Annotated in this window: 97 protein-coding genes (1 of these 97 running past the window's edge); 21 read left to right on the top strand and 76 right to left on the bottom strand. The window is 51.1% G+C overall.

Going from position 1 to position 115,343, the window contains the following annotated elements:
* Window positions 1-1,189: the 3' portion of an argininosuccinate synthase gene (locus tag ABID13_RS02545; RefSeq protein WP_007860770.1), read on the top strand. The gene continues 44 nt to the left of window position 1, outside the view; the window shows 1,189 of its 1,233 coding nt (coding positions 45-1,233); its start codon lies beyond the left edge, outside the window; it ends in the stop codon at window positions 1,187-1,189.
* A gap of 10 nt (window positions 1,190-1,199) precedes the next feature.
* Here the strand turns inward: ABID13_RS02545 and ABID13_RS02540 are convergent, their stop codons facing one another.
* The 5 genes from ABID13_RS02540 to tkt all read right to left on the bottom strand — a co-directional run bounded on the left by ABID13_RS02540 (window position 1,200) and on the right by tkt (window position 10,903).
* Window positions 1,200-1,691, bottom strand: a complete 492-nt coding sequence (locus tag ABID13_RS02540) for a GNAT family N-acetyltransferase (RefSeq protein ID WP_007860771.1) — start codon at window positions 1,689-1,691, stop codon at window positions 1,200-1,202.
* Between the two features lie 65 nt (window positions 1,692-1,756).
* Window positions 1,757-5,968: a DEAD/DEAH box helicase gene (locus ABID13_RS02535; RefSeq protein WP_048929856.1), complete on the bottom strand. Its 4,212-nt coding sequence runs from the start codon at window positions 5,966-5,968 to the stop codon at window positions 1,757-1,759.
* Window positions 5,959-7,749 carry a vWA domain-containing protein gene (locus ABID13_RS02530; protein ID WP_048929857.1) on the bottom strand — a complete coding sequence of 597 codons (1,791 nt, stop codon included), beginning with the start codon at window positions 7,747-7,749 and terminating at the stop codon, window positions 5,959-5,961. The genes ABID13_RS02535 and ABID13_RS02530 overlap by 10 nt, the downstream gene beginning before the upstream one ends.
* 82 nt (window positions 7,750-7,831) lie before the next feature.
* Window positions 7,832-8,752: an AAA family ATPase gene (locus ABID13_RS02525; RefSeq protein ID WP_045092856.1), complete on the bottom strand. Its 921-nt coding sequence runs from the start codon at window positions 8,750-8,752 to the stop codon at window positions 7,832-7,834.
* 168 nt (window positions 8,753-8,920) lie between these two features.
* On the bottom strand, window positions 8,921-10,903 hold the full coding sequence (tkt, locus tag ABID13_RS02520; RefSeq protein ID WP_045092855.1) for a transketolase: 1,983 nt from the start codon (window positions 10,901-10,903) through the stop codon (window positions 8,921-8,923).
* Between the two features lie 262 nt (window positions 10,904-11,165).
* Here tkt and ABID13_RS02515 point away from each other — a divergent pair, with 262 nt between their 5' ends.
* The 4 genes from ABID13_RS02515 to ABID13_RS02500 are packed head-to-tail and all read left to right on the top strand — an operon-like array spanning window position 11,166 to window position 15,580.
* Entirely contained in the window at window positions 11,166-12,281 is a 1,116-nt protein-coding gene (locus ABID13_RS02515; protein ID WP_045092854.1) for an ABC transporter ATP-binding protein, read from the top strand.
* On the top strand, window positions 12,265-13,131 hold the full coding sequence (locus ABID13_RS02510) for an ABC transporter permease subunit (RefSeq protein ID WP_045092853.1): 867 nt from the start codon (window positions 12,265-12,267) through the stop codon (window positions 13,129-13,131). The genes ABID13_RS02515 and ABID13_RS02510 overlap by 17 nt, the downstream gene beginning before the upstream one ends.
* Before the next feature lie 33 nt (window positions 13,132-13,164).
* The gene (locus ABID13_RS02505; RefSeq protein WP_007860781.1) at window positions 13,165-14,556 is read left to right on the top strand and encodes a GldG family protein; all 1,392 of its coding nucleotides are present in this window, start codon (window positions 13,165-13,167) and stop codon (window positions 14,554-14,556) included.
* 13 nt (window positions 14,557-14,569) lie between these two features.
* Window positions 14,570-15,580, top strand: coding sequence for a DUF4340 domain-containing protein (locus ABID13_RS02500; RefSeq protein WP_007860782.1), 1,011 nt, complete (start codon window positions 14,570-14,572; stop codon window positions 15,578-15,580).
* A 41-nt stretch (window positions 15,581-15,621) separates the two neighbouring features.
* On the opposite strand, the gene ABID13_RS02495 is transcribed toward ABID13_RS02500, so the two are convergent.
* From ABID13_RS02495 to ABID13_RS02465, 7 genes are all read right to left on the bottom strand, one after another.
* A complete protein-coding gene (locus ABID13_RS02495) occupies window positions 15,622-16,314 on the bottom strand; it encodes a Crp/Fnr family transcriptional regulator (RefSeq protein WP_007860784.1) in 693 nt (230 codons plus the stop codon).
* A gap of 195 nt (window positions 16,315-16,509) precedes the next feature.
* The gene (gene argH, locus ABID13_RS02490; RefSeq protein WP_007860785.1) at window positions 16,510-17,889 is read right to left on the bottom strand and encodes an argininosuccinate lyase; all 1,380 of its coding nucleotides are present in this window, start codon (window positions 17,887-17,889) and stop codon (window positions 16,510-16,512) included.
* A 5-nt stretch (window positions 17,890-17,894) separates the two neighbouring features.
* Window positions 17,895-20,840, bottom strand: coding sequence for a YfhO family protein (locus ABID13_RS02485; protein ID WP_048929858.1), 2,946 nt, complete (start codon window positions 20,838-20,840; stop codon window positions 17,895-17,897).
* 25 nt (window positions 20,841-20,865) lie between these two features.
* Window positions 20,866-21,288, bottom strand: coding sequence for a GtrA family protein (locus ABID13_RS02480; RefSeq protein ID WP_007860791.1), 423 nt, complete (start codon window positions 21,286-21,288; stop codon window positions 20,866-20,868).
* Window positions 21,289-21,408: 120 nt separating this feature from the next.
* A complete protein-coding gene (locus ABID13_RS02475; protein ID WP_040415728.1) occupies window positions 21,409-22,374 on the bottom strand; it encodes an FAD:protein FMN transferase in 966 nt (321 codons plus the stop codon).
* A 79-nt stretch (window positions 22,375-22,453) separates the two neighbouring features.
* The gene (locus tag ABID13_RS02470; protein WP_048929859.1) at window positions 22,454-23,305 is read right to left on the bottom strand and encodes an aminotransferase class IV; all 852 of its coding nucleotides are present in this window, start codon (window positions 23,303-23,305) and stop codon (window positions 22,454-22,456) included.
* Between the two features lie 36 nt (window positions 23,306-23,341).
* A complete protein-coding gene (locus tag ABID13_RS02465; RefSeq protein ID WP_007860794.1) occupies window positions 23,342-23,791 on the bottom strand; it encodes an Lrp/AsnC family transcriptional regulator in 450 nt (149 codons plus the stop codon).
* 83 nt (window positions 23,792-23,874) lie between these two features.
* Between ABID13_RS02465 and ABID13_RS02460 the strand changes: the two genes are divergently transcribed.
* Window positions 23,875-24,804 carry a LysR family transcriptional regulator gene (locus tag ABID13_RS02460; protein WP_007860795.1) on the top strand — a complete coding sequence of 310 codons (930 nt, stop codon included), beginning with the start codon at window positions 23,875-23,877 and terminating at the stop codon, window positions 24,802-24,804.
* Between the two features lie 63 nt (window positions 24,805-24,867).
* Here the strand turns inward: ABID13_RS02460 and ABID13_RS02455 are convergent, their stop codons facing one another.
* From ABID13_RS02455 to ABID13_RS02425, 7 genes are read right to left on the bottom strand one after another with little or no spacing between them, the layout of a single operon-like run.
* Entirely contained in the window at window positions 24,868-25,413 is a 546-nt protein-coding gene (locus ABID13_RS02455; protein WP_007860796.1) for a hypothetical protein, read from the bottom strand.
* Between the two features lie 4 nt (window positions 25,414-25,417).
* Complete coding sequence (locus tag ABID13_RS02450; protein WP_048929860.1) at window positions 25,418-27,040, bottom strand: AMP-binding protein; 1,623 nt, start codon at window positions 27,038-27,040, stop codon at window positions 25,418-25,420.
* Between the two features lie 8 nt (window positions 27,041-27,048).
* Complete coding sequence (locus ABID13_RS02445) at window positions 27,049-28,050, bottom strand: electron transfer flavoprotein subunit alpha/FixB family protein (RefSeq protein WP_007860805.1); 1,002 nt, start codon at window positions 28,048-28,050, stop codon at window positions 27,049-27,051.
* A 15-nt stretch (window positions 28,051-28,065) separates the two neighbouring features.
* Window positions 28,066-28,854, bottom strand: coding sequence for an electron transfer flavoprotein subunit beta/FixA family protein (locus tag ABID13_RS02440; protein ID WP_007860807.1), 789 nt, complete (start codon window positions 28,852-28,854; stop codon window positions 28,066-28,068).
* Window positions 28,855-28,868: 14 nt separating this feature from the next.
* Window positions 28,869-30,011, bottom strand: coding sequence for an acyl-CoA dehydrogenase family protein (locus ABID13_RS02435; RefSeq protein ID WP_007860809.1), 1,143 nt, complete (start codon window positions 30,009-30,011; stop codon window positions 28,869-28,871).
* A complete protein-coding gene (locus tag ABID13_RS02430) occupies window positions 29,975-30,154 on the bottom strand; it encodes a hypothetical protein (RefSeq protein WP_040415186.1) in 180 nt (59 codons plus the stop codon). The genes ABID13_RS02435 and ABID13_RS02430 overlap by 37 nt, the downstream gene beginning before the upstream one ends.
* A gap of 15 nt (window positions 30,155-30,169) precedes the next feature.
* Window positions 30,170-31,354, bottom strand: a complete 1,185-nt coding sequence (locus ABID13_RS02425; RefSeq protein WP_007860810.1) for an acyl-CoA dehydrogenase family protein — start codon at window positions 31,352-31,354, stop codon at window positions 30,170-30,172.
* A 260-nt stretch (window positions 31,355-31,614) separates the two neighbouring features.
* On the opposite strand from ABID13_RS02425, the gene ABID13_RS02420 reads away from it, so the two are divergent.
* The gene (locus ABID13_RS02420) at window positions 31,615-32,013 is read left to right on the top strand and encodes a PaaI family thioesterase (RefSeq protein ID WP_007860813.1); all 399 of its coding nucleotides are present in this window, start codon (window positions 31,615-31,617) and stop codon (window positions 32,011-32,013) included.
* 18 nt (window positions 32,014-32,031) lie between these two features.
* Here ABID13_RS02420 and ABID13_RS02415 read toward each other — a convergent pair whose 3' ends face one another.
* The 9 genes from ABID13_RS02415 to hflK form a co-directional block, all read right to left on the bottom strand.
* Window positions 32,032-32,940 carry a LysR family transcriptional regulator gene (locus tag ABID13_RS02415; protein WP_007860814.1) on the bottom strand — a complete coding sequence of 303 codons (909 nt, stop codon included), beginning with the start codon at window positions 32,938-32,940 and terminating at the stop codon, window positions 32,032-32,034.
* Between the two features lie 77 nt (window positions 32,941-33,017).
* Entirely contained in the window at window positions 33,018-34,307 is a 1,290-nt protein-coding gene (locus ABID13_RS02410; RefSeq protein WP_007860816.1) for a CaiB/BaiF CoA transferase family protein, read from the bottom strand.
* Complete coding sequence (locus tag ABID13_RS02405) at window positions 34,304-35,692, bottom strand: hypothetical protein (protein ID WP_007860818.1); 1,389 nt, start codon at window positions 35,690-35,692, stop codon at window positions 34,304-34,306. The genes ABID13_RS02410 and ABID13_RS02405 overlap by 4 nt, the downstream gene beginning before the upstream one ends.
* 110 nt (window positions 35,693-35,802) lie before the next feature.
* On the bottom strand, window positions 35,803-36,855 hold the full coding sequence (locus ABID13_RS02400) for a zinc-dependent alcohol dehydrogenase (protein ID WP_007860819.1): 1,053 nt from the start codon (window positions 36,853-36,855) through the stop codon (window positions 35,803-35,805).
* Between the two features lie 33 nt (window positions 36,856-36,888).
* Window positions 36,889-37,674 carry an SDR family NAD(P)-dependent oxidoreductase gene (locus tag ABID13_RS02395; RefSeq protein WP_007860820.1) on the bottom strand — a complete coding sequence of 262 codons (786 nt, stop codon included), beginning with the start codon at window positions 37,672-37,674 and terminating at the stop codon, window positions 36,889-36,891.
* A gap of 5 nt (window positions 37,675-37,679) precedes the next feature.
* The gene (locus ABID13_RS02390) at window positions 37,680-38,864 is read right to left on the bottom strand and encodes a CaiB/BaiF CoA transferase family protein (protein ID WP_007860821.1); all 1,185 of its coding nucleotides are present in this window, start codon (window positions 38,862-38,864) and stop codon (window positions 37,680-37,682) included.
* 22 nt (window positions 38,865-38,886) lie between these two features.
* Window positions 38,887-40,146, bottom strand: a complete 1,260-nt coding sequence (locus ABID13_RS02385) for an MFS transporter (RefSeq protein WP_048929861.1) — start codon at window positions 40,144-40,146, stop codon at window positions 38,887-38,889.
* A gap of 383 nt (window positions 40,147-40,529) precedes the next feature.
* Window positions 40,530-41,408, bottom strand: coding sequence for a protease modulator HflC (gene hflC / locus ABID13_RS02380; RefSeq protein ID WP_007860823.1), 879 nt, complete (start codon window positions 41,406-41,408; stop codon window positions 40,530-40,532).
* Complete coding sequence (gene hflK, locus ABID13_RS02375; RefSeq protein ID WP_048929862.1) at window positions 41,408-42,478, bottom strand: FtsH protease activity modulator HflK; 1,071 nt, start codon at window positions 42,476-42,478, stop codon at window positions 41,408-41,410. The genes hflC and hflK overlap by 1 nt, the downstream gene beginning before the upstream one ends.
* Before the next feature lie 297 nt (window positions 42,479-42,775).
* On the opposite strand from hflK, the gene ABID13_RS02370 reads away from it, so the two are divergent.
* Window positions 42,776-43,963 carry an iron-containing alcohol dehydrogenase gene (locus tag ABID13_RS02370; RefSeq protein ID WP_007860825.1) on the top strand — a complete coding sequence of 396 codons (1,188 nt, stop codon included), beginning with the start codon at window positions 42,776-42,778 and terminating at the stop codon, window positions 43,961-43,963.
* A gap of 122 nt (window positions 43,964-44,085) precedes the next feature.
* On the opposite strand, the gene ABID13_RS02365 is transcribed toward ABID13_RS02370, so the two are convergent.
* From ABID13_RS02365 to aspS, 6 genes are all read right to left on the bottom strand, one after another.
* Window positions 44,086-44,682, bottom strand: coding sequence for a DUF998 domain-containing protein (locus tag ABID13_RS02365; protein ID WP_007860826.1), 597 nt, complete (start codon window positions 44,680-44,682; stop codon window positions 44,086-44,088).
* A 169-nt stretch (window positions 44,683-44,851) separates the two neighbouring features.
* Window positions 44,852-46,141: an aspartate aminotransferase type Ic gene (locus tag ABID13_RS02360; RefSeq protein ID WP_007860828.1), complete on the bottom strand. Its 1,290-nt coding sequence runs from the start codon at window positions 46,139-46,141 to the stop codon at window positions 44,852-44,854.
* Between the two features lie 233 nt (window positions 46,142-46,374).
* A complete protein-coding gene (gene gatB, locus ABID13_RS02355) occupies window positions 46,375-47,817 on the bottom strand; it encodes an Asp-tRNA(Asn)/Glu-tRNA(Gln) amidotransferase subunit GatB (RefSeq protein ID WP_045092844.1) in 1,443 nt (480 codons plus the stop codon).
* Window positions 47,814-49,301 (bottom strand): Asp-tRNA(Asn)/Glu-tRNA(Gln) amidotransferase subunit GatA, encoded by a 1,488-nt coding sequence (gene gatA / locus ABID13_RS02350; RefSeq protein WP_007860830.1) that lies wholly within the window; start codon window positions 49,299-49,301, stop codon window positions 47,814-47,816. The genes gatB and gatA overlap by 4 nt, the downstream gene beginning before the upstream one ends.
* Before the next feature lie 13 nt (window positions 49,302-49,314).
* Window positions 49,315-49,608 (bottom strand): Asp-tRNA(Asn)/Glu-tRNA(Gln) amidotransferase subunit GatC, encoded by a 294-nt coding sequence (gatC, locus tag ABID13_RS02345; protein WP_048929863.1) that lies wholly within the window; start codon window positions 49,606-49,608, stop codon window positions 49,315-49,317.
* A gap of 58 nt (window positions 49,609-49,666) precedes the next feature.
* Window positions 49,667-50,998, bottom strand: a complete 1,332-nt coding sequence (gene aspS / locus ABID13_RS02340) for an aspartate--tRNA(Asn) ligase (RefSeq protein WP_045092842.1) — start codon at window positions 50,996-50,998, stop codon at window positions 49,667-49,669.
* 560 nt (window positions 50,999-51,558) lie between these two features.
* On the opposite strand from aspS, the gene ABID13_RS02335 reads away from it, so the two are divergent.
* Window positions 51,559-52,083: a ferritin-like domain-containing protein gene (locus ABID13_RS02335; protein ID WP_007860836.1), complete on the top strand. Its 525-nt coding sequence runs from the start codon at window positions 51,559-51,561 to the stop codon at window positions 52,081-52,083.
* Here the strand turns inward: ABID13_RS02335 and ABID13_RS02330 are convergent.
* The gene (locus tag ABID13_RS02330; protein WP_007860838.1) at window positions 52,070-53,542 is read right to left on the bottom strand and encodes a glutamate synthase-related protein; all 1,473 of its coding nucleotides are present in this window, start codon (window positions 53,540-53,542) and stop codon (window positions 52,070-52,072) included. The two genes, ABID13_RS02335 and ABID13_RS02330, sit on opposite strands and share 14 nt — an antisense overlap.
* A gap of 209 nt (window positions 53,543-53,751) precedes the next feature.
* On the opposite strand from ABID13_RS02330, the gene ABID13_RS02325 reads away from it, so the two are divergent.
* On the top strand, window positions 53,752-55,107 hold the full coding sequence (locus ABID13_RS02325) for an MATE family efflux transporter (RefSeq protein WP_117450758.1): 1,356 nt from the start codon (window positions 53,752-53,754) through the stop codon (window positions 55,105-55,107).
* 2 nt (window positions 55,108-55,109) lie between these two features.
* Here the strand turns inward: ABID13_RS02325 and ABID13_RS02320 are convergent, their stop codons facing one another.
* The gene (locus ABID13_RS02320; protein WP_007860840.1) at window positions 55,110-56,030 is read right to left on the bottom strand and encodes a LysR family transcriptional regulator; all 921 of its coding nucleotides are present in this window, start codon (window positions 56,028-56,030) and stop codon (window positions 55,110-55,112) included.
* A gap of 208 nt (window positions 56,031-56,238) precedes the next feature.
* On the opposite strand from ABID13_RS02320, the gene ABID13_RS02315 reads away from it, so the two are divergent.
* The 4 genes from ABID13_RS02315 to ABID13_RS02300 are packed head-to-tail and all read left to right on the top strand — an operon-like array spanning window position 56,239 to window position 60,034.
* Window positions 56,239-57,111, top strand: coding sequence for a carbohydrate ABC transporter permease (locus ABID13_RS02315; RefSeq protein ID WP_048929864.1), 873 nt, complete (start codon window positions 56,239-56,241; stop codon window positions 57,109-57,111).
* Window positions 57,112-57,127: 16 nt separating this feature from the next.
* The gene (locus tag ABID13_RS02310) at window positions 57,128-57,955 is read left to right on the top strand and encodes a carbohydrate ABC transporter permease (protein ID WP_007860842.1); all 828 of its coding nucleotides are present in this window, start codon (window positions 57,128-57,130) and stop codon (window positions 57,953-57,955) included.
* Window positions 57,956-57,971: 16 nt separating this feature from the next.
* On the top strand, window positions 57,972-59,306 hold the full coding sequence (locus ABID13_RS02305; protein ID WP_048929865.1) for an ABC transporter substrate-binding protein: 1,335 nt from the start codon (window positions 57,972-57,974) through the stop codon (window positions 59,304-59,306).
* A 2-nt stretch (window positions 59,307-59,308) separates the two neighbouring features.
* Window positions 59,309-60,034 (top strand): glycerophosphodiester phosphodiesterase, encoded by a 726-nt coding sequence (locus ABID13_RS02300; protein WP_048929866.1) that lies wholly within the window; start codon window positions 59,309-59,311, stop codon window positions 60,032-60,034.
* 127 nt (window positions 60,035-60,161) lie between these two features.
* Here ABID13_RS02300 and ABID13_RS02295 read toward each other — a convergent pair whose 3' ends face one another.
* Window positions 60,162-60,911 (bottom strand): SIMPL domain-containing protein, encoded by a 750-nt coding sequence (locus ABID13_RS02295; protein WP_048929867.1) that lies wholly within the window; start codon window positions 60,909-60,911, stop codon window positions 60,162-60,164.
* A gap of 180 nt (window positions 60,912-61,091) precedes the next feature.
* Between ABID13_RS02295 and ABID13_RS02290 the strand changes: the two genes are divergently transcribed.
* Window positions 61,092-63,947 (top strand): ATP-binding protein, encoded by a 2,856-nt coding sequence (locus tag ABID13_RS02290; RefSeq protein WP_007860848.1) that lies wholly within the window; start codon window positions 61,092-61,094, stop codon window positions 63,945-63,947.
* 6 nt (window positions 63,948-63,953) lie between these two features.
* Here the strand turns inward: ABID13_RS02290 and ABID13_RS02285 are convergent, their stop codons facing one another.
* The 7 genes from ABID13_RS02285 to ABID13_RS02255 all read right to left on the bottom strand — a co-directional run bounded on the left by ABID13_RS02285 (window position 63,954) and on the right by ABID13_RS02255 (window position 70,558).
* Complete coding sequence (locus ABID13_RS02285) at window positions 63,954-65,270, bottom strand: replication-associated recombination protein A (protein ID WP_040415734.1); 1,317 nt, start codon at window positions 65,268-65,270, stop codon at window positions 63,954-63,956.
* Between the two features lie 167 nt (window positions 65,271-65,437).
* Window positions 65,438-66,484, bottom strand: a complete 1,047-nt coding sequence (locus ABID13_RS02280; RefSeq protein WP_048929868.1) for a VanZ family protein — start codon at window positions 66,482-66,484, stop codon at window positions 65,438-65,440.
* A gap of 335 nt (window positions 66,485-66,819) precedes the next feature.
* The gene (locus ABID13_RS02275) at window positions 66,820-67,689 is read right to left on the bottom strand and encodes a patatin-like phospholipase family protein (protein ID WP_048929870.1); all 870 of its coding nucleotides are present in this window, start codon (window positions 67,687-67,689) and stop codon (window positions 66,820-66,822) included.
* 88 nt (window positions 67,690-67,777) lie between these two features.
* The gene (locus ABID13_RS02270) at window positions 67,778-68,080 is read right to left on the bottom strand and encodes a YciI family protein (protein ID WP_045092834.1); all 303 of its coding nucleotides are present in this window, start codon (window positions 68,078-68,080) and stop codon (window positions 67,778-67,780) included.
* Window positions 68,081-68,125: 45 nt separating this feature from the next.
* Window positions 68,126-68,500 (bottom strand): prenylated flavin chaperone LpdD, encoded by a 375-nt coding sequence (gene lpdD, locus ABID13_RS02265; RefSeq protein WP_007860857.1) that lies wholly within the window; start codon window positions 68,498-68,500, stop codon window positions 68,126-68,128.
* Between the two features lie 7 nt (window positions 68,501-68,507).
* Window positions 68,508-69,068: a UbiX family flavin prenyltransferase gene (locus ABID13_RS02260; RefSeq protein WP_007860861.1), complete on the bottom strand. Its 561-nt coding sequence runs from the start codon at window positions 69,066-69,068 to the stop codon at window positions 68,508-68,510.
* Window positions 69,053-70,558 carry a UbiD family decarboxylase gene (locus ABID13_RS02255; protein WP_227161788.1) on the bottom strand — a complete coding sequence of 502 codons (1,506 nt, stop codon included), beginning with the start codon at window positions 70,556-70,558 and terminating at the stop codon, window positions 69,053-69,055. Before ABID13_RS02255 ends, ABID13_RS02260 begins: the two co-directional genes overlap by 16 nt.
* Before the next feature lie 143 nt (window positions 70,559-70,701).
* On the opposite strand from ABID13_RS02255, the gene ABID13_RS02250 reads away from it, so the two are divergent.
* Together ABID13_RS02250 and ABID13_RS02245 are read left to right on the top strand one after the other, a co-directional pair.
* A complete protein-coding gene (locus tag ABID13_RS02250) occupies window positions 70,702-71,583 on the top strand; it encodes a LysR family transcriptional regulator (protein ID WP_045092832.1) in 882 nt (293 codons plus the stop codon).
* A gap of 203 nt (window positions 71,584-71,786) precedes the next feature.
* Window positions 71,787-72,206 carry a hypothetical protein gene (locus tag ABID13_RS02245; protein WP_048929872.1) on the top strand — a complete coding sequence of 140 codons (420 nt, stop codon included), beginning with the start codon at window positions 71,787-71,789 and terminating at the stop codon, window positions 72,204-72,206.
* An 88-nt stretch (window positions 72,207-72,294) separates the two neighbouring features.
* Here the strand turns inward: ABID13_RS02245 and rhaM are convergent, their stop codons facing one another.
* The 8 genes from rhaM to ABID13_RS02205 all read right to left on the bottom strand — a co-directional run bounded on the left by rhaM (window position 72,295) and on the right by ABID13_RS02205 (window position 81,840).
* Window positions 72,295-72,609, bottom strand: a complete 315-nt coding sequence (gene rhaM, locus ABID13_RS02240; RefSeq protein WP_007860886.1) for an L-rhamnose mutarotase — start codon at window positions 72,607-72,609, stop codon at window positions 72,295-72,297.
* A gap of 159 nt (window positions 72,610-72,768) precedes the next feature.
* The gene (locus ABID13_RS02235; RefSeq protein WP_048929873.1) at window positions 72,769-73,884 is read right to left on the bottom strand and encodes an alginate lyase family protein; all 1,116 of its coding nucleotides are present in this window, start codon (window positions 73,882-73,884) and stop codon (window positions 72,769-72,771) included.
* 13 nt (window positions 73,885-73,897) lie between these two features.
* Window positions 73,898-74,878, bottom strand: coding sequence for a mannonate dehydratase (locus ABID13_RS02230; protein WP_007860888.1), 981 nt, complete (start codon window positions 74,876-74,878; stop codon window positions 73,898-73,900).
* A gap of 28 nt (window positions 74,879-74,906) precedes the next feature.
* On the bottom strand, window positions 74,907-76,556 hold the full coding sequence (locus tag ABID13_RS02225; RefSeq protein WP_007860890.1) for an ABC transporter substrate-binding protein: 1,650 nt from the start codon (window positions 76,554-76,556) through the stop codon (window positions 74,907-74,909).
* A 23-nt stretch (window positions 76,557-76,579) separates the two neighbouring features.
* Window positions 76,580-78,619: an ABC transporter ATP-binding protein gene (locus ABID13_RS02220; protein WP_048929874.1), complete on the bottom strand. Its 2,040-nt coding sequence runs from the start codon at window positions 78,617-78,619 to the stop codon at window positions 76,580-76,582.
* Window positions 78,620-78,632: 13 nt separating this feature from the next.
* A complete protein-coding gene (locus tag ABID13_RS02215; protein WP_007860892.1) occupies window positions 78,633-79,487 on the bottom strand; it encodes an ABC transporter permease in 855 nt (284 codons plus the stop codon).
* A gap of 12 nt (window positions 79,488-79,499) precedes the next feature.
* Window positions 79,500-80,444 carry an ABC transporter permease gene (locus tag ABID13_RS02210; protein WP_040415195.1) on the bottom strand — a complete coding sequence of 315 codons (945 nt, stop codon included), beginning with the start codon at window positions 80,442-80,444 and terminating at the stop codon, window positions 79,500-79,502.
* A 67-nt stretch (window positions 80,445-80,511) separates the two neighbouring features.
* On the bottom strand, window positions 80,512-81,840 hold the full coding sequence (locus tag ABID13_RS02205) for a glycoside hydrolase family 28 protein (RefSeq protein WP_007860894.1): 1,329 nt from the start codon (window positions 81,838-81,840) through the stop codon (window positions 80,512-80,514).
* 240 nt (window positions 81,841-82,080) lie between these two features.
* Between ABID13_RS02205 and ABID13_RS02200 the strand changes: the two genes are divergently transcribed.
* On the top strand, window positions 82,081-82,995 hold the full coding sequence (locus ABID13_RS02200; RefSeq protein WP_007860895.1) for a LysR family transcriptional regulator: 915 nt from the start codon (window positions 82,081-82,083) through the stop codon (window positions 82,993-82,995).
* Between the two features lie 76 nt (window positions 82,996-83,071).
* Here the strand turns inward: ABID13_RS02200 and ABID13_RS02195 are convergent, their stop codons facing one another.
* From ABID13_RS02195 to alr, 11 genes are all read right to left on the bottom strand, one after another.
* Window positions 83,072-84,412: an MATE family efflux transporter gene (locus ABID13_RS02195; protein ID WP_007860896.1), complete on the bottom strand. Its 1,341-nt coding sequence runs from the start codon at window positions 84,410-84,412 to the stop codon at window positions 83,072-83,074.
* A gap of 201 nt (window positions 84,413-84,613) precedes the next feature.
* Window positions 84,614-86,977, bottom strand: a complete 2,364-nt coding sequence (gene recQ, locus ABID13_RS02190; RefSeq protein WP_082173871.1) for a DNA helicase RecQ — start codon at window positions 86,975-86,977, stop codon at window positions 84,614-84,616.
* Between the two features lie 152 nt (window positions 86,978-87,129).
* On the bottom strand, window positions 87,130-88,014 hold the full coding sequence (locus ABID13_RS02185; protein ID WP_007860898.1) for a LysR family transcriptional regulator: 885 nt from the start codon (window positions 88,012-88,014) through the stop codon (window positions 87,130-87,132).
* A gap of 122 nt (window positions 88,015-88,136) precedes the next feature.
* The gene (locus tag ABID13_RS02180; RefSeq protein ID WP_007860899.1) at window positions 88,137-88,805 is read right to left on the bottom strand and encodes an RraA family protein; all 669 of its coding nucleotides are present in this window, start codon (window positions 88,803-88,805) and stop codon (window positions 88,137-88,139) included.
* A 15-nt stretch (window positions 88,806-88,820) separates the two neighbouring features.
* Window positions 88,821-89,474, bottom strand: coding sequence for an RraA family protein (locus ABID13_RS02175; RefSeq protein ID WP_007860900.1), 654 nt, complete (start codon window positions 89,472-89,474; stop codon window positions 88,821-88,823).
* Between the two features lie 9 nt (window positions 89,475-89,483).
* Window positions 89,484-90,158 carry a 4-carboxy-4-hydroxy-2-oxoadipate aldolase/oxaloacetate decarboxylase gene (locus ABID13_RS02170; RefSeq protein WP_048929875.1) on the bottom strand — a complete coding sequence of 225 codons (675 nt, stop codon included), beginning with the start codon at window positions 90,156-90,158 and terminating at the stop codon, window positions 89,484-89,486.
* Window positions 90,159-90,223: 65 nt separating this feature from the next.
* The gene (locus ABID13_RS02165) at window positions 90,224-91,450 is read right to left on the bottom strand and encodes a dicarboxylate/amino acid:cation symporter (RefSeq protein WP_048929876.1); all 1,227 of its coding nucleotides are present in this window, start codon (window positions 91,448-91,450) and stop codon (window positions 90,224-90,226) included.
* Between the two features lie 114 nt (window positions 91,451-91,564).
* On the bottom strand, window positions 91,565-92,053 hold the full coding sequence (locus ABID13_RS02160; RefSeq protein ID WP_048929877.1) for a RidA family protein: 489 nt from the start codon (window positions 92,051-92,053) through the stop codon (window positions 91,565-91,567).
* 6 nt (window positions 92,054-92,059) lie between these two features.
* A complete protein-coding gene (locus tag ABID13_RS02155) occupies window positions 92,060-93,226 on the bottom strand; it encodes an aminotransferase class V-fold PLP-dependent enzyme (protein WP_048929878.1) in 1,167 nt (388 codons plus the stop codon).
* Between the two features lie 252 nt (window positions 93,227-93,478).
* Window positions 93,479-94,708, bottom strand: a complete 1,230-nt coding sequence (locus ABID13_RS02150) for a dicarboxylate/amino acid:cation symporter (protein ID WP_007860906.1) — start codon at window positions 94,706-94,708, stop codon at window positions 93,479-93,481.
* A gap of 5 nt (window positions 94,709-94,713) precedes the next feature.
* Window positions 94,714-95,928: an alanine racemase gene (gene alr, locus ABID13_RS02145; RefSeq protein ID WP_007860914.1), complete on the bottom strand. Its 1,215-nt coding sequence runs from the start codon at window positions 95,926-95,928 to the stop codon at window positions 94,714-94,716.
* Window positions 95,929-96,141: 213 nt separating this feature from the next.
* On the opposite strand from alr, the gene ABID13_RS02140 reads away from it, so the two are divergent.
* Complete coding sequence (locus tag ABID13_RS02140) at window positions 96,142-98,079, top strand: sigma 54-interacting transcriptional regulator (protein ID WP_007860916.1); 1,938 nt, start codon at window positions 96,142-96,144, stop codon at window positions 98,077-98,079.
* Between the two features lie 46 nt (window positions 98,080-98,125).
* Here ABID13_RS02140 and ABID13_RS02135 read toward each other — a convergent pair whose 3' ends face one another.
* The 13 genes from ABID13_RS02135 to ABID13_RS02075 all read right to left on the bottom strand — a co-directional run bounded on the left by ABID13_RS02135 (window position 98,126) and on the right by ABID13_RS02075 (window position 113,184).
* Complete coding sequence (locus tag ABID13_RS02135; RefSeq protein WP_007860918.1) at window positions 98,126-99,487, bottom strand: glycoside hydrolase family 32 protein; 1,362 nt, start codon at window positions 99,485-99,487, stop codon at window positions 98,126-98,128.
* A 45-nt stretch (window positions 99,488-99,532) separates the two neighbouring features.
* Window positions 99,533-100,399 (bottom strand): carbohydrate ABC transporter permease, encoded by an 867-nt coding sequence (locus ABID13_RS02130; protein WP_082082605.1) that lies wholly within the window; start codon window positions 100,397-100,399, stop codon window positions 99,533-99,535.
* A 2-nt stretch (window positions 100,400-100,401) separates the two neighbouring features.
* Window positions 100,402-101,280: a carbohydrate ABC transporter permease gene (locus tag ABID13_RS02125; RefSeq protein ID WP_048929879.1), complete on the bottom strand. Its 879-nt coding sequence runs from the start codon at window positions 101,278-101,280 to the stop codon at window positions 100,402-100,404.
* A 78-nt stretch (window positions 101,281-101,358) separates the two neighbouring features.
* Window positions 101,359-102,753, bottom strand: coding sequence for an ABC transporter substrate-binding protein (locus ABID13_RS02120; protein ID WP_048929880.1), 1,395 nt, complete (start codon window positions 102,751-102,753; stop codon window positions 101,359-101,361).
* A 71-nt stretch (window positions 102,754-102,824) separates the two neighbouring features.
* On the bottom strand, window positions 102,825-103,811 hold the full coding sequence (locus ABID13_RS02115) for a LacI family DNA-binding transcriptional regulator (protein WP_007860924.1): 987 nt from the start codon (window positions 103,809-103,811) through the stop codon (window positions 102,825-102,827).
* A 404-nt stretch (window positions 103,812-104,215) separates the two neighbouring features.
* Window positions 104,216-105,715 carry an FGGY-family carbohydrate kinase gene (locus ABID13_RS02110; protein ID WP_007860925.1) on the bottom strand — a complete coding sequence of 500 codons (1,500 nt, stop codon included), beginning with the start codon at window positions 105,713-105,715 and terminating at the stop codon, window positions 104,216-104,218.
* Between the two features lie 4 nt (window positions 105,716-105,719).
* A complete protein-coding gene (locus ABID13_RS02105; protein ID WP_048929881.1) occupies window positions 105,720-106,664 on the bottom strand; it encodes a transketolase family protein in 945 nt (314 codons plus the stop codon).
* Window positions 106,661-107,494 (bottom strand): transketolase, encoded by an 834-nt coding sequence (locus ABID13_RS02100; RefSeq protein WP_045092824.1) that lies wholly within the window; start codon window positions 107,492-107,494, stop codon window positions 106,661-106,663. The genes ABID13_RS02105 and ABID13_RS02100 overlap by 4 nt, the downstream gene beginning before the upstream one ends.
* Before the next feature lie 70 nt (window positions 107,495-107,564).
* Window positions 107,565-108,965: an L-fucose/L-arabinose isomerase family protein gene (locus ABID13_RS02095; RefSeq protein WP_045092823.1), complete on the bottom strand. Its 1,401-nt coding sequence runs from the start codon at window positions 108,963-108,965 to the stop codon at window positions 107,565-107,567.
* 49 nt (window positions 108,966-109,014) lie between these two features.
* Entirely contained in the window at window positions 109,015-109,920 is a 906-nt protein-coding gene (locus ABID13_RS02090) for a nucleoside hydrolase (RefSeq protein WP_048929882.1), read from the bottom strand.
* A gap of 72 nt (window positions 109,921-109,992) precedes the next feature.
* Entirely contained in the window at window positions 109,993-110,820 is an 828-nt protein-coding gene (locus tag ABID13_RS02085; RefSeq protein WP_007860930.1) for a carbohydrate ABC transporter permease, read from the bottom strand.
* Window positions 110,821-110,832: 12 nt separating this feature from the next.
* Entirely contained in the window at window positions 110,833-111,705 is an 873-nt protein-coding gene (locus ABID13_RS02080; RefSeq protein WP_040415200.1) for a carbohydrate ABC transporter permease, read from the bottom strand.
* A 111-nt stretch (window positions 111,706-111,816) separates the two neighbouring features.
* On the bottom strand, window positions 111,817-113,184 hold the full coding sequence (locus tag ABID13_RS02075; RefSeq protein ID WP_045092821.1) for an ABC transporter substrate-binding protein: 1,368 nt from the start codon (window positions 113,182-113,184) through the stop codon (window positions 111,817-111,819).
* A 402-nt stretch (window positions 113,185-113,586) separates the two neighbouring features.
* On the opposite strand from ABID13_RS02075, the gene ABID13_RS02070 reads away from it, so the two are divergent.
* Window positions 113,587-114,612: a LacI family DNA-binding transcriptional regulator gene (locus ABID13_RS02070; RefSeq protein WP_048929883.1), complete on the top strand. Its 1,026-nt coding sequence runs from the start codon at window positions 113,587-113,589 to the stop codon at window positions 114,610-114,612.
* A 225-nt stretch (window positions 114,613-114,837) separates the two neighbouring features.
* A partial coding sequence (locus ABID13_RS02065; protein WP_354020868.1) for a transposase occupies window positions 114,838-115,343 on the top strand: 506 nt, incomplete at its 3' end.

The raw sequence follows: 115,343 nt of genomic DNA, 5'->3' as shown, positions 1-115,343 counted from the left end.
CACCACCATTATTCCGTGGTTAAAGGAAAATTTTGGTTATGAAGTAATCTGCTGCTGCATCGACTGCGGTCAGGGCAATGAATTGGACGGCCTTGAGGAGAGAGCAAAATTATCCGGAGCTTCCAAATTATATATTGAAGATTTAGTAGATGATTTCAGTGAAAACTACATTATGCCCTGTGTTAAGGCAAATGCAGTATATGAGAATAAATACCTTCTGGGCACTTCCATGGCACGTCCTGCCATTGCAAAATGCCTGGTGGAGATCGCCCGCAAGGAAGGCGCCACCGCCATATGCCACGGCGCTACCGGAAAAGGCAATGACCAGATCCGTTTTGAGCTGAGCATCAAGGCTCTAGCTCCTGATCTTAAGATCATTGCTCCATGGCGTATGACCGATGTATGGACCATTCAGTCTCGTGAAGATGAGATCGAGTACTGCAAGCAGCACGGTATTGACCTGCCCTTTTCAGCTGATTCCAGCTACAGCCGTGACCGCAACCTGTGGCACATCAGCCACGAAGGCCTGGAACTGGAGGACCCGTCCCTGGAGCCCAACTTCGACCATCTGCTGGTCTTGAGCGTATCTCCTGAGAAAGCTCCCGACCAGGGCGAATATGTGACCATGACATTTGAAAAAGGCGTTCCCACCAGCGTGAACGGCGAAAAGATGAAAGTGGCCGACATCATCCGTAAATTAAATGAGCTGGGCGGCAAGCACGGCATCGGTATAGTGGATATCGTGGAAAACCGTGTGGTTGGCATGAAGTCCCACGGCGTATATGAAACTCCGGGCGGAACCATTCTGATGGAAGCACATCAGCAGCTGGAAGAACTGGTATTAGACCGCGCCACCATGGATGCCAAGAAAGACATGGGCAATAAGATGGCCCAGATCGTATACGAGGGAAAATGGTTCACGCCGCTGCGTGAAGCAGTCCAGGCATTTGTTGAGTCCACCCAGGAATATGTCACAGGCGAAGTAAAATTCAAGCTGTACAAGGGCAATATCATCAAGGCCGGAACCACATCCCCCTACTCCTTATACAGCGAGTCCCTGGCCTCCTTTACAACAGGCGACCTGTATGACCACCACGATGCCGATGGCTTCATCACGCTGTTCGGCCTGCCTCTTAAGGTCCGCGCCATGAAGATGGCCGAGGTGAAGGCTGAGAATAAGGGGAACTGATCACAGTCTGTTACAGCACAATATAATGGGGAATAATATCCTCATACCTGCCGTCCTTCATCAGGAAACCTCCTGGTATTACGCCCAGCCGCGTAAATCCCAGTTTTTGGTACAGATGAAGGGCGGCTTCATTTGTTTTGACCACGGCGTTAAACTGAAGGATGCCAAAGCCCAGCTCCCTTCCCTTTTCCATGCAGTGGCGCACCAGCTTCTCCCCGATCTGCCGGCCCCTCATATCCCATTTCACAGCATAGCTGGCATTGCAGATGTGGCCGCACCGTCCCACATTGTTGGGGTGCAGGATATACAGGCCCACCATGGCCCCGCTGTGCCTGTCAAATGCAGTTCCCGTAAAAGACTGTTCTGAAAAAAATGCATCCGCGCTTTCTTTGGTCAGGCAGTCCGTTTGGGGAAATGCGATCCCCTCCTCCACAATATGGTTCCAGATCACAGCCGCTTCCTCTGCATCGTCCCTTGTGTATTCTCTTATGATCATATCCATGTAAGATTTTCCTCCCTTGCAGTCTGCCCTGGGGATTTTTAGGACAGACGATTCCTTTTATCTTCTCACCGGTACAGCACATAGTCGTTCATTTCCTTCACAAAACCGGCTCCCCTCAGCACATCCTCAGACTCCTTTGGATATTCCTTAAGGATCAGCCGCTTTAATTCCGGAAACAGGGCCTTTCCCTGGAACTCCTTAATAAATTCCTTCAGTACCTGCTCCAACACCTCTGTCTCAAATACGCGCAGCACCTTGCCCTGGCGTTCCATAACCGCGGCAATGCGTCCTGACCGGAGGCCGGCTGCGGTTCCGGGTACATTTAAAAAATCCCTGCCCTCAGGCTGTACCAGAGCCTTTCCCCATATCTGGGCAGGGTCCCATGCATTCAGCCATACCACCTCGTCCTCCGGCGTCTTCAGCACAGCTGTGATCCCCTCATACTCTTCCTTCCGTATGAACTGGGCCCCTGACATTCCTTCCACAAAGTACCCTCTGCGCACCCTTCCGGTATACTCCCAGATCCTGAGCAGTTCCATGGCCTGCTGGTAACTCCATGAGGGCCCGGCGGAAACGGAACCAGGACCCGCAGGATCGTGACCCGCCAAACCGTAAGGCGAACCGGCGCAGGCCGCAGCAGCCCTTGCAAATGTCTCCCTGCACATGACAGGCTGCTCAAGGAAAAACAGGTCCAGCCACTCCTCCATGGACTTTGCTTTTAATGGGCGCACAATATCCCAGCGCCCTGCTGACAAGGCCATTACCCGGGCATTGACCCGCTGCCTTGCAGTGGCTTTTTTTACCTTTTCCCGGTTCTGCCACTGGCGTACCGGCACGAAGCTGTCCGCGCATACCAGCCCCTTTTCCGCCAGACTCAGCAACACCTCCTGGGCGCTTTTTTCTTTTGGGATGTCTGTGAGAAATCTTAAAAAGCTGGCGCCTCTGCGTTTCAGTTCCCCGTACAAAAGCCTTTCATCCCCCTCCAGCTGTTCCTCTGCATCAGGAAGCGGGGCGTCCCAGTCAATATCCTCATACCGGCAGAAACACAGCGCGCCGTCCTCTCCCATTTTCCAGAAATAATCCCCCTCCGCCAGCAGCTTATCCAGCATCCCCCCGCTGTAATGCCTGACCCTTCGGGGCAGTATCACCGACTCCCAGAGCCTGACAGGGAACATTCTCCCGTAATACAGGTCCAGGGTCTTCTTTAACTGGTCCCCGGGCGTGGTATATGGCTTTGCCCTCCGGGCCAGCAATGCGCCGTAGTGGGCGCCGGGCTGGGTGGATGTCTCCAGACGCATACTGCGAAGTGTGGACTGTCTGGCTCTGTCGTACAGCTTTTTATGGTAGAAAACATGCTCCCACTCCACGATCTCATCCTGCTCCAGAAGACGGGCAAGGATTGCCTCTGTCCTCTCCGGGGTCAGGAAATATCGCTCCCTGATCTGGTCCGCGGTCTGTCCCCCGCGGTAGCGCAGCATTCTGCGCACAATGGAGGCAGCTTCCTCAAGTCCCCCCTCGGACAGGGCTTTTTCATAAAGTTCCTCCTGCTCCGCAGCGATCCAGAGCCCCGGCTCAATGTAAAGCGTCCGCCCCTGCCCTGCCAGAAGTTCCAGCCATTCCACCGGTACCTCAAGTTCTCCTGCAATCAGGTCCCCTTCTATCATCAGCAGGGAATGGAGCTGCTTCTCATCCCCTGGCAGCTTTGTCCGTTCCTGCTGCTTTTCCAGGACATTGGATGCAGGCCTGATCCCCTCCATGTATTTTAATTCGTCATAGACCGCCTGGCGGATCCCGGGTGTGGTGGGGGAATATTCATACATTTCCGCCGACTCCGCCTGCCACTGGAGAGGCAGGGACATGGGGGAAGGCACATCGGTACAGACCTCCCGCACCTTTATGGAGCCGGCGCGGATCCCATGGATGATCTGCATCACTCCATCTATGTCCCAGTGATCCTCCAGACATTCCCGCTTTGTCTCCCGGATCAGGGGATGGTTTTTCTCATGCATCAGGGAATCCAGCATTTCCGTACTTTTCAGCCGCTGCATCCACAAAGGCTGGCGGCCGTTTCGTTTCATGCCCATCATCAGCGCCCTGGCAGCATTATACCGGAATGTCATATTAAACAGAGGGGTGACGGGCAGCAGTGCTTCCAGTATATCCCGTACCCGGTCCGGATCCAGCCGGTATAAAAGCTGTTCCGGGATCGTCTCCTGCCCGTAGGGGTACAGCATAAACCCGTCCTCCTCATCCACACAGCCTGTGTCAAACCCGTATTCGGTCCTTACCATGTGCTGCAGCAGAAGGGATAACGGTCCGTTGACCCTGCGTCCAAAAAGGGCGTGGACCATCACCTGGTGTGAACCTGTGTGGTCGGTAAAATGTTCCGCCACTATGGTCCTGTGGTCAGGAAGCCCTCCCACCGCTTCCATCTGCCGTTTCAGAAAGCTTTCGGCACTGATCACCGATGCCTTGTCCAATCCCAGGCCGGCCAGTTCTTCCCCCAGCCTTCCCTGTTCCCCGGCCTCCCCCAGCCTGCCCAGGATCCTGCCAAACGCCAGACTGGTCTTTAAGGTGCGCCCCCTGGCTTCCCCTTTCCAGAAAGGCAGCCTGGCTCCCTCTGCTGACACCTGGGTGACATAAACCGTATCCTTATCGATCCTTGCGATCTTCCACGCAAAGGAGCCCAGCATGAACTTATCCCCACGCTGGGACTCATAGACAAACTCTTCATCCAGTTCACCTAATTTAACCCCGTCTTCGGTCTTGGCCGTGTACAGTCCTTTATCCGGTATGGTACCTCCGGCTGCCGTTGCAAGCATCCGGCTGTATGCGTCCCCGTCCACCCGCTCATGGATCCTGTCATACAGGACTCTTGGACGGACCGGAACATCCCTTCTGTGTTCATAGTCCCCGGCCAGCATACAAAGCAGGTCCTTCACATCCTCCCTGGTCACATCCTGAAAGGAATAGGCCCTGGCAAGGATCTCCATCACATCCTCCACCGTGTAGCCTTCCCCGTTTGCCATGGAGACCAGATGCTGGGCCAGCACATCCAGGCACAGCCGCGGCGGCTTGGTGTGCTCCACTCCTCCCTGCCTGGCCACCTGGGCCGTCATTCCGCAGTACACACTCTCAGGCGCGGTCCGGGGATACATATACATAACGCTTACCTTCCCCGGATTGTGACCGGCCCGTCCCAAACGCTGCATGGTGCTGGACACGGTGCGCGGGCAGCCGATCTGCAGAACAAGGTCCAGCTCCCCCACATCGATCCCCAGCTCCATGGAGGAGGTTGCGCACAGAAGCCGCAGACTTCCGTCCCTTAAAGCCTGCTCCACCCCGGCCCGAGCCTCCTTGGACAGACTGCCGTGATGCACTCTGGCAAAACCGTCCCCTCCCAAAAGGTTGACATAGTAAGCCAGTTTCTCCGCATACCGGCGGCCCTCGGAAAAGGCAATGACACTCCTGTACTGCAGGCACTGGCGGTAAACTGCCTGTCCCAGTTCTTCCCACACAGGATCCTTCCTCCTGCCCTGGGCCGGCATGGTCCCCAGCACCTGGATCCTCACCTGCTTGTCCATGGCCGGAGCGCAGATCAGAGCCGGCTCCGGGGACAGATATGCCGCGGCCAGGTCAAGGGGTTCAATGGTCGCCGACAGTCCGATGCGCTGGAGCGGCCTTTTGCAGAGCCAGTCCAGCCTTGCAATGGAAAGCATCAGATGGGCGCCCCTTTTTGTATCGATCAGGGCATGAAGCTCATCCACGATCACTGCCTTTGCCGTCCTCAGCACGGTCTGCCCTGTTTTGGAGGTGAGCATCAGATACAGGGATTCCGGCGTGATGATAAGGATATGGGGCGGATGCCTGACCATTCTCTGCCGGTCCTTCTGGGGCGTGTCCCCGGTGCGGATCGCCACCCGGAGACCATCCGGCATCTTCCCCTCTCCCATCAGCTCCGTCTCTTGGCAGATCCCATCCAGGGGGCGGCGCAGGTTTTCCCTGATATCCCCAGCCAGGGATTTTAAGGGAGACACATAGATCAGGTACAGCTCCTCCTTCAGCCTCCCCTCCCGGGCCATGGCATTCAGCCTGTCTATAAATACAAGAAATGCGGACAGTGTCTTTCCTGTTCCCGTAGGCGCACTGACCAGCACGGAGCGGCCGGCGGCAATGGCGGGCCAGGTCTCCTCCTGGACTTTTGTGGGCGCTCCAAATGTCTGTAAAAACCACCGGGCCGTTGGCCGCGAAAATAGCTCTAACGCATCTACTGGCATGATTCCTCCATTCTTCTCACCTCTTCCCGGATCAACCCGCCCACCGTGTCGGCCAGCTGTCCGGCATCCCTGATCCTTACAAAGCTGCTGCCATATATCTTCCTGGCTCCCTCCAGCTCCTGATCCAGGCCATAAAAGACACCTATGACCCGAATCCCTTTTTTCTTCAGCTTCCTCACCTCATCCGCCGCATCCCGGATCCCTGTCTCCGCCTCATATTCCGTCTTTTTGAACCACACTCCCTGTGAGGGGATCTTTTTATCGTCATTGGGGCTGGCATCTGTGAGTATGATAAGAAGCCGGTTGGGGTACTGTGACTGCTCCATAAGATATCCCGCCCCTCTTAAAGCCAGTCCGTCCCGGTTCCATCCGCAGGCGGAATACCTGAACATATCCCGGTTCCCGTCCCTGTCTTTATATTCCCTCAATATATTAAAAACCGTATACCCGCAAAAGCTGCAAAAGGAATACACCTGAACCGGGATGCGGCAAAGGCGCAGGCTTTCGGCTATGATATACCCCTGGGAGGCGATCATCTCCTGCCTGTGGAGCTGGGAGGCGGAACCGTCCAGCATAATATCCACGGAAAAAGGAGCCGTGTCATTGATAATCTCCCTGTCAAACACCCGCATATCCCCCAGGCGCCGCTCCCTCCACACCCTTCTTCCGTTCAGTTTTCCCATTCTTGCAGTCACTGATTCCGGTTCCTGCTCAATAAGAAGGGTATTTGCAATCTGTTCCTTCAGCCTGAGAATACAGTTTTGGTGCACATCCCTGTGAGCCTCATAGTATTCCCGGTTCTTCTTTTCCTGCTCCAGGGCTATGCGCTGCCGGCCCTGGGCTTCTTTTTCCAGCCTGCCCCGGGGACTGCCCGAACCGGCCGTAATCCGTCTCTCCCCTTTGGTAAAGTACAGATGGCAGCCCTCATGGCTGCCGGTGCACAGAAGTGATTCGATCCGCTGCAGTTCACGCACATGGTACACCGGGCTTCCAAAACATGTCTCTATATATTCCCGGCTCCACTCATCCCTGCCGGCTTCCCACAGTTCGCCCAGGAAATTCCCCAGCCGGCCTGTACGGCCTTCCTTTCCCTCACCCTCCTTTTCCCCGGGCTTTTTGCCGTTCTTTCTACCGGGATCTTTGTCCTTTTCTTCCCCGGCCTCCTCCTCATAATCCTCCTCCGGATCATCCAGGCGTGTTATCATAAAACGGACAGCCGGCTTTTTCAAAAACAGCTTTCCCCTCCGGAAATGCCTCCGCCGCCCAGTCCCAATCCCTTCCTCAGGCACATCACACCGAAAGTGAAAATATTCCCTCAGGATCATCCGGATCCGGGCTTCCAGTTCCGCCTCTGTCAGCTTTCCCTTCATATCCATGTCACGGACCAGCCGCTGCTCTTTGGGCAGCAGCACGGTCCTGCCCCCCAGCGCCTTGCCAAAATGGGCATTTCTCAGGGTAACTGCCAGCTCCTGCTCCCCGTCACTCCCAGAGTCCCTCAATATCCGCCGGGCATATTCCCGCCTTAATTCCGGAACCGCAGGACGGTCTTCCCGCTCCTGCTCATAGACGCACGTCTCCATGCAGAGCCAGTACACCGTATCGTACAGATCCTGAAAGGCCGCGCCCTCAAAGGCGCGGGGCAATGCCTCCAGACTTCCGCCCCCGTACCATTTGTGGGTCCATCCGATCACACTGTTGAGATACAAATCCGCCTTTCCCTCCCTGTCAAAGGCCATGAAAACCGGGCGGAAGGAATAATCCTCCGCCGCTGTCCATATCATATTCAGCGCTCTCCGGCGCTGCAATCTGTATTCCTCTTTCCCTTCGATTGAAACTCCCTCCTCTTTAGGTGGATGTTCTTCCTCATATCCGCTCTGAAAACAGTTTTTCCCCGTCCAGCCCCTTTGGTATCCGGCTTCGGATCATATCCCTTATCAGAGTCTGTTCATAGGGATCAAAGGATTTGTTGGTAATCCCCATATCCAGTGCCTGATATGCCCCCACTCCCATTTCCATCAGTTCCAGGGCGCTCAGCAGCCCTCTCAGGTCCAGGGGCTTGGTGGAGATCTCACCGCTCTGGCACTTTATCCTGATTTCCTGGAACAAAAGGGCAAACTGCCTGGCATACTTGTCTCTCAGACGGGGGAACTGGGTTCTCAGCAGGCGTTCCAAGCTGTCCTGGGAGATCACGGGCATGTTTATGACCACAAACCGGGAAGCCAATGCCTCATTCAATTCCCTGGTCCCGGCGTAACCGTAATTCATGGTTGCAATAAACCGGGTCTCCTCCCTCAGCCTGATCCTGTTATAACCAGGCACATCAATGACCCTTCTGAAATCCAATATGCTGTGGAGCACTGCCAGGGCCTCATTCCTGGCCATATTGATCTCATCCAGGATTCCAAAGCCGCCGCTCACCCCGCAGCAGCTCACGGGCCCGGGGCGGAACACCACCCGGTTATCCTCAAAGGTATCTGCTCCGATCAGGGCCGCTCCATCCATATTCACATGAAAAGAAATGTCCCAAAGAGGGCGGCCAAACGCCGCCGCCAGGTTCTCGGCCAGTATGTTCTTTCCCGTTGCCTTTGGCCCTGCCAGCAAAAGATTCTGGCCGCACAACAGGGCCGCTGCAGCCTGTTCCCATATTTCCCGCCCATAGTATTGGCATTTGGGCGCAGGAATCCGTTCCTGATCCCCGGCATCCGCCGGATAGTCAGCCCGAAATCCCTCAATTCCCCTGATAATATCACTGTTTACATGCTCTTCTTTTAAGAAATCGATCATGTGCCTGCCCTCTTTATCCTGTATTGACCAGATTATACCATTGAGAACGAAAATGTTCAACATCCCCCTTCCGGATATGAAAGCCCTATACAAAAGAATCCCTGACCGCCATTCTTTTTCCGGTCAGGGATTCCCTTATGATCAACGCTTTCTTTTTTTGCTATGGGATTACAGGGATTTAACCGCAGCCACCACATTCTCCACTGTAAATCCAAACTTCTTAAACAGCTGCCCTGCAGGAGCGCTGGCGCCAAAGCTCTTCATGGTAACGGTTATTCCGTCCAGGCCCACATATCTGCCCCATCCGAAATCGCCCAGGGCTTCCACTGCTACCCTCTTTCTCACTGCCTTAGGAAGCACTGCCTCTTTGTACTCCTCAGGCTGCTCCTCAAATACATCCATACTCGGCATGCTGACAACGCGCACATCCATACCCTCTTTGGCCAGCTCTGCCTTTGCTCCAACGGCCAGTTCCACCTCTGAACCGGTTGCAATGATGATGGCGTCCGGAACTTCCTTGGCGGAATCCTCCAGAATATACGCGCCCTTTAAGGCTTCCTTGCCGGACCCGGCTAACTGCGGCAGATTCTGCCTTGTAAGCACCAGGGCGGTAGGCGTCTTGGATGAGGAGACAGCGCTGTACCAGGCGGCGGCTGTCTCTGTTGCGTCCGCGGGACGGAACACATGGAAATTGGGCATGGAGCGCAGCATGGCCAGCTGCTCAATGGGCTCATGGGTAGGCCCGTCCTCACCCACGCCAATGCTGTCATGGGTAAATACAAAGGTCAGGGGAACTCCCATCAGCGCGGACAGTCTTGCCATTGGCTTGGTGTAATCACTGAACACAAAGAAGGTGGAGACAAATGCCCGAAGGCCTCCATGAAGCATCAGACCATTACCGATTGCTGCCATTGCCAGTTCCCGGACACCAAAATGCAGGTTGCGTCCGGCGTAATTATCCTTGGAAAAATCTCCCATATCCGCCATATATGTCTTGGTGGAGGGAGCCAGGTCGGCCGCGCCGCCGATCAGGTTGGGCATCAGGTTCTTAAGCTTCTGAAGCTGCTTTCCTGATAAGCTTCTGGTTGCATCCGGCTTCTCGTCATACGCCCAGTACTCCTCGTTGTCATATACCTCGTTACCCAGTTCCGGGTTATAGAACTTGTCCCAAAGTTCCTTCATCTCAGGGTATTTACCACAGTATTCATCAAATAATGCGTTCCACTTTGCCTCTGTCTCAGCGCCCTTTTCACTATGTGCCTTATAATTGGCATATACCTCATCCGGTACATAAAACGGCTCCATGGACGGCCAGTTTAAGTTTTCCTTCATAGCGGCCACGTTGTCCTCACCCAGAGGCTCGCCATGGGCGCTGGCCTTGCCCTGCTTAGCCGGGCAGCCGTAACCGATCTGTGTTTTAACCGTGATAAAGGAAGGACGTGTGGTATCAGCCTTTGCCTCCTGGATAGCCTTTCCAATGGCATCCAGGTCATTGCCGTCCTCAACCATCAGCAGCTGGAAGCCAAATGCCTCCATGCGCTTTTGGACATTCTCGGTAAATGCAATATCCGTGCTTCCCTCAATGGAGATCTGATTGGAATCATAGAACACGATCAGCTTTCCAAGACCCAGGGTCCCTGCCAGTGAAAATGCCTCAGAGGAAATCCCCTCCATCATACACCCGTCTCCGCCCAGGACGTATGTATAGTGGTCTACCACCGGATACCCGTCCTTGTTGAATACGGCCGACAGATGTGCCTCAGCCATGGCCATGCCCACCGCCATGCCCATACCGGCGCCCAGAGGTCCTGTGGTGGCCTCAACACCCACCGTATGGCCATATTCCGGATGTCCCGGGGTCAGGGAATCCATCTGACGGAAGTTCATCATATCTTCCTTTGTAAGGCCATATCCAAAGAGATGGAGCAGTGAGTAAAGAAGAGTGGATCCATGGCCTCCTGAAAGTACAAAACGGTCCCTGTTCTTCCACTGGGGGTTTTTAGGGTTGTGGTTCATATGGTTTGCCCAAAGTTCATAAGCCATTGGCGCTGAACCTAAAGGAAGTCCTGGATGGCCTGACTTTGCCTTCTGCACAGCATCTGCTGCCAGAACGCGGATTGCGTTGACCGACATGGTATCAATCTGATTCATTGTTCCCTCCATTCTGATGCCCGAAGGCATCTCGTACATCTTATATGTTATATTTTTACCAACTGTCCTATATTATACCAACATCAGCTACTTAGGGCAAGAGTTTTCTTGCAATATTTTGTGCGATATTTTGCGTGTTTATGCGATACTTTGCCAAATGAAAACGGAATCTTATTAAAAATATTATAAATTAATCACATTTTCATCACATTTTAATTTTACAACTATGAGATGAATAAAAACATACGGGAGGATTCAATCAGTGATCGAAGTAAAAAATCTTGTAAAGGATTACGGCGGCCGCCTGGCCGTGGACCATCTGAGTTTTACGGTGGAAGACGGTCAGATCTACGGCTTCCTGGGACCAAACGGCGCGGGAAAGTCAACCACCATGAACATCATGACGGGTTATCTGGGCGCCACGGAGGGGGAAGTCCTCATAGACGGCCACAATATACTGGATGAACCGGGGGAAGCAAAAAAACGCATGGGCTACCTTCCTGAAGTACCGCCCCTTTATCTGGATATGACTGTAAGGGAATATTTGGAATTTGCTGCGAAACTAAAAAAAATTCCAAAAGACAAACGGGAAGAGTCCATTCAGGAGGTTATGGAACTGGTAAAGATCACGGACGTACAGGGACGCCTGATCAAGAACCTCTCCAAGGGCTACAGGCAGAGAGTGGGGATGGCCCAGGCCATTCTGGGGAAACCGGATGTGATCATACTGGATGAACCCACCGTGGGACTGGATCCCAAGCAGATCATTGAGATCCGGGATATGATCCGCGACCTGGGGAAAAAGCACACGGTCATCCTCAGCTCCCACATTCTTTCGGAAGTCAGCGCTGTCTGTGACCATATTATGATCATCTCCCGGGGAAAGCTGATCGCCAGCGACACTCCGGAAAATCTGGAGCAACGGCTGGAGGGCTCAGCCGCACTGGAGCTGGATGTAAAGGGTGATGCGGATTCCATCCGCCGTGTTCTTAAGGATATCCCATCCGTATCGATAGGCGCAGTGTCCCAGGAGGAGGGAAACCCTGTCTGCCGCCTGAACCTTCAGATCGGAACCAATGCCGGGAATGCGTCCGCAGATGCGTCCATGGATGCGTCCATGGATGTGCGGGAACAGCTCTTCTATGCCTTTGCCGAAAACCGCATGCCCATCCTGTCCATGAGCGCATCTAAGGCGTCCCTGGAGGAGGTGTTCCTGGAACTGACAGAAGGAACACTGACGGAGAGCCAAGATCCAGGTTACGAAACTAATTATTCAGAAGACGAAACCAATGATCCAGGCACCGGATCCTCCCTTGACCGGGCTATGGATTCCCCAACACAGGAAAAGGAGGACGAAACCCATGAGAGCGATCTATGAACGTGAACTGAAATCCTATTTCTATTCCATGACAGGTTATGTGTTCATTGCGTTCCTGACCATGTTTATGGGCATTTACTTCATGGTATATAACATGATAAACGGATACCCCTACTTTTCATACACACTGAACTCCACCCTGATGATACTCATGATCGCGGTCCCCATCCTCACCATGCGCAGCATGGCCGATGAACGGCGCTCCCGCACTGATCAGATGCTTCTCACATCCCCGGTATCCCTGTGGGGGATCATTATGGGGAAATACCTGTCCATGATCACCATATTCGCGGTTCCTATGGCCATTGCCTGCCTCTGCCCGCTGATCATCAAGGCCAACGGGACCGCCTATCTGGCTGAGGACTACGCCTCTATTCTGGCATTTTTCCTCTTGGGCTGCGTGTACATCGCCATCGGGCTGTTTATCTCCTCCCTTACCGAGAGCCAGCTCATTGCGGCGGCCGGGACCTTTGGCATCCTTCTCCTCCTGATCCTGTGGCCCGGGCTTTTAAGCTTCATGCCCACCACTGCCCTTGGCTCCCTGGCCGGGCTGCTGATCCTCTGGAGCCTGGTCTGCTTTGTCATGTACCGCCTCACAAGCCATGTGCCCCTGGCCCTTGGTCTGGAAGCCCTGGGCGTTATGGGCCTGGCAGGCACTTACCTGGTGAAACAAAGCCTGTTAGAGCATGCCCTCACGGACATCCTGGGAAAGATCGTGCTAACCGATGTATTTAACAATATCGCCGGCACCCATATACTGGATATCGGGGGCCTGGTATACTATGTCAGCGCTGCCGCTATCCTTCTTTTTCTCACGGTCCAGTCCACACAAAAACGCAGATGGAGTTGACATAACAGGATTCACCATATCAAGGAGGAAAACATGACAAGGAAATTAAAAAAGGGCAGCTATATGGCGCTGTTTACCATTGTGGTCATTGCTGCCATTATCATAGCCAACTTAATCATAGGGAAGATCCCGGCCAAATACAGGAAATGGGATTTAAGCACTAACCAGATCCTTACCCTGGGAGACACCACAAAGGATATCCTGTCTAAGCTTGACAAGGATGTTACCATCCACATCATAGCCAGTCCGGACTCGGTGGATGAAAGGATCAGATCCTTTGTCAGCCTGTACGCTGACCAGTCTCCCCGCATCCGTGTGGTGGAGGACGACCCTGTCCTGCACCCGGATGTGCTGACCACCCTGGATGCCCAGCCGGGCCAGGTGCTGGTGGTCTGCGAAGAGACAGGCAAGAAGACAGCTGTCTCATTTAATGATATCATCCAGATCGATCTCATGGCCTACTATCAGTACCAACAGATCAAGGAAACCGCCTTTGACGGAGAAGGACAGATCACAAGCGCTGTAAGCTATGTGACCAACGACAATGAGACTGCGGTGTACACACTCACCGGACACCAGGAATCCGCTCTGTCAGCCACGGTAAAGGATGCCCTGGAAAAGTCCGGCATGATACTGTCGGATCTGAACCTGATGACGGACAGCACGATCCCGCAGGACTGCGGCCTGCTGATCATCAACAATCCCCAGACGGATATAAGCCAGGATGAAACAACCGCCCTCACAGATTATCTGAAAAACGGCGGTCATCTGCTGCTCCTGTCAGGAGTGACCCAGAATCGCCTTGCCAACCTGTCCGGCTTGTGTTCACAGTATGGAATGGATATAAAGAACGGGTTTGTGGCAGACTCGGCCCCCCGGCATTTTTACAACAACAATCCATTCTATGTAATCCCTGAATATGACTTTTCCAGCGGATTGTTAAGCGGGGTGGACTCCAAACAGGCTGCCCTGGCAATTCAGCCCTCAGGCATGACCATTCAGGAAGACCTGAGGGACGGCCTGACCGTAACCCCCTTCCTGACCACTTCGGATTCCGGCATATTGGTTGACCCTGCCACACAGGAAAAGACAGAGGGCACCTACGTCCTGGCCGCAGCCGCTGTGGAAACCGTCAATGAGGAGGAGAATACGGCGTCTGTGTTCACTGTGATCGCAGCGCCTGAACTGATCTCAGACGACATACTTACCAGTTTTCCAAATATTACCAATCTGACCATATTCATGAACGCGGTTTCCTACAAAATGCCGGGAGTGACCACCCTGTCCATTCCAAGCAAGAGTCTGGATATTACCTATAATATGATAACATCGGGCGGGTTATGGAGCGCATTGTTTATCATTGTGATTCCCGTGGTATTCCTGATCACCGGATTTGTGGTCTGGATGAAACGCCGCAAACTGTAAGGAGGATCAGCATATGAAGAAAAAGACAAACGCCCTTGTGCCGGCTGCCGCCATCCTGGTTCTGCTCTGCGCCGCCTATGGCCTGATCACCTGGCAGCAGAAGAAAAGCGGTGAGAGCAGCCAACGCCGGGAGGAGGAACAGATCTATATGACAGACATCGAAGGGATTTCCTCCCTGTCGTGGGAAAAGGACGGGCAGGGTCTGTCCTTTGAAAAGGAGGGCGACACATGGTACTATCAGACAGACAGGGACTGCCCCATCCGCCAGTATACCCTGTCCACACTGGCGGATACCCTGTCTAAGCTCAGGGCCGAACGGCGCCTGGACACTCCGGACAGCCTGGCTTCCTACGGACTTGATACACCGTCTGTCCGGTTTGAGACCCGGTCAAAAGACGGCACTGCCCGGACCATCCTGGTGGGCAGCCAGGTTGCCGGCACCGGGGATACGGCCTCCGGTTACGCAAGCACGGCCGCGGAATACTACGCCTGCGTGGAAGGCAGCGATCAGGTATATACCATTGGGAACTATCTGACAGATACTGCGGGAAAGGGGCTTTACGACTTTGTGGAAACAGAATCCCTCCCCTATGTGACCGGTGCTGATATCAGGGAGATCACGGTGACAAAGGAAGGGAAGACATCACATTTTCTAAAGAAGACCATTGACGGCGAGGATAATATCGCCTGGTACAAAGATTCCGCGGACCGGGAGGAAAACCGCCTGCCTGACAATGCTGCCCTCAATAATCTGGCCCAGGCCATCGGCGGCCTGTCCATCCAGTCGTGTACCACCTACAAGGCCACGGATGAGGAACTGGGCAGCTTCGGCCTGTCCGCCCCGGTCATGACCCTGTCCTGGACCTATGAAAAGGGCGAAGATTCAGGCACCGTCACCCTTGCCATCGGCAGTCCCGATGATGAGGGAACCGGCTATTACACCAGAAAGGATGACTCCAGGGCCATTAACCTGATCTCCAAAGAAGCAGCGGAAAAATGCCTCAATGCGGTTTTTCCGGAATAAACGTCACCCAAGAGGAACAGGGCGCATCAGCAGTCAGCTGCTTATGCGCCCTCTCTGCGCCCGCCGTCATACCTGTCGTGGAGCACAAAATGATTTTTCTGGAAGTCCAGGATTCCCTCGTTCCGCATCTTGCTCAGTTCACTGGACATGGCGCTGCGGTCCACGCAAAGATACTCCGCCAGTTCCTGCCGGTTATGGGGAATGTCAAAATCCCGTCCGCCTCTTGCAACAGCCTGCTCGGACAGGTAGGACAAAAGCTTTTCCCTGGTAGTTTTCCTGCACACATGTTCCAGCTTATTCTCCAGTTTTACATTGTGCTCCGATACCAGGCGGAGCATATTATGGATAAACCTGGTGTGGAACTCACAGGCCAGGGAGCAGAAGGTGATCATCCTCTGATAATTGAGGAACAGCACCTCACAGGCTCCCTCTGTTATCACACTCACCGGAAGCACCGGGGTCCTGGCACAGGAGTAGGACTCGCCGAACAGTTCCCCCTCTTTGATATGGTAGATCAGCTCCTGGCGTCCCCAGAAGTTCTCCTGCATGACCTGGGCCCTGCCCCTTAACAGGATCATCACTTTATTCACAGATTCACCCATTCGGAAAATATATTCGCTGTCCTCATAAGCGATCTGCTCCGCGGCACAGCACTTTAAAAGCGTGTAAAGCTCGTCATCATTAATCCCATAGAATAGCGGAGATTTTTTCACAAGGTGAAGATATTCCTCCATTCCGCCCCCTCTTTCTGTTGTTTTTACAACTAGCATGATGTAAATATTATATAATCCCTCTTAAAAATCGTCAAGAGGTGTTTTTTTCTAGTACTGACAATGGTCCGGCGAATGATAAAAGGACAAAGCAGCCGCCTGTCCTGAGGACAGCGTTTTTGGAAGCTTTGCCCTTTTCTTCTGTCAATTGCCCTGCCGTCAACCGGCCAGCTGTTGTCTGTAGATTTCGATCACCTGCTTCATGGCTTCCTGTCCCGGGGCTCCGATGGTGACGCGTTTTTCTACACAGGTCTTCATGCTGATGGCCTCGTACACGTCCTCCTCAAATACCGGGCTGATCTGCCTGTATTCCTCCAGGGAAAGGTCGTCCAGCGCAATCCCCTTCCCAATACACAACAACACCAGCTGGCCCACGATCCCATGGGCGTCACGGAAGGGAACCCCCTTATTGACCAGGTAGTCGGCCGCATCCGTGGCATTGGTAAAGCCATTCTTGGCACTGGCCTCCATCACATCCTTGCGAAAGGACATGGAGGAGATCATGCCTGTGAACAGCGCCAGGCAGCCCTTGGCCGTGTCAATGGCATCAAAAGTCAGTTCCTTGTCCTCCTGCATGTCCTTGTTGTAGGCAAGGGGGATCCCCTTCATGGTGGTCAGAAGGGATACCAGGGCACCGTAGACGCGGCCGCTCTTGCCGCGGATCAGCTCTGCAATGTCGGGATTCTTTTTCTGGGGCATGATGGAACTGCCCGTGCTGTAGGAGTCATCGATCTCCACAAAACGGTATTCGTTGGTGTTCCATATAATGATCTCCTCGCAGAACCGGCTCAGGTGCATGGCGATGGTGGACAGGGCGCTTAACAGCTCGATCAGATAGTCCCTGTCAGCCACGGAATCCATGGAATTGAGGGTGGGGCCGTCAAAGCCCAAAAGGGCTGCCGTGTATTCCCGGTCCAAAGGATAGGTGGTGCCTGCCAGCGCTCCGGACCCCAGAGGACAGTAGTTCATCCTCTTACGGATGTCCTGCAGCCTTGAGCGGTCTCTGGAAAACATCTCAAAATATGCTCCCATGTGATGGGCCAGGGTGATGGGCTGGGCCTTTTGCAGATGGGTGAAGCCCGGCATAAAGGTATCTGTATTGGCCTCCATGATAACCAGCAGCTCCATTAACAATTCCTTTACCAGTTTTTCTATCTCATCAATCTCATCCCTGGTGTAGAGTTTCATATCCAGGGCTACCTGGTCATTGCGGCTGCGCCCTGTGTGAAGGCGCTTTCCCGCTTCCCCGATACGCTCTGTCAGAGTCCCCTCCACAAAAGAGTGGATATCCTCATATCCGGAATCGGATGATATGGTCAATGCTCCGCTGTCCAGGTCAGACAGAATGCTTTCCAATCCGCGGATAATATCATCTCTGTCCTCTGTTGACAGGATCCCCTGCTTTTCCAGCATTTTCACATGTGCAATGCTTCCCTCTATGTCCTGATGATAAAATTTCTGGTCAAAGGACAGGGATTCGTTGAAATTGTGCACCAGTTGATCTGTTTCCTTGGTAAAACGTCCTCCCCATAATTTCATGGCTTTTATCTCCTCGCTTTGTTGGATTTCTTATCTTTTTGATTCTTTTTAAAACAGCCTGCCAGTACAATACAGCCCAGGATTGCAGCCGATGCCCCTGTTATCCATGCGCCTGTGCGAAGCCCCTCCGGCTCATAGGTCATAGAAATCTCATGGGTGCCCTGGCTTAGGTCCACGGCCAGGAAGGTGTCAAAGAGTTTTCTGGGCGTTACCGGCACACCGTCCACCAGGATACTCCAGCCCTTATCATATGGGACGCTGGTGTACATCACCCCCGGCTGGCTGGCTGTAACAGTGCCTTTAAGCTTTGTATCAGCCCAGCTTGTAAGGGTGATAGGGTTTGCATTCATGATCTCATAAACAGACTTAAGGGCCTGGGTATCAAAACGCCACACCTCTGCCTGAAGGGTGGGATTCCCGTCATCCCTGGATTCCAGGTTTACTTCCTGTCCCTTTGTAACACAGCCCAGTTCCAGGAAATATCCCCGGTCCACATTGTCAAAGCTTTCTGAATGCTCGCCTATTACAACAGAGACTTCCTTCACCTTTTTGTTGGTCACATATACGTAATAATCCCCGGTCTCCTGGGCTGTGAAGGAAAGCTTCTTTCCCTCTGTCACACTCTCATTGGGAACAAGCACGCGGCCGGTACCCAGCACATCGCACAGATCATTCTGCACCAGCGCCGGATTCCCTGAATCAATGATCCAGTTTTCCTCCACATCCTTTGGCAGCATAAAGGCCACAGGAAGGGTATATCTGTTTTTATAAAGCCACACACCGCCCTTTCGCGCTTCCTGGTCCATGGGGCTGGATGCAGGCTGCTGGTCGGGATACAGGCCGTAAAGTACGGAGAACAGGCTGTCCACCAGGGGTGTGCTTCCCGTGATGCTGTAGGCATTGGTAGAACTCTCGCATCCGAGAAGACGGAAAAAGTCTGAAAGGGATGCATTGGCAGTGGAAGAGAACAGGGATACGGAGGGGAAATTCATCCAGGCTCCGTCATTCTTGGTCTTCCTGTCGGATTTCTCCACCCGGTAAAAGGTATCCGGCTTCAGGTTCCACACCAGTTCCTCCACATCCTTATTATCCTTTACATAAGCGGTCCTGCTGGTGGTGGGGACGCTGGTGACCGCCGTATTCACAGCCGCCTCAACGGCAACCACTGCAAGGGCTGTCAGTATGATGGCGTCCAGGCTCCATCTGCCCTTTTTATACTGGTAGATCAGCCCTGCATAGGCTGCAATAAACAAAACCGCCACATAGAACACGGAAAAGTGGAACTGCTCTGAATTGTCCACCAGCTTTTCAGCCAGCAGCACAAATATGACAGCTCCCCAGAAGGCCAGGCATATGTGCTTCCAGGAGGTTTCCTTCAGGTGGATGTACGCCTGATAACACATGAACAGCATCAGGGCAATGTAGATAAAGGACTGCCTGCAGGGAAGGCTGTTGGGATAGTGGAATCCATGCCATATAAAGTTCAGCACATTGGTGGAAAAGCTGGCGTAAAACAGCAGCAAAAGGCTGCAGTACACTGCCTTTTCCCTGAAAGCGACCTTCCTGCTTCCCAGATAGAGGAGGAAGAACATCAGCACGGCCACGCCGCAATATATATTGGGCCAGTGGTCCAGCCCGATCTCCGTCCCCACGTTCCCGATATGGCGGGCAACCATGTCAAAGATGGAGAAGTAGGAGGAAACCGTCTTGGGGAAATCAAAGTCCCCGGAAGCCGTTGCCTGCAGCGCATAGATCTCCGGCAGCAGCACCACTGCGGCCAGCCCTCCTGCCAGCAGGGAATACACCGCAAAGCGCAGGCAGGTCTTCACAAACGCCCACAGTCCCCCCGGCGGGTTGATGATCATCTGGGCAATGACATAGATGACCATAAAAATACATATCATAATAGATATATAGTAATTGGAAAGAATGGAGAGCCCCAGGGTAATGCAGTATAAAAGGCCGCTCTTTCCCTTTACCAGTGCCTCCAGACCCAGAAGGATCAGCGGAAACAGCAGGATGCAGTCCAGCCACATGATATTCCAGCTGTAGGCAGCCATGTAGCCGCTGAGCGCATAAAAGATGCCAAAAAGCCCCACGCCGAAGTCCCTTGTGCCAAAATGCTTTTTCAGATACCATGCAAAACTCAGTCCCGACAGTCCGATCTTAAGCACGATCATCAGTGTCATGAACTCAATAATAAACTGCTTGGGACAGAGGATCAAAAGCCAGTTGACCGGGCTTGCCAGATAATAGGCATAAAGGGCGGAAAAATTCACTCCCATGCCGATATCCCAGCTGTACAGCAGGCTTCCCCCGTGGGTCAGCTTGTACTGAAACTCGGAAAAAAACGGGGCATACTGGTGATACATATCTGTCCTTAAAAAACTTTCCTCCCCAAAGGGGAAGATGCCTCTCTGGGCAAATATGATGATCATTACAATAACCGGCACAAAAAAGGCCGCCACCAGTCCATCGGAAGGTTTCAGCAGCCGCAGTGTCCTCTTAGGCCTGCCGGATTCCGCCCATTCCCGTTTCCGTTCCCATCGCTGGTTCCTCAAGGTTCTTTCTTCCTGTCCATCTCTTTCTTCTGTCTCTTCTCTTTCATCCCCTTCGTCCCCTTCATCCCACCGGGGATCTGTCTCAAAATCCTCCGGCAGGATTTCCTGGGAAGGGGGCTGTTCATCAAAATACATCTCTTCTTCACCGGAAGCTTCTTTGGGCATGATCTGTACTCCAATCTCATCCTCCTCGGAAAAGGCATACTCTTTCCATGCTTCTTCCTGGGGGCTGTTTCTCTTCTGTTCCTTTGCGGAGTCCTCCTCCGCCTGTTTCTTATGTGTCCTATGTTCCGTTTCCGGCACTTTATCCTGCATGGGCGGTTCCGGCTGCACAAGCTTCAGAACTGCATCCAGTTCCTGTTCAACCCGTTCGATTTCTTCACGTTCCATTACAGTCACCTTTCTCTACTCAGGCTTATTCTTTTTTAAATATCCACAGCTTGCTGAACACATAGTTCAGGACCATGTTGATCACAGAAGATGTGAACTTACAGAACAGTTCATATATAAATCCCCTGTCTCCCCCCAGTCTGACCATGACCACCATAAGGACCCATGTGACCACGCCTGAAAAAGCCCGGGCTGCCACAAATGTCCCCACTTCCCTGGCAAGGTAGGAGGGACGCATGTTATAGTTGCGGAATACGATCAGCTTATTCACCACATAGGCAAACAAAACAGCTGCCAGCCAGGACAATGCCTGGGACACCCCCACTCCTACATCCACGTTTCTTAAAACCGTGTATACGGCAAAGTCCACCGCCGTGGTCAATACACCGCAGATCAGGTAGCTCACAGTCTCGTAATTCACGCATTTTTCCCATATTTTACGCAGCATTTCTTACTCCTGGTTCTTTTTCATTCAAGTACGCCTTCTATTATATGGTAGAGGGGTTGAATTGTAAAGGGGAATAGATGTCATAAAACCTGAAGGAAACGGCGCTTTCCCCTGTATCCTCTATTCATTATATAGGAAGTCTTCGGCGCCGTCCGTATAGTGGAGCCCGCCGTCCTGGGTGATGAACACGCCGTAGATTCCTTCCATGGACTCGATCAGTTCCCTGCCCTTTTCCAGTCCCAAAGCAAAACAGGTGGTGCTCAGTCCGTCCCCGTCTATGGACCTGGGTGAAATAATGGAGACCTGGACCAGGCCGTTCTCATAGGGATAGCCGGTCCGCGGATCCAGGATATGGTGGTAGTTGATCCCATCCTGGATAAAGTGGCGCTCATAGACACCGGAGGATACAACAGACATTCCCGTGATCTTCAGGGCAGCCACGGTCTCCGTGTGGGTGGCATAGGGTTTTTGAAGACCGATCTTAAAGGGCCTTCCCCCTGGAAGCCCTCCCACGCACAGGATGTTTCCGCCCAGGTTGATTACAGCGCTTTTTACACCATTTTCTTCCAAATAAGCCTTCATCTCATCTGCAATATAGCCTTTGGCTATGGCTCCCAGGTCTATGGTGGTGTCATCATTTAAAAAGGTGACCTGATCCCCCTCCAAAAGGATATTCTGGTATCCTACCTTGGGAAGGTCCTTTTGGATCTCCTTTGCAGCAGGGACCCGTGGATCTTTTGCGGTAAAATCCCACAGAGAACTTAAGGGTTCAATGGTAATATCAAACGCACCCCCTGAGATACGGCTGTACTCCAGCCCCTTGGCAAGGACCCTGGCCGTCTTTTCCGAAACCGTAAACACCCGGTCCCCGGGCTGCCTGTGGTTCATCCTGTATATCTCGCTTCCCTCCATGGTCTTGCTTAAAAGCTTTTCATAGTCGGAGCAAAGCTGGATGCAGCCGTCCAACAGCTTTTCATCCTGGGTATCATATAAGGTAACGGTTATGAATGTATTTAACAAAAAAGACGACCGACTGACAGGATCTGCGTTCTTTCTGCTGCATCCTGCCAGCCAAGCCGTACCTATTAATATAAGGGAACACACCCATGCAATTGTTTTTAATCCTGTATTTTTCATGTTTTACATTCTATCACTGTGATGTGTATTAGTCAAGATGAGGGTCGGTCTGCTCTATGAACTCGGCCTGGACAGCGTCCTGGATCCTCTTAAGGAGCTCAGGCGCTTTTCCGCCCACCGGCTTTTTGTCCACCTCGCTGGCAGACAAGCAGAACTTGGTGGAGGAGGTGACCAGGACCTCATCGGCGTGCATCAGTTCTTCAAGGGTATAGGGAGTCTCGCTTACAGGAATCCCTAATTTTTTACAGTTATTGATCAGGTGGGCCCTTGCAATGCCGGGAAGGATCAGGTTATCCGCGGGAGCCGTGTACAGGATTCCTTCCTTTAAAATGTGGCAGTTGCTGTGGGCGCATTCCGTCACACGGTCCCCCCTGTGGAAAATAGCTTCCTTACATCCCGCCTCGCTGGCTTTCTGGGCAGCCATGACGCTGGGGATCAGGTTCAGGGTCTTTATATTACAATGGAAGAAACGGGTATCCTCCACGGTGATCAGCTTGATCTTCTCAGTGAGTTCCGGGGAGGGAAGGGGTTTTAACATGACCCAGAGGTTAGCCGGAGCGTCTGCGGGAAATTCATGGGTGCGCACAGCCGTCCCCCTTGTAACCTGATAATATACAAACAGGTCGCCGGTGTCCATCTCCCTAACCAGATCCTTTAACAGTGTTTTCAGTTCTTCCTTGGTGCAGGGCATCTGTATCCGTAAAAGGCCCGCGCTGTTAAAAAAGCGGTCCACATGCTCGTCAAGGGCAAATATGTTGTAATTGCGGCAGGGGCCTGCGTCATACACCCCGTCTCCGAACCAGCATACCCGGTCGTTCATGGGTATGGTCATCTTATGGATCTCATCATATGTTCCATTGTAATACCCCAGTGTCTTCATTGCATTCTGATCTCCTTTTCCTCATATACGCACGCTCTACAGCTCAGGAATAGCTGAGTACACGTTCTTGATCTCCTTTAATACAAAATGGGTCCTGGTGGCCGAGACACCGGGAAGGCTTTTGATGGTCCTGTGTATGCTCTCCAGCTCATCTGATGAGGCACAGGTGATCTTGATCACAAAATCATAATCCCCTGTGAGATAATAGCAGTCCAGGATGTTGGGATGGCCCATGATCACTTCGGTAAAAGAATCGTGAAACCTTGGATGTTCCAGGCTGATCTCCATCAGAGCCGTCACATCATTGCCAAGGGCTTTGGAATCCACCCTCACCGTATATCCCTTGATGATCCCGGCCTCCTCCATCTTCTTAATGCGGTCCAGCACAGCTGACACGGATAAATGAATGGCCTTGCTGATATCCGATGCTGTCTCCCGTCCATTTTCTTTCAGTATATTCAATATTTTGTAGTCGATCTTATCCATGATGACCCCCTGCTGTTTTCCTTTTCAAATTCGTTGTTCTGATATATACTGATATAATAACACAAAAATTCCAGGAGTTGTATATGAATCTTTCTTATTTAAAATATGCTGTTGAAGTGGAAAAAACAGGGTCCATCACAAAGGCGGCCCAAAACTTCTATATGAACCAGCCTCACCTGAGCAAGATCATACGGGAGCTGGAGAGGGATCTGGGCTGTCCCATCTTTGACCGCACCAGCCGCGGGATGGTTCCCACCAAACGGGGGGAAGAGTTTTTGCGCTACGCCAAAGCCATCCTGGTCCAGGAGGAGCAGATCGAATCCCTGTGCGTCAAGAACAGCGAGCGCACCCTGGAGATCAGTCTGAGTGTGCCCAGGGCCACCTATATTTCCTATGCGTTTACAGACTACTTAAAGGACATGCGTTCATTCCCCTCCGTGAGCCTTGGCTACAAAGAGACCAATTCCCGGGATACCATACGCGGCGTGTCCTCCAAAAGCTTTGACCTGGGGATCATACGGTGTCAGGCCCTCTACGAATCCTATTACATGAAAATGCTCCAGGATGAGAACCTGGACTGGAAGGAGCTGTGGGAGTTTTCCTGCAATGTACTCATGTCCGCCGGCCACCCGCTGGCTGACAGGGAACATCTTACCTATCTGGACTTTGCCGACTGCATGGAGGTGGTCCAGGGTGATATACAAAATCCCTCCTTTACCTTTGAAACACAAGATGCCTCTGCCACAGGCGGAAATTCACGTAAAACCATTTCCATCTATGACAGAGGCAGCCAGTTTGAAATATTGCGGCAGATTCCGGGCACTTACATGTGGACCTCCCCTGTTCCCTACAGCTGTCTGGAGGCCACGGGCCTGATCCAAAAGCCCTGCAGCTATCCGGGCAACGTACACAAGGACCTGCTTATTTACAGGAGCGGATACCGTTTTTCCAGGGATGAGAACGAATTTCTTCACTGCCTGGCACGTATGATCAGCCGCCTGTCCGTACAGTAGCCGGTGGTCACGCCGTGACCATGCTCTTGGCCTGCCGGTTTGTGTGCCTGTGCCGTACAGTACTCAGCCTTTTGTTTTTGCCCCTGACTGCCAATAAGGCGAAACCTGGTCCAGAGGCATTTCCACAAGCCCCAGTCCCTTCACGTAGCCGTAGACCACAAAGCCCCGTTTGCACCAGAAGGTGCATTCCAGGCACGGGCTTTCATCACAATAGGAAAATGCATCCTCGTCCGCCAGGGCAAACACGCAGGGCGGACGCTTTCCGGGCATGATGTATTTCATATAACCTCCGGTAAATGTTCTCAGATAGAGCCACTCCAACTCATAGCCCTTTTCCATGTGAAAGAATACCTGGACCGCATTGTCATTATAGCCGCCCACGATCCGGTAGCTCATGGAGCCGGCGCTGCCCAGGTCCCGGCTGGAGACAGGGACCAATACCTCCATCTCCTCACCGCAGCAGCTGATCCCGGACTCTGTTTCCGCCCAGCCCGTGCGCTGGCAGATGCTGCCGCAGACCTCACAGCGGTAGAATATGACCTTGGGGCACTGGACAGAAGGTTTTCTGGCAGCCCTGCTCCTTCTGGGGCCAAACACCTGCTCCTTCACCGTCTCACCCCCTCTGTTTTAAGTCTTCCAGCAGCAGATATTTCTTTACCTTCCCGCTCCCTGTTCTCGGTATTCTGCCGATCAATTCCAAACGTTCCGGCCAAAAACGCTTGGGGACGTGTTTTTCCTTCATATAGGCCAGCATCTGCCCCAGATCCGGCGGCTCCCCCTCCCCGGGCACCACATAGGCGCAGATCCGCTCCCCCAGCCGCTCATCCGGCATTCCGATCACAGCATGGTCCGCCACGCCGGGACATCCCTCTATGGCGTCATTAATATAATTGGAGTTCAGGTTCTCCCCGCCCCTTACGATCATATCCTTTTTTCTTCCCACAATGCGTATGCAGCCGTCATCATCCATGACGCAGAGATCGCCGCTGTAAAACCATCCGTCATCCTTTAAAACCCGGTCCGTTTCCTCCCGGTCCTTCAGATATCCCACAAACACATTGGGACCTCTGGATATCTCCTCGCCAATGGTCCCCGGCTTTACATCCCTTCCCTGCTCATCCACCACCCGCACCTCGATCCCCTTCAGCGGGCGTCCTGCCGTACTTTTTTTAAGGGCGGGCGCCTCCTGGGGCCTGACAAACACATGGGGCACGCTCTCCGTGGATCCGTACACCTCGCACAGACGTATGTCAAAGGCTGCGGCCCTTTTCACCATATTCTCCGGTACGGGCGCGCCGCCGCAAAGGTAAAACTTCAGGGTTTTGACCCTTCCCCCCTGCTGTTCCAGGCAGTTTAGGATATCGTAGATGAATGGAGTGGATCCCATGGAATAGGTACACCCTTCCCGGTTCATAAGCTCTATGGCCTCAGGACATTTAAACTTTTGCTGAAGCACTACCTTTGCCCCCAAAAGCATGGGGGCGATGATGCCGTGGTGAAAACCGGTGGCATGGTTTAGGGGCGCCGGCATGAACATGATATCCGTTTCATCCAGGCCAAGCTCCCTGTTAAACTGTTCCTCACTGAATATAATATTGCTGTGGGTCAGCATCACGCCCTTATTATTACCCGTGGTACCCGAAGTGCCCAGGATCAGGGCCACGTCCAGGCCGTCCATCCGGCCGTACTCCCGGGGCGGAAGGGGCGGGTACGTTTTTAGGATTTCACCGTACGTGGTAAACCCGCCTTTTACCGGTCCCAGAGAATCCAGGAATACCGCATGTTTTAAAGTCCTTATCTCTTCCCTTACGGACTGAAACCTTGCCTCATAATCCTTGCCGCGAAACCAGGCAGTGCCGAAAAAGATCTTTGTATCGGCTTTGTTCATGGCGTGGATCAGGTCCGGTTCCTCATAGCACATGGCAATGGGGTGCATTACGGCGCCGGCCTTCATGCATCCAAAGGCAATGACAATGAACTCGCTCCACACGGGCACCTGGAAGGATACGCAATCCCCGGTCTCCACTCCCATGTCCCTTAAGTAGGCAGCCACTTTGGAGGACAGGATATCCATCTCCCTGTAGGTACAGCGGTTTCCCCTGTCGTCCACCACATATTCCCTGTCCGGGAACCGCTCCGTGATCTGAACAAAGCGGTCCAACAGGGTTTCATGGCTCCAATATCCCTCTTTCAGGTAATGCTCCATCTGCTTTTGGTCTGTCTTCATTCCATCCATCGCGATCCTCAGGCCTGCTTCCTGGCTTTTAACTCCTTGGTCAGGGCAGGGACTATCTCAAACAGATCTCCTACCAGACAGTAATCCGCCACCTCAAATATGGGGGCTGAGGCATCCTTGTTAATGGCCACTATGGTTCCTGACTCGCTCATGCCTGCCACATGCTGCACTGCCCCGGAGATTCCGCAGGCAATGTACAGCTTGGGAGTCACAGTGGAGCCGGTCTGCCCCACCTGCCTGGACTGGGGCATCCACCCCGAATCCACCGCTGCCCTGGAACAGCCCACCGTGCCGCCTAAAAGGTCGGCCAGTTCCTTAAGGATGGCAAAGTTTTCCGAGTTCTTCATTCCGCGGCCGCCGGAAACGATCACATCCGCCTCCCCCACCGGGATGGTGCCGTCCGTACATGCCTGTATGAACTGGATCACCTGTGTGCGGATATGGTCCGCATGGATCTCCTCGCGGATGATCCTGGCCCGGCTCTCAGCCAGGGGAGCCGGTTTTTTAAATGCCCCGGGCCTTACGGTCCCCATCTGCGGGCGTGTCTCGCTGCAGAGGATCTGGGCGTACAGGTTTCCTCCAAAGGCAGGGCGCTCCCACACCACGTTCCCTGTATCTTCCACGCTGAGGGCCGTACAATCCGCAGTCAGCCCGGTGTGCAGGCTCACCGCCAGCTTGGAGCCCAGATCCCTTCCATTGACCGTTGCTCCCACCAGGATGGTGTTGGGATCATACTTTTTGCACAGCTCCAGGAAGGCATACCCGTATCCGTCCGCGGAATAATGGTCATACTCATCCCCCTGCACCACATAGATCTTATCCGCGCCGTAGATCCCCGCTGCCTGGACCGCGTTCTCCACCTCTTTGCCAATGACCACTGCACACAGCTGCTGTCCCAGGCCTTCCGCCAGCTTCCTGCCCTGGCCCAAAAGCTCCAGTCCCACATTCTTGGGGGTTCCCTCAAAACATTCAATGAACACCCATACATCTTTATATTGTTCAAAACCCATGATTCTTCCCCCTTTCTACAATACCTTTGACTCTTCCAGGCAGTCGAGAAGCGATGCCGCCATGCTCTGGGGACCGCCTGCTATATATACCCCGTCAGCCGTGCGCTTGGGGGTAAAGGTTGCCTTAACCTTGGTGGGCGAACCCTTTAATCCTATTTTGGCAGTATCTATAATATCCTTCATATCCTCCAGGGTCAGCTCCGGTATCTCAGCCTTTAGGGATTCCAGCTTTCCTCTGATGGTGGCGTAACGCGGCTTATTCGTTTCCTTGGTGGCGGTGCACAGCACGGGAAGCTTTGCCTCGATCACCTCCACGCCCTCTTCCACCTGGCGTTTTGCGATCACCTTGTCCCCCTGGATCTCCATGGAGACAATATAGGTAAGACGGATCATCCCCAGATGCTCCGCAATGCTGGGAGCTGTCTGGCCCGTATCCCCGTCAATGGCCTGCTTTCCTCCCAGTACCACATCAAAGGGTCCCAGATGCCGGATGGCGCTGGACAATATATAGCTGGTGGCATAGGTATCGGAGCCCCCAAAGGCCCTGTCCGTGATAAGATACGCCCTGTCAGCGCCCATGGAAAGGGCTTCCCTCAGTACGGCTTTGGCCTGAGGCGGCCCCATGGAAAGTACGGTCACTTCTCCGCCGTATGTATCCTTTAGCTGAAGCGCCGTCTCCACCGCATTTCTGTCAAAGGGATTTAAAATGCTGGGAACGCCGGTACGTATCAATGTATTTTTTACCGGATCGATCTTAATCTCTGTTGTATCCGGAACCTGTTTTACACATACAACAATCTTCATCGTGAACCCCCTTCTTATTTGTATTCCTTGTTCAGGACATTTGCTATGGTCATGCGCTGGATCTGGTTGGTTCCCTCGAAAATCTGGAATACCTTTACGTCCCGCATCAGCTTCTCAACCGGATACTCTCTGCTGTAGCCGTATCCTCCAAATACCTGGACCGCATTGGAGGTGACCTCCTGGGCGCAGTCCGTCACAAAGGTCTTGGTGATGGAGCCTTCCTTCTGCACCAGATTTCCCGCATCCATCAGCTTCATGGTATTGTTCACAAGGCATCTGGACGCCTCCACCTTAATGGCCATGTCGGCCAGAAGTGCCTGGACCATCTGGAATTTGATAATGGGAGTGTTAAACTGTTTGCGCTCCTTTGCGTACTTTACGGCTTCATCCAGCGCCCTCTGCATAATGCCCACGGCCAGCGTTGCCACAAAGGCCCGGGAAAGGTTAAGTGCATTTAGGGCCAGCTTAAAGCCTGAGCCCTCCGGCCCCAGCATACGGCTCTTTGGCACTCTCACATTCTCAAAGATCAGATCCGTTGTGTTGGACAGCCTGAGCCCCATCTTGTCTTCATGGGCGCCCACGGAAACTCCCGGCGTATCCCTGTCAATGATAAAGGCGGAAATCCCCTTGTGTCCGGCTTCCGGATCGGTCTTAAAAAAGCCCACGTAAATATCGGACAGGGCTCCGTTGGTTATAAAGGTTTTGGTGGCGTTAAGCACGTACTCGTCACCGTCCGCCACAGCCGTTCCCCTGATGCCCGCAGGATCGGAACCTGCATTGGGTTCGGTCAGGGCAAAGCCCGCAAAGCTCCCCCTGTTTATAATATCCGCAAAGTACTGGGCCTGCTCCGGTGTTCCGGCCAGGATCACGTTGCGCAGGGCCACAAACGTGGTGACAAATGTGATCGCGTAACCGGCATCCACCTTTGCCAGCTCCTCAAAAATCATGGCCGTGGTCTCATAGCTCAGACCCGTTCCGCCGTACTGGGCCGGAATCTCCAGCATGTGGAGGCCCATCTTAAATCCCCAGTCAAACAATTCCCTGGGGCACTCGCCCTTCTCGTCCGCTTCCTGAACAAAAGGCTTGATCTCATGCTCTGCCATATCCCGTACCAGGGCGATCAGTTCTTTTTGTTCCTCGGTATACAGTAATGCCATTTTCTTTCCCCTTCCTTCTCGTTATAATGAGACATCTTCCCTATTCCGTTTCCCACACTGTTGGAATAAGAGGACAGGGCAGCCAGATCCGGCTGTTCATCCTGGCTGGCTGCCCTGCTCCCACGGGATCTTTTGGGCCACATCCCAGGGCCGTCCGGTTAGATCACATACTTGACCTGACCGCCGAACTTAACTGCACTCTTTGAAATGGTGATGCGCTGCACGGTGGGAGCGCCCTCTTCCAGCCACATGGCGCGGCAGTCCCGGTACATGCGCTCAACAGGCCCGTAAGGATTGTCCTCAAAGTATCCCACGCCGCCAAAGATCTCCAGCATCTCGTCACTTACCAGCCTTACGGTATCAATGCTGAACAGCTTACACATGGCAGCCTTTTCCTCAATGTACGGTCCCTCTGCCTCCACCTCGTAATCCCTGGCAAAATCATATACCATACAGCGCAGGGCATGGATATTCATCTGCATGTTGGCGATCTTCATCCTGATCGCCTGACGTGTGATGATGGGTTTTCCAAAGGTTACACGGTCAGCCGCGTACTTTAAGGACATTTCCAGCATCCTCTGGGCCATTCCCAGGTTGCTGGCCGCTATATGGGCCCTGGAAACAGACAGGGAGTGAAGGGCGATCTCAAGTCCCTGTCCTTCCTTTCCCAACAGGTATTTCTTGTCAATGCGGCAGTCCGTAAACTTAAGATCCCCGTGTCCGGCTCCCCGGCATCCCATCATATGAGGCATATTAATGACCTCAAATCCGGGAGCATCCATGGGAACAAAGAAAGCGGATAAACGGTCGGCCTTGTCGGACTCCGGATTGGTCACTGCGATCACATAAGCAAACTCACAGCAGTCCGTGTGGGAGATCAGTGTCTTTTCCCCGTTCAGTATGTAACTGTCTCCGTCTCTTACCGCTGTGGTGTGCAGGTCGGCGCCGGTGCCGCCGGCTGCCTCGGTCAGGGCAAAACAGGTAAAGACCGACTTATCCTGGAATTTAGGCATATACTCCGCTTTCAGCTCTTCATTTCCATAATCATCCAGGATTCTCCAGTTCAGATCCATTGCATAGTGGAGATGCATCCTCATTCCGCCCGGGCCCCTGGAAAACTCCTCCTGGACCTGAAGGATCTCAAGTTCCGACAGCCCGTATCCGCCGTATTCCTCGGGCAGTGCACACCGGTATAGATCATTCTCAATGGCCAGGTCATAAAACTCCTGGGGAAACTTGTTGGTCACTTCCACTTCCTTCTGGATCTCTTCCAGCGGGCCTTCGGCAAGCGCCCGGATCTGCATCAGATAGTCCTGGAACTGCTGGGGTGATAATTTACTCATAGGGTGATTCCTCCTTGCTGTATTGTTTTATCAATTTTTTAACAATCTCTTGATGTTTCCATTATAATATAATCTGATCCACATATCCAATCGTCCTTTTCCTCACTTTTGTGCACAATCTATAGATTATGTCTATCATATCTTTTTTCTATTGTGCACTTCACCTTTATGTGTTATATTGTCTCCATCACAATGGGTAATATGATACATTTATCCCAATCCAAATCATAACAATTCAAAGGCAGGAGGTAATGATTCACATGAGACAGGAAATACTGGAGGGCATCAGGCGTCATGTCCAATCCCTGGAAGGGCTGGAGCATGTCCAGATCCTGGAAATCGCGCCGGGCCATGCCAAAATCGCTTGGGACGTTCATCCGTCCGCCCTGAATCTTTACGGCAATCTTCACGGCGGTTTGATCTTCGCCCTCTGTGACATGGCCGCAGGAATGGCCACCTATGCCTACGAGGTGTCCAACGTGACCCAGCAGGGCTGTATCCACTTTATCAAAAGCGTGAACTCCGGAAAACTGTATGTGCAGGCGGACGCGGTGCACAAGGGGAGCCGGACCGTCATCCACCACGTTGGGGTCACCACCCCGGAGGGAAAAGTGGTGGCGGACGCCACCTTTACCATGTTCCTCTTTGACCCGGTGTAGGTCCTGTCCCGGGACAGCTTACGCCAGGGTGGATACCCCGCCAAATTCCGGGCCTCTGTCCAGTACATGCTGGATATAATTCTTCACGGCCGGGGTCAGGTAATTGTTCTTGTGGTACACCATATAGACCAGTCTGGCTTCTGCCTCCAGCTTCACATCCAGGTGGACCAGGTTGTCAAACTGTTTTAAAAGCGGGGTGTCGGCCACAATGGCAACCACCTGGTTAATGGCGGCATATCCCCCAATGGTGGTTTCATCATAGCCATAGTGGGTGGCTTTCAGGTTATGCTTTCTCAGTTCCTTTTTTATGATCCTTCCCACAGGGCTGTTCTCCGGATAGGTGAGGATCTCATAGGGCTCCAGATCCTCCAGCTTCATGGGCTTGCCCTCAAAGGCAGCCAGAGGATGGGTACTATTGACAATGGCCGTGTACTCCTGGGACAGAATGGGGGTAAAGCACAGGTCCGTCTCCCCCTCCGACATGGAGCAGAATCCAACATCATACGCGTCCGAGCGGACCCCCTCCACAATGGCCGGGGTCATGCCGTTAAACACATTAAATTTGACCGTGGGATTGCACTCCTGCATGTAGCTGTTAATGGACCTGGGCAGAAAATCCCCGCAAAGGGTGGGGATGCAGGCCACATCGATCATACCTCCTATGGTTCCGGAATTTTCCTTTGCATTGTCGATCCCAACTTCCAGTTCAACCAGGGCCTTACACACATGGACGTAGAAGTCCCGCCCATACTTGGTCAGCTTCACTCCCCTCCCTTCCCGCTGAAACAGGTCAATGCCCAGATCCCGCTCCAGGGACAGGATGGAGGCGCTGAGGCTGGGCTGGGTGATGTAAAGCTCCTGGGCCGCCTTGGTATAGTGCTGTACTTCAGCCAGCTTGCGGAAATAATAAAGCTGTGAAAGGTTCATTACAAAATACCTCCTTTTTAAAGCGCCTTGAGGGCTTTTGCCTTGCCCATGTTCCGGCAGGGCAAAAACCCCTTTTTTCAGTTTCCTGCTTCAGAAAATCCCGGTCCGTAGCTGGGGGCTGTGACGCTTTCCGGCAGCGGCGGGCCGTCATAGCATTTGACAGCGCCGGCCTGCTCCAGGCATGTGATCTCCTCCCGGCTGTAACCGTATTCCTCCATCACCCTCCTGGTATCCGCCCCAATGGGTCTGGATCTTACAAGGACAGGATCCCCCACGCTTTTCAGGCGGATGGGGCTGGTGGGCACGCTGACTTCCCCCAGGGAATCATAAGGGATCTTTCTCAGGATGTCGTTGTCATAGGCCTCCTGGTCATTTAAAATGTCGTCCATGGTAAAACATTTCTGGAATGGGATGTCGTTTTCCTTAAACGCCTTTTCCCAATAGGCAAAATCCTGTTTTTCAAAGGCCTCTTCCATCCACCGGATCATCTGCACATTGTTCCCAGTCTCGTTGAGCACCTCCAGGGTGTCGTATTCCTTGTTTCCAATAAGATGATCCAGCCCCATGACCCTCATGACCAGCTCAAAATATTTGTTGTAATGGCCAAAGCACATTAAAAACCAAATGCCGTCCCTGGATCGGTAACAGTTGTTGGTGGGACAGGGCACTTCTTTCCTTGAACGCGGATACTCTCCCCCCTGCTGCGAAACCGCCACGGCGCTGGACATGCCCCATACGGCGCAGTGGTACAGATTTACCACCACCTTATCTCCCACACCGCTTCTCAGCCTGCGCACCAGGGCTGCCAAGATCCCGGCCGTAAGGGCCACGGATGCGTTCCAGTCCCCAAAGGCCACAGGTACGTTGGCAGGCTCAAAGTGTTCCCCCTTTTGCGGAAAGGCCATGACCAGGCCGCCTCTGGAGGAATAGGAAGTGGCATCAAAGCCCTTGGAATCCTTCTCAGGCCCTCTCTCCCCATATCCCCGCATCTGTCCAAAGACAATGTGGGGGAACTTTTCACTCAGTGTCTCATAATCCAGCCCCAGCTTTTTAAGGGCCTTATCCCGGAAGCTGGTGACAACAATATCTGAATCCCCGATCAGCCGGTACACAAACTCCAGCCCCTGGGCGGTTTTTAAGTTTACGCTGAGCCATTGTTTATTCATGGAGCTTAGGTCATATGCCTGGTCGTCAAATTCCGTTTTGGATTTCATCCCCCAGCTGGCTCCCTGGGTGCGCTGCTCATCTCCTGTAAAGGGCTCGATCTTATATACCGTGGCCCCCATCTCTCCCAAAATACGCGGACAGGCAGGCGCCGCCACATAGGCGGTCAGGTCCACTACCTTGATTCCCTCTAATCCATTCATTGCAACACCTCATCCTCTTCTCTCTGTTTCTGCAGGTTAAACTGGTAATCCTTCCTGATCTTTTCCGGACCGCACAGGAGAAAATACAAAAGGATCCCGATCCCGATTCCCCATGCGCCTCCTTTTGCCACCATGACGCCCGACATCATACCGGCAATTCCCAAGTCTGTCTTATCCCCTGAAAGGGATACGGCGATCTGGGTGCACACATAGCCCTGGATCATTACCAGCACTGCCAGAACCGCACCGGACCCGGCCAGGGCCACCAGGTAAAGGGGATAACAGAACAGGCCCAGCACTGCCAGGATCATATTGGTTCCGTATCCGTCCCAGATGCTGTCCATGCCCTCCCGCCCTGAATTCTTATAGCGCTGGAAGGTGGAAACCGCATAGGGGGCGCTCATGGGACCGCCCAGAGGAGGGAACGGGGTAAGAAGCCCCAGAAACAGGTTTCTCAGTCCGCACACCACATTGGTCCTGTTTGTGTTGTAATCCACCAGCTCATCCTCGCGGGCGGCATCCATCCCCAGCTGCTTGACCGTAATAAAATCACCAAAGGCAATAATATAGGCCACAAAAGCAATGGGAAGCGCCTGAAGCCAGATCCTTAGGGGCGCAAAGCCGATAAAAAAGGGCGACATGGATCTGACTGCTCCTGCAAAATCAGGAACTGCCAGGACCTGGGAAAAACTGACGGAAGAATAATCGATCTCCCCGGTGACGGCTCCCACCAGAAGACAGACAAACACTCCGCAGGCAAATGCAAACCGGCCCATGATCTTAAACAGATGGATCCGGTCTGAATGTTTTTTAAAATAGGTGCTGAACATGAAGTAAAACACCACCATGGAACCGGCAAAAATGGTAATAGGGTAAGTGTACAACCCTGCCCCTGCCTTAAACTGGCTAAAGGCCGCCGTGACAGCCGTCCCCATGACAATCCCTGATTTGATGGAGGGCGGCACCATACCGGTGATCTTCCTGGCGCCTCCGGTCACACCCAGCACAATAAAGATAACAGCCAATTCCAGCTGCAGGGCGCACATGGCCTGCATCCTTGGGATCCCTTCCCCATACCCGTTGAGATATACAATGACCAGGGCCAGGGCCGGAGTGATCCAGCCTCCCACCGTGGCGTCCCCCAACAGCCAGTGAAGACAGTAAGCCAGGCAGCTGAACACGATCACGGCCCACGCCTGACGGTCTTCAATCCCCAGTATCCCCACCAGGGTGGCAATGGCCGCCAGGGAGGTGACGCTGTTGCAAAGGCCGGTGATTGCCTCCGGCCCGGTAAAACGAAAATGGATCAAGGGCAGCCTGATCTTAAACATGCCGCATCCTATGTAAGGCTGCTCTTTTCCATATTCTCTTTTTAACACTGACATATGTAACCCTCCAGTCTGGTATCTGGCCGGGACGCCCCCCTCAGGGAGGCGTGGACAGGCAATGTGCCTCCCGGCCTTTTACAAGCAGTCTTTCCCAATACCCCTGATCCTTATGGAACCAAAATGATCCTCAGGCCTTCCCTGTTGTCCAGCATCTTCATTGCTTTCTCAAATTCCGAGAATGGGAGGGTATGGCTTCCGATCTCCTTGATATCCAGTCCGTTGGCCATCATATCCAGTCCCTGGAACCATGTCTTTCTCTCATATGCCCTGTTGCCGATGATACTTAACTGGCGCATGGAGATGGTGGTCATATCCAGTGTGGATTTTTCCTTTGGAAGGCCGGAAATGCCGATCTTTCCGTTCTTAGCCAGCATCTGTACGCCCTGCTCCACGGCACGGGCGTTACCTGCCGCATCAAAAGCCACCTGTACGCCCCGTCCGCCGGTCAGTTCCTTTACACGTTCCACCGGATCGCACTCATCACAGTTAATGGGAATCCCGCCCATTTTCTCTGCAAGGGCCAGGCGCTTTTTATCAATGCCGAGTCCGGTGATCATCACCTTTTCGACCCCTATGTATTTAAGCACTTTGAGCATCAGAAGGCCGATGGCCCCGCATCCCAGCACAACTGCGCAGTCGCCCATCTGGGGATTGACGCGGTCCACTGCATTGATAGCCACGCCCAATGCTTCCAAAAGAGCGCCCTCCTCAAAGGATACATTGTCGGGAAGGGGGATCAGGTTGGTGCCGCGGATCGCCACATACTCTGCAAACGCCCCCGGAAGGTCTGTTCCATAGAACGGACGGTTATCACAGATATTGATCTGTCCCTTTGCGCAGTAAGAGCACACGTTACAGAACAGGACCGGATTCACCACCACCCTGTCGCCGATCTTAAAGTTCTTTGGGGCTGCAGGCCCGATCTCAGCCACAACGCCTGAAAACTCATGTCCGAATATGCCTGGGAACTGAATGTTATAGTTCTTGGCAATGGCTTCGTTCCATCCGTAAAGGGAGTGGTCCGTGCCGCAGATACCGCAGGCTTTTACCTGCACCAGGATCTCGTCTTCCTTGATCTCCGGCTTTGGAAAATCCGTTACATACTCCATACATCCTGGTTTTGGGGCTGTTTTGATAATTGCTGCCATTGTTTCGCTCATATTATTATCTCCTCTCAATTTTTAAACATCGGTTTACTGGCAGGACCATCCTCCGTCCAAAATAGCGGTCTGTCCTGTTGTGTAGGATGACTGTGGCAGACAGAAGTACAGCACTGCAGCAGCCATCTCATCCGTGGTTCCCATTTTCCCCAGGGGGGTCTTATCCAGCACGTTCTTAAGGCGCGCCTCATCGGCCAGCAGGCCGGATACCATGTCCGTCATAACATAGCCGGGCGCTACGCCGTTTACATTGATCTGATAAGGAGCCAGGTCAATGGCCAGCGCCTTGATCATGGCCATCACAGCGCCCTTGGTAATACAGTATGGGGCAATGTTCTGCATGGCGGAAATGCCTCTCTGGGAGGTCATGAACACGATCCGTCCTCCTCCTGTCTTAGCCATCTCCCTGCCGCACGCCTGTGCCAGGAAATACCCCGCATCCAGGTTAAGATCAAAGATCCTGCGCCAGTCTTCCCTGGTAAAATCAAAGGTATGGCACCTGGGAAGAGCCATGCCTGCATTGGATACAAGGATGTCGATCCTCCCATATGCCTTCAGGGTCTCAGCCACGATCCGGTCAATATCCTCCTGCTTGGTAACATCCGCGGACACCGCGACCGCCTCTCCTCCTGCCTCCCTGATGGCTGCAACAGTACCCTCCAGCTTCTCCTTTCTCCTGGCCGCCACAACGATCTTTGCTCCGGCTGCCGCCAGGGTCTCGGCGCAGGCTGCCCCGATTCCGGTTCCTCCGCCTGTTACGATTGCTACTTTCCCCCCAAGGTGCTCCCTTGGGTCAACGCTGAACCAATTCTTACCCATATCGTCTATTCCTCCTTTATTGATAATCTAATAACCCCTTTTTCTGCCAGTTCCTTAGCCTGTTCCCCGGTATATCCCAGTTCTGTCAGCTGGTCCAGGGTATGCTCTCCCAGTACCGGCGGAGGCAGCGCCTCATCCAGGGACAGGGGAAGGTTTGACATTTTGTGGGGGATATTTGTCTGCAGTACCTTGCCTGTACCAGGGAAGGTGTGATACTCAATAAGCCCATTTTCCTGCTTTAATATATTGGAGACAGCCTGGTCCTTGTTCAGGACCGGAGCCATGCACAGGTCCTTGTCACCCAGCCATTCCTCCCACTCTTTCAGTGTTTTGGAAGCCATGATCCCTTCCATTCTGGCAAATGCTTCCGGCGCCTCATGCCTGCGGCACATCTGGACAGGCACCAGCTCCGGCGCGTCCGTAAGGCGGCAGAATTCCTTCCAGAATTTCTCCTCCACCATTCCGACCGCTATCTTCCCGCCATCGGATGTGTCGTAGATGTTGTAGCACACGGCCGGATACTCCAGGTCCTTGGCCTCCAGCTGACGCCCGTAAAAGTAATAGCGGCTGTCCAGCATACTGTTCCACCACACAAAGGAATCAAACATGGAAATGTCGATATAATTCCCCTTGCCGCTCACACTGCGCTGGTAAAGGGCCGCCAGTATGGCCTGGGCCGCCACCATTCCGCTGGCCAGGTCGCACAAATGCAGCGGGCTGGTCTTTCCCCCGTTCAGGGACAGGTATCCGGACTGGGCCTGCATGTTGATATCATGAAGGGCCTTCAGGCTGCTGGGATGAAACTGCCCGTATCCGGACAGGGAACAGTATATGATATCCGGCTTTATCTCCCTGATCTGCTGGTATCCGATCCCCAGACGGTTGGTGACCCCCGGCCTAAAGCTCTCCAGGATCACGTCAGCCTTTCTTGCCAGCCTGTAAAAAATTTCCTTTCCTTCGTCTGATTTCAAATTGACGGACAGGCTTTTCTTATTCCTGCCCAGTGCTGTAAAATAATAGCTCACCCCATTGATCCCGGGCTCATCATAGCGGCAGAAATCCCCCCTCGCCGTATCCTCCACCTTGATGACCTCCGCTCCCATGTCGGCCAGGACCTGGGTGGCGTATCCCCCGGGAAGGTACCGGGACAGATCCAGCACTGTCAGTCCTGAAAATTCGTTTTTTTTCATTGTTTCCATCTCCTGTTCTTCCCTATGCGGCTTTTGCCTGCTTTGCATACCGGTCTTTTACATACATAAGAAGGAAGCATACCACAATTCCCGCAACCCCCACTGCAATGGCAATGCTGTAGGCATTGGCATAGGAGGTGGCCATCACCGCCCCATCCGGTCCCAGCATCTTTGTCTTGGCCGCGATCTGGGGGCCGAAGTAAGAACCGGACGCATAACCCAAAAACATGATCCCGTAATTGACCCCGCTGTTTTCCATTCCAAATACCTTTTGTGTAAAAGGCGGGAAACAGACAAGGACTCCGCCAAAGGCAGCGCCGATAAATATAAGACAGACAATAAACATAGGGATTGTAAACGCATTTCTCATAACAAACAGGGACAAAATAGTGACCACAAGGATGATCAAAACCGTCTTGGCCTCACCCAGCCTGTCGCAGACACGGCCAAAGCCCATTCTTCCCACAAAGTTTGCCAATGCGCTGATACCAACGATCCATGAGGCAGCCGCGGTCCCCACCCCCAGCTGGGCCTGGGCAATCCCTGAAAGCGCGCCCACGAACATGATCCCCGTCATGCTGGCCAGACACATGAGCACAATCATCATCCAGAACCGCAGTGTTTTTAACATATCAAACGGTCCGTACTCCCGGTCCGCCTTTTCCGTGTTTGTGACAGAAGCAGGTATGGGAGGCGCCACCCAGTCCTTGCCCGGAACAGTCATGATCCAGCCCACTGCCCACACAAGAACAATGTAGGCTGCCCCGATCACCGACAAGCCCTTGGCTCCAAGCCCCAGTCCGTTGCACAAAATCTCCCCGAACCTGGAAGTCAGGAAAGGCCCTATGGATGCGGACATAAGCAGCAGTCCCGACATGGTCCCCTTCTTTTCCGGATACCACTTAAGGCCCGTGGCAACCGAGGAGTTGTAGATAAGTCCTGAACCAATTCCATTGACCACGCCGAAAAACAGATAAAACATGGGCACTGAGGTGGTGAGTCCTCCCACAAGCCATCCAAACCCATAAAGAAAGCCGCCCAGGTATATCACGATCCTTGGCCCGATCTTGTCAACCGCCCTGCCGGAAAAAATCCCAAGCGTGGCCGCAAACAGCTGCTGTATGGTATATGCAATGGATATCTGGCTGTCCGTCCCACCTGTGGCTTCCATGATGGATGCCTTAAACACGGAATAGGCCGAAATCCCTGCCGCCACAAAAATGACCACCCAGGCTGCTGCAAATACCTTCTTTCTTAAGCTGTAATCTTGTGCTGTTGCCATATAACACCCTCCTTTAATACGTTTTGTTATTTTTTTAACAATCACTGCTCAGATATCTCCCGGGGATTGCATTATATGCCAGGGGGTGGTATATTTGATGAACTGCAATCTTAGGTTGTCTTTATTATATAGCCGATTGTTATACATATCCAATTGATTGCAATGGTGGTTTCGTGCATGTTTAATAGGTATTTTCTATATGTGGACCTTTTCGTATATAAGTTATGCATTATTTTGTTCCATATTTTTGTCCATTTTTATATTATTTGCACATAATTTCAGCCGGCTTATCAGGTTTATTTTATGCTGTCATTTAAAGCAACAAAAAGCGCATTGGCAATCCCTCGCCAATGCGCTCTGTTTCTTCATATAAATATTTTGAATCAGTTCCCGGATAATATCCTTGCCAGTTCACTGTCCTGATTCAGGATAACGGTCTTGTTATCCCCCTTCAGGGAAGCCTTCAGGGCGTCCAGGGAGCGGACATAATTGTAAAAATCCGCCTTGGACTCATCATTGTAGGCCTCGCTGAGGATCTGCATATACTTTGCCTCGCCCTCGGCCTTGATCTTCTCAGCCTCCGCATCGGCCTTTGCTATGGTTTCCTTCACAGTCTTATCCGTCTCATTCTTAATCAGTGAAGACTGGTAGTCTCCGTCCGCCGTGTACTGGGCCGCAATGTTGTTTCGCTCAGAGATCATCCTCTGGTAAACCGATTCCTTGTTGGAATCAGGCAGGTCCAGCTTCTTGGTCTCCACGGCATAGATATGGATGCCGTAGGAATCCATGGCGCTTCCTATATTATCAGTTATGGTCTTAGCCAGGTCGCCGTCCCTGCCTGATATGATATCCGCCTGGTTGGTGGAACTCAGCACGTTCTTGATGGAGTTGTAGACCACATTCCCCAGCCTGACCTCTGCCTTTTCCTTGCTGGCATTTAGGGAGGAGAGGTATTTCACCGGATCGTTGATATCCCAGATCACAAAGGAATCCACGGTCATCACCTTTTTATCCTTGGTGGTGACATCGCTGGGGTACAGGTCGGAGATCATCTTGTACCTGGGTATCTTCTGCACAGACTGCAGGAAAGGCACTTTCAGGGATGGCCCCGCGGCCTCCTCCACCCGGACCACCTTTCCAAACTGGATGATCAGGCTGTATTCATTGGCCCTGGTCACAACGATCGGATTAAATATGGTGGCCACAAGCAGGATCACCACCACGATCCCAATATTTCTCATAAATTTTCCTAGGGTTTTCATTACCGGGCACCTCCGTTCTGATTTTCACTGACAAATGAATCCAGGGGCAGCATGGTCTGGGTTCCGTCAGAGCCATTGATGATCACCTTCAGGGTTGGCAGAAGCTCCTCCATGGTCTCATAGAACATCCTCTTCTTGGTGATCAGGGGATACTTTGCGTACTCCTCGTACATATCGTTAAAGCGGGACACCTGGCCTTCGGCTTCACTGATACGCTGCTGCCTGTAGGCTTCCGCGTCCCTGGCAGCCTTATCCGCCTTTGCATTAGCGGCCGGAAGCTGCTCTGACTGGTACTTCTTGGCCTCATTGATCTTGGTGTCCATGCCCTGCTTTGCGTCCTCCACTGCCTTAAAGGCATTGTTCACCGCCTCGGTGGGCGGTTCCGCATCCTGTATGGTCACATTGACAATGCCGATCCCTATGTCCTCCTGCTCCAGGCGTTCTGATAAGAGGGACTTTACCTTGGCCTGTATCTCGGACTTGCCCGTGGTGATCACCTCATCCACGCTGTAGGATCCCACCGTATCCCTTATATAGGACTGGGCCAGGTTCTTTAGAATGGAAATGGCCGTATCGCTGTTGATATATGCCTTGATGGGATCCACGATCTGGTACTCAATGTAAAAATCCACATTTACAAAGTTGAAATCCTTTGTGATCATCTCGGACTCAGAGGGCAGGGAGACAGGATTGTTCTCGCTGTCAGCCGGATACTCCGTATTATAATCAGAGTCATATCCAATGGGCATCCCTTTGATCTCCTTGGACATCTTATAAACCTTTTGGATAAATGGGTACTTAAACTTAGGTCCCGAGGTCATAACGCTGGAGGGCCTGCCAAAGGTGGTGAGCACCGCCATCTCGTTCTCAGACAGGGTATAGAAGGAATCCAGGGCCGCAATTGCCACAAATACCACTAAAATACCAAACTTAATGGGACGCAGCATACGCTTCATCTTCCGGTTGCCGTCCTCCCCGCTGTCAAAGACCACCTCCGGTCCTTTCTGCGGTCCTTTCTGTGAGCCTTTTCCTCCAAAGCCCACAAACTTTTTTCCCATGAAAAAACTCATATGTATCTCCTCTCTTTTACCAGAGCGTGTTGGAACATTGCTCTACTCCATTAATTGCAACAAAGTAGTTTCAGTATATCATAGGTTTCCCCCATGGAATAGATATTTTGTCTTTACAAATATTACAAATTACGGAATATCCAATTTACTCATAGGATAATACCTGGAATGTCCCTTTAGGAATACCGGTATTCCTTTTTCATACCTACTCATTTATGCCACGCCATGCTATCATATAGTTGTTAAATAAATAACATTAATTAACAACACTATTTCTCGTAAAAGGGAGGTTTTATCATGAGATTTACATTACCCAGAGATTTATATCACGGCGAACATGCATTGGATGCATTAAAGACTTTAACCGGAAAGAAAGCATTTGTAGTAGTTGGCGGCGGTTCCATGAAACGCTTCGGCTTTCTGGATAAGGTTGTGGACTACCTGAAGGAAGCAGGCATGGAGGTTCAGCTTTTTGAAGGCGTTGAACCGGATCCTTCTGTTGAAACCGTAATGAAGGGCGCAAAGGCCATGGAGGAATTTAATCCTGACTGGATCGTGGCCATGGGCGGCGGTTCCCCAATTGATGCGGCCAAGGCTATGTGGGCATTCTATGAGTACCCGGATACATCCTTTGAGGATCTGATCATACCGTTTAACTTCCCCACCCTGCGCACCAAGGCTAAATTCTGTGCGATTCCTTCCACATCCGGTACTGCCACGGAAGTAACCGCATTTTCCGTTATCACTGATTACAGCAAGGGAATCAAATATCCTCTTGCAGACTTTAACATCACCCCTGATGTGGCCATCGTTGACCCGGCACTGGCTGAGACCATGCCAAAGAAACTGACAGCCCACACAGGCATGGATGCCATGACACATGCCATTGAGGCATATGTGTCAACCCTTAACTGCGAGTATACGGACCCGTTAGCTCTCCATGCCATCGAGATGATTAACGAGTATCTGATACCTTCTTATAACGGAGATATGGAAGCCCGTGATAAGATGCACAATGCACAGTGTCTTGCCGGAATGGCATTTTCCAATGCTTTGCTTGGAATCGTCCACTCCATGGCTCACAAGACAGGTGCAGCATATTCAGGCGGCCACATTGTTCACGGTTGTGCAAATGCAATGTACCTGCCAAAGGTTATTAAATATAACTCCAAAGAACCTGAGGCCGCTGCAAGATATGCAAAGATCGCCAAATTTATCAACCTTCCTGGTACAACTGACCAGGAGCTGACCGATGCCCTCATTGCACGTATCCGTGAAATGAACAAGGAGCTGGATATCCCCACCTGTATCAGGGATTACGAAGGCGGCATCATTGATGAGAAGGAATTTATGGAAAAGCTTCCCGCCGTTGCCGAGTTGGCTGTGGGAGATGCATGTACAGGTTCCAACCCAAGGTCCATTACCCCGGCCCAGATGGAGAAGCTGCTTACATGCTGCTTCTATGATGAGGAAGTTACATTCTAATGCCCCCCAACGTGTTAGAGATATCTCTAATACACTCCATATAAACGGTTTGTTTTTACTGCCCGAAAAGAGGCGGAAGGGATTCGACCTTTCCGCCTCTTTTCACGTTGTTTTTTACATTGTTACCAACCGGCCCGGCCATGGTCCCGGCTCACCAGCAGACGTTCCATATAGCGCAGATATCCGCACAGCCCCACCACTAAAAACACCTCCAGGAAGCTGGTAATAAAACCCGCCATCAGGATCAGCACCAGGGAACATGCCGCCAGGATCCACATGATATTCCAGGCCCTGCGGTAGCGCGGTCTGTCCCTGCTGCTTAAAAAACGGAGAAAGCAAACAATACCCAATGTCAGAAGTATGGGGGATAAAAATGCCAGCAGCACATGAAGATGGGCTTTTATTGGATACTGCTGCGGAGTATAGGGAATCATAACAGCAGTGAGCAGAAATGCCGCAGCTGTGTACACAAAGCATTTTCCTGCCATATTCCTGTATCTTCCTATATGAAACAGGTACAGGATATAGATACAGTAATAAATGCCGGTGATAAAGCCCCAAAGGGCAAAGAGCAGCTTGTTGCCTGAGGTGTTGCCCAGCACGGACAGGTTCGTGGCGGTCCAGCTGTCAAGGGATGCCAGCAGTACCGTGGCGCCCGGTACTAAATAGATGGTAAAGAGATCGTATTTTCCTTTAAACCGCCCTGCAGCGCCTCTCATGGCCTTTGCCTCCTTATAGGATTTTCCCTTGCCTATAGGGGAGCTGCGGTGCACAGTCTTCCAAAACGGCAATAGGGAGCGGACTCGTTCTCACGAATGATCCGCTCCCTATCATTATCTGATAAAGCCTTTCATTTTACACTTGAATCATTTTCCTGAAAAGGATGCCTTAATCCATACCCTTCAGAAGTCTCTCCACGCTGGTCAGCTTTACGCACAGGGCAAACAGCTCAGATGCGGTAATCAGGTCGCCTAAAGGAGGATAGGTGGGAGCAATACGGATATTGCTGTCATGGGGATCCTTTCCATATGGATAGGTTGCCCCTGCAGGGGTCATCACAACGCCTGCCTTCTTACACCTGGCAACAATCTCCTTGGCACATCCGTCCATGGAATCAAAGGAGATAAAGTAACCGCCCTTGGGCTGTGACCACTGTCCGATTCCCAGTCCTCCCAGCTCTCTTTCCAGGATCTCCTCAACAGCCTCGAACTTAGGGCGCACAATGTCGGCATGCTTTCTCATGTGCTCCACCATGCCGTGGATATCTCCGAAAAAGCGTACATGGCGCAGCTGGTTTACCTTGTCATGGCCAATGGTCTGGTTCTTTAACTGTGCCTTGATATCCTCCAGGTTGTTGTGGGAGGTGGCAAGGGCCGCGATGCCCGAGCCGGGGAAGCTGATCTTGGAGGTGGAAGCAAATTTATAAACCATATCAGGGTTGCCTGACCGCTTGCACTCTGCCAGGATTTCAATCAGATGGTCCTGGTCATGGTCGTACAGATGGTGTACGCCGTAGGCATTATCCCAGAAGATCCTGAAATCAGGCGCAGCCGGCTCCAGCCTTGCAAAGCGGCGCACAGTCTCGTCTGAATAGGAATAGCCCTGAGGATTGGAGTACTTGGGCACACACCAGATTCCCTTAATAGTGTCATCGGAAGACACCAGCTCCTCCACCATATCCATATCAGGGCCCTGGGGAGTCATGGGCACATTGATCATCTCAATGCCAAAATATTCTGTAATAGCAAAATGCCGGTCATATCCGGGAACGGGGCAGAGGAATTTCACCTTATCCAGTTTGCACCAGGGGGTATTCCCCATGATACCGTGGGTCATGGCCCGTGATACCGTATCATACATAACGTTCAGGCTGGAGTTGCCATACAGGATAACAGTGGAAGGATTCACCTCCATCATGTCCGCGATCAGTTCTTTGGCCTCATCAATACCGGTGAGCACACCATAGTTGCGGCAGTCTGTTCCGTCTTCGCAGGTCAGGTCATCATTGCTGCTTAAAACATCCATCAGACCCATGGAAAGGTCCAGCTGCTCCACGCAGGGCTTGCCTCTGGACATATCCAGCTTCAGGTCCTTTCCCTGCAGTTCGCGGTACTGTGCTTTCAGTTCCTTGCGCAGTGCCAGAAGTTCTTCTTTGGTCATCTCTGCATATGGCTTCATAATATCCTCCTTGATACCCATCATATTCTTTTTTCATTAATCGGCCCGTATCTGAACCGTGCCTCAAAATTCGTCCGGCTGCCGGTGGTTTGCCATATGGTTTTGTAGTTACCAGGCACACATCTGTCAGCCAGTGGTTTACACATTCGTGCATTGTACACAAGCATACACCAACTGGAGCGTTCCGTCAATACAAAATTTTCTTATTACTAATAAAAGTTACGCTTATAAAGCTATTGTACTGAAAGAAATTCTTTTACGATCCGGTTGACCATGGCCGGGTCCGCCTTGCCTTTCATGGCCCGCATGGTCTGGCCCACCAAAAAGCCCATGGCCCTTTCCTTTCCGTTCTTATAGTCCTCCACGGACTGGGGGTTGGCTGCGATCACATCCTCCACTGCGCGTTTTAAGGCGCCCTCATCATTGACCACCTTAAGCCCGTGCTCCGTCACGTAAGCCCGGGGATCCACGTCATTCATGAATATTTCCTCAAACACGGATTTGGCCACGGTCCTGTTGATCTCTGATCCTTCCACCATGGCGATCAGGGCTGCCAGATTGGAAGGTGAGAACCGGATGTCATCTACATCCATCCCCTGCTCCTTTAACAGCCTCATGGCCTCCACCATCAGCCAGTTGGACACCTCCTTGGGCCTGTTACACAGCGCCACGGTCTCCTCAAACAGGTCAGCCATATGCTTGGAACTGGTGATCAGATCCGCGTCATATGCGGGCAGACCGTACTCCGCCATGTAACGGCTGATCTTTTCAGTGCGCAGCTCCGGCTGCTGTGCCCTGACGCGGGCGATCCACTCATCGCTAATGACAACAGGCGCCAGGTCCGGGTCCGGAAAATACCGGTAATCCTGGGCATCCTCCTTGGAGCGCATGGCCCTGGAGCTCTCTTTGTTGTCATCCCAGCGGCGTGTCTCCTGGATGACCCTTTTCCCCTCCTCCAAACGCTCGATCTGACGCTTTCTCTCCCCCTCAATGGCCCTTGCAATGGCTTTAAAGGAGTTAAGGTTCTTCATTTCCGTCCTGGTCCCCAGTTCACGGCTTCCCGCTTCGCGGACAGACAGGTTCACATCCGCGCGCATGGACCCCTCCTGCAATTTGCAGTCGGAGGCGCCCAGGTACTGGATGATCAGGCGCAGCTTTTCAAGGTAGGCAATGACCTCCTGTGCATTTCTCATATCCGGCTCTGATACGATCTCGATCAGGGGCACGCCGCTTCGGTTGTAGTCCACCAGAGAGCAGTCCTCCCACTCATCATGGATCAGCTTTCCCGCGTCCTCCTCCATATGGATCTCATGGATCCCCACCTTTTTTGCCACCCCTGAGGGCGTCTCTATCTCCACCCAGCCGTGGCGGCATATGGGCAGGTACAGCTGGGATATCTGATAGTTTTGGGGATTATCCGGATAAAAGTAGTTCTTCCGGTCAAATTTACAGTACTGGTTGATCTCACAGTTGGTGGCAAGGCCCACGGCCAGCGCATATTCCACCACCTGGCGGTTCAGCACGGGAAGGGAGCCCGGCATACCGGTGCACACCGGACAGGTGTGGGTGTTGGGGGCGCCGCCGAATTCAGTGGAACAGGAGCAGAAGATCTTGGTTTTGGTGGCCAGCTCCACATGGACCTCCAAACCAATGACGGTTTCATACTGTTTACTCATAATGTTCCCTCCTCCCTTGCTCCTCCCGCTGTCAGGGACGGAGCCGTAAAGTCGTGTGCGCTCTCATAGGCATAGGCTGCGCGGATGATATTCTTCTCCTTAAAGCAGTCTCCGATCAGCTGAAGGCCGATGGGAAGCCCTTTTGAATCCATCCCGCAGGGTACGGTGATGCCCGGGAGTCCCGCCAGGTTTACGGATATGGTATAGATGTCCCCCAGGTACATTTTTAACGGGTCCTTAAGGGATTCACCCAGCCGAGGCGCCGTGCCCGGGGACGCGGGGGCCAGGATCACATCATAGTTTGAAAACGCCTGGTCAAATTCCTTTTTGATCAGAGCCTTGGTGCGCAGCGCCTTCAGATAGTAGGCGTCATAGTAGCCGGAGCTGAGAACAAAGGACCCCAGCATGATGCGGCGTTTTACCTCCGGGCCAAACCCTTCGGAGCGGCTCTTCTTATACATGCTGTGAAGCCCCTCATACTCAGGGGTCCGGTATCCGTATTTCACCCCGTCAAAACGGGACAGGTTGGAGCTGGCCTCCGCGGAAGCGATGACATAATAGGCCGGGATCGCGTAATCCACCAACTGCAGGTCAAAGGTTTCCACCACAGCGCCTTTTTCCTTTAGCACATCCGCTGCCCGGAGCACTGCGTCCTTCACCTCACGGTCCAGGCCCTGCCCCAGATAGGGTTCCGGTATACCGATTCTCATTCCCTTTACGTCCTCTTTAAGAGCGGCGGTAAAATCACAGTCCTTCCGTTCAAGGGAAGTGCTGTCTTTTGTATCATGGGATGCCAGAACCTCCAGTATGGCTGCACAGTCCGCCACATCCTTGGCAACAGGGCCGATCTGGTCCAGGGATGAACCGTAGGCGATCAGGCCGTACCGGGACACGGTGCCGTAGGTGGGCTTGATCCCCGCAACACCGCAGAAGGAGCTGGGCTGGCGGATGGATCCGCCCGTATCAGATCCTAAGGCATAGAAGCACTCCCCTGCTGCCACGGCCGCACAGGAACCGCCTGATGATCCCCCGGGCACATGTTCCGTGTTCCACGGATTCCTGGTAACGCCAAAAGCAGAGGTCTCCGTGGTGCTTCCCATGGCAAATTCATCCATATTTGTCTTTCCCAGAATAACGGCTCCCGCCTGTTCCAGGTTTGAGACAGCCTGGGCCGTATAGGTGGGGATAAAGTTTCTGAGGATATTGGAACTGCAGGTGGTCCTCAGCCCTTTGGTGCACATATTATCCTTTACGGCCATGGGCACGCCTGCCAGCGGCCCTGTAAGGGCTCCGTCCTCGATCTTAGCCTGTACCGCGGCCGCCCTTTTTAGTGCGCCTTCCTCATCCACTGTCACGTATGCGTGGATGGACGCCTCCCATGCGCGGATCTGTTTTAAGGCAGCCCTGGCCGCCTCCATGGCAGTGACTTCCCCTGCCTGTATCTTTTTCCCCAGTTCCAGGGCAGTTAAATCAAGTATATCCATTGTCTTCGCCCTCCTATTCCACTGTTTTCGGAACCTTGAACGCGCCGTCCTTTTGCTCAGGCGCATTTGCAAGGATATTGTCACGCTCATCCCTGTTGGTCACCACATCCTCCCGGAACACATTGGTCACCGGGAACACATGGGACATGGGTTCCACGCCGGATGTGTCCAGTTCATTCAGTTTATCAATATAATCCAGCATGCGGCCCATATCCTTTTTGGCAGCTTCCTTTTCCTCATCGGAAAGCTCCAGCTTTGCCAGAATGCCCACATACTCGATGGTTTCATCGCTTATAATGTTTGCCATGGTAATACTCCTCTCTGATTCCGATCATGTCTCTTTCCAGATATGTCTCTCCCGCGTCCTATGGTTCCAGCCTTGTCACATCCCTTGGGAACATGCAGGTCTCCCTTACATTCTGTTCATCCAATAGCCGCATGGTCAGGCGCTCCAGGCCGATTCCCAGGCCGCCGTGGGGCGGCATTCCGTACTTGAAGATCATGAGATAGGACTGGATATCCTGGGGATCCATGCCCCGCCTGGTCATTTTCTCAATGATCCGGTCATAGTCGTGGATCCTCTGTCCTCCTGTGGTCACCTCCAGCCCGCGCAGCAACAGGTCAAAGCTCAGTGTGAACTTGGGATCCTGCGGGTCATCCATGGCATAAAAGGGACGCTTTTTGGAGGGGTAGTGGGTCACAAACACAAAATCACTGCCTGACTTTTCCTTAAAGTAGCGGCCGATCAGCAGTTCCTCCTCCGGCTCCAGGTCATATGGGTTGCGGATCTTCCTGTTATATGCTTCAGATACCAGCCGTTTTGCCTCATCAAAGCGCACAGCAGGGATGCGGCTCACATCCGGCAGGGTTACCTTTAGCAGATCCAGCTCCTTTTTGTAATCCTGTTCCAGCAAAGCCATGACGTACTGGAGCATACCTGTCTCCATCTCCATCACATCCTCAAATCCATCGATATACCCCATCTCAAAATCCAGGCTGGTATATTCGTTCAGATGGCGGGTGGTATTGTGCTTTTCTGCCCGGAACACAGGGGCTGCCTCAAATACCCTGTCATAGACTCCCACCATGGTCTGTTTATAAAACTGGGGACTCTGGCCCAGCTCTGCTTTTTTATTGAAGTAATCCAGACGGAACACATTGGAACCGCCCTCCGCGCCTCTGGCCACGATTTTGGGCGTATGGATCTCCGTAAAGCCCTGGCTGAACAGATAGTCCCTGAATCCTCTTACGATCCCTTCCTGTATCTTAAACTTTGCCCGCTCCCTGATATTTCTCAGTGAAATGGGACGCAGGGCCAGTTTGGTCTCCAGGGAAGTGTTCAGCTTCCATTTGCTGATGGCAATGGGCATGGGCTGTGCAGGCTTGGACAGGACACGGATGCCCTGCAGGCGGATCTCAAAGCCCTGGGGCGCTCTCTCCTCCCCACGGACCGTTCCCGTCACCTCCACCGTGCTCTCCTCCTTCAGCTCCCTGATATCAAACCCTGATTTCCTTCCCTCGTATACACACTGTACCAGCCCTTCCGCCTTTCTCAAAACAATGAATGAAATCTCCCCCATCTGACGTATGGTGTGGACAGCGCCATTCATATGAACCGTCTTCCCGTCATAATCCCCGCTTCGTATATCCCGGATACCCAGGACAGCCTTCTCCTTAACTCCGCTTACAAAATCCATGGTTGTTTCTCCTTTCGGAACGTGTTTGGTATACTTTGACATCCGGTTCCGGAACATTTCCAGGAAAATGCAAACGGCTTTTCCAATACAACAAAAACGCCCCGGAACACAGTAACTGCATTCCGGGACGGGATTTCATTCATATGATATTCCCGCGGTACCACCCGCATTGGGATCCGGGCCTGTATGCCTGCCTTCCTGTACGCTAATACAGTCAGAGCACATCATACGGTGTCAGTTCCCCTCTCTTTGTACGTAACGTGTACAACGGATATACCTACTGCCGGCCTTAACCGCTTCAATATATCAGCTCCGGAGTGTTCCCTTTGCCCAGTCCTGCGCGGAGGCGCTCTCAGTCGGTGACGCCTTCCTTCCTGTTACATTTCTCAGGCAAGAGTCTCTTTCATTGCTTTTAATTATTTATCTAATAAAATAGTACATTCATCCGCTAAAGTCAAGAACCAAAATTTACAACTTTTGATTTTTAGAAAATTTGTATATTCCATAGTCATATTTCATACATTACACTATGAAAACTTTATATTATAAAGGAGCTCACCATGTTATCCTTGGATCATTTCCATTTTTCCTCAGACATGCCGTACCCGCCAGTAAAGGCTGAGGAAAAGAATCCGGCCTATGCCAGGGTCATACTGGACAATGTAGGCGGCGCCAATTCTGAGATGTCAGCCATAAGCCTTTATGTTTATAACAATCTGATGACGGAATCAAATAAGGAGATTGCCGATGTTTTCCGCAGGATCAGCATTGTGGAAATGCATCATTTGGAAATTTTTGGAAAATTAGCATTGCAGCTGGGAGAAGATCCCAGGATGTGGACCCAGTACGGATGCAAAAGGACTTACTGGTCTCCCAGCTACAACCAGTATCCCCGGGAACTTCCTGCCCTGATGCGCAATGCCATCGACAGTGAGAAGGCGGCCATCAGCAAGTATCAGCACCAGATATCATACATACGGGATGAAAATATCACGGAAAACCTGCGCCGTATCATCATGGATGAACGGCTTCATGTGGAAATCCTGGAACAGGTCTATGCTTCCAGCTGCTCTATGCATGTCTGATATTTGTGAACTCAGAGATCTCCCTGCTGATGGTGCACAGGTCATCCACATCCATGTCATGAATATTGTGGTGGCCCGTGATCCTTGCAAAGGTCTTTATCTCCTCCAGAGAGACATTTAAAAAGTTTGCCACCCTCTGCGCTGCCGCATCCATAGGCAGGCGGCGGCGCAGAGCCTCATCCTGGGTAGCCACCCCAACCGGGCACATACCGGTCCCGCAGATGCGGTACTGCTGGCAGGCCGCTGCGATCAGGGCCGCTGATGCGATGGCCACCGCATCGGCACCCATTGCCAGAGCCTTTGCAAAGTCGGAGGACACCCTGAGCCCGCCTGTGATCACCAGTTCCATGTCCGCTCCCACCTCATCCAGATATTTTCTTGCCCGGTACAGGGCATAGATGGTAGGTACGCTGGCGGAGTCCCTGATCAGCTTGGGGCTGGCCCCTGTGGCTCCGCCCCGGCCGTCTATGGTAATAAAATCCGGTCCTGCATACACGCAGAACTCCAGATCCTTTTCGATCCTGCCTGCCGCGATCTTAATTCCAATGGGCCTGCCTTCAGACTCCTCCCTGAGCCTGTCCACAAGAGCCTTCAGGTCTTCCTTGGAGTCGATCCCCGGGAAACGGGAGGGACTGATCACATCCCGGCCCAAGGGCTTGCCGCGCACAGCCGCAATCTCCGGTGTCACCTTGCTGCCGGGCAGATGACCGCCCATTCCCGGCTTTGTGCCCTGTCCGATCTTAATCTCAATTGCATCTGCACGCCGCAGGTTCTCCTCCGACACACTGTACAGGTTTGGTACGTATTCAAATATATACTTGTATGCGGCCTCCCTCTCCTGCGGGAGGATCCCCCCTTCACCGGAACACATGGCAGTGCGCGCCATTGCGCTGCCCATTGCCAGGGCTGTCTTTGTCTCCTTTGACAGGGCGCCAAAGGACATATGGGAAATGTAGACCGGATGCTCCAATACCATAGGCTTCCTGGCCTTTTTGCCAATGATGGTCTCCGTCTTCACCGGCGCGTGCTCATCTAACGGCATGGGATTTAACTGGGCGCCTAAAAACAGGATGTCATCCCATCCCGGCATACTCATCTGTGTGCCCATGGCAGCTATGATGGACTTGCCCTTGACAGCCATCTCATGGATTTCATCCATATACCGGCTGTCCGTGCCTAACCTTGCGTATTCCGGATCATAGGGAAGGGCTTCCCTTTTCTCCGGGGAAGCCGGGGCGGATGCGGCCGAGGCCGGGGCAGCAGATACGGGGGCGGCCGGGGCGGACACAGACCCGGACAGACGGCTCTCATTCCCGGACACGCTGGGGACACCCCCGGCCGGCACCAGCTTATCGGAGGCAACTCTGCAAACCGGACAGACCTTTAATTCACGGACCGGAACCCCCTCTTTTTCTTCATCATACATGGAACCACAGAACCTGCAGCGGTATATTGCCATAACTTTACCCCTTTCTTATCCGTCTTGCAATAATAGTAATCGTTACTATTTTAAATATACCATAAATCCCACCGTCTGTCCAGACAATATTCAGCAAACATTAAAAAGCAGATCCCCCGCCTGCCTTCATAATACCTGCGCCCATTGACTTTACTATATGGATAATGTTACAATAACCACTATGCACAAATGAGAAAGGATGTTATTACATGTCACAAGAAAACAAGATGGGCACCATGCCCGTCCGCAGATTACTGATCTCCATGTCCCTGCCCATGATCATTTCCATGCTGGTCCAGGCCCTGTATAATATCGTGGACAGTGTCTTTGTTTCCATGATCAATCAGGCGGCCCTCACCGCGGTCTCCATGGCGTTCCCCATCCAAAACCTGCTGATCGCGGTTTCCGCTGGAACATGCGTGGGCGTCAATGCCCTGCTGTCCCGCTCCCTGGGCGAAAAAAATGCCAAGAATGCCAATCTGGCGGCTGCCAACGGACTGTTTCTGGCATTTCTAAGCTTTCTGGTATTTGCAGTCTTTGGCCTGTTTGGGGCAAGGCTGTTCTTTGAAAGCCAGACAGATAATCCCGTTATCATTGAATACGGCGTTCAATACCTGCAGATCGTCTGCATTTTCAGCTTTGGCCTGTTTGGGGAAATGATGTTCGAGAGGATCCTCCAGTCCACGGGGCAAACCTTCTACTGCATGATCACCCAGGGAACAGGGGCCATTATCAACATCATTCTGGACCCCATCCTGATCTTTGGTCTGGCGGGTATGCCCAAGATGGGGATCCAGGGCGCTGCCGCTGCCACCGTGTTTGGGCAGATCGTGGCCATGGTGCTGGCCGGATGCCTGAATCACGCCAAGAATAAGGATGTGCGCATCAGTTTTAAGGGCTTTCGTCCCCATGGAAGGACCATATCCGTCATCTACCAGGTGGGCGTTCCTTCCATTATAATGCAGTCCATCAGTTCGGTCATGACCTTTGGCCTGAACAAGATCCTTATCACCTTTTCAGAGACAGCGGTGGCTGTGTTCGGCGTTTACTTTAAGCTTCAGAGCTTTATATTCATGCCCATCTTCGGCCTCAACAACGGCATGATCCCTATTATTGCCTACAACTATGGAGCCAGGAACCGGAAGCGTATCATGGAAACCGTGCGTTTAAGCATTGGGATCGCGGTGGGGATCATGTTCATCGGACTGACCGTGTTCCAGCTCATGACCCCGCAGCTGCTCATGCTCTTCCAGGCGGACGCGGACATGCTGTCCATCGGCGTCCCGGCCCTGCGCATCATCAGCCTCAGCTTCCTGTTTGCCGGATACTGCATCATCGTAGGTTCCGTGTTCCAGGCCATGGGCAACGGTGTCTACAGCCTGATGGTATCCGTAGCCAGGCAGCTGGTATGTATCCTTCCCCTGGCGTACTTTTTTGCCAGGACCTTTGGGCTCCACATGGTATGGTACTCCATCCCCCTGGCTGAGATCACCTCGGTAGTGCTCAGTTCCATCCTGTTTCGGAAGATCTATGTGGAGAAGATACGGCCTCTTGGGGAAAAGTAATCCTAATTATGGAAAAGATGGGGTAAAAATTTAATAAAGTCCATTGCCTCCAGGGAAAGATCCTTATGTTTTTTATAAACCACCGCATAGGAGCGGATGGCAGTTTGGTTGAGAATCCGGCAGTATATAGGCTGCCGGATATTTTTATGGATTCGTTCCGTCACTAATTCCGGTACAAAGCCAACTCCCATTCCAACCCCGATCAAAGTATTGATGGCATCCCAATTGGTAAGCTCATACAGAATGTTCGGCCGAAATCCGGCTGCCTTACATAAATCCATCCCCATTCGGTAAAAACGCTGCTCCGGCTTTAAAAAGATAAAGGATTCATCCTTTGCATCAGACAGGTCAATAAAAGGGAAGTCTCTGGCAAGGGAAGATTTCAGTTTGGAGCGCAAAGGGCTGGAGGATGGAATAGCAAACAGGATCTGTTCCTGCTGCAAAACCTGATATTCCAGGGAGCCTTCACTTCGCAGAGGCAGTGGGATCAAACTAAAATCCACCTCATCTTTTAATACCATCTCCTCCAGAGCCAGTGAAGTCCCCTCCACAATATCAATATGGATTCCCGGATAAAGCCTGTAAAAGGACGGAAGGATCTTGATCAGATAATAGGAACTGTAAAATGTTGATATACCCATCCGAATATTGCCTCTTTTCATGAGCGCAATATTTACCATATGTTCTTTCAGCTGATGGCTGAGTCTTAAAATATTTTCTCCCTCTGACACAAACAATTCCCCGGCAGAGCTCAATTTCACGGAATGCGTACTTCTCTCAAACAGGCTTACGCCCAACTCCTGTTCCAACCGTTTTACCGCCAGGCTGAGGGCCGGCTGGCTTATGAAGCATTTGGCGGCAGCGGCAGAAAAGCTCCCCTCCTCTGCGATGGTACGTATATACTCAATATCCTTTAGCTGCATGATTTTAACTCCTTTTTACAAGAAAGAGGACAAGGTTTTACAGGTTTTTTTCATAAGTTTTACTTATAAATTTATTTTATAAATCTATTATAAACAAGTATTTCATTTTTGACAATATTCATCTTATAATTCCAAATGTGACAATCATTACACAGATTGAGGGAATTTCGTCAGGATTTATAAAATTTATTTATAAGGAGGCATCAGCATGAAACGATCAGATGTCATCGCCGCAGGGCTGCTTTTATTTCCGGCATTTGCCTGTTTGACCTTGTTTAATTTTCTTCCAGTCATAAGAAACGTACTTTTAAGCTTTACGTCCTGGAATATGGTTGTGGGGGATCCGAAATTTGTGGGTCTCAATAATTATAAGGAGCTATTCACCAGCCAGGATTTTAGAAACAGCGTGATCGTTACAGTCCGCTATGCACTAATGTTTGTTCCCGTAACCATAGCCCTGGGATTTCTCCTTGCATCCCTTTTGGCCAGAAAAAGCGCGGTCAATGTGCTGTACAGAACCATCTTTTTTGCCCCCTATGTAACATCCATGGTAGCCATGTCAGCCGTCTTCCTTTATATATATCATCCTCAGTACGGAACACTGAATACGCTGCTGAAATCCCTGGGAATTGAACCCCTGCAGTGGCTAAACAGCAAAAAGACGGCGCTTCCATCCCTTGTTGCGATGAATTGCTGGAAAACAACCGGTTTTTGCGCCGTGGTTTATTTGGGAGCACTGTTAAATGTGTCAGATGAGTTGAAGGAGGCAGCTGAGATCGATGGCGCCAGCAGACTGCAGAAACTTTGGCTCATAGAAGCGCCTTTGGTTTCCCCCACTACCTTTATGCTGGTGATCACAGTGACAATCGAGGCATTTAAAGTATTTACACAGATCAATGTCATGACATCAGGAGGGCCGGATTCCGCTACCACAAATATGCTCACCTACATGTTTGTACAGGCATTTGAGCAATTTCGGGTAGGATATGGTGGAGCAGTGGCAGTTATTATGCTTTTAACAGTCCTTATCATTAATTTTGTTCAGATGGCTTTTGAGAAATATGTAAATTATGACATATAAGAGAGGAAAACAGGTTATGAAGAAACGATTTACGGTCTATGACTTTATAAGGCATTTAATCCTGATTTCCTTTGCTGCAGTCATATTGTTTCCTTTCCTGTGGATGATATGTGCTTCCTTTAAGGAGGAACAGGATGTGTTTGTTGAAAACTTTCACCTTTTCCCCAGCAGTTGGAAATTTGAAAATTATGTGGATGCCTGGAATGCAGCACCCTTTGGAGCATTTTTCATCAACAGCATGAAAGCGGCAGCCATTTCCGTTGTCTGCCAGACCACATTCTGCTCCATGGCGGCATATGCCTTTGCCAAACTGCAATTTCCGTTTAAAAAAACGCTTTTTTCTCTTATGCTGGCCATGCTCATCCTGCCCGAGGAGGCAGCCATTATTTCAAATTATCTTCTGGCTCAAAAGCTGAACCTGGTAAATACCTCTTTTGGGGTGGCTATGATGCAGCTGGTAAATGTATTTAATATTTTCCTGATGCGCCAGATTTTTATGACCGTGCCCGATGACCTGATCCAATCAGCCAGTCTGGACGGATGCGGCAGTATCCAGGTATTCTGGCATATCATTCTTCCAAATGCCAAAAGCAGTATAGCAACGGTGGCACTGCTGTCATTCCTAAATTCATGGAATAACTATATGTGGCCTTATATGGTAACGGATGAGAACCGTTTCCGGACCCTGCAGATCGGTCTGCGATATCTGATCAGACCTGATCTGGGTCCCCAATGGCCCATGATCATGGCTGCTTCCACTATGATCCTGATACCTGTAATGATGCTGTTTGTTTTCCTTCAAAAGTATTTTGTGGAAGGAATGCTTACATCAGGAATAAAATAAAAAGGAGAGAACGAACATGAAAAGAAAAATGTATGGCCTGGTAATCAGTATGGCCGCAGCCCTTATAATGACAGGCTGCGGGCAGACCCCTGCTGTTCAGGAAAAAAGTGGGGCTGAATCTGCAGACGCTCAAACCAGTTCACCGCAGAATCCCAAGGGGACGACCCAGGAATCACTGTCTTCAGGGACAGATATTGAGCCTGCGGATGAAATCACATTCTGGTCTACCAAAGAGGACTGCTTTGCTGAACTTTGTGAGGAGTTCACCAGGGAGACAGGAATCAAAGTAAACGCAACCTACATGGGCGGCTATGACGATATGGTAAATAAAGTGATGGCGGGAATTGCAGGAAAAAAGCTTCCGGATGTGGCACAGCTGGGACAGCGTCACGGGCTTGCCCAGATGTATGACAGCGGTTATCTTCTTCCAGTGGAGGATTATATTTCAAAGGATATCATGGATGACATTCTTCCGGGCTTTTGGAAACGTTTTACCTACAAGGATAAAAAAGTGATCCTTCCCTTCCAGAACAGCATGCCTATGCTGTATTACAACAAAACCATGTTTGACCAGGCAGGCATTCCCGTTCCCAAGACCATGGAAGATGTGGTTTCTGCCGCAAAGGAAATCAAGGATGTGACCGGCAATTATGGGTTTACTTTTCACAGCGATTATCCCTGGTATATAATGGCGTTAATGTACAACAGCTCTACGGCGCCTATTGCAGGCAACAAACCACAGATGAATACAGAGCCTGTGAAAAAGATTTTTGAACAAGTATCCCAGATGGCCAATGTGGATGGAAGCATGCCTAAAAATCAGCATTCCACCGCTCAGGAAGACTTCTGTAATGGGAAGATCGGAATGCTCATGACTTCCTGTGCAAGCTATGCCAAAGTAGAAAAACTGGTGGATGGTAAATTTGAGATTGCTCTGGCATCCTTTCCCCGGGTCAATACAATGGATATTACCATGGGCGGAAACGGACTTGGACTGTTTAAGACAACCCCTGAAAAACAAAAAGCAGCCACTATGTTTGTGGAATTTATGCTGGATGATGAGAGGGTTGCCTCAAACTGTCTGACCTCAGGCTATATACCTGTAACCAATGGTGCCACTGATACAGAAACCTACAGGAAATATCTGGAGGATCCAAACCGCCAGGTGGTTAATGAACAGCTTCCGTATCTGGGCGGTGCCGCAGTGAATCCGGCCGACTCTTTGGTATGGAGTGAGATCATGAGCCTGGTAGATTCCGTGGAAGCAGAACCCGATGTGGATCTGGATGGACGTTTGGCAGAAATAGATGGTAAAATAGAAAAATATCTAAATGAATATGCAGGTAAATGATCATGTTTATAAATTACGCGCACAGAGGAGCCAGCGCTTATGCTCCTGAAAACACCCTTTCCGCATTTTATCTGGGGCTGGAAATGGGGGCAAACGGAATCGAGACAGACATCAGAAGGACAAAGGATGGACAGCTTGTTCTCTTTCATGATGCCACCCTTGAGCAGGCAGCAGGTCTTCAGGGTGGAGTGGACCGTTACACGCTTCAGGAGCTGAGGAAGGTGATGATCTACGGAAGACCGGGATTTATTCCGGATCACATCGTAACTTTGGATGAATTCATGTACTATTTCGGCTACCGTCAACTGACCTTTGCCATTGAACTAAAGGAAAACGGGGTTGAAGCAGATTCCCTGGATATCATTAAAAGCTACGGGGCTGCGGATAAATGTATTTTCACATCATTTAATTACAGTTCCCTGGTCTGTTTAAGAAAACATGACGCAGATGTACGTATTGGATACCTGTTCCGGAATCCAACCTCCCAGGTTATAGGGGAGGCCAAGGCAATAAATTGCTTTCAGGTCTGTCCCCATGTGGATATGCTTAATGCAGATAACGTAAAGCAGCTGAAAAAAGAAGGCTTTTCTGTCAGGGCATGGGGAATCACGGATGAGAACAGGATGGGAAAATGTATCGCCTATGGGGTGGACGGAGGAATGACGATCAATTTTCCTGATAAATTGACTGCTGCAATGAAAAAAGCAGGACTGGATAAGCTCTCCTAAAATAATCTGTCTCATTAGAAAAGTGCTGTCCCGTTTATGATTTTCCAATCATACCCGGTACAGCACTTTTTGTCTGTCATCTTATCTATACCCTCAATGGACAAGGGCGCCTCAGATCCCTGGCTCCTTACTGTGCGCTGTAATTCAGCCGCACCGTGATCATGGCCGTTTTAAGCCGTGAGCTGGTATCCAGGGCTCCGTCATAGCTGTAGGACTCGGAACTGGAATTCCTGGCCGTGATCTGGAATACTCCCAGATTGGCGCTGAGAAGCGTCCCTGGTGTGCCCCCTGTTCCCGATGCTATGATATCCACCCGCTTCTTGGCATTGGCGGTTGCCTTCTCAATCAGGTCCAGCTTCATCTCATCCAGCTTTGTATAATAATACTCCGGCTGATTGGATTCCAGTTCCACCCCTGCCTCGATCAATGTGGAGATATCCCTGGAGATCGCCTCCACCTTATCGATATCGTAGGAAGATACCGTCATGGTCTGGGTCAGTTCATATCCGTCCGGTTCATCTCCCAGATACCTTCCCTCATCATCATATCTGGATGTGTATTTCTGGGAAATGTTAATGGAACTGAATACCATCTCATCCTCCGACACCTGGTTATCCTCCAGATACTTCTTTACCAGCCCGGCATCCTTCTTGATCACGCTGTACGCCTCCTTGGGCGTGTTGCCCCGCACGGAAAAACTGCCTCTCCACACGATCAGGTCCGACTCAAAATCACAGCTGGCCGAGCCCGTGGCCGTAATACCGCTGCCTCCTGCGCTTTTCTTGTAGTCTACCAGCCCACTGGTAAAGATCATCACGCAGGCAACTGCACTGACCGCTGCGATCAGGGCAATGATCACTGATCTGTACTCCCGCATCCCACAAAACCTCCTTTTTATGAACTATATTCAGTATAGCATGGGGCCTGTTAAATACATATAACGGTTTCCTTAATATTTTCTGGCAAATAACCGCCATTCTGTTGCTTATGGAGTGAAAAGCGTGGTAGAATGGAAGCGTAGTTTTCCGGAACCAAGTTGAAAGGAAGCAGCACAACCATGAAGAAATATGTTCGCAGCACAACCATATATATCGTACTTGCCCTGGCTATCCTGCTCCCGGTTTGGACAGCCCCTTTTTATGCTTCCCAAAAACCGGACAGCCAGGAGTACATACAGGACATACCTGACTCTGAGCCCAAGGTCCTGACCGTTGGTTATTCCCCCATTCCCGGCATCTGCACCGTGGACGCCTTCGGAAATCTCCAGGGGCTGATGATCGATTATCTAAACGAGATCGCCAAATATAATAATTGGGATTATACATACGTGGAGGCGGACCCCAATGATCTGATCGATGAATTCATTGAGGGGAAATTCGATCTTGTGGGAGGCGCTTATTATCTCCCATCCCTTGAGCAATACATGGCATATCCCAAATACAGCATGGGCAACAGCAAAGCGGTCCTCCTGTGCCGCAAAGATGATCCTGATATAAAAAGCTATGAACTCAATACCCTAAACGGAAAGATAATCGGCGTATACGGACAGGCTGATGAAAAAATCCGCCGGCTCAGAGACTTCCTCCAGCTCAACAGCATCCAGTGCGGAGTCCGGATCTATTCCATAGAAGATCTGTCCTCAGAAGGGGATCTGTATCGTTTTCTGGAAAACGGGGATGTGGATCTCCTTCTGGGCAATGAAACAGAGGCGGGCACTGACTTCAGGATCGCTGCTGAATTTACCGCCCAGCCATATTATATTGTAACCAGACCGGGGAATCAGGAGATCCTGGACGGGCTGAATCTGGGATTGGAAAAGATCCTGGATTCCGAACCTAGATTCTCAGATGAAAGATATGAAAAGAATTTTCAGAATGTGGACACTTCCAAAATCCAGTTGAGCCAGGAGGAACTGGATTATGTTGCACAAAAGAAAACGGTCACAGTGGCTGCCGTGGAAAACTGGCATCCTTTTTATTGTCTGAATAATAACTCAGACCATCACAGCGGCATATTGCCTGACCTGCTTGCAAATATTTCTGATTACTCAGGCCTTACATTTAATTATGTATTTACAAAGACCTATGAGGAGGCAGTGGAACTGGTAAAGGCCAGAAAGGCCGATATGCTGGGAAATTATCTGGATCCACAGGAATATGCTGCTCAGAACGGCCTTGCCCTATCCCGGTCCTACATGAACCTTAACAATATTATTGTCAAGAATAAATCTGCCAACTATCCATCGGATGGACTTACTGCAGGTATCATGAACGGACGTTTTATGCCCGCCGGAATCCCCTGCTCCCAGATCCGGTATTATGACAGCCCGGAGGATTGCCTGCGGGCTGTCAACAGCAATGAAGTGGATTTTGCTTATGGCCTTTCCTCCTCCATTGAACAGGAGATGCAGAATCACCGGTACGCCAATGTGGTTCCTATCAGCAGTATTAACAACAGCACTGAAATATGTTTTGCCATGGACCGCCCCATCAATCCCGACCTTATGACGATCCTGAACAAAGCGATCGGCAACCTGTCCACGGGTGAAAGGAATGCCCTGACAAACCGCAACATGGTATCCATGGGATATTCCTCCATGTCCATGTCTGAACTGATCTACGCCAATCCGCTGGCCTTTATAAGCATCTTCAGCGCATTTGTGCTCATGGCAGCCGCTTCCCTGGTCATGATCATGAGGGCTCGCTTAAAAAATTCCATGATCCAAAGTGAGCTGGAAAAAGCAGAGGCCAAGAGTAAAGCCAAGGGAGAATTTTTGTCCAGGATGAGCCACGAGATACGGACCCCCATGAATGCCATCATGGGACTGGCAAACCTGACCTGCATGGAAGAACATCTCCCAGCCCAGGTGGAGACCAATTTAAAAAAGATACTCTCCTCCTCCCAGTACCTTCTGTCCCTGATCAATGACATACTGGATATGTCCAGGATTGAAAACGGAAAATTGCAGATCTCTCCGGAGACGTTTTCACTCAGGAACCTTCTGGATGATCTGGAAAGCATGATGCGCACCCAGGCGGAAGCCAGGCAGCTTCGGTTTGAAGTGGATTTTAAGCTTTCTCATTCCAGCATAGACGGGGATCCGGTGCGGCTGCGCCAGGTGCTTGTAAACCTGCTCTCCAACGCGATCAAATTCACCCCAAAAGGGGGCCTGGTTCAGATACTGGTCCATGAGACGGATTCAGACATGGGAACCGCATCCTTCCTGTTCTCTGTAAAGGATAATGGAGTGGGAATCCCCCTGGAATACCAGAAACGGATCTTTGATTCCTTTGAACAGCTGGGATCCTCGGTATCCAGAAGTGAAGGCACGGGACTGGGCCTTCCTATCAGCAGCAGCATTGTCCAGGCCATGGGCGGTAAACTGGAATTACGCAGCATTCCCGATAAGGGATCTGAATTCTTTTTCCTTCTCCGCTTCCCCCTCTCCCAATGCGCCCAGGAGACCCCGAAGTTATCTCCGGCCCCTGACCATATGGAGACGGGACACGCGGAGACAGTAAGCCTTAAGGGAGTACGCATCCTGCTGGCTGAGGACAATGACCTGAATGCAGAGATCGCCGTTGAGCTGCTTCAGATGTGGGGAGCACAGGTGGACAGGGCCTGCAATGGCCAGGAGGCCCTGGACCTGTTCACCGGCGGCCCTGCCGGACAATACCAGGCCATATTGATGGATATCCGGATGCCTGTCATGGACGGACTGGACGCAACCGTAAACATCCGCTCCAGCTCCCATCCGGACAGCGCCTCAGTGCCGATCATTGCAATGACTGCCAACTCCTTTAAGGAAGACTCCGATGCAGCTGCCAAAGCGGGCATGACCGGGTTTGTGTCAAAACCAGTGGATATGGATTATCTGCTAAAGGTACTTGGAGAAAATATACGGAACGCATAAGGGGCCTTATTGCCCTGCTTTCCACGCCTTTATTTCATCCAGCCGCTTCTTTACCTCAGGTTCATCCCCCTGTCCATGGGGATGATAGTATGTCCTGCCCAAAAGCCCGTCCGGCAGGCACTGCATACGCGCCACCTTTTGTTCGGTGTCATGGGCATACACATATCCGCTGCCGTAGTGCAGCTCTTCCATCAGCTTTGTGGGAGCGTTCCTTATATTCAGCGGAACGGTTTCCGCCATTGTGGCCTGGGCATCCTCTTTGGCCGCATTATAGGCCACATAGGCGGAATTGGATTTAGGGGCCATGGACAGATAGATCACCGCGTGGCTCAGATGCACATTGCACTCTGGCATGCCCAGAAAATGACATGCCTCATAGGCTGCCACTGCCAGGGGAAGGGCATGGCTGTCAGCCATCCCTATATCCTCGCTGGCAAAGCGTATCAGGCGGCGGGCCACGTATAAGGGATCCTCCCCTGCCTCCAGCATCCGGGCCAGCCAGTACACGGCCGCATCCGGGTCCGTGTTGCGCATGGATTTGTGGAGGGCTGATATAATGTTATAATGCTCCTCACCCTTTTTATCGTACAAAAAGCTTTTCTTTCCAATACACTGTTTCAGCACTTCCATGGTGACCGTTGTCTTATCTGCGCCGATCTCTCCGTTGGTCACTGCCATCTCCAATGTGTTCAGCGCGGTTCTGGCATCTCCGGCAGCAAACATCGCGATCATATCCAGCATATGGTCATCAATATCCACATTCAGATAACCCAGTCCCTTCTCACTGCGGATGGCAATCTTTAAAAGGTTTGTCAGGTCCTCCTGGGTCAGTGCCTGAAGTACAAATACCCTGCACCGGGAAAGAAGAGCCCCGTTAATCTCAAAGGAGGGATTCTCCGTGGTGGCTCCGATGAGTATGATGCTTCCCTTTTCCACATAGGGCAAAAAGGCATCCTGCTGGGCCTTGTTGAAACGGTGGATCTCGTCCACGAAAACAACGGTTTTGATCCCCATTCTGCGGCTGTTCTCAGCCTGGGCCATCACGTCCTTGATCTCTTTGATACCGCTGGTAACAGCGCTGAAATTGATGAACTGGGCATGTGTTTTGTGAGCGATAATGCCGGCCAGGGTTGTCTTCCCCACTCCCGGCGGTCCCCAAAAGATCATGGAAGGGATCTTATCCTGCTCTATGAGCTGGCGAAGAAGCTTCCCCTTCCCCAAAAGATGCTCCTGTCCCACAAATCCATCCAGATCCTCCGGCCTCAGCCGGCTGGCCAGGGGGTTGTATACTTCACGGTCGTCAAACAACGACATCTGCTCCATCATGATCATGCGCTCCTTCCAGAATCTATACACTACAGGTCTATGAAAACCAAATTCATTCTAGCCTAAGTATATGGGATGCCTGAGAAAGAGTCAATCTATTTCCCGCAACATAAAACGTAGGATCCCAAAGGGTGTCATCCCTCAGAATCCTACGTGTTTCTTTTTCATCCCGGATATTCAAACAAATAACGCTTTGCAAAATAGTATGTAACCGTTCCGTTACACACCAGGGTCCGGTCCTCATGATACAGGCGCAGGTCCGCTGGTATAGCCAGCTTCTTCTGGACCTGATCCTGGTGGTACAGCCTCACCTCATAGACCTCCTTTCCGGTCTTCAGGCTCTCCAGTCCGTCCCGGCAGTCCAGGACTGCGTAAAACAGTTCCTTCTCCTCGCCCATTCGGACAATTGCCGTATAATACACATCCCGGCTCAGTTTACCCGCCTCACTTGGAAGGGACAGCTGTACCTGGAAAAGATCGGGATGGTCACCGGCAAGTTCCAGGGTGATCCCATGATTTACCCATATGCCTTCCCGGTCATACAGTTTAAAGGGAATGCCCGGCTGTTTGAAAATCAAGGGCGCATTCTCCGGCACCTCCATGAGAATATCCAGATTCTCTGTCATGTGAAATACAACTGCCTGACGCCCCTTAGAGGAACCGTCCTCTGGATGGAACATCTCTATCTCCATCTCCGTGTGGTAGAACCCGCAGCTGAGATCATCTGATAAGAACACCTTTCTCACCACAACGGGCGCATTGTCAGCATCCCGGTCCCCGTCAGCTTCTTCATGGGAATCCCCCTGCGCCCGGTCCCCGTTGTTCTTCTGCTCCCTCTCTCCGCCGTTCTCCTGGGCGTCCTGTTCCCCACTCTTTTCCACCTTTTTAAGATACACGTGTACACGCCTCATATAGGCCAAATATACATAGAGAACGCACATCACAAGACTGATGATACCGCTGCCAAAGCTGCTTTTAAATGCCCTGAAGCTGTACTTCACCAGAAATGCAAGGGGGAGCAGTGTGATGAGATAATATACGGGAAGGCTCATCTCACTGCGGCTGTTGGATCTTCCCGTAAAACGGTCCCGGTTATAGAGGAATAAAAAACTTTCATAGGTTTTGCTGCAATGTCCGCACCTGCCCCGGTAGAAACTGGGTTTTTCAATGTCCCTGCCGCACCAGGGACATTTGTTCTCTGTGATCCGCATAATTGTGGCTCCTGTCCGGCTGTCACGCTTTTCCTTAGATTTACTGATTATTATCATAACATAAAAAAGCGATTGCTGCCAAGCTTTTTAGCATACCCCCTGTTTGGTCACTGTGAAAAACCCTCCGGCCCTTTTTCCCAGTATTAAGACCTCTTCCCTCAGATATACCTTAACCGCTCTCTGTTCACGAATCCGCCTCAGGGGCATAAACCACATATCTGCAGGTTCAGTCTCCCGGTGTGGATTCCGGCCGCAGTAAGGACGGTATATCCCCATTTCACTAGCTGTACTTAAATTATAGACAAAGTACCTCCAAAGTTGAAGGAACTTAAGGTTTAACTTCTTTTGAATAGACACATCTTTATTTCCGGAATCATTTTTCTCGTATATTGATATCCGGCTTCCATACACGCCATCATCTGGTCAAAGGTGAGAAGACCGGCCTTTTCCGGAAGGGGAGGCTTAAGTAAAAGCGCTCCGCTGTTGGAGCCGCATGCCTTCAGCCGTTCGCTCATAATGGAAAAGGAATGGGTGGCTGTTTCCAGGATGGAATCATCCGAGGGGGCGCAGTACCGCCCTCCTATGTCCACTGATATGACTGTTTGGATTCCGGCTTTCTGTAAAAGATTTTCAGGCAGATTGTCGGTAACACCTCCGTCCACCAGTCTGTAATTTCCCATCTCCAGGGGAGAGAAAATGGCCGGAACGCTGGAGCTGGCCATCATCACTTCGCACAGATACCCATCCCACACCCAGTGCAGATCCTTCCGGTCCCTGACCTCATCTATATTGGTAAAGCACAGGGTCCTGCCGCTCATCAGGTCAACTGCCGGGATCACAAGCTTTACAATGGACTCATCCAGCTGTTTCCCACCTGTCAGCTCATTAAAATAGGCCAGCAGCTTTTTTCCCTTTATAAGGCCGGACAGGCTTACATTCATGCCGGCCAGCAGCTGGGGCATAAATCCCAGAAGTCCGGCATAATCCGGGTCCAGATAGTCATTTCCATGTTTGGACAAATGCTTTACCACCTTCTCCATCTCGGAGACCGGCATTCCTGAAGCGTACAGCCCTGCCACGATACTGCCCGCGCTGGTCCCCGCCACTGCCGGGGGCAGTATCCGTGCTTCCTCCAGGGCCTTTAACACGCCCACATGTGCCGCACCTCTGGTGCCGCCGCCCGCCAGGGCCAGGCCATATTCCATAAAAAATCCCCTCCGGTTTACATACCTTATAGATTAAGGTATGCCGGAGAGGATCTTTATGTTTTAGTCCGGGCAATGGTTTATGGATTCATTTTGTGGATTCCATCCAGCTTTCTGTCGATGGGTTCAGGTAATGGGGATTAAATTCAATCACCTTATACTCCTGGATCCCGTTCAGACAAAACGGTTCATTGGCCAGATAGTGTTCTGTCTCTTCCAGGGTCTCTGCTCTCATGATGAACATGCCCCCGCTCATATCAGCCTTCAGCCCGGAGATCAGTATCATTCCCCGGTCCATGGCTTTCTGGGTGTAGGCCATGTGCTGTTTCATAATATGATCATTCATATTTTCCGCATTTTGTATGATTCCCTCTACCATATAATATTTCATATCGTTCCTCCTGCTAATAGGATGCTGCCGTATTACTTTATTATACTACGGATTCCAGCACCTGCACAGGCTTTCCAGCATTTCCCCGCAAAGCCCCAGGATCATTTGGATCTCATCTCCGGAAAGATCATCAAAATGGATTCCGCATTCCACGGTCACCGGTTCTTTAAGCAGCCGGCTGATCTCCTCCGCCCAGTGTCCGCTGATGACGCCGTCCCTGTGTCCCGGAAACTGGATGGTCATGGTTTCCTGGCCCGGAACAGCCCGGCTGAACGCCCCCACATGGGTCCTGGTGCCTCCTGTAACCAGTATGACGGCGCCCTCGTCCAGCCGGAAGGCGCGGGCCGTGATGGTGCCCCGGACGTGGGAAAATGTAATGGTCTTTGTAATGGTCAGTTCTCTTTCCATATTTTTTTCCATACAGGACCTATCCTTCCCAGCGCCGGAAGGACTGGCATTCCAGGCCAAACTGATCCATTATCTTTCCCACAACATGGACGGTCATCTCCTCAATGGTCTCCGGCCTCTGGTAATAGCTCATCACCGGAGGAAGGATGACGGCGCCCATCTGGGACAGTTCATACATGTTGCGCAAATGGATGGGGCTCAGGGGACATTCCCTGGTGACCAGAACCAGCCTTCGCCGCTCCTTTATGGTTACGTCCGCGGCTCTGAGAAGAAGGCTGTCGCTGTATCCGCTGTGGATTCCCGCCAGGGTCTTCATGCTGCAGGGCACCACTGCCATCCCCAGGGTTTTGAAGCTTCCGCTGGCCAGTGAAGCGCCCAGGTCCTGGTTGTCATACACTGTGCCGGCCAGCCGCTTCACCTCCTCCAGCCCGTATCCGGTCTCCTGGTCAATGGTCAGTTCCCCTCCCCTGGATATAACCAGATGAGTTCCGATGCCGGATCTTCTCAGTTCCTTTAACAGGGCAATGGCAATGGGTGCCCCCGATGCTCCGCTGATCCCAATAACTAATTTTTCAGCCATATGTCAGGGTTCACCTCCATAAAGCGTGCCCGCTTAAACGTTTCCTTAAGTCCAAAGGGCACGGTACAGTCAAAGATTGTTTTGCATGCAATTCCTTTGCCCCGTATGCTAACGCTGTATTCCGGGGAATTGGATGGATCCAGGGGATGGCATCGCACTCCCGGAATGGTTATGATATCCGTATCTCCCTGGAACCTCGTATTCATGGCCCACAGCACATCACTCATATCAAAACAGTCCACATCCTCATCCACCAGGAATACATGCTTAAGCTCGCTGAAGGCGGAAAAGGCCAGCAGGGCAGCCTGGCGCTGGCGCCCCTCATCGCTCTCCGTCTTTTTCTCAAACTGCAGCACCGCCATATATTTTCCTCCACCGGCCGATGGGCAGTATACATTTTGCAGCCTGCCCGGCATGGCCTTTTCCACCATTCCGTAAATGCTGGCCTCGGTGGGGATGCCCGCCATGGAGACATGCTCCTCGCTGGGGCCAATGCAGGTCTGCATCACGGGATGGAGCCTGTGGGTCACTGCCTTTACCTTAATAATCCAGCACTGGCTGCTGGCAGGCCCTGTGTATCCGGGGAATTCAGGCATGGCATACCCGGTATGGCTGTTCTGGTCCTCCTGTACCCTTACGCCTGGACACACTTCCCCCTCAATGACATACTCCGCATTTGCAATGGCGCGCTGGTCCACGGTCAGACAGCGGCACAGTTTTACCGGCTCTCCTCTGAGTGCTCCGGCAATGGAAAGCTCATCATAGCCCAGGGGCGTGGTGGGCGGCTCAAAGCAGGAACCGATCTCAATGGCCGGATCCACCCCGATGCTCACCGATATGGGCAGGCTGCGGCCCAATTCCTCCGCTCTCTCCGCCATTGCCCCTATGTGGCGGGCACCCGGGGTGAAAAAGATGGACAGCTCATCCTTTCCCTGGATGCACAGCCTGTGGATGGTCACATCACTGACACCTGTGTCCGGATGGCTGGCATAGCACATTCCCAAAGTGATATAAGGTCCCGCGTCATCCGGTGTGTTAGTGGGCGCAGGCACCAGCTTTGCAAGGTCAAACCCTGGTTCATCAGACCGGTGCACCACCTCCTGGCAGGGAGCGTCCCCTTCTATCAGCACGGGCTGTATGGGGTTGGATGCACATTCCCAAAGCCGTTTCCCCAGATTCTGGGGCTCACAGTCAAGAAGCGCGGCCACCCGTGTCCTGGAAGCCAGGACACCAATGGCAACTCTTGCATCCGGATGTCCCTTGATCTTATGAAACACCATGGCCGGTCCCTCTTTGGTGGGGCGCATCACCGTACCGCCTGCCCCAATATGGCGGTATACGCCGGAAAGCTCCGCCCTTGGATCCACCTCCACATCTGTCTCGGCATACTGTCCCGGGATTGTTTTTAGCAGCTCCAGGGCCGAACGCAGATCCTTTACAGGATGCTTTCCATTTTTTGTGTCCGCCTTTTTCTTTTCCATCTTTGTCATCTCCACCGCTTTATTCCTCCTTGATCCGATCAATGTCATTATTCCTACCCATAGTTTATATTTTTTTACCTATGGAATCAATTCAAGTTGTGGTATAATTGTTTCCAGATTGGAATGATTATCAGACTGGCCGGAGGTGTATTATGACATTTGAACAGCTGCAGTGTTTTATTGCCTCAGTGGAGGAGCATACATTTCTGGATGCAGCGGAATCCCTGCATATATCTCAGTCCTCCCTTTCCAAACAGATCATGAAACTGGAGCAGGAACTGGAAGTTGAGCTGTGGGACAGAAAAAAAAGGAAAGCAGTTCTTACAAAAGCCGGGCTGCTCTTCTATCAGGACGCCCGGATCCTGATCAAGCAATATACGGACGCGAAAAACAAGCTTAACAGGTATCGGAGCCAGGCGCAATATACCCTGTCCATCGGTACGCTTCCCATTTTATCCCAATATCAGCTCACACCTGTGTTCACTCATTTCCGTGAAACCCACCCCCGGCTGCACCTGTCCCTTCACGAGGTGGAGGAGGAGGATCTGATGGAAGGGTTTGACCGAGGCGCTTACGATTTAGTCATTGCAAGGTGCGCCATGCTGGACAGGGTGCACCATGTGTGGCAGCTCATCGGGGATGATGAACTGGATGCCGTGCTTCCCCGCAGCCATCCTCTGTCCTCCCGGTCCTCTGTCCGTCTGGAGGAGCTGCGGAATGAGGATTTTATCTTCATGAATCCTTATACATCCATTCACCAGCTGTGTTCCAGGCTGTGCTCCCAAGCTGGGTTTACTCCCAACATCCTGCGCACAGCCAGGGTGGAATCCATTCTCAGCGCGGTCCAGATCGGCGAGGGCATCAGCCTGCTGGCCGGAAACAGCGTCCGTATCTTCAAACCGGAGGAGATAGCCGTGGTGCCATTGGAACCAGGGATCCCCATTCCCGTGGTATTGGGCCGGATGAAGGGAAGGCATGTTACAAAAGCCATGGGGCAGTTCTGGGATTATTGCGGCCGGGAGCTGGGGCGGTGACAGGTGCTCCTCATTCCGTTCTCCGCTCTCTGCGATCAGCATCCTGACGGAACTGATTCTGAAACGGGTGCTCTACCGGATCAACAGGCGTATGTGCCGGAAGTGTATTCAGAAATTAATTTAGAAACCATGCAACTTTTTCCATTTCTGCCACGTCTAATGAGGGTAATCAAAATTAGTGACATGATATGGAGGAATACATAATGAAAAAAAGATACTTAGTGGCTGCTGCAATTTTGGCTTTTGCCCTATCCGCTTCCGCCTGCTCCGGCAAGACAGCAAGCGTTACCAAGACAACCACTGTCCCAATGGCAGAGGCTTCCAGAGAACAGGACTCCAAAGAACAGGCATCCAAAGAGCAGACTGATACCGACCCGGAGGAGGAAAACGCCTCCAATACGTCCGAGGGCGTACTCACAGGTATTGTGGATGTGAATAAAGGATTTATGATCACCGTTATCTCTGATGAAGATTCAGAATCCTATGTTTTTGGCCTGGATGAAAAGCAGAGCGAAACATATAAGGATATCAAACCCGGAGATACGGTTTCCGTTACCTACACCAACGGCCTTCCCAGCCCGGATAATATGGACACGGTTGTTATAGATATCGAAGTTGAGTAATTAAATGTTTTAATAAAATACCTTCCATGGAGTGGTGCGTGCACCTCTCATGGAAGGTATTTTATTGAGATGGGGCAGCCCCGTATCCTTAATCCAGATGGAACACTGGTTGGAAATCCACACATACCGGGCTGTTATCCCGGTTGGTTTCCATAATATCAGCCATGTAATCCCACCATTTGCGGTTGATGGGCGTGTCCGCTGATCCGGCCCAGAGGGCTTCATCCTCCACCTCCAGGTAACCGTACAAAACATTGGTTTCCCTGTCAAGAAAAATGGAATAATTCTTCCCGCCATGCCGGCGGATCATCTCTTTCATCTCCGGCCACAGTTCATTGTGGCGGCGCTCATATTCCTCTGCCATACCCGGATAGAGGAACATCTTAAATCCTTTCCTGGTCATGCTTTGTCCCCTCCTTGTTGACCCTTATACTTATCATACTGTAAAAACGGGTAAAAAATAAGGACGTTATTTGTTCAAAACAACGTCCTTATTTTACAATCCGCAGCCTTTTCACACCTGCATTTTTTCACACCTGCATTTCCACACTTACAGTTTTTCTCACACCCACAGCATAGGCTGCCGTGATGCAATATTTCTCCTGGCCTCCTCATCCGTGGATTCCGCCGGAAGCCGGTCGTACAGATCCAGAAGTTCCCGGCGCCCCAGCGCGCAGCCGGCCAGGATCATAAATCCATACCTTGCCGGGAACGCATCAAAATGCATGACGTCCGGGGGATACGGCCAGCATTTCTTGTCCAATACATAGGGGGTTATAAAATCCAGGGCCTTCTTTATGCTTTTTCCATCCGGGGACTCATACTCCCACAGATTGTCCCCGGGCGAGGACAAAAGGTGGCACATCGACACCATGTTGTCCACAATAAAGAGGGAATAATTGTAGGGTTTGGTCCTTCCCAGTTCCCGGGGAAAAGAACCGTCCTCTGCCTCCTGTTTTAAAAGGCCCTTCTTGTAATATTCCCTGCAGAAATCCACGATCCGTTCATTGTCCGTAAATCGCGCAAATGCCGCTGCCTGTACAAAAAAGCACACCCCATGGTTGTTGTCTTTGTTCATTTCCTGTATGCCGTTGGCATCAGTCAGCATCCATCCAAGATACCTGGCAAACCATTTTTTCAGTCCCTCGTAGACCTCAGGCTCCATGGAAGGTGACTTTCTCAAATGCTCAATGGCAAACACCACATCCACCAGATGAAGGGTATCAATGATCCCGATCCCCCTACCAGGACAGATTCCAAGAATGGCCTGGGCATAGGACAGGTGAGGCGCCATATAGGTGTCCCTGTCCAGGAAAAACTCCCCAAGGTGCCGGACCGCCCGCGCTGCATATTGTTCTTCCCCTGTGAGAACATAAGCAGATGTGAGGAATACAACATTGGTACGCATCTGGCGCATGATGATCCGATGTCCGTTAAAATTGTCCGGATTGGTCTGTCCGTCCCTCTGTATGTATGGCAGTCCATCCGGCGTATCGGGATTTGGCCACCAATAATCGCCGTTGGAGTAATAATCATGGGGTCCGCCTGTGCTGCGCGGGCTCTGCACATCCGTGATATGGAGCACTGGGGCCTTTAAGGCCGCCCGCGCTTTTTCCATCACCCAATCCGTATCACGCCACCTGGGTTCTGTCTTATAATCCATTTTGTACCTGATCATATTCCTACCTGCTTTATCTGTTTAATTCTGCTTTTGCGCAGTTCAGCAATGCTTTCATATATCCGGTGCAGTAGGCCCAGGACGGGTTCTCCCCTCCCACGCTTTCTCCCCACACGGGAACATGGTCCACATGGATGGCTCCGTCATAATCATAGCGTACAAACTGTTTCATCAGTTCATACATATCCATGTATCCGTCCTCCAGCAGGGTCTCCTCAAAATACGGGATCGTACTGCTTACATTTCTAAAATGCACCAGGAGAACCTTTTTGTTCTCCACAAAATATTGGATGTCCTCCATTACATTGCCGAACTTGTCCCCGCCTTCCAGCCAGCATCCGATACACATTTTCATCCCCAGATAGGGGCTGTTGCCGGCCAGCTCAAAGGCATGCTTGTAATCCTCCGCCGATGTGATCAGGTTGGAGATCCCAACCAGGCAGTCCACGGGCGGATCGTTGGGATGAAGGGCGATTTTAACGTTTGCCTCCTCACAAACAGGAAGGGTACGGTCCAGGAAATACTTAAAGTTATCCCACATTTCCTCCTTTGTGTAGAGCCTTCCGTGTGTATACGGACGTTTTTCCAGCTCGCCGATATCAACCACACGCCCGATTCCTCCCCTGGTATGCCGGCTCACCTTAAACGCGGTGGTCAGTACCTGGTTGGGCTCCCATGTCATGTACACAACAGGGATCCCGGCTTTTCCCAGGATACGGTTAAAATTGTTGTAATCCTCAATGGCCTTATCCCTGCCCTCTAATCCCAGGTGGATTTTATCGCTCTTGTAAAGCCCAACATTACCAGCATCCGTTACGGTCAGGTCAAATTTCCTAAGACGTTCCGTGAACCGCATCACGGAATCATAGTCCGTGTGCTCATCCTTAAATATCACATATACGTATTTTACACCCATCTGTTTGATGAACAAAAGCTGTTCATCCGTGTAATCAGACACTACTTTTGACTGAACCTTGATTTTGTCTCCCAGCATAATTAATCCCCTTTAACTCTAGTCATTTTTATTTTGTCCAGTGTACTGCCTCTGGTGTCCACTGCTCCAGACTCACATCATAGATGCCGCTGTCCTCTAATCCCGGAACTGCAAAGGTTTCATAATATACCACCGCCATTGGGGTGATCATCACATAATCCTGCACCAGCGCCTTGGCAGCTTTCTGAAGGTTGGCCTTCTTCTCCTCGATGGTCTTAGCTGCCCTTGCTGCAAATAATGGCTCCTCAAACTCAGCAGGGCGCAGCATGATGCCGTGGTTCTTGATCCCCTCTGAGGAATAGAGGCGGATATAGTTGTTTGTGAAGTCCATCTTGCTGGCTCCCCTGTTTGCAATAAATCCGTCAATGTCATCTTCCTTCTGGATCGCCGCCAGGGCGGAGCTGTCCATTACATTGACCTCAGCCTTGATACCGATCTGTGCCAAAATGGCCTGGAATGCGGTTGCCGTGTCATTATCAACCGCCTTTGTATAGATGGTTGTCTCAAATCCGTTCGGATAGCCTGCTTCCGCCAGCATCTGCTTTGCAAGGTCCGGATCATACTCATAGAATTTTGCATCCGGTGCATATGCCCAGGAGTCAGAGGTACAGAACAGAGGGGTTGACTCTCCCAGTCCGCCGGATAATGCTTTTGCAACATCATCCCACTGGATCGCATGCATGATGGCCTGACGTACCTTTAAATCTCCCATTGGATGCTTGTCGCTTTTACTGTTCCAGATAATGTGCTTGATGTCGGCTACATTGGCGTTTTTACGTCCCACGGATTCAAATCCCGCCTGCTTGATGGCGTTGATAATGGCATCATTTTCAAACTTCATGGCCACGCCCACCTCCTTGTTCAAAAGGGCGGACATCATGGTGTTGGTGTCTGTGATCATGTCGATCTCCAGATGGTCAATATAGGGCTGTCCTTCGATCCTGTAGTCCTCGTTCTTGGTGTAAGTAATCTTGTTGTCGGCAATAAAGGATTCCAGGATAAATGGACCGGTTCCCACTGCATGGGTCTGGCACCATTCCACCCCGTTCTTCTCATAGGCTTCCTTGGAGCAGATATAGATGTCCCCTATTACATTGTCCCAGTTATTGGCCCACTCATCGTACTGGATCTGTACGGTCAGGTCATCCACCACTTTTACTTCCCTGGGCGTCCCGATCTCACTTGCCTTGCCGTTGTCAATGTACTGCTGGATGTTCCATGCAACTGCCTCCCCGTCACACACAGAGCCATCGTGGAATTTAACGCCGTCCCTTAATTTAATGGTAAACGTAAGATTGTCGGGATCCGTAACAAACTCTTCAGCCAGCCATGGGAAATAATTTCCCTCCGTATCAGCGCGTCCCAGGGATTCCAGAACGGGCTGTGCCCCAAAGCGGTCGCTGGTGGTAGTGGACTGGGGCATAAAAAATGTATTGTGCAGCTGCGGTATGGCAATGGTCAGGCTGCCTCCGGCTTCAATCTCACCCGGAACCTTGCTCTCTGCCCCATCATTTCCTGCAGCCTGGCTTCCCGCCGCTTCGCTTCCTGCAGCCTGGCTTCCTGCCGAGGGCGCTGCTGTGGCGGATGTCTTACTGCCGCCTCCGCAGCCGGATACCATACCCGCTGTCATTGCAGCGGCCAGTGCCAGTGCCAAGACTTTCTTCGATAACTTCATCATTCATTCCTCCTGTTATATAGTTTTTATTTGTTGAACTGCTGTTCATATAAAAAGCATGCTACCTCATGTCCCTTTCCCACATCCTTAAGCACCGGCACTTCCCTGCGGCACCTGTCGCACACATGGGAACACCTGTCATGGAAGGGGCATCCCTCCGGCCGTTTGGTCAGGCTGGGCACCTCACCGCGGATGGGAACACGTTCCCTGGACTCCTCCACTGCCGGGTCAGCCACAGGAACCGCGCTGAGCAGCGTCTTGGTATAGGGGTGAAGGGTGTTGCTGTAAAGCTCATCACAGTCCGCGATTTCAACCACTCTGCCCAGGTACATTACCAGAATCCGGTTGCTGATATGTTTTACCACAGCCAGGTCATGGGCTATAAACAGATAAGTCAGGCCCAGCTGGGACTGCAGTTCCTCCAGCAGGTTGATGATCTGGGCCTGTATGGAAACATCCAGCGCGGATATGGGTTCATCGCAGATGATCATATCCGGCTCCGATGAAAGGGCTCTGGCTATACCGATCCTCTGGCGCTGGCCCCCTGAAAACTCATGGGGAACCCTGTATTTTAACGCCGGATCCAAGCCCACGATACGGAACAGTTCGTCCACCCTGGCATTGTATTCCGCCTTATTCTTAACCAGCTTGTGCAGCAGAAGCGATTCTCCCACAATAGATTCCGCGGTCTGTCTTGGATCCAGTGAGGAAAACGGATCCTGGAAGATCATGGAGATCTTTCTCCGGAACGGATACATCTGCCTGTCATTAAAACCAGCTATATCCGTGCCATTAAAGATGATCTCACCCTCCTCCGGTTTGTAGACCCTCATAATACACCGGGCCAGGGTCGTCTTGCCGCAGCCTGACTCGCCCACGATCCCCAGGGTCTCACCTTTTTTTGCGTAAAAGTTGATATCCTCAATGGCCTTTACTTCCCCGGTCTTTTTGCGCATCATGCCGCTGTAAATGGGGAAATATTTTCTTACATTCTTTACATTCAGGCACAGTTCATCCCCTACAAGGATCTTAGGCGCTTTTTTCACCTCTTTGTCCGCGATCTCCTTTGCCTTGGCAGCCTTTTCCTCCTCAGTCAGATGACAGGCTGCAAAATGCTCCTTTTCCAGCTCCTTAAGCCCCGGTTTGGCGCACTCCCTGCACCGGTCCATCCTGTACTCGCACCGCTCGTAAAAAGGACAGTAGGACGGGCGTGTGGCCGGGTTTGGCGGCAGTCCCTCTATGGGGATCAGGATGCGGTCCTTGGGGTCATCCAGCCTTGGGATCGCCCGCAAAAGCGCTCTGGTGTAGGGATGTTCCGGATTGGCAAACAGCCGTTTGGCGTCCGTCATCTCCACCACGCTGCCGGAATACATCACGTAGATCCGCTCCGCAAACCGCGCTACGATTCCCAAGTTATGGGTGACAATAATGACCGCCGTATTCGTCTTTTTCGCAATATCACGGATCATCTCCAAAAGCTGTGCCTGGGTCGTCACATCCAGCGCCGTGGTCGCCTCGTCCGCCACCAGGACCGTTGGCTCCGATGACATGGCCATGGCGATCATGATGCGCTGGCGCATGCCGCCGGAAAACTGCTGGGGATAATAATCAAACCTCTGCTCCGCATCCGGGATATTGACCAGCTTAAGCATTTCAATGGTACGCTTTTTCGCGTCCTCTTTGCTCATCTTAAGGTGTTCTATAATGTTTTCCTGGATCTGATACCCAATGGTCAGCACCGGATTCAGGGAAGTCATGGGTTCCTGGAAGATCATACTGACTTTTCCGCCCCTCATATGGCGCATCTTTTCGCTGTCCACGCCCAGTTCCAGCATGTTTTGCTCCTCGCCCTGTATATAAACCTCTCCCCCTGTGATCTTTCCCGGAGAACTGATCAGCTGGAGCATACTCATCATGGTAACGGATTTTCCGCTCCCCGACTCCCCGACAATACCGATGATCTCGCCGGGATCCAGATACAGGGAAACCCCGTCCACTGCCTTTACCATCTGCCCGTCTGTCTTAAAACAGGTCTCAATATTTTTTATTTCCAACAAGTGTTCCATCCTTGGCCTCCTCCTAAACTTCGCCTCTGAGTCTTGGGTCCAGAGCATCGCGGACACCGTCACCAAACATGTTCAGACAGATAACAAGCACTGCCACACAGACACCGGGTGTCAGGGCAAATACCGGGTTCTGCAAAAGGAAAAGACGCCCTTCGCTGACCATGCTTCCCCAGGAAGCAGTAGGCGCGCTGATCCCCAGCCCCAAAAAGCTTAAGCCCGCCTCCGCCAGGATGGTCTGGCCTACCTGCTGGGTCATCATAACAATGATAGGGGAAATGCTGTTGGGCAGGATGTGTTTGAACATCAGCCTGAAATTCTTATTGCCCTGAAGCTTTCCCGCCATAATGTAATCCGCCTGTTTGATGGTCAGCACCTGGCCTCTCATCATACGCACATATCCTGCCATGGATGAGATGCCCAGGATGATCGCCAGATTGCGGATGCCGCTGCCAAACACAGCAGTCAGCGCCATGGCCAGGATGATCTGCGGGATCGCCCTGATAGCCTCCATGATCCTGTTGATCACATCATCCACGATCCCTCCGAAGTAACCGGCGATCATGCCGAAAAAGGTACCGATGATACATGCGATCATAACGGCAAACACACCAATGATCAGGCTCACTCTTGTTCCGTAAATAATACGGCTCAGCACATCCCTTCCGTAATTATCCGTGCCCAGCAAATGGGCGCTGCCGGGTCCCTGGAGAAATGACGCAAAGTCAGCATAATTGGGATCGTAGGGTGAGATTACAGGCGCCAGTATTGCCACTGCGATAAACAGAACTACCACAACCGCGCTGACCATTGCCACCTTTCTGGCAAACAATGTCTTAACTATTTTCTTCCATCTTCCATTATTTTTCATCGCGCTGCCTCCTTACTCATAGCGGACTCTGGGGTCCACCACCGCATACAGGATATCCGTAAAAAGATTGATGATACAGGATACAAGAGCGGTTACCAGCACACAGGCCTGTACCACCGGAATGTCACGGGACTGGATCGCCTTCACAAACAGGGAGCCCATGCCCGGGATATTGAATACGGATTCCACAAACATGGAGCCTGCCAGCATGGAGCCCAGGCGCATTCCCAGGATGGTGATAACCGGTATCAGGGCATTTTTAAGGGCATGGATGTAAATGACCTTGCGGCTGGAGAGTCCCTTGCTTTTAGCTGTCCTGACATAATCCTGGCGGATGACTTCCAGCATACTGGAACGCGTCTGCCTTGTGGTAGTGGCAATGCCTCCCAGCGCCAGGCAGAACAGCGGCATGATGGTCTGGCGTATACCCATGGACAAGTCCTGTGAAAACCAGGTAAAGCCATAGGAGGGCAGCCATCCAAGCTTCATTGCAAATATATACATGACTAAAAGGGCGATCCAGAACTGGGGAAGACAGGCCGTAATATTGGCGATCAATGTCACCACCGTATCCGCGGGCCGCCCCCGGTAAACAGCGCTGATGACCCCAAATAGAATCCCCAGAGGGATACTTATGACAAATGCGCTGAGGGAAAAGAACATGGTAATGGGGATCCGCTCATTGAGCACCTCCAGCGTACTTTTATGGAACTGTGTGGACTGCCCCCAGTCCCCCTGCACCGCTCCTCCCAGCCAGCTGAAATACCGCCTGATCACAGGCTGGTCCAGCTTCAGTTCATGATAGACCCTGTCGTATTCCTCCTGGGAAACCTCTTCACCCAGCATTGCGTATACCGGATCGCCCGGAATGAACGACACCAGCATGAACGTAAAAATGGAAATAAGTATGAGGATCAGCAACATCTGTCCTGTACGCTTTACTATGTATGTCTTCATCTTGTTTCTACGGCAGGAATCTCCCCCCTGCCATATTCCTCCCTTCCTGTATCTGTTTTATGATCTGCTAATCTTCCTTCAAACCGTTTACCCCCCGGAGATTTCTTTCCCCGGCCACATATGGCTCCATACTCTTGCAGCATTCAATCTGAAGATCGGACAATACCAGGCCGTCCACCATTTCTGCATACAGCCCATAAAGCCCCGAATGCAGGATCCCATTCTCCCGGCATGGACGGATATCATAGCTGTCACACGGCCATTTGGACTGCTTTTCCAGGGTCACATGAACATTTTCCAGTTTCAGCCCCCTGATAACATGGTCCGGACTTGCGCAGATAAAGATGCCGTTTTCTCCCCTGCAGTTTATATCCCTCAATCTGACATTGCTGATCTGTCCGGCCGTGACGCCTTCCTTTCTGTCCATGACCGTGATGTAAACAGGCTCTGCCCGTCCCCACCACTGCTCTGAAAACCTTCTTGTCTCAATGGTCACATTGGAGACCAGAACATTTCTTATATTTCCTTTATCCCTTAGATGAAGGGAGATTCCCCGGTTGGTCCGGCTGATACAGCAGTTCTCAATGATTATGTTTTCAAAGTCATCCTCGCTCTCTGTTCCGATCTTGACCGCTGAACTGGTGGATATCAGCGTACACCCGGATATGAGGATATTTTTACAGGGACCATATTTTTCAAATCCCTTTGTGTTTTTCAGGACAATACAGTCGTCCGCGCATTCCACATGGCAATTCACAATCCGCACATCCTGACAGTGGTCCGGGTCGATCCCGTCACAGTTTGCCATTCTCAGGTTGTTGAGGATGCGGACCGAATCCACCAGCACATCCCGGCAGCCTGCCATATGAAGGGTCCAGAAGGCGCAGCGTGTAAGTGTGACGTCCCTCACGGTCAGGTGCTCTACATCCTCCATGAGGATCATGGGGATCCTTGGATAATAGGCGCCCTCGATATGGTACCGTATCTGCTTTCCATAGTAGATCTCCTCCGATCCGTCAATGGTTCCAAAGCCTGTGATCCTGATATTTTCTCCGCCCCGGCCATAGATGAAATAGTAGCGCGGCTTTCCGTCATACTCACAATTAATATAGGAAGGAAGGCTTTCCTCATGCTCCACGGAACCTTCAGGGTCCTGGGGATCCAAAGGCTGGTAATCGGAGGGATCGGTACTTGCCTTTAGCACCGCTCCGCTTTCCACATACAGTTCCACATTGGATCTTAAAACAAGGGAGCCTGACATATAGGTTCCCCCGCCCGGCAGCACCACACGGCCTCCCCCTGCCTCAGAACATGCATCTATGGCTTTCTGGATCGCATTCCTATCCTTTGAGGCACCATCTCCGGCAGCTCCGTAATCACGCACATTATATTCCATGCCTATTCCTCCGGTTTATATACTTTTGCCATTTTCATTACTGACAAACTCTGTTATAATGGTGAAATGGTTATTTTATCCTTTTATCTTTTGACCCATTTGCATAATTATGTATATTATCACCATTTGCATGTTTTAATTATATATTATATTGTGCATAGTTTCCAATGACCCTTTCCTATCATTATTATAAGCATTGGCTATAATAGTAATAATACTCATTACGAAAGAAGGCTTACAATGGATATACGTTATCTTGAGTACATACTGGTTCTGGCAGAGACAGGCAACATGACCCGGGCGGCCGGCAAGCTTTATATTTCCCAGCCCACCTTAAGCCAGTTTCTGTCCAAGCAGGAACAGGAACTGGGCACCCCTTTGTTCCAGCGCACCGGCGGTGTATACACCCTTACCCCGGTAGGGCATCTGTATGCGGATTATGCCCGGAAGGTCCTCACCCTCACCGACATTCTGGAAAAAGACATACAGCGCATTTCCACTGCCAGCCGCATCAGGATCGGCACCTCTGCCTCCCGCGCGCTGCAGATGCTGACCTCTATCCTGGTGGATTTCCGCAAATATTATCCCCGGGTAGAGCTGGCCCTGTCCGATGATAATCTGAGGGCCATGAGGAACGCCACGGCCAAAGGTGAGATCGATATTGCATTTGTGACAGCCAACGCCCTGGACCAGCACAAGGGGCAAAGCCTGGAGCTAAAAAAAGAGGAGGTGGTCTTTGCCGCCCCCATCAGCCACCCATACTGCCAGTCCCTGGAGCCGGGAAAGCATTACAGCCTGACAAGCAGACAGGTTCTGGAACATTTTGAAAACACACCATTTATCCTGCAGCTCAAAGGTTCCTGCATCCGTTATCTGGTGGATGCATTTTTCGGCAAGGATTTTAATCCCATCATTGCCTGCAGCACCAGCCACGCCCAGTCCATCTGCGACATGGTTTCCAGCAACATCGGCGTGGGCTTTATCCCCACGGGCTATGCGGTGGATTCCCCCAGGATCACTTACTTTTCCCTGGAACCCAAAATGTACCGGATCCATGCGATCCTGTTCAGGAAAGACTTGATCATGGAACCGCCCCATAAGTATCTGGTAAAGCTGGCACAAAAATATGTGGAGGAAAACTGGAAAAACCTATAAATTCTTTTATTTAAAAATAGCACCGGCAAAAAATTTGAGCACCGGCTGTTTGGGCTGCCAGTGCTCAATCCTTGTTTTAATTTGTCTGTTTCAATTTAATTGATAAGCGGTAAACAACCGCTGATATTGCCGCTGTGATAAATTCCGTGATCCAAAAAGCGCTCCAGACCCCAACAGGACCCCAGATCCTGCACAGGATAAAGGCGGCAGGAATAATGATCACCACATACCGAAACAGTGAGATAATAAGGGACTGCGTTCCCTTCCCAAGTCCCTCCAGCGCTCCCGAGGACGTGACGGAAACAGATGAGACAATAAAACCGGCACTGATGATGCGAAGGGCCTTCTGTCCGGATAAAACCGTTTCAGGATTACTGGTGAACAGGCTGATAAGCTGTTTCGATGCCGTCAGGCACAGGACGGTTCCCAAAACCATGATGATACAGCTCATACAAAGGGTCATGTCATATATCCTTCTGACCCTTTTATGTTCTCCGGCACCGTAATTATATCCAATGATAGGGCGCATTCCCTGGACAATTCCATTGGCCGGTAGATAGAGGAATGTCTGTAATTTATAATAAATCCCCAAAATCACAACATAACTCTGTGAATACAGGGCTAAAATCCCATTCAAAAACGAAACCAGCAGAGAGGGAAGGGCAAGGTTTAAGATCGCGGGTATGCCGATGGAATAAAGCTTTAGATCCATGCTCCTATTGAACTTCAAATAATTCCGCCTGATACGCACGGGAATGGGACGCGCCAAATACATGAAAACGTACACTGCCAATGTGATCACCTGTCCGATCCCGGTGGCCCAGGCCGCACCGGCGATCCCCATTTCGGGGAAGAATCCGATTCCGAAAATCAACAGAGGATCCAGTATGATATTGGAAATGCATCCGCACAGCATACTGATCATGGTCATCCCCATCCTGCCCACGGACTGAAACATTTTCTCAAAGGAAAGACCTATCATAATCACCAGGGAAAACATAAACACAATAGTAGAATACTGTATTCCCAATTCAATGACACCTTCATCAGATGTAAACATATGTAAAAAAGCCGGCATGATGGAAATGCTTCCAACCGTAATCAAAATCCCATGGATGGCGGCAAACAAAAAGCCCTGGGTGGCGGCCGTGTCCACGCTTACCCTGTCGCCAGCCCCTGAGTAAAACGCTATCAGCGCATTGATCCCCACGCCATATCCGATGGCAACCGCATTGATCAGGTTCTGCACCGGATAGACAAGGGACAGCGCCGTCATGGCCTGTTCGCTGATCCGTGCAACAAAAAAGCTGTCCACTATGTTATACAGGGAATTCACAAGCATTGAGATGACCATGGGCAAAGCCATGGATACCAGCAGCGGCAGCACGGGTTTTTCTTTCATAAAACTGTCTTTCATTTTTCCCTCCATATTAAAATTCAGCTATTTCAGGCATTTCACTTTCCCAGATACACAAAAAGCCACACAATCACCCATGGGATGATTGTGTGGCGAAAAAAGTCAGACTGGAAAAGTCCACACCAAAATTTTAGTATTGACAGTATAGCATAAAGATCCGTGCCATGTCAAGGGATCGTGCTCCGGAATGAAATCCGCCTGTCAGCCGCCATTTCCCAGCAGCCACTCCACAATCCGCTTCTGTGCCTTCTTGGAATAATAGAACACATCATATTCATTTCCCTTATCACTGAGCCGCTTTTCCGCCTGGATCCCAAACTCTTCCCCTTCCTCTGTCAGCCGCTTCCGGGGTGTTCCATTAAGGAACCATATCTCAAAATTCCCAATGTCGTTCAGCCATTGCTCTACGGACTTTATGGTCAGGCGCTTCATGGATTCCCCGTCCCTTAAATCATTGATCTGGCCTATCAAGTCACTGAGGGATGCCTTCTCTGAATAATGGATCTGTTCCGCCAGTTCTTGTGTCATGATGAACTCGGTCTTGGTCTTCTTACCCTTTTTCTTTTTGTCCGGCTCCGGCTTTTCCTGGCTTCCATTCTCCCAGGCATCCATGGCCGTCTCCAGGTTCCAGTCGTCAAACTCATCACTGTCACTGGTAAAGTACAGGTCATCCCCGCCGGTATCATATGGCTCATCCGCCGGATCACCCTCGCTGCCAATAGCCCCCGCCTCCTCCATGACACAGGCCAGGAACCGTTCTCCGTATTTCTCAAACTTGAATTCCCCAACCCCGGACACGGTCAGCATCTCGGCTTTTGTCCTTGGCTTTACCATACACATGGACACCAGGGTCTTATCTGAAAACACAATATAAGGCGGTACATTTTCCTCCCTGGCGATCTCCATACGCAGGGTCCGCAGCTTTTCAAATAATCCCTCATCCGCATCCGACAGGGAAACACCTGCGGTCTTATTCTTCCTGGTCTTTTTCTCACTTTTTATCTTGGCGGGATGATCCTGTTCCTTGGCCATCTTCATCACAACCGGTTCCCCCTCCTCCAGAACCTGGAGGGATTTCCCGGTCAGCTTTACAATGGCATACTCATCATTGGTCACGGTGAGAAAATCCTGGAGCATGAGATGGTTCATCACCATCCGCAATCTGTGGGCGGGCACCTTGGCCAGCGCGCTGTAATAGGCGTTGGAGTCCATCCGGTACTGGCGGATCTTGGCCGTATTGGCTCCGCGGACCGTGTCAATGATCACATTCACCCCATACCGCTGGCGGCAGGACGACACACAGCCGATCAATGCCCCGGCAATATCCGTCACATCCACATTTTCAAACTGGGAAATACAGTTCTGGCAGTTGCCGCAGTAATTGGAGCCATACTCCCCAAAATACCGCAGGATATAATCCCTCAGACACTCATTGGTGAAACAGTAAAACGTCATCTTTCTCAAGCGGTCCCTGTCCCTCTCCTGCACGATCTGGCGGGTCAGGGGGTCCAGTTCCTGGTTATCCTGGTTGTTATCAATAAACAGCTGATTGGTGACCACGTCCTGGCCGCTGTAAAACAGGATGCATTCCCCCGGTTCCTGGTCACGGGAGCAGCGTCCTATCTCCTGGTAAAACGCCTCAATGCTCTTGGGCATATTATAATGTATGACATACCGGACATTGGATTTGTCGATCCCCATGCCGAACGCATTGGTGGCCACCATCACCTGACACCGGTCATAGATGAAATCATCCTGGTTCTGCCTGCGCTCTTTGTCGCTGAGACCGGCATGGTACCGGGTTACGGAAATGCCGTCCGCCCTCAATCTGTCGCTGACCTCCTCCACCAGTTTCCTGGTCAGACAATAGATGATCCCACATTGTCCTGGATGGATCTCCACAAAATTCTTAAGGGCTGCATATTTATCCTTGGGGGACTGTACGCCGAGATAAAGATTGGGGCGGTCATATCCGGTTGTAACCACCACCGGATCCTGAAGCATGAGAATATCTATGATATCCTCCCTCACCTCTTTGGTCGCTGTGGCGGTAAACGCGCTGACCACCGGGCGTTTTGGGAGTTTTTTTATGAAATCCACTATTTTCAGATAGCTGGGGCGGAAATCCTGTCCCCACTGGGACACGCAGTGGGACTCGTCAACGGCCACCATGGTGATCTTTGCGTGCAGGGCAAAATCCAGGAACCCTTCCGTCTCCAGGCGCTCCGGAGCCACATAGATAATGGGATAGCGCCCTTCCCTTGCAAGGCTGAGGGCTTTATAATACTGGCCCGCGGTCAGTGAACTGTTGAGATAGGCCGCATGGACACCTGCCTGATTCAGGGTTGACACCTGATCCTTCATGAGGGAGATCAGGGGTGAGATCACAAGGGTGATCCCCTCCATCATAAGCGCCGGTATCTGAAAACACAGAGATTTTCCTGAGCCTGTCGGCATGATCCCAAACACATCCCGTCCGGCAAGGATCCCATCGATCAGCGCCTCCTGGCCTTCCCGGAATGTATCGTAGCCAAAATACTGCTTTAATACCTGATATTTATCCATTAAGTATTTGATTCTCCTTATTTATTTCTCCTTATTAGCTCTCTTATATAACCCCCTGTAGATTGCAGGGGATTATCCTTAATGATTCATATCATACCATTTTCTGCAGCAAATTGCCATACGAGTTTTCCGGTATCGTACAGATCATACCCTCAAAGGGCATACTTCCCGGCAATATGTATCAGTTCCTGTATCATAGGCTCCTGATTGCTTTTCAGCAATGTCACGGCCACAATGTCGATCATCATGGACGGCCCGTCAAATTCCAGGCAGACCAGGCTTCCCGACTCGATCTCATTCTTAAGAGTGCTCCTGGCCAGAAATCCGATATGCCTGCTGTCGGAAACATATTTTTTGATCAGCTCCGCGCTGTCAATAAAAAAGCTGGTATTCAGATTCATTCCCGAACTTTTAAAAAGCTTGTTGGCCTCCTCATAGTAAACAGAATCCCTTTTTGTAAATAAAAACATCTCATCCGCAAAGTCCTCCAGCTTCACCAATGACCTGCGTGCAAGCCGGTGGCTGGGTGATACAAAAAATACCAGTTCATCCTGGCATATGCGGATGCACTCATACTTATCTTTGGGCAGTTTCCCCCAATAGTAACCAAAGGCAATATCCACATCATGGTTTTTCAGCTGATCGCAGAACGTGGATGGCAGCCCGTTGGATATGGAAAGGGGGATATTCTCATACTTTTGTAAAAATTCCCGATAGATAGGCGGCATCATGTTCAGCGCCAGGGATTCAGCCGATATGATGCGTATGCTCTGGATACCGCTCATCTTGGCCATCTGCTGCTGCACCTCCCGCCACATTCCCAGGATTTCCTCTGCCCTGGGCAGAAATGCCTCTCCGGCCTTTGTAAGCCTGCTGCCCCTGGAACCTGCCTCTATTAACTTTACTCCCAGTTCCCGCTCAAGGGATGTGATATGTTCCGCCAGCGTGGATTCAGCATAATGCAGTTCCATGGATGTTTTCAGAAAAGATTTCTTCTTTGCAAATGTAACAAAGGTTATCAAATGCTTTGTGTTCATCAAAAAAGTCCTCCTTACACCCGGATTTTACCTTGCTGTACGTTTCAGCCTGTAACAATTGTACCTGTCCGGCAGCAGAAAAGCAACACGGTATCCGTTGATTTTCGGAGGACTTGATGTGATCATTTCTGAAGCATTCTATTGTAATTGTATTTTGCATCAACCTCCAGAATATCCGCACCGGAACGGATCTCCGCCACCATGTCCTCCTCTTTTTGCCAGAGTTCCTCTGCTTTTAAAAGGACTGCTTCCATATGTTCCTGTGGGATGATGACCACACCGCTGTTATCTCCCATCACAATATCCCCCGGACGCACCTGGACTCCCCCGAACTGGATCATCTGGTTGGTACTCTCCTCCATCACACGGCCCCGGGCCGTACACACCACGGTTCCGCGGGCATAGACAATATAATCCGCATCCATGCAATCATTTAGATCACGGCAGCAGCCATCGATCACCGTACCGGAAATCCCCTTGACTTTGGCTGCATTGGCCAGAATACCGCCCCAACAGGATGTATCCATCCTGCCGCCATTGTCAATCACGATCACATCGCCTTTTTCCGCTGCAGAAATGGCATTCATTCCCAGGTGCGTCTTCTGTTTTGTCTCTCCCGCAGCTGTCATCCGCATGGTGACCGCCGGACCTACGATCTTTGTCCACCGCTCCGCCATAGGCCGGATACCGCATGTAGAACCATGGATTCCAAGAGCATCCAGGGCATCTGATACATTTGTGGATGACAGCTTTCTGAACCGTTCACCATATAACTCATTAAACCTGCTCATATCACAAATCCTCCCTTATTCCCTTGTCTGCAAATGGTGGTAGCCAACCTGGCTGCGCGCATCCTTTAAGGCCATGCCCTGGGATACAAGTTTAAAAATACTCTGCTCTTTTTCCTCGATCTCCTCCGCTATCCGGGCCGCCTCCTCCGCCATGTCCTGAGGGATCACCACCACTCCGGTATCGTCACCCAGGATGATATCACCTGGATACACGGGGATATCTGAAAGCTGCACCGGTGTATTTACCGCATCCACCCGTACCCGGTCCTTGCCCGTGCGCATATAATAGCCTTTTGAAAACACCGGATACCCACACTCCAATACAGCAGGTATATCCCGGCACACCCCATCTATGACCGTACCCTCGATCCCTCTGAGTTTTGCGGTTTTTGCCATAATATCACCCCAGACCGTACAGTTATCACGGCCGCCATTGTCAATTACAACCACCTGGCCCGGCTGTACATCATCCAGGAAATCCCCCACCGTTCCTTGTACCACGCCGCAGGGCACGTAATGGACCGTAAATGCCCTGCCGCAGATCTTAAGCCCGGTGCTGACCGGCTTTATATGATACCCGCAACACTCAATCCCCAGCTTATCCATGGCATCGGAAATGCTGGTGGTATCCAGTTTTCTTACACGTTCAACAATTGTATCCGTCATCATCAATTCCCCCTATTCTTCAGTCACTCCTAATGCCTGGAATGTTTCCTGGTAACCATATATATCAAACAATGACTCGCCTCTGCGCAGGCGTTCCATGACGCCCTTTTCCTTTTCCCTGCGCATATCCGCCAGTCTTAAAACCTCTGCCGCTTCCTCACAGGGGATGACTGCGATCCCATCCCAATCTCCCAGGATAACATCCCCGGGATGGACCAGCACCCCTCCCACAACAACAGGGTGGTTAATGGTTCCCTTTACAGCCTTTGAAGTTCCAAACACACTTACCCCTCCTGAAAATACCGGGAAATCCATGCTGCTCAATGCCTCTGTATCACGCACTCCGCAGGTCACCACCAACCCGTTGACGCCATGGCTTTGGCAGTCCACTCCAAGCACCTCCCCAAATGGTCCGTTATCCGCCAGAGGACCCATATCCGCAACGATCACATCATCCTTTTGGGCCATGCTGACAGCCTTGATCAGCATAAGATTATCGCCTGCATGGCACTTAACAGTCAGCGCCCGTCCGCATAATTTCATCCCCTGGCGTATGGGCCGTATGTTATGTGTCATGGCTCCACGTTGTCCCATGGCTTCATGAACCGTTGCCACATCCTGACGGCTGAGTTTTTCCAAAATTTCATCACTGATCAGCGGACGCAGTCTTATCACATCTTTCTTCATCCTTCCCTTTCCTCCTTTTTTTATTTGCAGGCTTTAAGTGTACTCCGGGAATCTCCGGGAATACACTAATGTGCAACAGCCTTCGCTACTTTTGCCTGCCTCTTTTTTTCCGTATAGTCCACAATATAGGTTCCCACCAAATCCCCATAGCAGTTCATAGTGGTATTCAGAAGGTCGATGATAAAGAACACGCCTGAAATGATGGCAACCGCTTCCGTGGGCATAGAAAATGTATCAATGATAATTGCAATGGTCACCAGTCCGCCTCCCGGGATCCCGCCGGAACCGGTTGTTAAAAGCAGCGCGATGAGGATCGCTTTGACCAGTTCACTGAAACCAAAGGTCACCCCTGCTGCCTGAGCCGCAAACAATAGCGATATGGTCAGCATGATCGCCTGCCCGTCTTTGTTCATCTGGGAACCCAGGGGAATGGTAAAACCATAGATTGCCTGGCTGCACCCCAAATTCTTGGCGCACTCCATATTAACCGGCACAGAGGCAACGCTGGAAGAAGTGCTGCATGTGGTAGCGATCAGGGCAAAGGTCCTTTTCAGGAAATCCAAAGGCGTCTTTCCTGTCATGATAAACAGGATCACAAAGTAAATGCAGAAATGCACCAGCATGCAGACTGCCACTGCCGCAATGTATTTCATTGCAGGCCCGAACATGGCGGCGCCATACTTACCCACAGTTGAACCGATCAGCGCAAAGACGCCAATGGGCGCGTATCCCATAACAATGGCGACCATTTTGTTAAACAGTCTTGCAAATGCGTTAAACGCCTTAAACAGCATGTTCTTGTCCTCTTTTTCCATCATAAGGACAGCTATGCCGGCAAAAACAGAAAACACCACCACCTGGTCCAGCTTTGTGTTGGCCAGGGCTGAAAAAATATTGGAGGGCACCATGCCCACCAGCGTGTCCAGCATACCCGGAACTTCAGCAATCTCCCCCTGGTATGACTCAGTGAGGACCAACCCGGCCCCAGGTCTTAATAGCAGGCCGCCTCCTACCCCTACCACTGCTGCAAATATGGTTGTCAGGCCGTAATAAGCCAGGGATTTCACACCAATGCGCCCAAACACCTCAGGTCCATCCAGTGATGAGATTCCAGAGACAAGGTTAAAGAATATCAACGGCACGCACGCCATTTTCAAAAGATTCAAAAAAAGAGTTCCGAAAATTTCAAATGCCTGCATTCTTTCACCAAAAAGAATGCCGCACACCACCCCAAGGACCATTCCGCACATCAGTTTATATACCAATGGCACCCTCTTATACAGTTTCCACATATTGTTCCCTCCTATGTTTTGCACTCTCTTACAGACCGGCATTTCCCCCGGTCCGGCGCATCCCTCTAATCCGGCGCGCTCCCCGGTCCGGCGCGTTCACCAGCCCTTACGTTCTCAGACCGCCGGATACTCACAAGGTCCCTTCAACAGCACGGTCATCTCCACTTCCACCACCGCATTGTCCGGCAATGCCTGCACTCCGATGGCGCTCCTGGCATGCTGTCCGGCATTTCCAAACATCTCTAACAACAGGTCGGAAGCGCCGTCCAGAACTTTGGGATTCTGCGTAAATCCGGGAGCAGCGTTGATATATCCGTTTACCTTAAGGATCCGGGCCACATGATCCAGACTTCCCACTGCCTGTTCAATGGCTGCCAGGCAGTTGACCGCGCAGATCCTGGCTCCCGCGTAAGCATCCTCAAGAGTGCTGTCCTCCCCCACCTTTCCCTTGTATTTCACAATACCATTGACCCTTGGAACCTGTCCTGCAGTAAACAGCAGATAACCTGACGCTGCTGCCGGTATATAGGAACCGCTGGGTCTGCTGACCTGCGGCAATACGATCCCAAGCTCCTTAAGCCGCTCTTTTGCACTGACTGCCATCTGTCCTTACTCCTCCCCTTGCTCACAAGTTTTCAGGAAATCCACCAACCGGTCCACATCCTCTGTGTTATTATAGAAATGAAACCCTACCCTGAGAAGCCCTTCAGCCGGACAATGGGCGCGGATACCGCTTTTGGCCGCCTTTTCATCTGTCATCCCCCACTCCGCGGGCATTGCTAGGGTGACGATGCTGGAACGGTTTTCCTTTTTAAAGTTACCATATATTCTTGTCTTTTTCAGTTCCTTTTCCACACGGTCATAAAGGTAATCGACCAGGGAAAGGCAGTATTGCTCCACATCATCTGCCCCCAGCTCGTTATACCTGCTGATGATCTTTGACACACCTTTCAGGCCCACCACGCTGATGCCTCCGCACTCAAACCGCCTTGCATCTTCACTGATCACCGGATGCTCCGTATCCTTATGCCACCGGTCAACGGAGCAGCTCCATCCAGTGTCCACAAGCTTCAGGCACTTCTGCAGCCGCTTGCTGATATATGCAAAGCCGATGCCAAGAATACAGCAAAGCCATTTATAGGAGGATGTTGTCAGGAAATCAATCTTCATTTCCTCCACATCGATCTTCATGGCACCGGCTGCCTGTGTTGCATCCACGGCAAACCATATATCATTTTTCCAGCAGAACTCTCCATACACTTTTAAATCATGTTTAAAGCCGTATGTATTCTCCACGTAGCAAAGACAGATTGCACGCGTATGCTCGTCCACCAGTCTATAGATATCCTCCGGTTCCGTGACTCCTTCCCTGGGATGCACAAAACGGACTTCCACTCCATCCTGCATCTTATTCAGCATGATATATGGGACAGATGCGTGGGAATTGGCAGTGGTAATAATATTATCCCCTTCCTTCATCCCGATACCGTTTATGAAAATATTAAACAGCCATGTAGAACTAAGGCCATACATGACCTCATCGCTTTTGCAGTGGAACATTTGCGCAACAATGCCGCGCATCTCATCCGCAAAGTCCCAGGTCTCCGTAAATTCCCGGAATGTCATGCTGTTTTCAGACATGTCATCCAGATACGCTTTCATCGCCTGTGTACTGTAGCTGGGATACAGGCCGCCGGACGCATGGTCCAGATACGTCCAATGGGCAAGGGCCGGATAATACTCCCTCTCCTGTTTAAATTTTTCTTTTAATTCCATGTACTTTCCCTCCATCAAAGTTCTTATTGATCTGTGATTTTATTATATCCGCTATCATAACCGTGTGCTCACGGTTTATCCGGCCGGTGTGCCCGAAAAAACCGGCCCTGTGACAATCCATACCGCTCCAGTTTTATCAGGATCCGTTTTCCTGCATCATTAAAAAGGCCGCCCGGAACACCTGACATTTGTCAAATATTCCGGGCAGCCCCTTATCTCTTATCACAGACCTCTATGACGGCCCGCATCAATTTATATCGTAACTTCCTTTCCTTTTTTGTTTCTTCTTTCTTCCAGCCGGTACAGGAACAGGGTTGCGGACGCATCCCCCACCGTACTGATCGCAGTGGCGCCCATATCAAACAGACGGTAGAAGGAGCCTACAATGGCGATCAATTCCATGGGAAGGTTAAATGCAGCGCCCACGATCATCAGCCTCACAATGCCGCCTCCGGGAACCGCCGCAGCACCGGCGGAAACCAGCGTGGTCAGCAGTACCATCTGGATCATCTGGGCAAAGGTAAGTTCCAGGCCAATGGCCTGCGCGCAGAAGATCATGACGACAGCCGTCAGTATGGCGGCTCCGTCCTGGTTGATCTGCGCCCCCAGGGGTATACAGAAATTAGCAATGGGTTTGGGTATATTCAGTTTATCTGTCGCCACACGCAGGTTTGTAGGTATGGTCGCCGCACTGCTGCAGGTACTGGCCGCGGTGACAATGGTGTCGCTCACACTCTTAATAAACCGTATGGGCCCGTAGCCGGAGAGGGTAGGCAATCCCACCACGATCAGTATAAAGTGAATGATACCCGCCACATAGTATGTTCCCACAAGCTTTGAAATTGTGGCTAAAAACTCCACGCCGTACTGGCCCATGGTGGATGCCATCAGACAGAAAACACCGATGGGAGCCACAGCCATCACAATTTTAATGATCGCCATGGACAGATTGTACATCATCTCAAACCAGGCAGTGATGCTTTTTCTCTGTTCATCTGATTTAATAAATACAATAGCGATTCCTATGATGACCGATATGACCAGAACCTGAAGCATATTGGCATCCGTAAAAGACTCAAACACATTGGTTGAAAATAATCCCTTGCAGAATTCAGTGAATGAAGGCATCTGGCTCACCTCCATAACAGCATTGGTATTCTCAAACACAAACCCATTGCCGGGCCTTAGAAATACGGCCACCGGGATTGCAATGCAGGTTGCGATCAGGGTGGTGCAGGTATATATGAACAGGATACGGATGCCCAGACGTCCCAGCATCGCCGGATCATCCATGCTTGTGATCCCATTCACCATAACAAAAATAACAACAGGAACCAGGAACATTTTCATCATATTCAGCCAAATGGTTCCGATAAATCCGATGGAGGCTGCCCCAGGTCCGATCAGCAGACCTGCAATGCTGCCCAGGATCATTGCCAGAAAAACAAGAACAGAATTGCTAAGCTTTATCTTTTTCAGCATGGTCATTATCCCTCCTTTTCAGATCCGGCTTCAACAATCTCCTGGGATTCGTCCATACACACTACCCTCTGGGGCTTTCCCTCTTCAAAATAAACCCTTGGTATACTGTAATTTAATGAAACCAAAAATTCCGGAACAGACTTCTTCCATCTGGCCATCAGATCCTGAATAGTAATTTCATAGTCCCCCTGGGTTCCAAGGATCACCACCTCATCACCGATTTCAGCCTCTGGGCAGTCCGTCAGGTCCAGAATTGTATGTTCCACGCAGATGGAACTTGCCACCGGGATCTTTTTTCCCCGGATCAGAACATATCCCCCATTGGCCTGGTGAGGGCTGATACCGTCATACATTCCTCCGGCCATAACGCCGATACGCATGGGACGGTCCAGCTTAACTGCGGCAAACCCTTCCCCAAACTTTCCTCCAATGGTATCTTTCACACACAGAAGCTTACTCTTCCAGGCTTTGATGGCCGGCTTCAGATCAGGCGCCGGCTCCCTTCGTTCTATGGTCGAATACCCCCACATGCTTTGTCCGGGGCAGATTCCTGTAAGTCTCATGTCAGGCCGCGAAATACTGCCGTTTGAATTGGCGATCTGCAAAAACTCCGGCTTGACACCCAATGCCTCAACTGCCCGGATCGCTCCAACAAAACGATCATACTGCCATTGTGAGAACGACTCCTTATCCGGCCAGTCCGGACAGGACATATGGCTGTACATGCCCACTATGTCAATATTTTTATATGCAAGAACCTGCTTTACAAAATCAGCCAGTTCTTCTGCATTAATACCAAGGCGGCCGCGGCCTGTTTCAACGGGCAGAAATACCTTCATTGTTTTGTTTCCCGCTGCTTCTGATATGGCTTTTACCTGGGAAATGCTGCTCACAGTAGGCATCAGGTCATATCTGACATACAGGTCGGCAACTTCCTCAATGTTGTTTCCGACAAACAGCATGATGGGGGATTTGATCCCGTTTTTTCTTAGCTTGACAGCCTCATGCAAAACTCCGGAAGCCAGGTATTTTACCTTGCATGTTTCCAGGGCGCGGGCAACCTCCACAATACCATGGCCATATGCATTGGCCTTGATCGCAGGCATCACGATGATCTCCGGTCCCACCATTTTCTGCAGTTCATAATAATTGTTTTTAATTGCATCCAGATCGATCTCCAGCCAACAGGATCTGGTTAAATATTTACTGTAATTATACATCCTTCCCCAATCCTTTCCTCATACCATTTTATAGTTTTATCAGGTGCGCACCCTGCTTTATATAACAGCAAGTTCCATGCCAAGTAATAAATCCGCTGTTTTAGCCAGTTTCTCCCCCTTTTTTTCCATTGGCATGTTGCAATTTTAATCACATGCAACTATAATATGTTTAAATATACCACCATCCAACCACCCATTGAGAGGAGTTACCTCATGCCGCAAAAATTCTATATAACAAACATGTACGAAAGTATGCTTCAGACAGTGGACGAGGTATGTAAGGATCTTGGCTGCCAATATGATTTTATTGATTTCCATGACATAACGGAAAACCTTTCCCTGCAGATCCGGGCTATCTTTAACGAACAGGGCTATCCATATGTAATTGTAACACGGGGAGCCATGGCCAACTACCTGAAACAGGAGTTTCCGGACATTATCATCCTCAGTGCCAATCCCGGCAGGATGGACACCCTTGAGGCGTTGGCCGGCACGGGCCGGTACGGTGACAGGGTTGGATTATTACTGGCAGACAATGATCACCTGGACCTGAACTTGCAGTTTGTAAAAGACCTGCTCAACATCAGGGAACTGAACATATACAGATATGCATCAAAGAAAGATATTGAGACCCAGATCGTCCTGGCACAGTCCCAGGGAATGGATTGTGTGGCAGGGGGAGGCACCATTGGCCAGGATGTGGGCCATGCCCTGGGATATCCTGTTGTCTTTGTCAAAACAAGCAAGGACACCATAAAGAAGACGATCATCCAGGCTTGTTCCATCCTCAACTCTAAAAGTTATGAAGAAAACCAGCTGCAGCTCTTGTATCAGATCCAGAATGCATTTCACGAAGGGCTGATGATGATACACAACGGCAGGGTCTGCCTTATAAACAATACCATGGAACAGCTGCTGGGGGTGACCACGCCCCAGGTTGTGGACAAACCCTTGTCTGACATATCATCCCAGTTTACCATAAAGGATCTGGCAGCATTTATGGAGGACCAGGAACAGGATGAATGTATCTCCCTGGTCGGGGACTCCCTGTATTTTATCCAGAAATTCTGGATCACCGTGGATGAGCACTGCAGGAATCTGGTGATCGTAATAAGAAATGCAGAGGAAATCCAAGACAGCGAGTCCAGACTCCGCAATAAAATACATAAAAAGAATACAAATACAAGCTATTCATTCCAGAACATAATAGGCAGCAGCCATAAAATGAAAGAAACCATCAACAAAGCCATGCTGTACTCCACGGTGGATGCAAATATATTGATATACGGCGAAAGCGGAACAGGAAAGGAACTGTTTGCCCAGAGCATACACAATGCCAGCCAGCGCAGATCCCAGCCCTTTGTGGCGGTAAACTGCGCCGCAATACCGGAGTCACTCCTGGAAAGCGAATTATTCGGATATGAGGAAGGGTCCTTTTCCGGTGCAAAAAAGGGTGGAAAGACCGGCCTCCTGGAACTTGCCCATAATGGAACCCTGTTTTTAGATGAAGTCAACTCCCTGTCCATGAAAATACAGGGCGCGCTGCTGCGCGCAGTACAGGAAAAGGAGATCCGGCGGGTGGGGTCCAAAACTCCTATTTACATTGATATCCGTATTATATCCGCTGCCAACAAAGATATCGGGGCCATGATACAAAACAATGAGTTTCGTTCAGACTTATATTTCCGCCTGAATATATTGAATTTATATCTGCCTAATCTGAACGAGCACTCTGAAGACATCCCCCAGTACATTGACTTCTTTTCCCAGATGTATTCCAGGCTCTACAAGGTTCCCATTACCCGGAAGATGGCTGATGAGGAGATAAGGTTCCTGGTTACGCGGAAATGGCAGGGAAATATACGGGAGCTTCAGAATGTGATCCACCGGTACATTATATTAAACAGTATGAAAATCACACCGGTCAGGGTCTGTCTGGATGAATATGAGGTCAAACATGGCCCCTCTGATAATGTTACGGATCACGCCCATATGATGATCGTGAACAAAGGGCCGTTAAAGGATATGGAACTAGAGATCATCCGTGGGTGTCTTGCGGAGAATGGGGGAAATATAAACAGAACCTCGGAACAACTGGGCGTGTGCAGGACTACCATATGGAGGAAATTAAACCAGCAGGAGGGGCAGTGATCCCCGGTCCCTGCGCCCCCATATCAAAATACAGTTCCAATATAATCTACAGTTCCATACGGTACACGGTCAGTTCCGCTTCCTGCACCACGCCATCCGATGCAAAGGAGATGCATTTTCCATCCAGTGCAGGATAAACCCGGGGGGAGATGCAGCCGTTGTCATTAATAAACACTTCCAAAACAGAACAATCCAACAGGATGTCCACTTCCACCACCCCGTCCTCAGACCGGCAAAACCTCCCCTTTAACAGGTTGTGGTCCACCTCCTCCAAAAGGCTTGAGCTGCGCAGCGGCACCTCCATGGTCCCTTCCCTGGGATCAATGATAATGTCCGTATATTCTTTTAAGTCTTCGGTGGCAAGCACCCTGATGCTAAACGGGGCATCTGTCTTTACCCTGGCCACGACCTCAACCGTATTGCCTTCCATCCCAAACACGTGCCGTCCGGTGAATTCCCTCAGGGTAATGGATTCCGATTCACGCCTCAGCCGGTCAGTCTCCGGAAGACGCCGGATCACCAGTTCCTGTTTTTCATTCAGGGAGATCACTCTGGGGATTGCCTGCACCCCGGCCCATTCTCCGTCCGTATAGATCAGGCTGCGTGGAAATTCCCTGAGCCAACCCCACAGGTATGTCCTTCCCTGCCCGTCAAAGGAGATCTGTGAGGCAAAGAATTCCCCGTAATCAATCCTTCCGCTTGACTCAGATACAAAACAATACTGGTCGTCCATGGTCCCGATATGGTAGCGGACTTCCCTCTGATTCCACACAGAATATAAAAACAGCAGTTTGTCCCCAAACACCGCCACATTGGGGCATTCGATGATCTTGGTCGGCGTGCTGTTGCTGAAAAATTCCCCCAGATAGGTCCAGTGGCGGGCGTCTTCCCCTGTATAAATATGGACCGCCCCCCGCCTGCCATCGGAAATCCCCGCAATCAGCAGGTACGTCTTTCCCTTGTATTCAAATATAAAGGGATCCCTCCACTGGGTGAGCCTCTTTCCTCCGTGATCCTTCAGGGTAAGTACAGGATTCTCCGGAATCTGTTTCCAGGTAATGCCGTCATCCGTCACTGCAACCCATTGCTCGGAGCCATCGATCTGTCTTCTGTCTCCCGCTCCCACGCTTGTATAGATCAGTTCGATCTTTCCATCGTGGATATAGCTGGACCCGGAATAACAGTTTGTCTCCCCCCGGTCCACCGCTGGATATAAGGCGATGGGCTGATGATCCCAGTGGACCAGGTCCCGGCTTGTGGCATGGCCCCAGTGAAGATTGCCCCAGTGCCAGTCCGTGGGATTATATTGGTAAAACAGGTGATGTACCCCATCATGGAAAATGGGCCCATTGGGATCATTCATCCAGTTTTTTTCAGGTAAAAAATGGTATTTTGGTCTGTGCTGCATAGCGACTCCTCCGTAAAATTTATTTTCAGATATAATAGTTTGTATTTAACCTTTCACTGCTCCCGCTGTCTGGCCGCCCACAATATACTTCTGGAAAATCCCATAAAAGATCAGCTGGGGGATCAGTATGATGATCGTGCCAGCCACCAGACCGCTGTAATCAATGCTGTACGCTCCCCGGAACATGGACACCACCATGGATATGGTCCTCATGGCAGGGTCCTGGATCAGGGTTACTGAAAGAGGGTACTCATTCCATACATACAGGACATTAAAGATCACCACAGTGGCCATGATCGGCTTCATTAGGGGCATTACCACAGACCAGCAAAGCCTGATCAGCCCGCATCCGTCAATAACAGCAGCCTCCTCCAGTTCCGATGGAAAGGATTTTAAAAATCCCACAAACATCAGCGTATTAAAGGAGATGGATGATGCGGCCAGCGGCAGAATCAGCGCCGTGTAAGTCCCTGTCAGCTTCAGGATCACGTTGATCCTGTAAATTGGAAACAGCAGGATATAGGTGGGTATCATCAGGCCGCTGATGATATAAAGATATAATCCGTTCTGCAGTTTTGACGATCTGTATTTTAATCTTGTGAGCCCATAGGAACTCATAAACGTGGCTGCCAGGCAGATCGCCTCCGAAAAAAAGGCAATGATCATTGTATTCAGATACATGCTGCCCAAGGGCAGGATGTCCAGGGCCCGTTTGTAATTGTCCAGACTGAACTGCTCCGGCAAAGAAAAAGGAGTTGTCAATATTTCGGAATCCGTCTTAAAGGACATAAGGATGATCCACAAAAACGGGATGATCATCATCACGGTTATGACTACTACAATGCAGTTAAGTATCCGGTCCATCCTGCGGGCCGCGGTGGTATAATGGCTTTTTTTATCGGAATGTCCCATGTCTATTCCTCCCCTATCCTTTCTCTGGTCACACCAATATAGATAACGGCAAACACCGCTGTGAGCAGGAAGGTCACAATGGCAATGCTCATGCCATAGCCGTATTTGGTGGACTGGAATGTCATGTAATACATATACGTAACAAGAAGCTCGGATAAATGGTTCGGTCCGCCTGCGGTGAGCTGCACTACGATTTCAAATATCTTAAACACGCCTGTGATCAGCAGGATGGTCACGATCAGCAGGGTGGGCTTTATCATGGGGATGGTAATATACCACAGCTTCTTCGCTCCTCCCGCCCCGTCAATACTGGCCGCTTCATAGATATCGCCGGGGATCATCTTAAACGCCGCCATAAATATCGTAGCATTATATCCAAGCACCTTCCACAGATAGACAAATGCCACGGAATAAGGGGTGAGCGTCCTGCCCCCGATCCATTCAGGCTGTAAGGAAACCATGCCAAGCTGGCGCAGCAGGGCATTGACCAGTCCCATGCCTGGGTCCAGGATAAAGACCCAGATCAGCCCCACCAGGATCGGCGCAATGATATTGGGTGAAAAGTTCAGGGCTTTTGCCAGTTTTGTGCCGGGAAAGGCGCGGTCCAGCAATAGTGCCAGCAAAAATGACAGCGGTATGACCGTGACAGCAGACACACCAAGAACGATTCCGGTATTTTTAAGTGCAAGGAAAAACACTTTATCCTTAAAAAGAGTCATATAATTACTAAGACCTACAAATGTGGGAGAACCGATCCCTGTAAAATTCGTAAAGCTGTAGTAACATGCAATCCCAACCGGAACCACCGCAAACAGCGTAAACAGAATCAGGGTCGGCGCCAGAAGAATCACAAATGATTGCTTTTTGCTGAGCCAGCGCATAATCTTGTCCTTTCTTAACAGAGCCGCCAGATTGTTCTGGCGGCCCGTTCCTGTCCCTTGTTTCTCAATTGCCGTGTATTACTGAATGGTTGCCTGTATCCCGTCCAGATAATCCACTGCCTCCCGAGGCGTATAGATCCCATTAATCACACCGCAGATGCTTTCCCTGTACTGATTGATGATCTGGCCTGAGATATACATATCCGGACACACTGCCGGGCTCTCCCAGTCATCATTCATCATTGTGATCACCCTTGCAAAAACAGGGTATGTCTCTGCATCGATCTCCCCCTCATAACGTGTAACCGGAATACTCTGGTTATCCTTTGCAATGATCTCCGTTCCCTGTTTGCCATAATAGAATTTAAGGAAATCGATCACAGCCGCGTACTTTTCAGGTTCCTCCTCCTTAAGGCGCGCAGATACCACGTATGGATGGGCAGGCGCTTTCATGGAAACCTCCTGTTCCCCCACTCCATCCTCAAAGGTTGGTCCCCACCAGTAATAGATATCCTTTGCCAGATCGCTCTGATCAAATTTTTTGGTGTCCCAGACACCGGAATTGAGCATGGCTGCCTGCCCTGACAAAAACTGTTCCACGGACAGGGCATAATCCGTATTCTTAGCATTCTCAGAAAACACGCCCGCATCCCTCATATCGGAAAGCTTCTGGTAAAATTTCAGATAATCCGGATTGCTCCACTTGTCCGTGCCCGCGATAATTCCGTCAATATGGTCATAGAAACCATATCTGCAATGGGCGTTTTCCCAGGCCCAGGCAGTAAACACGTCCTTTCCTCCCTGTGCCACGGGAATGATGCCATTTTCTTTTAGTACAGTGCAGCATGAGATGAAATCCTCATAGGTAACAGGCATCTCAAGGCCGTATTGGTCCAAAATGGCCTTGTTGACCCAAAAGCCATTGGACTGCAGCTCACATGGTATCCCATAGAGCTTTCCGTCAATCTTCAGGGAATCCAGGACATGGGGAAGAAACGTGTCCGTCAGTTCCCGGTCATTTAAAATATCCTCGGACAGGTCTGCCAGATATCCGGCTTTTGCCATCTCCACAGCCACGGGCTGGCGGATCCAGAACAGGTCCGGCAGCGTGTTGCTCTGGGCAGCCATCTGGATGTTTCTTGTCAGGTCATCCGCACTGGCCCCGGTCAGTTCAATGGTCACATTGGGATGCAGCTTCATATACTCCTGCACCACCCCGTAAACCTGGGGAGCCTGCTGTTCAATGTTTGCCACATGCTCGGCAAATGTAAATGTGATCTGCCCTTCCCCTGCCGCGCCCGCTGCCGCATCTCCTGTCTTATCCCCCGACAGTCCTGCCGCAGAAGTTTCCACAGAGGTCTCTCCCCCGGCTCCCCCGGGAGCCTTGGCCTCCCCTGTTCCTTTGCAGCCCGTAAGCAGCGCTGCCATCGCCATACCTGTTATTCCCAGTAATATCCCCCATCTTTTTTTCATGTCTGATCCTTCCCTTCCTCTTTCATGTATCCTACAGAAGTACCTTCATAGAAGTATTTTTAAAAGTATCATTATAGAAGTATTTTTACTGAATTGCGTGTCACCAGCTTTGGATCCAGAACCAGCCTTGCCGGGGGCTTGCGCTCCCCTGTGTCCGACTCTTTGAGCCGTTCCATGATCAGCTCGGACGCAAGGTTTCCAATGGCCTCAAAGGAGTGGGACACGGCGCTGATGTCAAATGCCGCGGTCCAGGCCAGGTCATCATAGACAATGAGGCTTACGTCATCAGGAACCTTGCGGTTCATCTCACGCAAGGCCTGGACCGTACTCACACTGAGCCTCTCCCCCACTGACAGGATCGCCGTGGGTTCGATCTCCCGTATCCTGGTTTTCAGCATTTCCTTAATATTATCCACATAAGTCATAAGGCAGATACACTGTTCATCCATGGGGATACCCAATTCCTGATATGCCCTGGCATATCCCTCCTCGCGTTTGACCAAAAGGGGGTTGGAACGGGTGATCAGCATGATCCTCCTGTGTCCGCTCTGGAGCAGATGTTTCACTGCCAGATATGCTCCCAGCTCATCATCGATGAGTATGGTATCAATATCCGGATACAAGGGCCGAAACAGCTGGAGCAGCGGATAGTTCTGGGCGATCAGCCGGTTCACGGCCTGCTGTGGTTCTCCCAGGGCAGGAACAAAGATCAGGGCGTCCGCCTTACATTCCATCAGCGCCTGTATATCCTTCCCCTCCTGCTCCCAGCTTTCCGCATTGGATATGGTGATCAGATGATGTCCGTACCGGTTCAGGCCCTTTCTGATCTCATTGACCATGGCGCCGTAAAAGGGATTGGTAATATCATCAATGATGACCGCTATGGTTTTCTCCGTATTTCCTTTCTGCGCCGCCTTGTGGACATATCCCAATTCCCTGGCTGCTTTCATCACCTTTTCTTCTACTGTAGGACTTGCATATTGATTACTGCTAAATACTTTGTAAACGGTCGGCACTGACACACCGGCCAGCTTTGCTACATCCTTAATATTGCTCATTTTTCCTCCTTATAGAACAATACGGGATGTTATTTAAAATAATTATCTCTATATTTGCGTATAATTATTTTAAATTTATGAGATAATTATATTTTATTTTATCCGTATTGTCAAGTGTTTTATATGGATTTATCCGTAAATTTAGAGATAATTATCTCTCTACCAGGGAAATGCAGGTGGTTTCACCGGATTATCCACATATTTTCCATATAATTATATCACAATTATTTTACTTTTCAAGATATGTGTAAAATAATTTATATGATATTTTTCCGGTTGTTTCTCCGGCTATGTGTAAATAGGATCCAATACAAAAAACAACTGCACGATCATCACTAAATCGTGCAGTTTAAATCACCACTTATTCTCACTAACCATTCATTCTTACTAACCATTGAGCCCCGTCAAAGCACCGTCCGCTCCACGGCCTTCTTCCACCCCAATATCTTTTCCCGCCTTACCTCCTGGTCCATCCGGGGAACATAGCGCTCTCTTCCGGAATCCCCAAACAGGTCTGTAATGTCATAGAAGCCCAACCGGATCCCGGCCATATAGGCCACACCAATGCCGGAAAGCTCCTCATCCCCAGGCACCTCCACCGGTATCCCCAGAACATCTGACTGGAACTGCATCAGATACCGGTTTCTCGTAGGACCGCCGTCCACTCTCAGGGCGGCAATGCCTCTGCCGGTTCCTTTTCCAAACTCCCGGTCCATTAATACCAGCACATCCTGGATCTGGTAGGCGATGCAGTCCAGGGCGGCTTTTACCAGCTCGGGTTTTCCCGTCATCCGTGTAACCCCGGTAATCAGGGCCGTGGCATCGCTGTTGTAATACGGAGCCCCCAGTCCTGTGAATGCAGGGACAATATACGTCCTGTCCCTGGGATTTGCCTTAAGGGCCAGACCTTCCGTTTCAGAGGCATGTTCAATCAGCCCCAGCTGCTTCTGCAGCCAGGTAATGACAGCCCCTGTGTAATTGATATTGCCCTCCAGCACGTACTGGACCTTCCCTCCCCTGGACCAGGCCAATGATGCAGCCAGACCCTGATTGCTGAACACAGGTGCATCACCTACATTCATCATAACCGATGAACCTGTTCCGTATGTGGCTTTGGCCATTCCCGGCTCAAGGCATCCCTGGCCGAATAAGGCGCCGTGGGAATCCCCCATGACGCAGCTGATGGGGATCGCCTCATCAAACAGCCCCTCCATGCGGGTCTTTCCGAATATGGCGTCTGAATCACAGATTTTAGGCAGGCATGACACAGGGATGCCGAATATACGGCAGATCTCCCTGTCCCATGTGAGGGAGCAAAGGTTTAAAAGCTGGGTCCTGGATGCGTTTGAGTAATCTGTTTTAAACTCAGCCCCCTGGGTGAGTTTGAAAACCAGCCAGGAATCTATGGTCCCGCAGCACAGGTCCCCCTTTTCCGCCAAAGGACCTGCTTCCGGTACATTCTGAAAGATCCATGCCAGCTTGCTGGCTGAAAAATAAGGGGACAGCTCCAATCCGGTCCGGTCTTTGATCATTGCGGAATACCCCTGTGCCTTGACCCCTTCGCAGATCTGTTCCCCCCGGGGACACTGCCATACAATTCCGTGGAAAATGGGCTTGCCCGTTTTCCGGTTCCAGGCAGCTACCGTCTCCCTCTGGTTGCTGATCCCCAGTCCAACGATCTGTCCCGGCAAAATCCCGGCCTCTTCCATCACCCATTTCACAGCCGCCTTTGTATTTTCCCAGATTTCCTCCAGATCGTGCTCCACCCATCCGTTCCCGTCCACGATCTGGCGGTGCTGGATGTCATGCCTTTGGATCATCTTCCCTGACCGGTCAAATATCAGTGCCTTGGTTCCCTGGGTGCTCTGGTCCACGGAAAGCATATACTTTGTTTCATGTTCCATTCCATTACCTCTCAAGCGCTTCCTTTGCCGCAGCCGTGATCCCCGCTGCATTCAGTCCGTAATAATCAAAAACTTCCCTGGATGTTCCGGACACCACCGGACTGTCCGGCAGGGACAGGTTTATCACCTTTTTAGGGCAATGGCCTGCCACTGCCTGGCTTACCATGGAGCCAAGGCCGCCAAAGGGCGAGTGTTCTTCCACTGTCACCACTGCCCGGGCTTTTCCTGCCTCTTTTAAAAGGGTGGATGTGTCAAGGGGTTTTACACAGTACATGTCAATCACCTCTGCCCGGATTCCCTCCTCTGCCAGACAGGAAACCGCATCCAGGGAAGGACGCACCATTTCACCGCAGGCCACGATCAGTACATCCGCCCCCTGTTCCTGCCGGTTCAGCACATTAGCCCGGTCCATCACAAAGGAAACCTTTCCCTCCTCATACACATCCTCCACCGCATTCCTGCCCACCCGTATATAGGCAGGCTTCTCATCCTTTAGCAGCGCCTTCACAAGGCAGGCTGTCTGGTGGCGGTCGCTGGGCAGGTACACCCTCATATTGGGGATGGACGCCATTCCCGCAATATCCTGGGCAGAGTGATGGCTCATCCCCAACGCTCCATAACTGATGCCTCCGCTGATGCCTATGAGCTTTACATTGGTATTGGAATATGCCACGTCCACCTTTGCCTGCTCCAGGCTCCTGGTGGAGAGAAAACAGGCCGGTGACGCTGCAAAGGACTTTTTCCCACTCCTTGCCAGCCCTGCTGCGATCCCCACCAGATCCTGTTCCGCGATCCCTGTCTCCACAAACTGGTTGGGGTGTTCCTTTGCAAAAGGCGCCAGGGAAGCCGAACCTCTTGAATCACTGCACAATACCACGATATCCCTGTCTTTTTTTGCTTCCTCACAGAGAACCTGGCATATCACTTGACGGTTTGCAACCTTATTCATATACAGATTCCGCCTCCTTTCACCTTTTCATCCAGTTCCCTCACAGCTGCCTGATGCTCCTCATCCGTAGGCACCCGGTGGTGCCAGCCCGCCTGGTTCTCCATAAAGGACACCCCGCATCCCTTGATGGTGTTGGCGATCACAACCGTGGGCTGTCCTTTCTGCTGCCTGGCTTCTCCAAAGGCCCGGTCCAGGGAGGGGATATCATTCCCGTCAGCTGTCACCACATGCCAGCCAAAGCTGGAAAACCGCTGTCCCAGGTCATCATGGTGCATGATCTCCTCGGTGGGGCCGGATATCTGGAGCCGGTTTCGATCCACTACAGCGCACAGGTTATCCAGTTTATAATGGGATGCCGCCATCACGCCTTCCCACACGGAGCCTTCCGCCAGTTCACCGTCCCCCATCACCGTGTACACCCGGTAGTCCCTCTGATCCATTTTCCCTGCCAGGGCCATGCCCACGCAGACAGGAAGCCCGTGGCCCAGGGAACCGGAGTTCATTTCAATGCCTGGAAGCTTATTGTTTGGATGGCCTATGTACGGGGAATTAAAAGCCGAGAACCTGGCTTTTACCTCCTCTATGTCAAAAAATCCTTTTCTGGCCAGAACCGCATAATAGCTTTCCACGGAATGCCCTTTGCTCAGGACAAAACGATCCCTGTCCCGGTCATCCATAAGCTCCGGCGAAATGTTCATCTGCCTGAAATACAGGTCTGTCAGGATCTCCATCACGCTGAAATCGCCTCCGATATGTCCGGTCCCGGCCCGGCAGATCATATCCAGCACATCCTTTCGCATTTCATAAGCCATTACTGATAAATCATCCATCTATCATACCTCCTGTATTAGAGCGTGTTTGAAAATTGCTTTCCGTCAGGACGGGCTTTGTGTTCCAACCTTATTCCCCTCGGATATACGCCTTTACCTCTTCCTCGATCGGGTCATACAGATCCGGTTTCACACCGATATACTTACATGCCTCATAGAGCACCGGGACCACCTTTTTATGGATTCCCACACAGTGGTGGATATAGGGACCGCATACCAGCTTATCCTCCAGACGTTTTAAGTTTTCCACCTCCACCCACAGGTAGGTGCCCTTTGTGTAGGGGCCTTCGATCCCCTTTGCATTTCCCATGAGCATGGAATACTCGCCGTTGTCCCCGTCAAATCTGGCCAGCGTCACATCCCCGTATTTGGCCAGGGCCTCCACTGCTCCCGGATGGTCAAATGCCAGCGGATATCCGATCACCGGCTTTTCCTGGGCCACGGAAATGGGCCAGGGACCACAGTGCTGAAGCAGTTCCCCGTTTTCATTGTCCGGATGGCGCACGGTCCAGTCGGCAAAGAACCCTCTGGTCCCGTCCATGGCAGCCGCCTCCACCATAACCGCCGTGATGGCGCCGTGTATGTCCGTCTCGCACACCACCGGCAGCCCCTCCTCGTTTAACAGGGAATTGGCCGCGCAGGGCATGATGCCCAGCTCGCCCTGAAGGGCATTCCAGCACTGGATGGCCACTGCATTGCAGCCGTATTTTACCGCAAGGCGTTTCATGGCCACCTTCATGGCGGCTATATTTTCCAGTTCCTCCTCCTTGACCTTCACATCCATGGTCTGGCGGCAGTATTCCATCACGCGCTTTACTTCTCTGCCCTCCTCTTTGGCCAGCTTCACCTGAGCCGTAAGCTCGGGCATGGGAATGGGCGCCAGCTGGATATTGAATTTTTCCAGAAGTTCCCCCTCGTTGCACATGGTGGACCAGAAGTCAAAGGGCCTGGGAGCGATCTGGAGGATCCTGGTGTTCCTGAACACCCTGACCACATTACAGACAGCCAGGAAATCCCTGATTCCCCGCTCAAACTCGGCATCCTCCAGGCGGCAGTTGGTCATATAGGTAAAGGGCACCCGGAATCTGCGCAGCACCTTTCCTGTGGCAAACAGGCCGCACTGGCTGTCCCTGAGGCGGATCCCGTTTTCATCCGGCCGCTCATCCCTCGGCCCCCAGAGAAGGACGGGAACGTTTAGATCCCGGGCCATTCTGGCCACCACATACTCGGTGCCGAAATTACAGTGCGGGAAAAACAGTCCGTCAATCCCTTCCCTGCGAAACTTTTCCTCTATTTTCAGCCGGTCCCCCTCGTCATAGAGCAGTCCCTCCCCATTGATATCCGTGATATCCACGAACTCTACTCCCAGCTCCTCCAGGCGTTTTCTGGTAAGCCCTGCATACTTGATCGCATCCGGCGCGCTGAAAATGCTTCTTCTGGTGGGTGCAAATCCGATTTTTATACTATTCATCCTGTTTCACCTCATTGTCATGGATTATTTAATGGATTATTTGTAACTGTTACTTATTTGTAAACAGCGCCAGTTTTGCATAGAAATCTTCCAGAATAAACCTGTGATCCACACGGTTGTACACCCGGATGGGGCGGTTCTGGCTGTTCTTTGCATAGGTCATATTATCCGTGATCAGGGGCGCCTGGACCCAGTCATAATCAAACATATGGGCAAACAGCAGTACCCCCACTGCCGGCGAGTCTCCCAGGCACCAGTATTCCCCGGTCCTTGTGGTTGCCCTGGCAAAGGATGTGTGCCCATGCTCTTCCAGCTGGTCAAACAGATACCTGCCCAGCTCCCGGCAGGGACGGACCTTGTACTCCAGCTCCGCCAAAGAAACAATTACCTGGCTGTATACATTTCTGGGAATCTGCCATACAGGCATGTCTGAGTTCATCACCACCCGGGCTGATCTGATATCATTGTTCAGATTGTATTCATACCCGCCTTCCGGATATTTGCCTCCTCCGATCCAGATACAGGTAAGGCGCCCCGCGATCCTGGGCTCCATCAGATAAGCGGACGCCATATCCGTAAGGGGTCCCAGAAAGATCACGTACAGCGGCATGTCCGACTCCTTCATGGCTTCCTCAATGATCAGCCTTGCCCCCTGGGATTCCACAGGCGTCTTCTCATCCGGCAGCCGGCGGTCCGCCCCTTTGTATGCCAGATCCCTTGGAAAATCCATGAGATCCAGCATTTTCAGGACCTCGTCATAGCTGTCCTCCATGCTGTGGGGACTTTTCTCATTGCCGAAATGGGCGGCAATGATCCCCCGGTTGTCAAACTTGGGGCTGAGCAGCGCATGGACAATGGCATACTGGTCATCCGCCTCATTCTTGGCATCTGTATTCACGATCAGCCTGACCATCTTACCCTCGGGTATCCTGAAATGATAATTGTTATAAACCATAATATTCTCCTTTTCATGTTTGTTTTTTAATGCTTTGCATCTCCTGTTGGCCGGGCTTCCGCCTTCCGGCTCCTATTGTTTTACCGCTCCGGCCATTCCTTCCACAAAGTATTTCTGGAAGGACAGGTATACCACCAGCACAGGTACGATGGAAATCAGCACGCCTGCGTTCAGCAGGCCGTAATCCGTTCCATACTCCCCAATAAAGCTCATCAGGCCATTGGGCACTGTCCTCAGTGAATCGCTGGTGATCAAAATACTCTGTAACAGGAATTCGTTCCATGTATTCAGGAAATCCACGATAAATACGGTTGCAATGGCAGGCTTTGTAATGGGAAGTATGATATTATAGTACAAACGCAGCTTACCGCATCCGTCTATGTAAGCGGCTTCGTCCAGGTCCTTTGGAATGGACCTCATAAATCCTCTCAGCACCAGTATGCCGTACCCGATACCAAACCCCGTGTACACCACAAACAGGCCCGCATAGTTGTTGATCAGATTGTAATTGGAAAATGCACGGTTTAATGGGATCAGGGCCATCTGATGAGGCAGCATCATGCCCAGAAGGAAAAATACAAAGATGGCTGTCTTGTGTTTAATGTTCAGACGTGTGATCGCAAATGCAGCCAGGGATTCCACCAGAATGCCCAGAGGGACCTTCAGCAGGCAGATGATAAGGCCGTTCTTCATGTAGGTGCCCAGCCGTCCCTTGGTCCAAGCATCTGTGAAATTGGACCACTTTAACTGGTCCGGCAGGGAAAACAGGCTGTTCCCGGAATAGAAATCCCCCTGTGACTTTAGGGCTGTGATAAACACAGTGACCACGGGAGCCATCCAGAGCAGGGCCAGCAATGTAAGCAGAATATAAAAAATGATTTGTTTTCTTTTCTTCTTCATTCCCGTTCCCCCTTAGTCTTCCTTGGCAGTGTAGATCACATATGGCACAATGATAAAGATCATCATCAGGAACATGGCGCTGGCAATGGCGCTGCCCTTGCCGAAGTTGTTGTACATAAACGTCTGGGAATACATGTAGGTTGCCAGGGTCTCCGTGGCATTTCCCGGCCCGCCGCCTGTCATTACCTTGATGATATCGTACACTTTCATGGCTGCTATAATCAATGTTGCAAAAACAACAACAAATGTCTCTTTCAGCATGGGAACCGTAATATGGATAAAGGCTTTCACCTTGCCGGCCCCGTCAATGGTTGCCGCTTCCAGCACATCCCCGGGAATGGTCTGGAGCCCGGACAGGAAAAGGATCATGGGCTGGCCGATCCCCTGCCAGAGAGCAGCAAAATATACACAGTAAAGAGCGATCTTAGGCTCTGAGAGCCAGGCCACCTTCAGGTTTCCCAGGCCAATGACTTTCAGGAATTCATTGATAAATCCCATATTGGGGTTATACATCCATTTCCAGATAACGCCTACCACAACCCATGAGAGCATATAGGGCACATAGAAAATGGCCCTGTATACCACCCTTCCCTTAAAAGAGCGGTTTAACACCACTGCCAGCAGCAGGGACATGGTCACGGTGAAAAGAACGGTCAGAAGGATCCAGATAAAGTTGTTCTTTAAAGCTGTGATAAATACCGGATCCAGTGTAAACAGATTTACATAATTCTTAAATGCCACAAATTTCTTTTCCCCAATCCCATTCCAGGAAAAAAAACTCAGGTAAAAGGAATACAAAGTGGGTACGATCACCACGGAACTGAAAATAACAAATGCCGGTAGCAAAAACAAGTAAGCCTTTATATCTATTTTTTTCTGTTTCAAGGAATACCTCCTTCTGATGCATAGCCGGGACGGGAATGGGTCTTCAAACACGCCCCTGAAGGTGAGGCTGTGCCTTACAGTGCACATAAGGCACAGCTCCTGACCTCTCTTTTACTGATTCTCTGCAAGATAAGACTGGATGGCAGTCTGCACACTTGCCCCCACTTCTTCCGGTTTCATGTTTCCGATCACCACATTATCCTGTGCCGCAAACATCTGGTCCGCCACCTGGGCAGGCAGGGCCTGATCCATCTGTGTATAGATACCGCAGGCATCCATCAGTTCCATAACGCCGTCCGCAATGGCCAGTGACTCAGGAAGCTGAGCCCCCTTTAGGGCGATGGGCTGCTCAATATTAGAGAATTCAGGATTCTCATCCGCGCTGTAATAGAAATCCCAGAATTTTACAATTGCATCCAACTGCGCGTCAGTTACATTTTTATTTACCTGGGTCATCTTCACATAGGCTGCCATACGTCCGCTTCCGTCCCCGTTGGATTCGGTTGGAAAAGCAAAAAAGCTGTATAAGCTGGTATCCTGCTCCGCGTTCAGGATCTGGGAAGCCATGGTGGGACTGTCAATGATCATGGCACAGGTGCCGTTGTACAGGTACATCCTGCAGTCATTGGGATCCTCGGTCAGGAAGCCTTCATTGAAATATCCCTTGTCCGTCCACTCCTTAAACTTAGCAAATGCCTTTGTCACTGCCTCGGATGTTCCCCAGTCAGTGGTCATATTGTTCAGTCCGTCATGCTCCTCGGCTCCGCCGTAATATTCCAAAAGGTCCTGGATATATCTCATTACGTGCCATCCGTACTGTCCGCCGGTAGCAAAGGGAATAACCCCGCCCGCTTTCAGTGTCTCACACACTGTTTCCAGCTCCTCAAAGGTCTTTGGAACCTCCAGGTTAAACTGTTTAAAAATGTCCTGCCTGTACCACAGGTTCATCATGGCAACGCTCTGGGGAATGCCGCTGAGCTGTCCTTCCAGTGTACACAGTTCCAGTGAGGAAGCCAGATATTTGTCATCCCAATTGTGTTCCTTTGCGTATTCCGTAAAGTCATATGTAAGCCCGTTGGCCGGATAATAACTTGCCAGGCTCCCGCCCCAGTTGTACCACATATCCGGTAAGGTGCCCGAAGATGCCGCCACCTTCAGGTTTGCCTTGATATCGTCTGTTGAATAGTAGGTGGGTGTGATCTTGATCTGCGGATTCTTCTCTGTAAATGCGGCAATGATCTTGTCCTCAAAATCTTTTCTCTGGGCCATGGACCAGAAGGTCAGTTCCACCGCTTCCCCCGAAGCTTCCTGTCCTTTGGTGCCTGCCTCCGTTCCAGCCTGGGCGGAAGCCGCCTGGGTGGTCCCTCCCTGGGTTCCCCCTGACGCTCCTCCTGACGCTCCTCCTGAGCCGCCGCATCCTGTCAGCATACTGCCTACCATGCCCGCACAGACCAATAAACTCAATAATCTTTTTTTCATGCTTCTCTTCTCCTTTGTTTTTATTAAAATTTTAACATTATCTGTCTTACATTCATTACTTTCCATATTAATGTTAAATTTTTTACTAAATTTAATTGAATTAAATTTGACTTTTATTTCAATATTTTCTCAATTTTAAATTTTTTAATTGAACTTATCGATAGTTTATATCAATTTTACCCATTTTTCAATGGATATATTGCATTAATATTGTGATATTTTTTTGTTAACTTTGTACACCAACATTCTCGATTGAATTTCTCCATTTAAATTTATTCAATTATTTATTAAATTTTATTGAATTTCTATTGACGAATCCCCCCACATCTTTTATAATGATGCTATATTAAGAAGACACAGAGCAATATATGAGTGCCGGGCAGCACTAGATAGGAGTTTCCCATGAACAAGACGATCAAAGCCAAAGATCTGGCACATTTGCTGGGCATATCCCCCTCCACTGTTTCCATGGTCTTAAACAACAAGCCTGGGATCAGCGAAAGCACAAGGAAACTGGTTCTTGACAAAATGATAGAACTGGGTTCCCTGTCACCCGCCTACGGATATAAACCACAGACCATTGACTTCATTTACTTTGTCATATTTAAAAAGCACGGAAAGGTAGTGGGTGATACCCCCTTCTTTTCACAGCTGATCGAAGGCATAGAGCAGTCCTGCAAGAGCAGTGGATACAATCTTCAGATTGCGTATTTTAATGAAGGAAGCGACCTCTCCACCACTCTGCCGCTGATCCATTCCAAAGAATGCAAGGGGCTTTTGCTGCTGGCCACGGAGATGGCCCTGGCAGACGCCTCCGTATTCACATCCCTGGGATGCCCCACCGTGCTGTTAGACAGTGCGTTTAACGAGATCGCCCTGGACACCATTGTGATCAATAACAAACAGGCTGCCGGATGCGCCACCAAACAGCTGATCCACAGCGGCCACACCAACATCGGATATCTCCATTCCGCATGCCATATCAATAACTTTTCAGAGAGAAAAGACGGATACCACAGGGAACTTCGCAGAAGCGGGCTGCACATTCCCACGGAGCACGAGTACAAGCTGACTCCCACCGTGGACGGCGCCTACAGTGAGATGAAGGAAATACTGAGCCATGACCCGGTAATGCCCACAGCGTTCTTTGCCGACAATGACATCATTGCCTTATCCGCCATGCGCGCATTAAAGGAAAAGGGATACCGTATCCCCGAGGACATCTCCATCATCGGCATTGACGACATGCCTATGTGCGAACTCATGGATCCCCCTCTCACCACCATGCATGTGCCAAAGCACCAGATGGGCGTACAGGCCGTCAAACGGCTCCTGGAAAAGATCAACAGCAACAGCCGTGAGATCCTTACCATTGAGATACGCACGTCCCTGGTAGAGCGCCAGAGTATCCGTACCGTTAAAGGATAGAGACCAAATATCCCTGTTAGAAGCAAGGTTTTTACAGCCTTAACTATTCTGACAGGGATGTTTTTTGATCCACTTTTTTAGGCATAACAAAATAGATGGGAACCCAAAGGTTCCCATCTCAGACTGTAGACAACTAGCCTCCTAATAGGAGGCGGTTGTCTTTTTTCTTTCACTCAGGATTTCGATGTAGTATAATAGTACTATACGAAAGTGAGGTTTTTTCTTATGATGGGGAAAAAAGATTATTCAGAACGTTCTCAAGTACAGATTGCAAGCCTGGATGACCTCGTCCCTTCCGGTCATTTGGTTCGAAAGCTGGAGGAAGCCATTGATTTAAGCTTTATTTATGACGAGGTTAAAGATCTCTACAAACATTATGGCAGGGAAAGCATTGATCCCGTTGTATTAATGAAAATCGTGATCCTCCAATACGTGTTTGGCATCCCTTCCATGCGCAAAACAATCAAAGAGATTGAAGTGAATCTTGCTTACCGCTGGTATCTGGGATACGGCCTGTATGAGGATATCCCTCATTTTTCTACCTTTGGAAAGAACTATACCAGACGATTTAAGGATACGGATCTTTTTCAAAAGATATTCTCCCGGATTCTAATGGAGGTGGATGCCTGTGGTTTCCTGGATACGGAAAGTCTTTTTATTGATGGTACCCACATCAAAGCCAGTGCAAACCCTCATAAATATCAGAATGAAACCATGGAAAAAGAAGCCCG

The organism is Enterocloster citroniae, from assembly GCF_040545455.1.
Classification (GTDB): domain Bacteria; phylum Bacillota; class Clostridia; order Lachnospirales; family Lachnospiraceae; genus Enterocloster; species Enterocloster citroniae.
This window is presented reverse-complemented; position numbering and strand designations above follow the sequence as displayed.

What these genes read in the sequence shown, in the direction of transcription:
- aspS (WP_045092842.1), bottom strand. Translation starts at nt 50,998, where the DNA reads ATGGATTTTGTAAGCGGAGTTAAGGAGAAGGCTGTCCTGGGTATCCGG.
- ABID13_RS02150 (WP_007860906.1), bottom strand. Translation starts at nt 94,708, where the DNA reads ATGCTGAAAAAGATAAAGCTTAGCAATTCTGTTCTTGTTTTTCTGGCA.
- ABID13_RS02430 (WP_040415186.1), bottom strand. Translation starts at nt 30,154, where the DNA reads ATGTGGCCCAAAAGATCCCGTGGGAGCAGGGCAGCCAGCCAGGATGAA.
- gatC (WP_048929863.1), bottom strand. Translation starts at nt 49,608, where the DNA reads ATGGCAAACATTATAAGCGATGAAACCATCGAGTATGTGGGCATTCTG.
- ABID13_RS02465 (WP_007860794.1), bottom strand. Translation starts at nt 23,791, where the DNA reads ATGGATAAGATCGACTACAAAATATTGAATATACTGAAAGAAAATGGA.
- ABID13_RS02415 (WP_007860814.1), bottom strand. Translation starts at nt 32,940, where the DNA reads ATGAACCTTTCACAGCTTTATTATTTCCGCAAGCTGGCTGAAGTACAG.
- ABID13_RS02435 (WP_007860809.1), bottom strand. Translation starts at nt 30,011, where the DNA reads ATGGCATTACTGTATACCGAGGAACAAAAAGAACTGATCGCCCTGGTA.
- ABID13_RS02210 (WP_040415195.1), bottom strand. Translation starts at nt 80,444, where the DNA reads ATGAAGACATACATAGTAAAGCGTACAGGACAGATGTTGCTGATCCTC.
- ABID13_RS02505 (WP_007860781.1), top strand. Translation starts at nt 13,165, where the DNA reads ATGACAAGGAAATTAAAAAAGGGCAGCTATATGGCGCTGTTTACCATT.
- alr (WP_007860914.1), bottom strand. Translation starts at nt 95,928, where the DNA reads ATGTATAATTACAGTAAATATTTAACCAGATCCTGTTGGCTGGAGATC.
- rhaM (WP_007860886.1), bottom strand. Translation starts at nt 72,609, where the DNA reads ATGACCAGGAAAGGATTTAAGATGTTCCTCTATCCGGGTATGGCAGAG.
- hflK (WP_048929862.1), bottom strand. Translation starts at nt 42,478, where the DNA reads ATGAGTTTTTTCATGGGAAAAAAGTTTGTGGGCTTTGGAGGAAAAGGC.
- ABID13_RS02125 (WP_048929879.1), bottom strand. Translation starts at nt 101,280, where the DNA reads ATGCGCTGGCTCAGCAAAAAGCAATCATTTGTGATTCTTCTGGCGCCG.
- ABID13_RS02230 (WP_007860888.1), bottom strand. Translation starts at nt 74,878, where the DNA reads ATGCTGGGAGACAAAATCAAGGTTCAGTCAAAAGTAGTGTCTGATTAC.
- ABID13_RS02075 (WP_045092821.1), bottom strand. Translation starts at nt 113,184, where the DNA reads ATGAAAAAAAGATTATTGAGTTTATTGGTCTGTGCGGGCATGGTAGGC.
- ABID13_RS02360 (WP_007860828.1), bottom strand. Translation starts at nt 46,141, where the DNA reads ATGAAGCCATATGCAGAGATGACCAAAGAAGAACTTCTGGCACTGCGC.
- ABID13_RS02090 (WP_048929882.1), bottom strand. Translation starts at nt 109,920, where the DNA reads ATGGTTTATAACAATTATCATTTCAGGATACCCGAGGGTAAGATGGTC.
- ABID13_RS02175 (WP_007860900.1), bottom strand. Translation starts at nt 89,474, where the DNA reads ATGATGACGGATACAATTGTTGAACGTGTAAGAAAACTGGATACCACC.
- ABID13_RS02445 (WP_007860805.1), bottom strand. Translation starts at nt 28,050, where the DNA reads ATGGGTTTTGAACAATATAAAGATGTATGGGTGTTCATTGAATGTTTT.
- ABID13_RS02410 (WP_007860816.1), bottom strand. Translation starts at nt 34,307, where the DNA reads ATGAATGGATTAGAGGGAATCAAGGTAGTGGACCTGACCGCCTATGTG.
- ABID13_RS02400 (WP_007860819.1), bottom strand. Translation starts at nt 36,855, where the DNA reads ATGAGCGAAACAATGGCAGCAATTATCAAAACAGCCCCAAAACCAGGA.
- ABID13_RS02205 (WP_007860894.1), bottom strand. Translation starts at nt 81,840, where the DNA reads ATGGAATATAATGTGCGTGATTACGGAGCTGCCGGAGATGGTGCCTCA.
- ABID13_RS02160 (WP_048929877.1), bottom strand. Translation starts at nt 92,053, where the DNA reads ATGGCAGTCAGTGCAAAAGAGCGGCTTAAGGAGCTTGGGATCGTATTG.
- ABID13_RS02220 (WP_048929874.1), bottom strand. Translation starts at nt 78,619, where the DNA reads ATGGAACACTTGTTGGAAATAAAAAATATTGAGACCTGTTTTAAGACA.
- ABID13_RS02495 (WP_007860784.1), bottom strand. Translation starts at nt 16,314, where the DNA reads ATGGAGGAATATCTTCACCTTGTGAAAAAATCTCCGCTATTCTATGGG.
- ABID13_RS02535 (WP_048929856.1), bottom strand. Translation starts at nt 5,968, where the DNA reads ATGCCAGTAGATGCGTTAGAGCTATTTTCGCGGCCAACGGCCCGGTGG.
- ABID13_RS02270 (WP_045092834.1), bottom strand. Translation starts at nt 68,080, where the DNA reads ATGAAATATTATATGGTAGAGGGAATCATACAAAATGCGGAAAATATG.
- ABID13_RS02135 (WP_007860918.1), bottom strand. Translation starts at nt 99,487, where the DNA reads ATGCAGCACAGACCAAAATACCATTTTTTACCTGAAAAAAACTGGATG.
- ABID13_RS02305 (WP_048929865.1), top strand. Translation starts at nt 57,972, where the DNA reads ATGAAAAGAAAAATGTATGGCCTGGTAATCAGTATGGCCGCAGCCCTT.
- gatB (WP_045092844.1), bottom strand. Translation starts at nt 47,817, where the DNA reads ATGAGTAAACAGTATGAAACCGTCATTGGTTTGGAGGTCCATGTGGAG.
- ABID13_RS02140 (WP_007860916.1), top strand. Translation starts at nt 96,142, where the DNA reads ATGCCGCAAAAATTCTATATAACAAACATGTACGAAAGTATGCTTCAG.
- argH (WP_007860785.1), bottom strand. Translation starts at nt 17,889, where the DNA reads ATGAAATTATGGGGAGGACGTTTTACCAAGGAAACAGATCAACTGGTG.
- ABID13_RS02290 (WP_007860848.1), top strand. Translation starts at nt 61,092, where the DNA reads ATGAAGAAATATGTTCGCAGCACAACCATATATATCGTACTTGCCCTG.
- ABID13_RS02215 (WP_007860892.1), bottom strand. Translation starts at nt 79,487, where the DNA reads ATGAAAAATAATGGAAGATGGAAGAAAATAGTTAAGACATTGTTTGCC.
- ABID13_RS02425 (WP_007860810.1), bottom strand. Translation starts at nt 31,354, where the DNA reads ATGAGTAAATTATCACCCCAGCAGTTCCAGGACTATCTGATGCAGATC.
- ABID13_RS02460 (WP_007860795.1), top strand. Translation starts at nt 23,875, where the DNA reads ATGAATCTTTCTTATTTAAAATATGCTGTTGAAGTGGAAAAAACAGGG.
- ABID13_RS02325 (WP_117450758.1), top strand. Translation starts at nt 53,752, where the DNA reads ATGTCACAAGAAAACAAGATGGGCACCATGCCCGTCCGCAGATTACTG.
- ABID13_RS02295 (WP_048929867.1), bottom strand. Translation starts at nt 60,911, where the DNA reads ATGCGGGAGTACAGATCAGTGATCATTGCCCTGATCGCAGCGGTCAGT.
- ABID13_RS02395 (WP_007860820.1), bottom strand. Translation starts at nt 37,674, where the DNA reads ATGGGTAAGAATTGGTTCAGCGTTGACCCAAGGGAGCACCTTGGGGGG.
- ABID13_RS02440 (WP_007860807.1), bottom strand. Translation starts at nt 28,854, where the DNA reads ATGAAGATTGTTGTATGTGTAAAACAGGTTCCGGATACAACAGAGATT.
- ABID13_RS02170 (WP_048929875.1), bottom strand. Translation starts at nt 90,158, where the DNA reads ATGAAGAAAGATGTGATAAGACTGCGTCCGCTGATCAGTGATGAAATT.
- ABID13_RS02405 (WP_007860818.1), bottom strand. Translation starts at nt 35,692, where the DNA reads ATGTCAGTGTTAAAAAGAGAATATGGAAAAGAGCAGCCTTACATAGGA.
- ABID13_RS02110 (WP_007860925.1), bottom strand. Translation starts at nt 105,715, where the DNA reads ATGGAACATGAAACAAAGTATATGCTTTCCGTGGACCAGAGCACCCAG.
- ABID13_RS02275 (WP_048929870.1), bottom strand. Translation starts at nt 67,689, where the DNA reads ATGGAATATGGCCTGGCCCTGGCGGGCGGCGGCACCAGAGGTGCGGCA.
- ABID13_RS02180 (WP_007860899.1), bottom strand. Translation starts at nt 88,805, where the DNA reads ATGAGCAGGTTTAATGAGTTATATGGTGAACGGTTCAGAAAGCTGTCA.
- hflC (WP_007860823.1), bottom strand. Translation starts at nt 41,408, where the DNA reads ATGAAAACCCTAGGAAAATTTATGAGAAATATTGGGATCGTGGTGGTG.
- ABID13_RS02320 (WP_007860840.1), bottom strand. Translation starts at nt 56,030, where the DNA reads ATGCAGCTAAAGGATATTGAGTATATACGTACCATCGCAGAGGAGGGG.
- ABID13_RS02100 (WP_045092824.1), bottom strand. Translation starts at nt 107,494, where the DNA reads ATGGATGATTTATCAGTAATGGCTTATGAAATGCGAAAGGATGTGCTG.
- ABID13_RS02530 (WP_048929857.1), bottom strand. Translation starts at nt 7,749, where the DNA reads ATGATATGGACAGCGGCGGAGGATTATTCCTTCCGCCCGGTTTTCATG.
- ABID13_RS02120 (WP_048929880.1), bottom strand. Translation starts at nt 102,753, where the DNA reads ATGAAAAAAAGATGGGGGATATTACTGGGAATAACAGGTATGGCGATG.
- ABID13_RS02070 (WP_048929883.1), top strand. Translation starts at nt 113,587, where the DNA reads ATGAACAAGACGATCAAAGCCAAAGATCTGGCACATTTGCTGGGCATA.
- ABID13_RS02480 (WP_007860791.1), bottom strand. Translation starts at nt 21,288, where the DNA reads ATGCTGCGTAAAATATGGGAAAAATGCGTGAATTACGAGACTGTGAGC.
- ABID13_RS02225 (WP_007860890.1), bottom strand. Translation starts at nt 76,556, where the DNA reads ATGATGAAGTTATCGAAGAAAGTCTTGGCACTGGCACTGGCCGCTGCA.
- ABID13_RS02420 (WP_007860813.1), top strand. Translation starts at nt 31,615, where the DNA reads ATGAGACAGGAAATACTGGAGGGCATCAGGCGTCATGTCCAATCCCTG.
- ABID13_RS02485 (WP_048929858.1), bottom strand. Translation starts at nt 20,840, where the DNA reads ATGGAACGTGAAGAAATCGAACGGGTTGAACAGGAACTGGATGCAGTT.
- ABID13_RS02260 (WP_007860861.1), bottom strand. Translation starts at nt 69,068, where the DNA reads ATGGCTGAAAAATTAGTTATTGGGATCAGCGGAGCATCGGGGGCACCC.
- ABID13_RS02255 (WP_227161788.1), bottom strand. Translation starts at nt 70,558, where the DNA reads ATGACAAAGATGGAAAAGAAAAAGGCGGACACAAAAAATGGAAAGCAT.
- ABID13_RS02095 (WP_045092823.1), bottom strand. Translation starts at nt 108,965, where the DNA reads ATGAATAGTATAAAAATCGGATTTGCACCCACCAGAAGAAGCATTTTC.
- recQ (WP_082173871.1), bottom strand. Translation starts at nt 86,977, where the DNA reads ATGGATAAATATCAGGTATTAAAGCAGTATTTTGGCTACGATACATTC.
- ABID13_RS02540 (WP_007860771.1), bottom strand. Translation starts at nt 1,691, where the DNA reads ATGGATATGATCATAAGAGAATACACAAGGGACGATGCAGAGGAAGCG.
- ABID13_RS02500 (WP_007860782.1), top strand. Translation starts at nt 14,570, where the DNA reads ATGAAGAAAAAGACAAACGCCCTTGTGCCGGCTGCCGCCATCCTGGTT.
- ABID13_RS02525 (WP_045092856.1), bottom strand. Translation starts at nt 8,752, where the DNA reads ATGATCGATTTCTTAAAAGAAGAGCATGTAAACAGTGATATTATCAGG.
- ABID13_RS02285 (WP_040415734.1), bottom strand. Translation starts at nt 65,270, where the DNA reads ATGGAGCAGATGTCGTTGTTTGACGACCGTGAAGTATACAACCCCCTG.
- lpdD (WP_007860857.1), bottom strand. Translation starts at nt 68,500, where the DNA reads ATGGAAAAAAATATGGAAAGAGAACTGACCATTACAAAGACCATTACA.
- ABID13_RS02365 (WP_007860826.1), bottom strand. Translation starts at nt 44,682, where the DNA reads ATGAGAGGCGCTGCAGGGCGGTTTAAAGGAAAATACGATCTCTTTACC.
- ABID13_RS02250 (WP_045092832.1), top strand. Translation starts at nt 70,702, where the DNA reads ATGACATTTGAACAGCTGCAGTGTTTTATTGCCTCAGTGGAGGAGCAT.
- tkt (WP_045092855.1), bottom strand. Translation starts at nt 10,903, where the DNA reads ATGAATCAGATTGATACCATGTCGGTCAACGCAATCCGCGTTCTGGCA.
- ABID13_RS02300 (WP_048929866.1), top strand. Translation starts at nt 59,309, where the DNA reads ATGTTTATAAATTACGCGCACAGAGGAGCCAGCGCTTATGCTCCTGAA.
- ABID13_RS02390 (WP_007860821.1), bottom strand. Translation starts at nt 38,864, where the DNA reads ATGAAAAAAAACGAATTTTCAGGACTGACAGTGCTGGATCTGTCCCGG.
- ABID13_RS02200 (WP_007860895.1), top strand. Translation starts at nt 82,081, where the DNA reads ATGGATATACGTTATCTTGAGTACATACTGGTTCTGGCAGAGACAGGC.
- ABID13_RS02115 (WP_007860924.1), bottom strand. Translation starts at nt 103,811, where the DNA reads ATGAGCAATATTAAGGATGTAGCAAAGCTGGCCGGTGTGTCAGTGCCG.
- ABID13_RS02450 (WP_048929860.1), bottom strand. Translation starts at nt 27,040, where the DNA reads ATGGATGGAATGAAGACAGACCAAAAGCAGATGGAGCATTACCTGAAA.
- ABID13_RS02385 (WP_048929861.1), bottom strand. Translation starts at nt 40,146, where the DNA reads ATGGCAACAGCACAAGATTACAGCTTAAGAAAGAAGGTATTTGCAGCA.
- ABID13_RS02335 (WP_007860836.1), top strand. Translation starts at nt 51,559, where the DNA reads ATGTTATCCTTGGATCATTTCCATTTTTCCTCAGACATGCCGTACCCG.
- ABID13_RS02105 (WP_048929881.1), bottom strand. Translation starts at nt 106,664, where the DNA reads ATGAATAAGGTTGCAAACCGTCAAGTGATATGCCAGGTTCTCTGTGAG.
- ABID13_RS02370 (WP_007860825.1), top strand. Translation starts at nt 42,776, where the DNA reads ATGAGATTTACATTACCCAGAGATTTATATCACGGCGAACATGCATTG.
- ABID13_RS02235 (WP_048929873.1), bottom strand. Translation starts at nt 73,884, where the DNA reads ATGATCAGGTACAAAATGGATTATAAGACAGAACCCAGGTGGCGTGAT.
- ABID13_RS02085 (WP_007860930.1), bottom strand. Translation starts at nt 110,820, where the DNA reads ATGAAGAAGAAAAGAAAACAAATCATTTTTTATATTCTGCTTACATTG.
- ABID13_RS02470 (WP_048929859.1), bottom strand. Translation starts at nt 23,305, where the DNA reads ATGAAGACACTGGGGTATTACAATGGAACATATGATGAGATCCATAAG.
- ABID13_RS02195 (WP_007860896.1), bottom strand. Translation starts at nt 84,412, where the DNA reads ATGAAAGACAGTTTTATGAAAGAAAAACCCGTGCTGCCGCTGCTGGTA.
- ABID13_RS02165 (WP_048929876.1), bottom strand. Translation starts at nt 91,450, where the DNA reads ATGTGGAAACTGTATAAGAGGGTGCCATTGGTATATAAACTGATGTGC.
- ABID13_RS02510 (WP_045092853.1), top strand. Translation starts at nt 12,265, where the DNA reads ATGAGAGCGATCTATGAACGTGAACTGAAATCCTATTTCTATTCCATG.
- ABID13_RS02130 (WP_082082605.1), bottom strand. Translation starts at nt 100,399, where the DNA reads ATGGGACATTCCGATAAAAAAAGCCATTATACCACCGCGGCCCGCAGG.
- ABID13_RS02280 (WP_048929868.1), bottom strand. Translation starts at nt 66,484, where the DNA reads ATGCGGATCACAGAGAACAAATGTCCCTGGTGCGGCAGGGACATTGAA.
- ABID13_RS02330 (WP_007860838.1), bottom strand. Translation starts at nt 53,542, where the DNA reads ATGGCAATATACCGCTGCAGGTTCTGTGGTTCCATGTATGATGAAGAA.
- ABID13_RS02185 (WP_007860898.1), bottom strand. Translation starts at nt 88,014, where the DNA reads ATGAACACAAAGCATTTGATAACCTTTGTTACATTTGCAAAGAAGAAA.
- gatA (WP_007860830.1), bottom strand. Translation starts at nt 49,301, where the DNA reads ATGGATATACTTGATTTAACTGCCCTGGAACTGGGGAAAAAGATACAG.
- ABID13_RS02310 (WP_007860842.1), top strand. Translation starts at nt 57,128, where the DNA reads ATGAAGAAACGATTTACGGTCTATGACTTTATAAGGCATTTAATCCTG.
- ABID13_RS02155 (WP_048929878.1), bottom strand. Translation starts at nt 93,226, where the DNA reads ATGGAATTAAAAGAAAAATTTAAACAGGAGAGGGAGTATTATCCGGCC.
- ABID13_RS02315 (WP_048929864.1), top strand. Translation starts at nt 56,239, where the DNA reads ATGAAACGATCAGATGTCATCGCCGCAGGGCTGCTTTTATTTCCGGCA.
- ABID13_RS02245 (WP_048929872.1), top strand. Translation starts at nt 71,787, where the DNA reads ATGAAAAAAAGATACTTAGTGGCTGCTGCAATTTTGGCTTTTGCCCTA.